This is a genomic window from Brucella sp. TWI559, from assembly GCF_039674265.1.
Lineage (GTDB): Bacteria > Pseudomonadota > Alphaproteobacteria > Rhizobiales > Rhizobiaceae > Brucella > Brucella chromiisoli.
Genome location: NZ_JBDJNE010000001.1, coordinates 691586 through 806928, shown reverse-complemented (window position 1 = coordinate 806928; position 115343 = coordinate 691586). Strand labels below are relative to the sequence as shown.

Genomic DNA, 115343 nt, shown 5'->3' with positions numbered 1-115343 from the left:
AACGACATCTGCCCACTTGGGGTCACCCTGACGAACAGTCAGGCCAAACGGCTCTTTGGAGATGATTTCCGGCAAGATGACATGATCATCCGGATTGGCGAGCGCCAGACGAACCCCGTAAAGACTGGACTGGTCGGTCGTATAGGCGTCGCAACGGCCGGAATCGTAAGCAGCATTCGCTTCTTCGATCTTCTCAAAGACAACCGGGTTATATTCCATCTTGTTGGAACGGAAATAGTCGGCCATGTTCAGCTCGGTTGTCGTGCCGGCCTGAACGCAGATGGAAGCGCCGGAAAGCTGCAATGCGGAATTGATGCCCGACAGCTTCTTCGAATTGATCATGAAGCCCTGGCCGTCAAAATAATTGATGCCAGCAAAATCAAGGCCGAGCGCAGTGTCGCGGCTGATTGTCCAAGTCGTGTTACGGATCAGGACATCCACTTCACCCGACTGCAAAGCCGTGAAACGCTCCTTCGCGTTCAGCGGCGTGAACTTCACCTTGGTTGGATCACCGAAAATCGCAGAAGCCACAGCACGGCAATAGTCCACATCGAAGCCAGACCACTCGCCCTTATCATTGGGCGAGGCAAAGCCAAGCAGGCCCGTGTTCACACCGCATTGCAGAAAACCTTTGTTCTTCACATCGGAAAGCGTATCTGCCGACGCCCCTGAAGCAGCAGCAAACAGCGCCGCTAAACCCACTACCCCTGTCAAAACAGTTTTTTTCATCTGGCCTGCAACCTTTATGTTCCCGGGAGATCGTGAGGCCAAACAGCCCAACGTCTCTGTTGCTTATTTTCCGCAAAATTCAGGAGAGTCCTTTATAGAGACCTCCCCAATCCCTTGCATCATGCAGGCAACCCTTGCCCGGAGTCGTTATCGACTCTCATTTTGTTTGGGCTCAGTGAAGCCTGCCACCTTCACCACTCTATCGAAGGCGAAATTTTGGTTTTGGTCAAGCTATTAACGCGAGAGAAAAAAACCATTCTTCAAAAAAATGACCGCGTGACATAGCAATTTTTACATGCTTTCCCGGTTTTTGTGTATTTACTCCCAACTTATCGGAGTAACTTTACGGTAAAAAAATTAGTCAATACAAACATATGTTTAGATGAAATGCCGCATGAAATTAAACGTCAAAAACGTTGCTATTCCGTCAAAATCAGACTTTTGGCATCATGCTATCATTATCAACTGAAAAAATAATATTTCGCGTGGCCATGAAGCGAGCAACCCACCATGTCGCAATAAAGCCAATTGCAAACCCAGCAACGACATCTGTCGGATAATGCGCCCCAGCCGCGAGCCTGCTGATGACAAACAAGAGGCACACAGGTGCAGTCAGAGAGCGCCAGCGCGGCAGAAAAATCCACAAGGAGACGAGCATTATGCCCGCCATCATGGAGTGGCCTGACGGAAAGCTTTCATAAGAATGCTCGCCGCGAAACGGGGCAAAATAGGCAGAACCAAGCTCATCAAGCAGAAGCGGCCTTGCCCTCCCAATGGCAAGCTTTCCGATCTCGGTGGGAATGCTGCCGACAACGATAGAAGCCAGAACAAGCGTCGCCCATCCATGCAAACGAACGAGCAATTGTTGGCAAACAAGACGAATTCCCGGTGAAAGCAGCAATGCCGTTATCAGCCAGACAAGAATAGCAATACCAAGCCACACAACTGTGCGAATCAAATCAGTTATGGCGCGCAGCAGCTCCATGACAATGAAATCACTATGCATTGCAGCGCGAACGATCTGCGCGTCCCATAGATGCAGGACCAGCAGCACGAAAGGCAAAAGCACGACAATTGCCGTCATTTCCATCGTCCAGCTGGACGGTGCACCGGCATAAGCCGGCCGTACTAATGCTCTTAAGAGTTCCAACGCGGCACGAAATGGATAAAGGATCGTGCTCGTGGCTTTGCTCTCATTCATGTCGGGGATACTCTTTCCTTAGCGCGCTTTTCGCTCTGATCGCGTCAGATCGGCGCTCTAACTCTTCATTTTAACGCATCTTTGTCCGAAAACCGTTTCACACTTTTCGGGATGCGCTCTAAAAGCGGATACAGATACCTTCTCTGCGGCAACCGCAAACAAGAATCGATTGATCAGCATGCAACATGGCCTGGAGGCAATTTCGTGACTAACAAGCAGAACAAGACAGAAAAGCTGGGCATAAACACACGCTTGGCCCACGACGGCTATAATCCGAAGGACTATCACGGCTTCGTCAATCCACCTGTTGTGCGGGCTTCCACGGTGCTGTTTCCAGATGCTCAGACCATGGCAACCAGCAATCAAAAATACACCTATGGCACACGAGGAACGCCAACGAGCGAAGCCTTGTGTAAGGCTATTGATGCACTTGAAGGTTCTGCCGGCACGGTCTGTGTTCCATCAGGTCTGGCAGCAGTTACGGTGCCACTTCTCGCCTTTCTGTCGCCGGGTGACCATGCGTTGCTCGTCGATTCCATCTACAATCCAACCCGCCACTTTGCCGATACGATTCTCAAGCGCATGGGCATAGAGGTTGAATATTATGATCCTGAGATCGGCAGCGAGATCGCAACCCTTATGCGTGCCAACACCAAGGTCGTGTTTACGGAATCCCCTGCATCCAACACATTCGAAGTGCAGGACATTCCGGCGATCGTGGACGCCGCCCACAAAGCGGGTGCCATTGTTATGTTGGACAACACATGGGCGACACCGCTCTATTTCAAGCCGCTTGATTTTGGCGTGGATATCAGCATTCAAGCCTCAACAAAGTATCCTTCCGGTCATGCCGATATTCTGTTCGGCACGATTTCTGCCAACGAAAAATGCTGGCCGCAATTGCTTGAAACCCATGGCACACTTGGGCTGTGTGCAGCACCGGACGACACCTATCAAGTCCTGCGTGGTTTGCGCACCATGGGCGTGAGACTGGAACATCATCGTAAAAGTGCACTTGAAATTGCTCATTGGCTCGAAAGCCATCCGGCTGTTGAACGTGTATTGCATCCCGCACTCGAAAGCCATCCCGGTCATGCGCTGTTCAAGCGGGATTTCAAAGGCTCATCCGGGGTATTTGCCTTTGTTCTTAAACGCGGAGAGCGAAAAGAAGCACATGCGTTTCTCAATGCACTTGAGATTTTCGGCCTCGGTTACTCATGGGGTGGGTATGAAAGCCTTGCAAACGAGGTCGGACTGAAAGACCGCACGCTCGCCACGTCCACATATCCCGGCCCGGTTATTCGTTTGCAAATCGGTCTGGAAGATGTGCCTGACCTGATCGCCGATCTCGAAAAAGGCTTTGCTGCGATCTGATCGCGCTTCAACAATCAGAGTGGTTCTATCAATACGCTGCTGAGCAGAGCCACTTTGACGCCCACATTACTTGCCATTTATATAAAACATTAGGCATATTTAAATATTAGAAATTAAAGAAAATAGATCGCTCGCTTACTTCCAAATTGAGCTGGAATATTTATACTTGAGACGGTGGGAAACAAAAATCGGCTTGAACCTGTGTCATCGTGGAATTTAAGTAAAAAATCGCTCTGCATCGTCTCGCAAAGCCTGCTTGCCCTTCTTTTTATCATTGTTGCAGCCCTACCCTCGAATGCGCAGGATGCGCCATTGCGGCAGGTGAAGGTTGGCGTTTATGTCAGCGAACCATTCGTCAACAAACAGGGCGAGACATTCAATGGAATGGCGATAGACCTCTGGAACGACATCGGCGCGCGTTTGGGGCTTCTTTCACGGTTTATCGAATATCCCAACTATTCCGCGCTCGTGGAGGCCGTATCCAAAAATGAGGTCGACGCGGCTGTCACCAATCTCACCATCACAGAAAAACGCGCGGAAGTGGTTGATTTTACGCATCCATGGTTTGACGCCGGTCTGCGTATCATGGTGCACACGCAAGCTGGCAATGGCTGGGAAGACCTGATCAGCGATCTTGAAGATGCCGGTCACCTGGCAACCTATGCTTGGATTGGGATTGTCATCCTGATTGCCACGATTCTGCTGACGATCTTTGATCGCAAATTCGATCAGAATTTCCCACGCCGTTGGATGGAAGGTCTGGCCGAAAGCTTTTATCATGTGGTTTCGCTTGCCACATCCGGCAAAAGCACGCGCAAAAATCTCTTTGGCTGGGCGGGTCGAATATGGCAGGCTTTCTGGCTGATCTTTGGCATCGCCCTCGTTGCCTATGTAACATCGTCCGTCACAAGCGTCATGACTGTTGCCCATATATCCAATAATATCAATAGTCTGTCTGATTTGCAGAATAAGACTGTCGGCGTACGGACGGGAAGCATTGCACAGCAGCTTTTGCAAGCCCGCTCTATATCGACTGTAACTTTCGATCATCTCCCAGAGGCTGTCGCGGCACTCACCAATGATGAAATTTCAGCAATTGTCGCCGATAGCCCGGTGCTGGAATATTATACCCACAGACATGCAGGCGAACCGGTAGAAATCGTTGGAAACATATTCAGCCCTGATAAATACGGTTTTGCTTTCCCGCGTCACAGTGATCTCGTAAAACCAGCTTCAATCGCGATCATCAGCTTGCAGGAGAATGAAGAACTGACGGCTTTGAAAAACAAATATTTGGGGCCACAGGAATAGTTACGACTTCACCATTTGATGTGTGTTTTCGGCTTTCCAAAAAATGATTATGATTCTTTAGCCGATGCTGTAGAACACCGTCGAGTGCATAAAACTTATCGGCGAGAAACAAACTCTGATAAGTTTTATGCGTTGCGTAAAAAGCCTTAGAGCGCCGACCTGATTCATAGAGATCAAGATGCGCTCGTGAATTCAGGTGCACAATGCACCAAAGGAAAATGCCATGATGAACTGGATATTCGTGTTGCAGGGTGTCATCGCCGTTGGGCTGGCAGGCTTCGCCATTGCCGTCATTCTGCGTCACCGCCGCCGCTAACCAATTTCCTGTTTTGATTGAAACGCAGGAAATGCTGTCTCCATTGGTTTTCACGCATTGTCCTACGCAAAACCGCTGCGCACCTTTGCTGGAAATGCCTTAGCTATTTATTTTACGCATTGTCCTGCGCAAAACCGCTGCGCACTTTTGCTGGAAATGCCTTAGCTATTTATTTTACGCATTGTCCTACGCAAAACCGCTGCGCACTTTTGCTGGAAATGCTCTAAATCACCGGCAATATGACTGCCAACGGGAACCTCTTATACATCTTCATCGTTTATTAACCAATAGAGTTGTTCAGGGAACCCTCCGATGAGACCTTCTTTCAAAGCAGTACTCTTGGTTTTAGGCGTCTTTTCCGCGAGCACTGCGCAGGCAGCAAATGCGATTGTAACAACCAATCTGAATGTTCGCACTGGACCGGGCACGGGATATGCCGCTCTTGGCAGTGTTCCGAGCCGGTCCCCTGTCACTGTTCAGGCGTGCACTTCCGGCTATGGCTGGTGCCAGATCAATTATGGCGGATTATCTGGCTGGGCATCCTCACGTTATCTCGCCATGCGCGAAGGTTCGAGTGGCGGTTACTCAAATAATTTTGGCAATACAGCGGCGCTCATCGGTATTCCGTTGATTGCCGGTGCCGCCCTTGGTGCAGCGCTTAATGATCGCAATGACCGGTGGGACAATCGTCGTTATGAGCGACGAAACTGGAACCGCGGTCGTTGGGACCGCCGCAACAACTGGGATCGGGGACGCAACTGGGATCGACCTTACAGGGGCGACCAACGTTTTCGGTTGAGATCCAGCGATAGAGGCGATGGCCCGCGAGGACAATAGACTTAATTTTGCTGAATACAAAACGCCGCAATGTATGCGGCGTTTTTTTATTGTAGAAGCATCAGATGTGGCGACCGAAACCATTCTTTTTAGAACATAGTCCGACCGGAGCGAAGCGAAGATCGATAAGATTATGCTTGAAAAAGAAAACCTTAGAGCACTGATCCCATTCATTCAGATCACTGCTCTCAATGGAAATCCGAAGCTGCAACCAAGAAGAAGAGTAGGCTCACCTACCGTTCACGAACCGACAGTTGTCATAATCCATGGCACTGCGGCAACTCATAATCGGGATAAAATTATGTCTGATGAAATCGTACGCGACAGCAACGGCACGCAACTCAACGATGGCGATTCTGTTACCCTGATCAAGGATCTGAAGGTAAAAGGTACATCCACCACCCTCAAGCGCGGAACACTCGTGAAGAATATTCGCCTCACGGGCAACGCCGACGAGGTTGATTGCAGCACCAAACAGGTCAAAGGACTTGTTCTGCGCACCGAGTTTTTACGCAAGGCGTAAACGCGCCGCCTGCCTCGTTATAAGTGTTGAAACTGTAGCGCGCTACGATGCATTCTTGCGCGCTACACACGTTAAAACCGGGATAAAAATGACGGCAACCAATAATTTTAATGGAAATTTTGACTTAATCTGATCTATTCTTCCTTCAGGGAGAAGGTCGCCTTTCCGTAATAAAGGCGAAGAAATATTCAGCATACTAATTTGAACTTTATCGCGTTTTTTGCGAAAAATTGAAGATGCCCGTGGGATATTTGCTTCTGCTTCGGGTCGAATTTCGTGCCTCATTATAAAACACAGCGTCCGAGACATGAGGATAAGGTGCGGCGTTTAGAAGCACTCAAAAATAGAGTTTTGATAATTAGCAGTATATAATATCCAATAAGCATAATTATAAAACAGCTTTTCATGCGTCCGATGTCAGGCAACCAGAGCTTTGTAAAGTAAAGCTCTGTGATTACGGACTAGAAAAGGAGGGGGACTAGTCGTGGTAAACGATCTGGTAGTTGATCTTTCACGCATTCAATTTGCGGCAACAGCCTTATATCACTTTCTTTTTGTGCCACTGACATTGGGCCTGACTATTCTGGTCGCCATTATGGAGACGGTTTATGTCACAACAGGGCGTGAAGTTTATCGCCGTATGACACAGTTCTGGGCAAAACTGCTTCTGATCAATTTTGCACTCGGCGTGGCAACGGGTCTTACGATGGAATTCCAGTTCGGCATGAACTGGTCATTCTATTCCAGCTTTGTGGGCGATGCGTTTGGTACTGCATTGGCCATTGAAGGGCTGATGGCATTTTTTATGGAATCGACGTTCCTTGGACTGATGGTGTTTGGTTGGGATCGTCTGACCAAAATGCAGCACCTGGTTGTCACCTATCTGGTAGCGCTTGGCTCAAACCTTTCTGCTTTGTGGATTCTTGTCGCCAACAGCTTCATGCAGAGCCCCAAAGGGGCGGACTTCAATCCTGTCACCATGCGTATGGAGCTCAGCAGCTTCTTCGATATGTTCTTCAACCCGGATGCGCAGGCGAAGTTTGTGCATACCGTCCTTGCCGGATATGTCACCGCTGCAATTTTCGTTTGTGGTATCAGCGCTTTTTACATGTTGCGCAACCGCCATATGGATATTGCCAAGCGTTCGTTCCGCATTGCCGCGTTGTTTGGCGTGCTTGGAACCGGCGGTGTGCTGACGCTTGGCGATGCGCTGGGTTTTGTCGGCGCCCATGCGCAACCCACCAAGCTTGTCGCGATGGAAGCGCTCTGGGAAACCGAAGAAGCGCCGATGGCTTTTAATGCCATCGCAATTCCCTCACAAAGCGAACAACGCAATCTGTTTGCCGTTAAAATCCCGGCAATGCTTTCCATCCTCGTGACGCACTCGCTGGAAGGAACCGTACCGGCTGCAGATGTGCTGGAGGCGCGTGCCAAAAAACGCATTCTGAACGGTATCCCCGCAATCGAGGCCATGCACATTTTAAGCGCAAATCCGACGGATGCGGCAGCGCTTGCCAAGTTCGATCTGCATAAGGATGATCTCGGCTACGGCTTTCTCGTTCAGCGTTATGCACCTGACGGCGACATCACACGCATAACGGATGCCGATATCGACAGAGCAGCAAAAGACACGATACCTGAAGTCTGGATCATCTTCTGGTCGTTCCGCATTATGGTAGGGCTTGGCCTGCTGATGCTCGGTTATTTCGTCCTATCCTTCATTCTCACGCTGACCAATTCCGTCCATCATTATCGCTGGTTCCTGCGCGCTTCGGTGTGGATGATCCCGGTGCCATTTATTGCCTGTGAAATGGGCTGGCTGGTTGCGGAAGTCGGGCGACAACCCTGGACGGTCTATGAGGTGCTGCCGACATGGCTGTCAGCATCAACCCATACGGTCGGCTATATGATCGTGTCACTGTCAGGCTTCATCCTGCTCTACACAATCTTCGCCATCGTCGAATTGTTCCTCATGCTTCATTTCATCCGCAAAGGCCCGGATGGGCCGGAAGAAGCAAGCCCTGCAACCTCATCAGCTCCGGCTGTGGCTTATTAAGAAGAAGGTTCTGCCGTGGATATTTATTTCGCGCTTCAACTGATCTGGTGGGCTCTTCTCGGCGTGCTGCTCATGGGGCTTGCCATCATGGTCGGTATGGACATGGGTGTGGGTACGGTGCTGCGTTATGTCGGACGCAGTGACACCGATCGCCGCGTGGCCCTAAACATCATCGGCCCTCACTGGGATGGAAATCAGGTCTGGTTTATCCTTGGTGGTGGCGCCATCTTTGCCGCTTGGCCACTGGTTTATGCCACAGCCTTCTCCGGCTTTTACATCGTCATGCTGGTTCTGCTCTGGAGCATGATCGTCCGGCCGCTTGGATTTGAGTATCGAAGCAAATTGCCATCGCCACGCTGGAGAAATGCCTGGGACTGGTGCCTTTTCATTTCCGGGTTTGTGCCCATGCTGGTGTTTGGTGCCGCTATCGGCAACGTCATTCAGGGCGTGCCCTTCAATTTCGACTGGCGGATGACGTCCTATTACACCGGCAGCTTCATCGAACTGTTCAATCCGTTCGCAATTCTTTGCGGGCTTCTATCCGTGTCGCTGTCCATTTACATGGGCGGAGCGATGCTCATGAGTGGCGGGCTTGGCGAACTTGCGCAACGCGCACGCAAAGCGGCGTTGCTCGGTGGCGTTCTGGCGATTGTTCTGTTCAGTATCGGCGGTTTGTGGGTTTCGGGCATGGATGGATATCACATCGTTCAAGGCCCAAATCCGGGCGTGCCGCAAACACCGCTTCATCAGGTGGTCGAGCGTATACCGGGTGCGCTTTTGTCCAATTTCCATAGCTACGCCATTTTATGGGGCATCCCTGCCCTTGCCTATTTTGGCATTGTTTTTGGACTTCTGGCGATTGCCGCACGCCGCGCTGTGCTCGGATGGTGGCTTGGCGCAATTGCATGGATTGGCGTCATCGCCACCGCAGGCGTTGCCATGTTCCCGTTCCTGATGCCTTCAAGCACTCAGCCGTCCCACAGTCTGACCGTGTGGAATTCCGGCTCAAGCCAGCTGACACTGATGTGGATGCTTGGCTTCACCGTTATCTTCATGCCGCTGATCGTTATGTATACGAGCTGGGCCTTCTGGGTTATGCGCGGCAAGGTGGATTCCGAGCAGGTCAAGGCCTCTCACCACGCATTTTAAGGAGACCATGATGAGCGTATTCTGGCGTTTTGTGCTGGCAATGATCATCGCGGTCATAGCCATTCTTGTTGGCATTATTCTGGGTGATTACGGGCCTTGGTATTTGTCGTGGCTTCTTGGCACAGGATTTATGATCCTTGTCGCAGCACTCGGCGGCGTTTTGTTCGAAGAACAGGAGGATGGCGCGCGCAAAGAGTCCGACGGATCTGAAAAAAAGAAGTCAACAACGACCCGGAGACAACTCGAATACTAGTGGTCTGTATGCCCACCGGCGGGAACTGTTTTACGAAAGCTCTTCCGGGCAACCCGCTGGCGTCCGGAACCTTGTGCTGAGGAGATTACGCATGGCTTCAGGCATTTCGCGTCGCGATTTTATCAAACTTGGCAGTGTTGCTGGCATAACCATCATGCTTGGACGCGTTCCTGTTGCAAACGCACTGGAAGTCCATTCGGGACCGACATCGACGGATTGGATCGGCAAGGATGGCAAGGCGCGCTTCCGGTGGGATGGCGTGCGCAAGGTGACAGGGCAGAAGAATTTTGCACGGGACTATCGTGCACGCAACATTCCGGGATGGCCGAAACAGCAAAGCCATGCCTTCATGCTCAAGGCGACCAAAGCAGACCGTAGTTTTGAAGGCGTTGACCTTTCCATCCTTGGTGCTGATCTGCAACCAGACAAGCTTCTCCTGCAGGAAGATCTGGCCCGCGACGGGCTGAATATCCCGCAGGATACCAATATGGGAAAAGGCTTTTACGGCTACAATATTCTGGTGCCTAAAGGTGAGACACCACCCATTCTGGGGCATCCCGTTGCTATCCTGATTTATAAGGATTTTGATCGCTTCGATGCTGCAAAGCGGCTTTTGCGCTTTGAAGACCGTGCGGTTGTTTACGGCGCAGAAACCGGCCCCAGACCACCAGCCAATTACGGTGCCGGTCGCTATGTGCGTATTGGCGGCGACACACCTTATGACGCGTCAAAGTTTTCGCCATTTCAGGATGCTGGAATCAAGGGTGGATTTGACGGAAATACGCCTGTCTGGCCGCCTTATGCGCCCGAAAAAGCGGTCGCCGTTCCGCCTGTCATTCGCAAAGACAGAGGCGGCGGTTTCATTGAAGCGCTGCAACGCGCAGATGAAAAGCCGGATACACAGGGTATTGCCATGGACTATGCCCACGCAATTTCCGATGAAATTGATGCCGCGCGCAACAATCCCGACAAGTTTGTGCTGGAGCGGCATGGTTTTTCGCAATCCATCGATCCATGCGCGATGGAACCGGACAATTGCAATGCGTGGTATGATGCATCCACCAAAACCATGCATGTGATGACCGCAACGCAATCGCCGACCGGCATTGTGAATGCCGTTGCGATGCTTGCCAAAAACAACAAGCTTTTTCCGGTCGAAAACATCGTTCTTCTGACCGGATCAACCGTCGGCTACGGATCGAAAGATTATTCCGTATTTCCGTTCTATGCGATGGCAGCGTGTTTTTATGGCGATGGCCGTGCCGTCCGCATGGCCAATGATCGTTATGAACAGTTCCAGATGGGCATGAAGCGCCATGCCGTCGAGATGGATGTCTCCATCCTTGCAGACCGCAAGACGGGCAAGTTTGAGGTGCTCAAAGGCTTTTACAGCTGCAACGGCGGTGGTCGTGAAAATCTGTCTGTTGCGGTTTCACATGTGGCAGCGCGTGGCGCACAATCGATCTACTATTTTCCTAAATCCGATTTGACGGCGCTGGCCATGGCGACACCCGCCGTTGAGGCCGGTTCCATGCGCGGATTTGGTTCGCTGCAATCCATGGCCGTGACGGAACTGATGGTCGATGAAATTGCAAATGAGCTCAAAATCGATCCGATTGAGCTGCGCCGTCGCAATGCAATTCTGGAAGGCTATCCCAATACGCAGGGTGGCATTATCGCCGGCGACCCGCGCAATGTTGAAATGCTTGATCTGGCAGCAAAACACCCGCTCTGGCAAAACCGCGAGAAAGCCAAGGCGGAATTTGAAGCAGCAAACCCCGGCAAACTTTATGGCGTGGGCTTTTCGCAGGTACAGCAGGTTTATGGTTCCAGTGGCGTTCCAACCGCTTTGGTGCTTGAATTTGATGCGGATGGTCAATTGACCATGCGTCATTGCGTGCAGGAAATCGGAACCGGCGGCACCACAGCGCAGCAGGTGATGATCTGGCAGGCATTGGGCAAGGCGCCTGATATTGTCGATTTCGGCGTGACCGAGTTTGAGCAACTGCCCCTACACACCAGTTATGCCGATCAGAAAAAACAGGACGAGCTCGCCAAGAGTGATCCGTACTGGACGCCTGCGCTGATCCCCGACATGAGCTCTTCCAGCGGGGTTTATTATATTGGTTTTGGAACGCGCCAGGCTGGACGTTTCCTGCTCGAAAACAGCCTGTGGCCTGCCGCAAAGGCGCTCTGGAGCGAAGGGGTTGGCGGTGGTCCGCTTCAAAGCCTCAATGTGGAGCTGTCGGACATTCGTGTCGGGCCCGATGGTATCGGTGGCGGCGGTATGAAGCCGATCCCGTTTGAGCGACTGGCAAAAAAAGCCCACGAAATGGGACTGATCACCGGTGTGGCTGTTCATGCCTATAGTAGCTGGCAATGGTCGAGGGCTGAATTCGATATTCCAACGGTTGGCAACAGAACGCTGCCGCTTGATGCTATTGCCGTGCGCTATGGCGATGGTGCGTCTGAGGAACTCAAAAGCCGAATGACCACAGCAGGTTATGAGTTTATCAAACGAAAGATCGCCTATTACCCGCCCACAAAACGTGCGGGTGCGGATCCCACAACTGTGACCCCAGCAGCCTGCCTTGTTGAACTCAATGTCAATGCCTTTACCGGTCAGGTGCAGGTCATGCGCCATCATATGATGATGGCTCCGGGCACGATGATTGTGCCGGAACTGGTATCGGGCCAGATACAAGGCGGCACCGCGATGGGGCTGGGGCATGCATTGATGGAAGAAATGCCGCTTTATGATGATGGTCCCGGCAATGGCACATGGAACTTCAATCGCTACACGCTCCCCCGCGCCAAAGACGTGGCAGTTTGGAACCAGACCACGGATTATCTTCCACCACTGTCAGAGACATCGCCCCCCAAGGGCATGGCTGAACTGGGCATGATCCCGATTTTGCCGGCAACCAGCAATGCGATTACCCATGCCACCGGAAAGCGGTTCTATGAATTCCCGATCACACCGGAAAAGATAAAGAGGGCCTTGTCATGAGCATCGAAAAACGTCCGTTGTCGCTGACTATCAATGGCAAGCCAATCGGCCCGGTTGAGGTTCCGGTTGGCATGCCAATGATTGATTTTCTGCATGAATATCTGGATTTGACCGGAACGCATTTTGGTTGCGGTCAAGGTATTTGCCATGCTTGCACTGTCATGGAATTGCAGCCTGACGGCAGCAAAACAGAAAGCCGTACCTGCATTTACGATGCTCATTTCTTCAACGAGAAATCGATCATCACAATCGAAGGTCAGGCCGAAACGGATGCCGATGGCAAGGTTTTGAAGCTGACACCCATTCAGCAGGCTTTCATTGACCACTTCTCTTTCCAGTGCGGATATTGCACGCCGGGCTTTGTGGCGGGAGCGACTGTTTTCATTGATCAACTCAAGCGCCAGCCTGTCCGGCGCGAAGATCTTGAAGGCGCCATAGAAGAAGCGCTGGACGTCCATATCTGCCGCTGCACAGGCTATGTGCGTTATTATGAAGCCATCCGCGATGTGGCGCTTGCCACACCCGGTTGCGTGATCGGATAGGAGTTCCAACGATGAAAAGCCATAGATTGCGTAATTCGATCTTAGCCATCATCGTGTTGGGCGCAGTGGTTGCGCTTGCCATTCTGTTTGGCCTTTTCCGCATGTCGAGCGTTGCTCCACAGGCAGAGCAAGCGATGTCACCGCAGCAGATGAAAGATCTGATCCCGCGGGGACGCGAACTTGCACTGGCTGGCGATTGCTTTGGCTGCCACTCTTTGCCCGAAGGGCCAATGGCGGCAGGTGGTGTGGCAATCGGCACACCATTTGGCACTGTTTATTCCACGAATATCACCCCGGATAAGCAGTATGGTATCGGCAATTACACACGTGCGGACTTTCATCGCGCGCTGCGCGATGGAATAGCGGTGGGTAAGGGCAATCTGTATCCGGCAATGCCCTTTGTCGATACACATATCACTACGCCTGACGATCTGGATGCGCTCTATGCTTATATGATGAGCATCCCTGCCATGCCGGTGGCCAACAAGGAAAACACCGGCGTATTCGTGCTGCCAGTGCGCCCGTTTATGAACTTCTGGACGTTGCTGAACTTCCCGGATCGCAAAGCACCGCATAATGAACAGCGTTCGGCAGAATGGAACCGTGGCGCTTATCTTGTCGAGGGTCTTGCCCATTGCGGTGCCTGCCATACGCCACGCAATATCATGATGGGCAGCGACTTTTCCCGCGCTCTGCAAGGTGGGGAAGTTGATGGTATGGCTGTCCCTGATATAACCACTGCAGCTCTGGCCAAACATGGCTTTGATATCGAGACACTGAGCCAGTATCTGCAAACCGGCATCGCCCCTCAGGGCACTTCGTTTGCCGGCATGAACACCGTGACGCATTTTTCTACAAGCGTTATGGAAGCCGACGACGTCAGGGCGATTGCAACCTATCTGTTGACCGATGAACAGGGCAATATCGCCAAAGCCTCTGCACCACCTGCGCCCTTACCGGAAGCCGCGTCCCCTGCCCCCGGAAGTGTTATGGATACAGGCAGACTTGCCTACATATCGGCCTGCTCCGGCTGCCATGGTGTGAACGGCGAAGGCATCCCGAATGTGGCGCCCTCTATGAAGGGCAATGCAACGCTTGCGATGGATAATCCGCAGACACTGATCAATGTTGTGGTCAACGGCATTCCAACGCAGACTTTCACCAATGGTCAGCGCATGTATGCCATGCCGCCTTTTGCACATCGTATGGATGACCCCGAGATTGCGGCACTCATAAGCTGGATCAGAGCTGAATGGGGTGGGCAAAGCACACCCGTTACTGCGCAAGCGGTGGCGGCGCAGGAAAGCGCAGTCGATTAAGAAGAGGCGGGTCTGGAAAAACAGATCCGCCGCTATAAGAAATTTCTACAAAAATACATGGCCAAACCCAAAGACTGTAAGCTGTTTTGTAATGCTATCGGATCACGCCGGAGGGCATAATGGATTCACATATTTCACGTCGTAATTTTATCAAGCTGGGAACAATTGCCGGCATTGCTGTGATGATTCGACGCCTGCCCGCAGCACATGCAGAAGAGGTACAATCCGGCCCAAGCGCGTCTGACTGGCTGGGCCAGGATGGAAAGGCACGCTACCGCTGGGATGCCATTCGTAAGGTAACGGGTGACAAGACCTTCTCACGCGATTATCGCGCCCGCGATCTCGAAGGCTGGCCAAAAAATCAGGCGCATGCCTTTTTTATCAAGGCGACTAAAGCCGATCGCGCATTTGAGACGGTGGACCTCTCGGTTCTGGGTCCCGATTTACAACCTGATCGCCTGATCCTGCATGAAGACCTTGAACGCGATGGCATTCTGGCTCCGCAACCCGAAGGGCTGGATGAAGGCTTTTATGGAAAGTATTTTCTTTTGCCCAAGGGCGAGACCGCGCCCTTGCTCGGACAGCCGGTTGCCCTGCTCATTTACCGCGATTTTGATCGCTTTGATGCTGCCAAACGCCGTTTGCGCTTTGAAACGAGCGTGGTGAAATATGGTGCTGAAACAGGACCAAAGCCACCAGCCAATTACGGCGCGGCCCGTTATGTGCGCATCGGCGGGGATACGCCGTCAGCCTCATCTGTTTTTTCGCCGATTCAGGATTCGGTGATCTGGGGCGGCTTTGACGGCAACACGCCAACATGGCCATCAGAAAGCGCAACGGGCGTTTTCGTCCCCACTTCGGTGACCACCAAACATCGCGGCGGTGGTGGCGTGCGTGACCCGCTTGCTGTCGCGCGTGAAAACTATGAACCAATGCAGCGCGGCATGAATGCGGCTGCCGACATCGAAAAAGCCATTGATGCTGCACGCAAGGACGACAGCAAATTTGTGTTGGAGCGGCACGGCTTTTCGCAGTCCATTGATCCGAGTGCCATGGAGCCTGATAACGGCAACGCCTGGTATGACGCCAGCACCCGGTCGCTTCATTTGATTGTCGCCGCACAGTCACCTTTTGAAGTGGCACGGGTAGCGGCATTGATCGTCAAGGACAACAAGCAGTTTCCCGTGGAAACGATTAAGCTTTTGACGGGAACAACAGTCGGGTATGGCTCAAAAGATCATTCGATCTTCCCCTTCTATTCTCTCGTCGCGTGTTTATATGGCGGTGGTTTGCCCGTGCGGTTGGCCAATGATCGTTACGAACAGTTTCAGCTGGGGATGAAACGCCATTCGATCGAAATGGATGTAACAATCGTTGCTGATCGCAAAAGCGGAAAGTTTGAAATCCTGAAAGGATTTTACAATTGCAACGGTGGCGGGCGGGCCAATTTCTCATTCTCAGTCGCACAGGTTGCTGCCACCGCCGCACAATCTATCTATTATTTCCCGCAATCGGACCTCACAGCCATAGCGCTTGCGACACCAGCCGTCGAAGCCGGTTCCATGCGCGGCTATGGCACCATTCAGGTCATGAGCATCACCGAATTGATGGTGGATGAAATTGCGGATGAATTGGGTATCGATCCCATGGAATTGCGCCGCCGCAATGCCATGCATGCCGGTGATGAAAACACCCAGGGCGCACAACCGCTCGGCGATTTGCGCAATGTGGAAATGCTTGATCGTGCTGCAAACCACCCTCTGTGGCTTAACCGGGAAAAAGCCAGAGCCGAGTATAATTCAGCCCATCCCGGCCGACTTTACGGGGTTGGGTTTGCGCAGGTGCAAAAAGATTATGGCTCCGGTGCAGACACAAGTGCCTTAGCCCTCGAATTTGACGCAAATGGTCAATTGACAATGCGCCATTGTGTGCAGGAAATCGGCACTGGTGCCACGACTGCACAGCAGGTTATGGTCAGAAAAATGTTGGGCAAGGTGCCTGATGTCGTCGAATTTGGCGTGACTGAATTCGCTGAGCTGCCCATGGTCAGCAATTTCTCGCCCTACACAACCACCCAGCCCCAACAGGATGAGCTTGAGAAGGACCCATTTTGGGTGCCGTTCACACTTCCGGCGATGAGTGCCTCCAACAGCGCTTATTTCCTTGGTTTTGGCACACAGCAAGCTGCACGATTCCTGTTTGAAAATACGCTCTGGCCTGCTGCCCGCGCGATCTGGAGCGAAGGCGTTTCAGGTGGGCAGATAGCGAGCGGCGTGATGACACTCGGCGATCTTCGTGTTGTGGAGGGCGGCATTGGCGGCAGTGGCATGGAAACACTGTCGTTTGAACGCCTTGCCAAAAAGGCGCATGAAATGGGGCTGATTACCGGTGTAGCGCTTCATTGTTTCAGCCGGTGGGAATGGGCCACTGCCGCATTTGATATACCCGGCACAGGAATACGGGAATTGCCTGTCGACCTTCTCGCCGTGCGTTATGGCGATGGCGCTTCCGACGATCTCAAAAGCCGCATGACGACCGGAGGCTATGATTTCCTCAAACGCCGCAGCGTCAACTATCCGCCTGTTCAGCGCAACAATGCCGGTGTCACAACCTATACGCCTGCGGCCTGTCTTGTGGAATTGAACGTCAATAGCTTTACCGGTGAAGTGGAGATTATGCGGCATCACAGCCTGCTTGATCCCGGAAGCATTATCGTTCCACAGCTGGTTTCAGGCCAGCAGCAAGGCGGTGTCGCGATGGGTATTGGCCATGCTTTGATGGAGGAACTGCCGCTTTATGATGATGGTCCGGGTGACGGGACGTGGAATTTTAATCGCTATACGCTCCCACGCAGTAAGGATGTCGCGGTTTGGACCCAGACAGCGGAATATCTCGATCCACTCTCTGACAGCTCACCGCCAAAAGGCTTGGCAGAAGTGGTCATGATCCCAATTGTCTCTGCCATTGGAAACGCCATCACCGATGCGACAGGCAAGCGCTTTTATCATTTGCCGGTCACACCGGAAAAGATCAAAAAAGCGTTGGGTGAGTGAGTTTTTCGGGAACTTCGGCAAAGAGCGGGGAACGCGCATGAAGCCAACGGGACAAACTGAATTCGCGGATACGAAAGAGGCTGTGCGCGCCGTTTCGATCAACGAAAATGACTTTCCTTTGATGCCAGCCCTATCCGCTGAATGTTGCGCTCTTGCCGTTATCGTGGGTGTGGAAGGCCCATCCTATCGCCGTTGCGGTGCTGCAATGGTGATCGATGCCTCTGGTCGCAGCTGGGGAAATCTTTCCTCCGGCTGCATCGACAAAAGTGTCGCGCTCAATGCGAAAAAGGCCATGGAAACCGGCAAAACCATGCGCGTGCGTTACGGCAGCGGTTCGCCTTATTGGGATGTTCCTCTCCCATGTGGTGGAGCGCTCGATATTCAGATTTTTCCGTTTCCTGACAAACAGCTTTTGAGTGTCGTTGCAGCGCAACTCAAGGCACGAACGCCAGCCATGCTGAGCTTGGGGGAAGACGGAACTCTGTCACTTAATCCGGCCGGCGTGGGCCTGCAATTAACAATCCTGCCGCAGATCAGGGGGTTGATTTTTGGCACAGGCATGGAAACAGTATGTTTTGCCGAACTCGCGCTTGCTGCCGGTTGTCGGGTAGAATTGTTCTCGCCAGACCCGAACGTGCTGACGCGTTTTTCCTGGGCCTCGCCTCTTGTTACAAACAATTGGCCCGAGAATGTCGAAATAGACAACAGAACTGCCGTTGTAACGTTCTTTCACGATCATGATCGCGAGCCGATAATTTTATCTAAGGCACTCAGCAGCCTCGCATTTTTTGTCGGTGCGCAGGGCAGCAGACGCGCCCATGTGAAGCGATGCGAAACGCTCGGCGCTCATGATTGTTCGCCAGAGCATATCGAAAAGCTGCGTTTTCCCCTCGGGCTTATTCCATCGACTCGTGATCCCCATACGCTAGGCGTATCGGTGCTTGCGCATATATTGCAAAATGCGACGGATGGTGCGTTTTCAGGCATGCATGCAGAAGACGCGCAATGAGAGGGGCTGCAAAAATTGCAATACTTGTTTTGGCTGCTGGCAAATCCCGGCGGTTTGGCGCCGGAAATAAACTTCTTTCGCGCTATAACGGAAAACCCTTAGCAGCCCATGTGGCAGCGTCCCTCCGGGGGCTGCCATTTAGTTTTGGTGTCATTGTTGCAAGCGATCCTTCGGTTGCAAGCCTATTCAGGCACACAGGTTTACGCCCTTTATTTCCCAAGAACTCATCAACGCAAAGCCAGAGCCTGAGGGGCGGATTACAATACGTAAAAAGACGCGGAGCGAGCCATGCGCTTCTGTTGCTTGGCGACATGCCATATGTCCCCAGACAACACCTGAGAACAATGATGGCGAAGGCTGGACCTCATCCACTCATGTCTCATAACGGAAAGTCGTCGCTGCCGCCGGCCTTGATACCGCGACACCTGTTTGGGAAACTCCAGCACCTGCATGGAGATACCGGTGCGGGCAGAATCCTCATGCGCCACCCATCCACTGTGCGGCTCCCGTTAGATTCCAGACAAGCAGTTGATGTTGATACCAAAACGAAATGACGATGAAATCGCTGACTTCGAATGCATTTCAATCTTGTTGAAGCATCATTTTATCGATCCAGCTTCGCTCCAATAGGCACGCAACAGCAGGATGAAAAGCAACTATTCTGTAAACCGCCCCAAAAAACGGCAAACTGCTCCCGCACGAACATCGAATAAACGATTGAAAAGTAATGGCGATCCCGACTGGATTCGAACCAGTGACCTACGGCTTAGAAGGCCGGTGCTCTATCCAGCTGAGCTACGGGACCTCACCATCAGAACCCGGCCATAGCATGAAGCATGAGGCCGGGAAAAGCTGTTAATGCGTCCAAGGCTGGGCGCGATAGAAGCTGAAGTTATCCGAATAGGAAACCTTGCGGCGCTTCACTTCGTGCGGCTCGATCACGCGATAAGCAATGCCGTTACGGGTCGCGTATTCGATTGCGTCTTCACGGCTGTCAAATGACAGGCGAATCTGGCTCTTCATATCGCCGGATGATGTATAGCCCATCAGAGGCTCAACCTTGCGGGCGCTCTCCGGCTCATATTCCAGAAGCCAGTTTTCTGTTTTGGCTTTACCAGACTGCATTGCGGTCTTAGCTGGACGGTAAATACGTGCAACCATTTGAAGAACCTTGATCCAAATCTTTTGCTGACGCGCATATCAATGGCGACAATTTCATCAAGGCAATAGTTTACACATCACATCATGTCAACGCGATAAAGGCGCACGCCACAGCATCTAACTGCGACATACTTCATCTTTGCAAACTGTCTTGAAGAAAATGGTCGGAGCGAGAGGATTCGAACCTCCGACCCCCTGATCCCAAATCAGGTGCGCTACCAGGCTGCGCTACGCTCCGTGCTTTGTAAGCGGCCCTTCCCTAGTTAATCGACAGAAATAAAGCAAGCGATAAAAAGTGCCTTTGCGAATTTTATTCACATTCATACGCTTATTGGCGTTTTTGGTTTGAACAAAAAGTCGGAACAAATCACCAGGCTGGGGCGTTTCAGTTGCATCTTCACATTTTCAGGAGTTTCAGAGTGAATCGCAACGGTCTTTATCTTGTTATAGGTGCTCTTATCGTCATCGTGGCCGGATTCGCGGTCTATACCTATCAGGAAGAAACGAAGCCTTCCGGTATAGAGATGAAAATCGGAGAAAATGGTGTCTCCATTCAGGAGAACTAATCCCTTAGTCTGAAATGCGCGTCTAATATCCACATTTGTCGGATACTTAATCGAGTTAAAAACATATAAATCGATTAAGATTTCAATCGCTTACCGTTTGTGATGCAACTATTTTTCGCGGTCCGTGTTATTTGGCTTGTCAAGTCAACGGAGGCTCGAAAATCGGGAGTATCGAAATGGATATGCAGAATTCAGATGCGCTTTACCGTCGTCACGAAAATGAATGGGCAGCATTTCGGGATGCCGTTCAGCAAAAAGAATTGCGCCAGAAACGCGACGAGCCCGCATCTGCTGACTCTTTTTCGGGAAGCACGTCGTCTCAACCGGAATAGTTGATCAGACTGTCTTTTAACAAACGCCGCGCAAGCGGCGTTTTTTATTGTCCACCAGCATCATGAAACCTTAAATTCAAGAAAATTGACTTGGGATTTCAAGCTGCTGCGCTACGTTCCTTTCATCTTCACCCCATAAGGATAGCGAAATGTCGGTACCAAAAGTAGCAATAGTCACCGCAGCCGGCAGCGGCATGGGTGCTGCATCTGCAAAGCGTCTTGCGCAAGATGGCTTTGCGGTCGCGATTTTATCATCTTCAGGCAAAGGTGAAGCCCTTGCCAAAGAACTGGGCGGCATTGGCGTAACCGGCTCCAACCAGTCGGTGGATGATCTAAAGAAACTCGTCGATCTCGCAATCGAAAAATGGGGCCGTGTCGATACATTGGTCAACAGTGCCGGTCATGGCCCACGTGCGCCTATTCTCGATATTACCGATGAAGACTGGCACAAGGGTCTTGATACTTATTTCCTCAACGTCGTGCGCCCAAGCCGCCTTGTGGTGCCTTACATGCAAAAGCAGAAATCCGGCACGATCATCAATATATCCTCTGCATGGGCTTTCGAGCCAAGCTCGATGTTCCCGACTTCGGCGGTTTTTCGGGCAGGCCTTGCTTCTTTTACGAAGGTTTTTGCAGACACCTATGCAGCAGACAATATCCGCATGAACAATGTTCTGCCGGGCTGGATCGACAGCCTGCCTGCCACCGAAGAACGCCGCGACAGCGTGCCATTGCAGCGCTACGGAACCAGCGAAGAAATTGCTGCAACCGTTGCATTTCTTGCCTCTGAAGGTGCCGCTTATATCACGGGACAAAATCTGCGCGTTGATGGTGGCCTCACCCGCTCCGTTTAGTTTCGGCTTGTCCGCAGTAACCAAATGCGAAGGAAGACGAGCTAGTGTCTTCCTGTCGCGATTCGGACACCGTTACGAGCAGGACAGGGGACATAGAAATGGCACCGCGCAAACGGAGTTCCCGCCCGACAAAACGCTCAAGTGGGCGTTCAGGCGGGCGCAAAACCAGTTCAGGCTCATCCGCACCAATATTGGCGCTCGGCGCAATATTGGGTCTGGGTGCTTTTAGTCTGTGGGCAACGGCACAACATAAAAGCCCACAAGCCGCCATTTCTGCGCTTTTCAAACAGAGTGCGCCAAAGACCGTCTCTTCTGCCCCTGCAAAGACAGAGACCCGACTGCCTGCCGAAAGGGCAGTGATCGAGAAGAAAACGCAATCCAGAGATTATGCGGGCGCGGTTGGTCCTGTCCCTCGCCCTACGGCACCCGTTGCGCCTGCACAGCCCAAACCCGTGCAGCAAGCCGCCATTCAAGCGCCTAAGCCGCCGATGCCAACGCAGAAGCTCGTCCCACCGCCCCCGGCCTCTGCACGTGCTTTGCCAATGCCGCCGCGCGGCACAAATGCAGCCGCACACTCGCCATCCGTGGTCTATGCAAAGACGAAGCTTATCATTCACAAAAATGCCTGGGATAAGTCGCCTTCAATCGGCACTGTGGATAAAGGGCGCGAAATGCGCTCCTATGGCAAAACAGGTAGATGGCACCGTGTTGTTGTGCCCTCGACCAATATGATTGGCTGGGTGCATGAAGAGCAGCTGCTCGGTGGCCGTAGCAAACCTGACAGCGCAGGGATGATCACCGGATCGGTTGCCAAAAAACCACAAGCGCCCGCCCCAGCGGTGCCCGTGGTGCAGAAGACACGCATTCAGCCGCCGATGGCCGTTGGACAGAAGAACTAAACTTTCTGCGCAGCTTTCGCCATGGCTGCGATTTGGGGATCACCCGGCAGATAGTTAAAACCAATTGCAAGCAATGATGCGGTATCGGCGACCATATCGCCGAACAGCTGCTCATAAAGCATCTTCCTGCCGACGAGCGTCAGCAAAATATTCATAAAAATGGCTGGCACCGGCAGCAATCGCGACGGACGCCCCATCGCGGCACGTGCTTTTGATACAAGCGCGCGTGTTGAACGCGGTTCCGGCTCGGCAAGATGGAAGATCTGGCCCGAAACTGCATTTGAGGGTGCGCTGGCCAAAAACACCAAGGCGCGCGCCACATTTTCCAGTGAGACAAAACTTCTGCGATTGTTGGCAGCGCCCAATGGCAAAGGCAGGCCGCTGTCGCAAAGCCGCATCAAAGCGCGCAGATTGGCCTTCGCATCCGGTCCATAGACAAGCACAGGACGCGCAATCACCACTTCGATACCACGCATGGCAAGCAGAGCAATTTCGGCCTTGGCTTTGGCACGTCCATAATCGTCACGCGGGGCAAGCGGCATATCCGGCGTAAGCGGCGATGGGTTTTGTGCAATCGTGTAGATCGTCGAGACAAAAATGAAGCGACGCACACCGGCCTGTCGGGCTTTTTCGGCAAGTTCAACTGTCAGGCGATGATTAACGGCATCAAAGGCCTCTGCCTGTGGCCGGCCCGCCCCTGTGCGATGCGCAAGGGCAGCACAATGAATAACCGTATCCACGTCATAGAAGTCGGGGTTTGAAAGGTCATTGCGAGACAGAGCAAGGCTTGCATGGCCTTCTAGCGCCAAATGTCCAAGAACAGCGCTTCCGATAAATCCATTGGCTCCGGTGACGGCGATCTTCATTCATCACCGTGACCGCTATCCGACAAAACCTGTGCGGCCAACGTGCGGGTTATGCGGGTTTTTTGTTCAAGGGCCACGCGATCAAGGCGATCAACAATCTGGATTGCCGACAAAAGTGAGCGCTCGATCCGGCTGACCAGATAGCTCACCACATGCGGCTCGACGCTGATTTGGCGGTCGGCGAACAGTTTATGGATGACGCCACCAAGCAGCATATCGTCCGGCTCTGAAATCTCCACGACTGTTGCAGCCTTCAGACGCGATGCAAGATCGGGGAGCTTGACGTTCCAGTTGGCAGGTAGAAGACGCGACGTCATCAAAAGCGACGGCCCCGGTCCGAGGGCGGCGTTCTGCCGGACGCTGTTTATGAGATGAAACAGACCTGTTTCGTCAAAAGCCGCTCCACCGATATTGTCGATCAAAACCGGATATTCTGCCGCCCCCGTCACCACATCATCGCTGATGGCTTTCGGATCGGCCAATAATGCATCTGTTGCCGCACGCCAGACTTCTGCCAGATGCGTTTTGCCCGCACCTGTCGGCCCTGCAAGGATCACCACCGGCGCAACCCAGTTCGGCCAGCGATCAATCAGATCCACCGCAGCACGGTTCGACCCCGTGACGATAATATCTTCGCGGTGATAGCCGGGTTGATGCACGAGATCGAGCGGAATTTGACGCGGGGCGTCACTCATCGCTTTCTCCTGTGCTTTCAACCGGGTTACAGTTCGATTTCATTTTTCCTTGCCTGCATTCTCGCCAGCTTCGATCAACAACCCTTTATCGGAATGCGAACGCTTAAACGCCGGGTCGTACATCGGAGAATGGAGATAGCGATTCAGCGCAAATCGCACAAGCACCCCGACTGCCGCCGCAGCAGGCACGGCAACCAGCATTCCGGTGAAGCCAAACAGGGAACCGAAGGCGAACAGAGCAAACATCAGCCAGACCGGATGAAGCCCGACCGATGAGCCAACAAGCTTGGGCTGGAGGATATTTCCTTCCACGAATTGGCCCAGGAAAAACACCCCTGCAACAACCACAATCGCAATCCAGTCCGGCCAGAACTGCACCAGCGCAACACCGATGGCGAGCGCCAGTCCGATAAAGGATCCGATATAGGGGATAAAGCTTATAACGCCGGCGAAAAAGCCGATCAGCAGGCCAAAATTAAGACCTGCGAGTGTCAGGCCGATAGCATAATAAGTGCCGAGGATGAGGCACAAAGTACCCTGCCCACGCACAAAGCCTGCAACCGCCTTATCCATGTCACGCGCGATACTGCGAACCGTATAAAGCTGTCTGCGCGGCACCCATGAATCGATACGATCAACCATGCGATCCCAGTCGAGCAGCATGTAGAACGCAACCACGGGCGTGACGATGAAAAGGCCTGCAATATCGATCAGAGATTTCCCCGAATTCCACAGGGATTGCAGCAAAGTGGAAAGAAAACCAGCCCCTTGCTGGAGCAGCGAGCTGAGATTCTCCTGAATGACTGAGCTGTCGATGCCAATATAACGCTTGAGCCACTGGGAATTTTCATTCGCCATCAATGCCTGAAGCTGCGAAATGTAATCGGGTAGTTTGCCGATCAAATCCACGAGCTGCGTAGCCAAAATCGGAATGATGATCATCAGCCCGACCACAAGTATGATCAGAAAAACGAGCAGGATGAAAATGGTTGCGGCCAGCCGCGACAATCCCAGCTTCTCCAGCCGGTCCGCAACCGGATCAAGGAAGTAAGCCAAAGCCATTCCGGCCACAAATGGCAGCAGAACCGGGCTGAACACGACCAAAAACAGGATGAACACCAATATGGCACATGTCCAGAACATGGCCTGACGACGCACGACCGAACCGGTGAAGCCACCGACTTCGACATTGACGTGAATGTCGCCATCACGCGCCACAGCATCCGATTGCTGTATGGTTTTGCTCGTGGCATCGGTCACGGGCGCTGGTTTCTTGGCCATATTCATCCATTCTCTGAAAAGGCAGGTTGTGAGCTTGTCCGATAAATAATCATATTACTATTGTTATAAGCACTGGGCGAGGATGATAGTTAGTCCAACGCAGAAAGATTGCAATGGATGTGCGCGGTGCAAGTTTGAACGTGGCTGGCAACCCACAGGGTCGTGATTTTCCGCAGATTCCTGCGTTGTTTTGTGCTTTTCCGGCTCTGCGGCCTTGCAGGACAGGCAATCTCATGTCATTGCGCGCTTAATTATTCCCGCCCAATCTCCAGGAGCAGGTCATGACCGTTGAAAATAACCCCGCCCAAAAAAATGGACTGACCTATGCGGAGGCTGGCGTCGATATTGATGCGGGCAATCTGATGGTCGACAAGATCAAGCCACTTGTGCGCTCGACACGCCGTCCCGGCGCTGATGGGGAAATTGGCGGCTTCGGCGGCCTGTTCGATCTCAGGGCCGCTGGCTTTACCGATCCGGTGCTGGTCGCAGCCAATGATGGTGTTGGCACCAAGCTCAAAATCGCAATCGATGCAGATAAGCATGACACCGTTGGCATTGACCTTGTTGCCATGTGCGTGAACGATCTTGTCGTACAGGGCGCAGAGCCGCTGTTCTTTCTCGATTATTTCGCGACCGGCAAGCTGTCGCCTGATCAGGGTGTCGCCATTGTCTCCGGCATTGCAGAAGGCTGCCTTCAGGCTGGCTGTGCGCTGATCGGTGGCGAGACCGCTGAAATGCCGGGAATGTATCGCGATGGCGATTATGATCTTGCTGGCTTTGCGGTTGGTGCCGCAGAACGCAATCGCCTGCTGCCGCGCGGCGATGTCTCCGAAGGCGATATTATTCTCGGCCTTTCGTCATCAGGCGTTCACTCCAACGGTTTCTCGCTGGTGCGCCGCATCGTTGAAATATCCGGTCTTGGCTGGAAATCGGATGCGCCGTTCAAGGAAGGCGCAACGCTTGGTGAAGCCCTGCTGGAGCCAACCCGCATTTATGTAAAGCCTCTGCTTGCAGCAATCAAAGCGTCGGATGGCATCAAGGCATTGGCGCATATCACAGGCGGTGGTTTTCCGGACAATATTCCGCGCGTTCTGCCAGATGGTCTTGCGGCTGAAATCAATCTTGATGCAATCGATGTTCCGGCCGTTTTCTCCTGGCTTGCCAAGACCGGCGGCGTCGAACCGCTCGAAATGCTGCGCACGTTTAACTGCGGCATCGGCATGATTGCTGTGGTCTCGCCCGACAAGGTGGAAGACGTGGTTGCCGCGCTCGCCAAGGAAGGCGAAAACGTTGTTACGCTCGGCCGCATGGTCAAGCGCGAAGGCGAAGGCGTTGTTTATCAGGGCACTTTGGCGCTATGACCCGCAAGCGGGTCGTCATTTTCATCTCGGGCGGCGGCTCCAATATGGAGGCGCTGATCCGCGCTGCTCAGGCGCCCGATTTTCCGGCTGAAATTATCTCGGTCTTTTCCGACAAGCCTAATGCCGGCGGCCTTGCGAAAGCGCAAGCCGCAGGTATTGCAACACAGGTGTTTACCCGCAAGGATTATGCTTCCAAGGAAGCGCATGAAGGCGCAATCCTTGAAGCGCTTGCAGCATTAAACCCGGACATTCTCTGCCTTGCAGGTTATATGCGGCTTCTCTCTGCAAAATTTATTGCGCCTTATGAGGGCCGTATCCTCAACATCCATCCTTCACTGCTGCCGCTTTTTGCGGGCCTGCACACGCATCAGCGTGCCCTTGACGCAGGGATGAAGCTTGCTGGCTGTACCGTGCATCTGGTGACGGAAGGCATGGATGAAGGTCCGATTCTGGCGCAGGCCGCAGTGCCGATTATTGATGGAGACACGGAAAGCACGCTTGCTGCCCGTGTGCTGAAGGCAGAGCACAAGGTCTACGCTTTGGCGCTCAAAAAGTTTGCCGGTGGTGACGTGGAAACGAGCCTGTCACAAGATGCAATGGTAATCAGCGCCTGACCGGCAATGCACAATGAAGCGCGACAAATTAATCACACCCCAATTTTTTCGTTAACAAAACTTTAATTCTCGCGAAAATGCCCTAATTCGGGTGCGTAAGGGAAGCTGCTTCGGCAACCCTATGAGAGTCGCATAAGCGTCTCTTTCAGTATGTGTTTATTAGAGGACAAAATCATGTCTCTCCGTTTTTCGACTTCATTCCTGTCAGCTATGGCCGTTGCTTCAGGCATCGCAATGACGGCTCCGGCACTTGCCGCTGACTTCGTGGCCGCTCCCGGCTCAGGCCGTACACAGCCGCGTTCGGAAGTTGGCACTTTGACTTGCGATATTTCCCCGGCAATTGGTGTGATCATTGGAAGCCAGCAGGACGTAAATTGCGTATTCAAGCCCGTTCGCGGCCGTGGTCCCATTGAGCATTACACAGGCAATATCACCAAAATTGGCGTTGATATTGGCTTCATCAATGGCGGCACGATGGCTTGGGCGGTGTGGGCTCCAACTGTTCGCCCTGAGGGCGCGCTCAAGGGCCGTTATGTTGGCGCATCGGCAAATGCCGCAATTGGCATCGGCGCAGGCACCAATATCCTGACCGGCGGCTCATGGAAAACCATCTCGTTGCAGCCTATCTCGCTTCAAGGGCAGAAGGGTCTCAATGCAGCTGTTGGTCTCTCGAAGCTTAAGCTGAACTACGCAGGCTAATCCGGTCTGATACAATCAAAAGCCGCGCTTAACTTACATTAAGCGCGGTTTTTTATTTTATGAAAGCTTTCTGATCCAGATTTTGGTGTCATGAACCGCAAGCCCGCCATATGGCGCAGCAGGCTCAGCACCGATCAGCGTATTGATCCCCTCACCGCGCTCGAAGGTCGAATTCGGGAAAATGCCCTCCGACACCACAACGCCGCGCTTTTGACCGGCGCGCAGCACGGCATGAAGCACGACCTCGCCGCGATGATTGCCAATTTCAATCCGCTCACCATCCGCAATATCCAGTTGAGCCGCATCATCCGGGTGGATGAGAAGTTCCGGCCGGATTTCTTTGGCAAGAGAGGTGGGTGTTTCGGCAAACGTTGAATTGAGAAAATTATGCGCCGGCGATGTGGCCAGTCGGAACGGATGTTCATCATCGACTGCCTCGATCACATTCCAATAGTCCGGAAACTCTGGAATTGAATGATGCGGCCCTTGCAGCCCCATGACTTCCGGCGGTTTGTTTGGTGAAGGGCTACCGGTCCAGTCCGGGCGGAAGCGGAACTTGCCATCCGGCCATTTGAAGCCTTTGATATAATGCGCTTCCTCAAAGGGTGGTTGCATATCGACAAAGCGCTTTTCCTTCAATTCATCGAAATGCGGAAGATCGCTGTTGGTGTTCATATTGTCGATTAATGTGCGTTCGTCGACGTTAAAGCCGGGCAGATGCGCAACGCCAAGTCGCTCCGCCAACCCATTGATAACAAAGACATTGGGGCGAGCCTCTGCAAGAGGTTCGATCAGTTTTGGTCCTAAGACCACGTGCTGCTGACCGCCGCCACGGTAAATATCGTCGTGTTCGAGAAAGGTCGTGGCAGGCAGAACAACATCGGCCATTTTGGCCGTATCCGTCATGAACTGCTCGTGCACTGCAACAAACAGGTCTTCACGCGCAAAGCCCTGACGCACCAGGCGCTGTTCAGGCGTCACATTCATCGGATTGGTGTTCTGGATCAGCATTGCCATCACAGGCGGACCGCCGTAGAGCGCTTCGCTGTCACCTGTGAGAATGCGCCCGATCTTCGACTGATCAAGGAAACGCAGGCTTTTATCCTGCATAGTGCTGCCTTCGATCTCACGCTTGTCCATCTTGAAGATGCCCGCATTGGAATGAAATGCGCCGCCGCCTTCATATTGGAAAGCACCAGTGACACAGGCAATCGATGCCGCCGCATGCATGTTAACCGCACCATTGCGCTGACGCGTAAAGCCGTAGCCAAGACGGAAATAGGTCCGTCTGGTCTTGCCCACCAGATGCGCGAAAGCCTCGATTTCCTCCACGCTTAAGCCGGTGATTTCAGCGGCCCATTCCGGTGTGCGGGTTGAAAGATGGGCCTCCAGCCCTTTTGGATCGTCGGTGTAGCGGTTGAGATAATCCCAGTCGCCAAGACCATCACGAAACAGCACATGCATAACCGCACAGGCAAAAGCGCCATCGGTGCCAGGTTTCAGCACGATGCCCATATCGGCCTGACGCACAGTCGCATTGGCGTAGATGTCGATGACCACGATCTTGGCACCGCGATCCTTGCGTGCCCGCACCGCATGGGTCATCACATTAACCTGTGTGGCGGCGGCATTGGTGCCCCAGATGACAACCACATCCGCCTTTGCCATCTCGCGCGGGTCTGGCCCCGTCAGGCTGCCGGTGCCAGCAAAGTAGCCGGTCCAAGCCATATTGGTGCAGAAACTGTCAAACTGGTTTGAATAGCGCTTGGCATAACGCAGACGATTGATGGAATCGCGCTGCACAAGCCCCATCGTACCCGCGTAATAATAAGGCCAGACGCTTTCACTGCCATATGTCTCTTCGGCTTTGAGAAAGCGCTCGGCGATCAGATCAAGGGCTGCTTCCCAAGATGCCTGTTTCCATTCGCCATCCCCCTTGCGACCAGCGCGAATAAGCGGATGCTTCAAGCGATCCGGGTGATGCACACGTTCAGCATAGCGCGCGACCTTGGCGCAGATCACGCCTGCGGTATAGCTATTGTCTTTTGCGCCGCGCACGCGGCCAATCGTTCGCTCATCCAGCAACTCAATATCGAGTGCGCATGTGGAGGGACAATCATGCGGACAAGCGGAATGTCCAATTTTGATATTCGTTTTGGGGGACGTCTGGCTCATAATGCTTTTTAAGCCAATCGCAGCGTAATTGCACCCAATACGATCAGCCCTGCGGCCAGAAAACGCGGCAAGCCAATTTTCTCTTTGAGAATGGATGCAGAAATAAGAATACCAAACAAGATAGCTGTTTCTCTCAGAGCAGCAACAACAGCGATTGGGGCCATCGTCATAGCCCATAGCGCAAGACCATACGATAGCAAAGTGCCTAGACCGCCGATCAGCGATGGCCGCCAGTGGTTTCGAATATAATGCAAGAAGCGATCCGGCTCACGATACAGAGCCCAGCCCGCCAGTGGAAATGCGTTCACCAGAAACAGCCAGAGCGTATAGGACAAAGTATGCCCCGATGCCCGCACGCCCACACCATCAATGATGGTGTAAGCTGCGATAAACCCCGCATTTGTAAGCGCAAGCAAAGCCGTCCTGCTTGATGTGCCACCATTGCGCCTTCGCGCGTCCAGCGCCATGGCCAGAACGCCAGCGCAAATCAGCATAACGCCAATCCAGCCACCCAAACCGATAGTTTCGCCAATCAACGGTGCACTGACCAGCGCCACCAGCAAAGGCGGCGTTCCGCGCATGATCGGATAGGCTTCGCTCATATCGCCTGATTTATAGGCGGCGGCGACCAGCGACATGTAGAATATCTGCGTGATGGTCGAAAGCGCAATATAGATCCAGCTTGAGGGATGCGGTAAAGGCAGAAAGGGCAGAAAGAAAACTGCAATCAGTCCGGCTGCGCCGACCACACAGGCAGCGGCAAAAAACTTGTCGCCCCCTCCTTTAACAATAGCGTTCCAACTTGCGTGGAAAAACGCGCCGCAAAGGACAATCAGCAGAACAGTACCGGACATGAAAGACACGACTCGAATAAGAGCAGATGATGAGCGTTGTATCTCACATTTCGCAGCACTGGGATATTGCCGAAAGCGACGAGGCATGAAACAAACGCGAATATGAATTACCGTCACGCCTATCACGCCGGGAACTTTGCCGATGTCGTCAAACACGTCATCCTTTCCCGCATCATCGAATATCTCAAGCGCAAGGAACAAGCCTTCCGCGTGGTCGATACCCATGCAGGCATAGGGCTCTATGATCTGCGTGGCACGGAGGCCGGCAAGACTGGCGAATGGATCGGCGGTATTCGCCGTATCATGGATGCCGTTGAAAAGGCTGAAATCCCGCCACAAGCAATCGAACTGCTTGAGCCTTATCTGGATGCCGTTCGGTCGGTCAATAAGGGCAATGAGCTGAAACACTATCCCGGCTCTCCGCTTCTTACGCGCCACCTTCTGCGCAAACAGGATCGTCTGTCGGCGCTGGAGCTGCATCCGCAGGATGCCAAGAAACTGGCGAAACTGTTTGATGGTGATTATCAGGCGCGGGTCATTGCGCTTGATGGCTGGCTGTCGCTTGGAGCGCATATGCCGCCCAAAGAAAAGCGTGGGCTTGTTCTGGTCGATCCGCCATTCGAGATAGAAGGCGAGTTTGATCGTCTCGTCGATGGGCTTGTGAAGGCTTACAAACGCTTTCCCGGCGGGACTTATGCGCTGTGGTATCCGGTCAAAGACCGGAAAGAGACTGACCGATTCACAAAGCGCCTGCGGGAAACCGAGATCCCGAAAATCATGAAGATCGAGCTTGCGATTCGCGCACCATCGTCCGAACCGCGCCTTGATGGGACCGGGATGATTGTCGTCAATCCGCCTTACACACTCGAAAGTGAGATGCAAATCCTGCTTCCCTGCCTTACCAAATTACTTGCGGAAGAAAAGGGGAGCAATTTCAGCATTCAATGGATACGCAGCGAGACGGATCGCACTTGACCGCTGGCCATTGCTGAAAGAAACTGCACCTGAGTTTGAAAAGCGAGCGTCATGCTCGAATTGTAAGACAGGATAGAGATATGCAACGCAAGTTGGATCGCATCGGACAGTTTTCTAGGGCAGCATTTCTCTCTGCTTCGGTCACTCCCCTGACGTTTGCCTCGCTGCCCGCAAGTGCTGCCGACTATTTGGCGCCGGCACCAGCCGTTGTTGGCGATGCAGGTTTGTGCAATCAGCAAAGCGTACTGCGCCGCGTGGTTTCTGATTTCGGCTATCAGGTTCGCCATGTGCCACATCTGCCGCAGGTTCGCATAACCGCGATGAGCGATGTTCGCCTCACACGCTATGAGCCAAAAAACAATCCGGCCCAGATTGAGCGCACCTATTGTAAGGCAACAGCCGTTTTGAGCGATGGCCAGTATCGCCCGGTCTGGTACCTGGTTGAAGAAGGCCAGGGCTTTGCAGGCGTGGGCAGCAATGTTGAATTCTGCGTCGACGGCTTTGACCGCTGGTATGTCTTCGACGCCAGCTGCCGCGTCCTGCGCTGATCGTGTCAGCGATGCTGCGCAAACTGGCGGCGATAACCGCCGCCCTTCTTGCCACTTCCCTTTCAGCGCTATCAGCAATGGCGCAGGACCGGGGCAATAGCCGCCCCGGTGATTTCGATTTCTATGTTCTCTCCCTTTCATGGTCGCCAAGCTATTGCACTCTTGAAGGGCCAAGAGCCAACAAACAGCAATGCGGGACGTCGCGCCCCTTCGGCTTCGTCGTGCATGGTCTTTGGCCACAGAACGAATGGGGCTATCCGGCCAATTGCCAGTTGGACAATAGCCGCAGTCGCGGCAGTTTCGTTCCCCGGCAAATTGTTTCCAGCGTATCCGACATTATGCCATCGACAGGTCTGATTGCGCATCAGTGGCGCAAGCATGGAAGCTGTTCAGGTCTTGCGCAGGATGAATATTTTTCAACGATCCGTCAGGCTTATGAGCAAGTGAACATTCCGCCCAGCCTCCGCAATCTTGCGATCTCGCGCCGCGTTGATCCTATGCTGGTGGAAAAGGCCTTCATTGCGGCTAATCCGGGTATGAAGCAGGATGGTATATCCATTTCCTGCAATCGAAATTATTTGCAGGAAGTCCGAATCTGCATGACGAAAGACCTTAAATTTCGGCCCTGCGAACAAATTAACAATAATGCATGTCGCAGCCGTTCCGTTCTGATGCCAGCGACGCGATAATCTTAACCTCAGGAATAATAATGACTCAGATCCTTTATTCTCCCGCCTCGCCCTATAGCGCGAAGGTAAGAATGGCCGCCGCTTATGCACAAGTTCCATTTGAAAGCGTGGTTGTGACAACCTCTGCTGAGCCAGAAAATCTTATCAACGCCAATCCACTTGGGAAAATTCCAACACTCATCACAGATGACGGAAAGAGTGTTTTCGATAGCCGTGCGATTATGCAGTACCTTAATCGCGTATCAGGCAACAAAATTTTCCCGCGCAATGCAGAAAAGCGTACCGATGCCGAACGCTTTGAAGCCATCGCGGATGGACTGTCTGACGTCCTTCTTGCCCATGTCTATGAGCGCCGCTCACGTCCTGAAGACAAAATTCATCAGCCCTGGCTCGACCTGCAATGGCGCAAGGCTGAACGTGCGCTTGATCTTTTAAACGAAGCCCCGCCGCGTCTTGCGGCTAAGTTGCATGGTGGCCATCTGGCCCTGGCGGCCACGCTCGGTTATCTGGCGCTGCGCTTTGAAGGCAAATGGGAGCGTGGACGGCCAAAGCTCAAGCGCTGGATGAAGCGGTTCGGAGAGCTGCACCCCGAACTCTCAAAGCTTCTGCCCCACGCTTAAAAAATGAAATAAAAAAAACCGGGCAGTTTCCTGCCCGGTTTTTTCGTTCAATTACGAAGTCATTAGAACTTGTAGCCGATACCGACGCGAACGTCCTGTGTGTCGAGCTTGTTACGAACCGATTCGTTGCCGAGGTCGTAGGTCTTGTTACCGAACTGGGTGTAGCGGTATTCAACGCGGCCCAGAATATTGTCGGTAAGCTTAGCTTCCATACCAACGCCTGCTGTCCAACCAACGCGGAACTTGCTTTCGTCGTCAACAGCATTGCTGAGCTTGATCTGCGAACCAGCAACACCAGCAGTTACGTAAGGCATAACTGGGTTCAGGTCGTAACCGAGACGGCCACGGAGCGAGCCTTCAAAGCCCTGCTTAACTTCCAGACCATCGCGGGACTTCTTAGCCCAAGAGTAACCTGCGTCACCTTCAACACCGTATACGAACTGATCCTGCTGGAAGTTCCAGCCAGCATAAGCACCGGTTTTCCAGTCATTAGGCTTAATTGTAGGATCGCTGAAAACGGACGATTCGTTCTTCGCCTTGTTCCAGCCGTAGCCGAGGTACAAACCAGTGTAACCGCCGGCCCAGGTGTACTGAGGAGCCATTTCAACTGGAGCAGGAACAGGAGGCTGTTCCATGATCGCGTCTGCTGCGAAAGCAGTTGCAGAGAACGGCAGCAGCGCAGCCGAGGCGATTACGAGAGACTTAAGAGTGCGCATTGCATTCTCCTTCAATAAATTACCTTTAGCGCGGTCCCTTATCGGGCGAACAGCAATTGGGAGTGATCCATCCATGCCGCGCTGACAGGACAGACATATCGTTGGTAATTGCGGCATGATCTTTCCGCTTCTGTGGAAAGAACCTGTCGAGAACATGGCAAAACTGTGATGTTGCATTCTGGCAACGCCTCGATATTGCCCCTATATTACGGCTTGCAACATCGAAAGCGTTGCTTGAAGACAAGGTGATGAAATTGAAACCACTGAATTTGTTAGTTTTTTGTCAGTGGAGGTCATCAGAGTTTCAGTTTTACGCTGTATTTTTCCCGGTAAGATGGCAAGAATCGAAGCGATGAATCACGATAAGAAAGTGTTTACCCTGTTGGAAAATCCGCAAACCAATCCGCTTGCAACTTGCCCAGTTCTGGTGACCGGCGGGGCACGGCGCATAGGCAAGGCCATGGTGGAAGACCTGGCTGCTCTGGGTTTTCCTGTCGCGATTCACTATAATCGTTCCGCCGAAGAAGCTCGTGCTCTTGCGGATCAGATCATGGCAAAAGGCGGAAAGGCCTGCATTGTCAAAGCTGATCTTGCCGATGAGAATGATGTTAGAGGTTTAATCGCACGGGCTTCCAACAAGATTGGGCCGATTCGTCTGCTCGTTAACAATGCCTCATTGTTTGAAGATGATCGGGTTGGCAGTCTCGATATGCAGCTTTGGGATCGCCACTTTGCAATTCATCTGAAAACCCCGGTGATTCTCGCTGAAGAAATGGCAAAAGCCCTCCCCGATGGCAGCGATGGCCTTATTATCAATGTGATTGACCAGCGCGTCTGGAAGCTCAATCCACAATTCTTTTCCTATACGCTTTCTAAAACTGCGTTGTGGAACGCCACAAAAACGCTGGCACAGGCGCTGGCCCCGCGCATTCGGGTCAATGCCATAGCTCCTGGCCCCACACTTCCCAGCGAGAGGCAGAGCGTGGATGATTTTGAGTTGCAGGTCAGCCGTCTGCCGTTGGCACGCGCGCCCGATCTGTCAGAATTTGGACGTACTATTCGCTACTTCTGGGAAAGCCGATCGGTGACAGGACAGATGATCGCGCTTGATAGTGGGCAGCATCTGGCGTGGGAAACGCCGGATATAGCAGGAATTACGGAATGAATGACCCGCGCAAGCCCCATGACGATGCTCCAAACCTGCCATCGAATGATGAAGAGGATGCGGCTGGCATTGTCATCGATGATGCAGACATGGATGAAGACGATGACGGCGATCTGGAAGGGATCGTGCCTGTCGCACCGATTGTCGATTCTATTGAGTGGGATTCATCGGAAGGGCTGCCGGATACAAAAGGCCTGAGCGGCGCCGACATCATCAATGCATTCGTGAGGCATCTGCCAAACAATCCTGGCGTTTATCGGATGTTTAACAGCGCCGGCGATGTCCTCTATGTTGGCAAGGCGCGCAGTCTGAAAAAACGCGTTTCCAATTATGCGCGCGGCATTGGTCATTCCAACCGCATCACACGCATGATCAGCGAAACGACAACAATGGAATTTGTTGTCACCCGCACGGAGACGGAAGCGCTGCTGCTTGAAGCGAATCTTATCAAGCGTTTGCGGCCACGATTTAATGTGCTGCTGCGTGACGATAAGTCATTTCCCTATATTCTGTTGAGCGGAAACCACCGCGCACCCGGCATTTTCAAGCACCGCGGCGCCCGCACGCGCAAGGGAGAATATTTCGGACCATTTGCGTCCGGTGGTGCTGTTACCCGCACAATCAATGCATTGCAGCGCGCCTTTTTGCTGCGCACCTGCACAGATTCAGTATTCGAAACACGCACCCGCCCCTGCCTGCTTTACCAGATCAAGCGCTGTTCGGGCCCATGCACGCATGAGATCAGCGACGAGGGTTATGCAGAGCTTGTGAGCGAAGCCAAAGCCTTCCTGTCGGGTAAAAGCCAGAACGTCAAAGACCATCTTGCAAAAGCCATGCAGGCGGCATCTGCTGATCTCGATTTCGAACATGCAGCCGTTTATCGTGATCGCCTTTCAGCGCTTTCACATGTGCAATCGCATCAGGGCATCAATCCGCAGACTGTCGAAGAAGCCGATGTGTTTGCCATCCATCAGGAAGGCGGCATGACCTGTATTCAGGTCTTCTTCTTCCGCACCGGCCAAAACTGGGGCAACCGCGCCTATTTCCCGAAAGCCGACAGCTCGCTCGGACCTGCGGAGGTTCTCGGTGCCTTCCTTTCGCAATTTTATGATGACAAGCCCTGCCCGAAGCTGGTTCTGCTTTCGCAAAGCATTGAGGATCAGACGCTTCTCGCAGAAGCCTTATCCACCCGTGCCAATCATCGCGTTCACGTCACTGTGCCGCAACGTGGCGAAAAGAAAGAGCTGACTGATCACGCTTTGACCAATGCCCGCGAAGCACTGGGACGTCGATTGGCCGAGACGTCTTCGCAAACACGGTTGCTCAAGGGGCTGGCCGAAACCTTTGGCCTGCCGCATGTACCACGCCGCATCGAGGTCTATGATAACTCGCATATCATGGGAACGAATGCTGTCGGCGGTATGATCGTTGCCGGACCGGAAGGCTTCGTGAAGAATCAGTATCGCAAGTTCAATATTAAATCGACGGACATCACGCCGGGCGATGATTTTGGCATGATGCGCGAAGTGATCGAACGGCGGTTTTCACGGCTGGTCAAGGAACATGGCGAGCCTGAGCCTGTAAGCGATGCGGAAACCAACGACGCCTTCCCTTCATGGCCGGATGTCGTGCTTATCGATGGTGGTCAGGGGCAAGTGGGCGCGGTGCGCCAGATTCTTGGCGAACTGGGTATCAGCCATCTTGTGACGGCCATCGGCATTGCCAAGGGCGTTGATCGCGAAGCGGGACGGGAACGCTTTTTCGTGGAAGGCAAGCCGGCCTTTACGCTGCCACCGCGCGATCCTGTGCTCTATTTCATTCAGCGTATGCGCGATGAAGCCCATCGCTTTGCCATCGGCACGCATCGCGCGCGCCGCAAAAAAGAAATGGTCGCCAATCCGCTTGATGAAATTTCGGGAATCGGTCCAACGCGCAAGCGTGCCCTTCTCCACCATTTCGGCACGGCCAAAGCCGTTTCCAGAGCGGCGATTGAAGACCTGATGCAGATTGATGGCATATCGGAAGCCATGGCGCGCACGATTCACGATCATTTTCACGACCGATGACGTAATTTTGTCCGGGTTTCGGCAACTATTCCTCCAAGGGCGTCATTACGTCCCGGAAGAACACATGAGCAGGTGTTGATTTTCTCGGTCATCCCTGTTGTTGTGCACGAATAACGAATGCGACGGTGCTATGCGGAAAAATCACACTCTCTCCTTGCCAAACATACTGACTTACGCACGGATTATCGCCGTGCCACTTGTCGTTTTGTGCTTTTTTGTGGAGGGCAGTCTTCAATCAAGTGACACGTCGCGCTGGACCGCACTGGCAATTTTTGCCATCGCCAGCATCACTGATTTCTTTGATGGTTATCTTGCCCGCATCTGGCAGCAAACATCGACCATCGGCCGTATGCTTGACCCAATCGCTGACAAGCTTCTGGTTTCGGCATGTCTTTTGCTGCTGGCAGCCGATGGCACCATCGCCGGATGGACGCTGTGGGCAGCCATCATCATTCTCTGCCGTGAAATTCTTGTCTCGGGATTGCGTGAATATCTTGCCGAGCTGAAAGTCAGCGTACCGGTTTCGAAACTGGCAAAATGGAAGACAACCGCACAGATGGTTGCTCTGGCCTTTCTGCTGGCGGGGCCCGCTGGCGAAAAAATCCTGCCCTATACGACTGAGATCGGCATTGTTCTGCTTTGGATTTCTGCAATCCTGACACTCTACACGGGCTGGGATTATTTCCGCGCAGGCCTCAAGCACGTCATGGATTGATAATTATGCGCATTAAGCTCGTCTATTTCGCCTGGGTGCGTGAAAAGATCGGCAAGGGAGAGGAAGCCATCGAACTTGCCTGCGAGACAATCACCGTCGGAGATCTGATCGCACACCTCAAAAGCCTTGGCGAAGAATATGACGCTGCGCTTGAGCATGAAAAGGTTATTCGCGCCGCGATTAATCAGGAGCACGCTGACCATGATGAACTGGTCAGAGACGGCAATGAAGTGGCGCTTTTTCCACCTATGACCGGTGGTTGAAATGGTGCAGCCTGACATCTGCCCTCTCTTCATTGATATCCGTGATGCCGACTTAGACATGGCCGCGGAAGTCCGAAAGCTTAGCGATGGTCGGACGGATATAGGTGCGATTGTCAGCTTCACGGGCCTTTGTCGCGATGAAGGCGGTACGCTTGCCGCGCTTGAACTTGAACATTATCCCGGCATGGCACAGGTGGAGATTCGCCGCATCGCGGAGCAAGCGATAGCGCGTTGGCCGCTCTGTGGCGTTTCGATCATTCATCGCTACGGCCTTATCAAGCCCGGCGAAAACATCGTTCTCGTTGTCACAGCATCGTTGCATCGTCAGGTGGCCTTTGAGGCCGCATCCTATCTCATGGATTTCATGAAAACCGGAGCCCCCTTCTGGAAGCGCGAGCATCTGATGGATGGAAAAATCGGCGGCTGGGTCGAATCAAAAGCCGAAGACGAGCAAAGCCGCCAGCGCTGGCAGAAAGACTGAAAAGCGAACCCAAGAAGTCGCCCGCAACATTCTTTTTCCAATTTATCAGATATCGTAAGACGCATTTAATGGCGAATTAACTAATTAACCCCCTAAAATATGGGAACTATTGACGGCATAAAATCACACCGCCACAATTTTCACATGAAGCAACGGTTAATGTTTGCCTCATTCGTCATGGTGTCGCGCGAATTCGGTTGCCTTGAACATCCGGTAACATGTCTGCAGCCGCATGACTAAAAATTGGGGGAACGAAAGTTTTAAATTTGGCAATGGCAAAAGGTCTGACAAAAACCCTTTCTATCGTGGCAGCGCTCACTGCCGGCATTGGCATGCTTGGTGGTGCCGCAATGTTTGTCACAACATCAATGCCAACCGCGAGTATTGCTGCCGAAAAGACAATCAGCGGCAAGGCCTCCTATCGTGAGCGCATTGCGCTTCCCCCCGAAGCGCACCTTATCGTGCAGCTCATTGATGTTTCTCGCGCGGACGCTCCTTCCAAGACAATTGGGGAGACACGGATAGAAGCACCACAAGGCTCACCGATCCCCTTTGCGATCAGCTTCGATACAGACCAACTCGAACCACAGCACAGCTATGCCTTGCAGGCACGCATTGCTGCCGGTGATACCTTATGGTTTGTCACTGACGAGCGTTACACGGTTGATCCCAAAAATGTCACAGCCCCCATCGAACTCAAGCTCGTTATGGTCCGTAAAGGCACAGACGATACCGTTGCAATCGGGATCGAAGGCAAAGACTGGCTCGCGGAGGATATTCAGGGCGGCGGCGTCATCGATACTGCCCAGACCACTCTTATGGTTGATTCCGATGGCACAGTGAGCGGCTCCGGCGGTTGCAACCGTTTCATGAGCAAGGCAACGATATCAGGCAGCAATATTTCTTTCGGTGAAATTGGTTCGACCTACATGCAGTGCCCACCTGCACTGATGAATCAAGAACGCAAGTTCCTCGATGTGCTCGGCAAAACACGTTCATACAAAATGGATTCTGGAAAACTTGTCCTGATTGATGAGAGCGGCGACGAGTTGGCAAGGCTTGCACAGAGCCTTTGATCGTCTCAAATGCCGCAATAAAATAAGCCCGGTCTTGCGACCGGGCTTTTTCAATCCATCTGACTTCTTTATTGCATTATCCTACGCAAAACCGCGCTGCACTTTTGCTGGAAATGCTGAATTAGCCGACGATTTCTGTACCGGAGAACCAGTAAGCGATTTCTTCAGCAGCCGTTTCAGGAGCGTCCGAACCATGAACCGAGTTTTCGCCGATCGACAGTGCGAATTCCTTGCGGATCGTGCCAGCGTCTGCGTTTTCCGGGTTGGTTGCGCCCATGACTTCACGGTTCTTGGCAATTGCGTTTTCGCCTTCGAGAACCTGAACAATTGTCGGGCCCGAAGACATCGAGTCGACCAGTTCACCAAAGAAAGGACGCTCTTTATGAACTGCGTAAAAGCCTTCAGCTTCGCGGCGGCTCATCCAGACGCGCTTGGAAGCAACAACGCGCAGACCAGCTTCTTCAAGCTTGGCAGTAATCGCACCGGTCAGGTTGCGGCGGGTTGCATCAGGCTTGATCATGGAGAAAGTACGTTCGATTGCCATATGACACCTTGTATGATGGAAAATTCGGAAAGTGGGGTTCTATAACCGTGATAGGCCCGATTGCCAAGGGGGAGCGCCTCACCCAACGCGCTTATCAGCTTGAGAGAGCAGAAAATTGGCTGCATAGAAGGGTAATTCGATTCACCAGAGCGTCATATGTCTTTCGGGATGCAAAATAGCTGCTCTGTCGTTATGTCTTTGGCGTTATCTCATACAAAGACGCTGTGCGCTTTTGCTGGAAATGCCTTCGGGGGGAAAATCATGGAACAGCACTTTTTAATGTTCGCTCATTACAATCACTGGGCCAATGACTTGCTCTATTCAGCAGCGGCTGATCTGAGCGACATCGACTATCGAGTAGATCTGGGCCTGTATTTTGGATCGATACACCGCACGTTTAATCACTTGCTGGTCACAGACCGCATCTGGATGAAGCGCTTTACCGGCGAAGGCGACCATCCCAACCAGCTTGATGCAATTATCACTGATGATTTTATAAAGCTCCGCACCATGCGAAAGGCTGAAGATGAGCGCATCTGTCAATATGTTGAAAGCATGAATGCTGAACAACTTGCTGGACGCTTCACCTACATGACAGCAACCAATGTGCGAACGATCAGCCAGCGGGTCGCCCCGGCACTCGCCCATCTCTTCAACCATCAAACGCACCATCGCGGGCAAATCCATGCAGGACTCACACGGTTGCGTGCGGATGCGCCATCGCTTGATCTTATTCAGTTTCAGCGCAGCGAAGCGGGCCGCCGTTTCGCCTGATAGCGAATAGTTGATACTTGCGGAAATATCTCAAGCCGTGCAAAAGCCTTTTCACCATGCTTATTCTTGACGACATCTCCGTACGAATCGCCGGACGCCTCCTGATCGACCACGCCAGCATCACGCTGCCAGCGGGTTCGAAGACAGGTTTTGTCGGCCGCAACGGCACCGGAAAATCGACCCTGTTTCGTGTCATCACCGGCGATCTCGCCTCTGAGACCGGCAGTATTTCCCTGCCGAAAAATACACGCATTGGTCAAGTAGCGCAGGAAGCGCCCGGCACAGAAGATGCGCTCATTGAAATCGTCATGAAAGCGGACAAGGAACGTGCAGCGCTTCTTGAAGAGGCGGAGACGGCAACCGACCCTCACCGGATTGCTGAAATTCATACACGCCTTGCTGACATCAATGCCCATTCAGCGGAAGCGCGCGCAGGCGCGATCCTGTCAGGTCTTGGTTTCAACGCCGAAGCACAGCGCCGCCCCGCTTCCGCCTTCTCAGGCGGCTGGCGTATGCGCGTGGCGCTTGCAGCCGTGCTTTTTGCCGAACCCGATCTGTTGCTACTCGACGAGCCGACCAACTATCTCGATCTTGAAGGCGTGTTGTGGCTGGTTGATTATGTGAAGCGTTATCCGCACACCGTCATCATCATCAGCCATGATCGCGATCTGCTCAATTCGGCTACATCGTCAATTATGCATCTCGACCAGAAGAAAATCAGCTTCTGGCGCGGCAATTATGATCAGTTCGAACGGCAGCGCCACGAAATGCTGGAGCTTCAGCAAAAGGCCCATGCCAAGCAGGAAGCGCACCGCAAGCATATGGAATCCTTTGTAGAGCGGTTCCGCGCCAAGGCGACCAAGGCACGTCAGGCACAATCGCGCATGAAGGCTCTGGAAAAGCTCAAGCCCATTGAGCTTTATGTTGAAAGCAATGTGCAGCCATTTCGTTTTCCCGATGCAGAGAAGAAAGCCGCTTCGCCGATTATCGCATTGGATAATGCCGATGTCGGTTATGTGCCGGGCAAGCCGGTTTTGCGCAATGTGACGCTGCGTATCGACAATGATGACCGCATTGCACTGCTCGGTTCAAACGGCAACGGTAAGTCGACGCTTGCCAAGCTGATTGCCGGTCGGTTGCAGCCGGAAAAAGGAACGCTGACGCTTTCGCCCAATCTGAAAGTGGCGTTCTTTGCGCAACATCAGATGGATGATCTCATTCCGGAAGACAATGCAATTGAGCATGTGCGCAAGCTCATGCCGGGCGAGCCGGAAGCAAAGGTGCGTGCGCGTGTTGCCCAGATGGGGCTTTCGACAGAAAAGATGCTGACACCTGCCAGAGATCTCTCTGGTGGTGAAAAAGCACGTCTTCTGATGGGGCTTGCAACCTTCCATGGTCCGAACCTGCTGATCCTTGACGAACCGACCAACCATCTCGACATCGACAGCCGTGAAGAACTGGTTCATGCGCTCAATGCCTTCAATGGCGCCGTTATCCTGATTGCGCATGACCGTCACCTGATCGAAGCAACCATGGAACGTCTGTGGCTGGTGCGTGAAGGGGCTGTGAAGGCATTCGATGGCGATCTGGACGAATATCGCCAGATCGTGCTGGCCGATGCCAAGGGCGAACAGGTTTCAGAGCGCGACGAAGGGCCGAAGATCAACAAGGCAGAGCAGCGCAAGCTTGCCGCCCAGAAGCGTGAGACATTCGCGCCCTTGCTCAAAAAGATCAAGGAAACCGAGAACTTGATGCAGAAACTGCAGAAACAGATTCAAGGGTTCACCACGCAATTGGAAGACCCCGCCCTTTATGAGAAAGAGCCACAGAAGGCGATACGCCTCAACAAGGAAATGAGCGAAGCAAAATCAGCGCTTGCCGATGCGGAAGACAAATGGCTGGAAATGTCTTCCGAATATGAAGAAGCAATGGCCGAATAAGTTTCTATTCAACCCGCCGTCGAATGCGCGTGCGCATCAGCGCATAGACACCGAGCACACCAAGGATGAGTCCGATCGTTGTATAAGTCTCATCCGCTTCCTCAGCACCGCGTCTCAGCACGAGTTCGGCCTTTGAGAGTTGCAAACTATCCGTATTGCCCTGAACAGCGTGAAATGCATAAGTGCCAGACAAGACAGGATCGATATCGCCTGCACTCTGACGCAAAACACTTCCATCCTGCGGACGATCCGTGTTGATGGAACTGCTGCCCGAAGCAAAATCCAACCCCTGAGAAAGAACTGGGAAACCATCACGGCTGACAGCCAGAGTTATCGCCGAACGGCGTTCAGCTGGTACATAGCCCGGCAATGGCGTGGCATCCACGAAAATACGAACCGGTGCATCGCTCGCTTCAAGCTTAACTTCCTGTGTAATGAAGCCAGCCTGACGGCTTTCAAGAATCGGCCACCGCCCAATCTCATCGCCTGTGAAATGGCGCATATACCATGGGTAGCCGAGGGCTAAACCGAAGCCCGCCACAATCATTGCGATAAAGACGGCACGCATCAGGCTTTGCGCTCCCAACGACGATCCGGTGTCTGTTGCCAATAGGTCAAATCGTGGTTCCCCATCTTGAAAGTTTTCCACTGGGCGCGCGCATTTTCAAGCTGCTCCTGATTGTGACCATCAAACATGACAACCAGCCGATCATAAGGGCTTGCATCTTCAAGCGCCGCCCCCTCCACAAGAAAGCGGACAGTGGCGCCATTCAAATTGGCTTGCGATGTGGTCAGCAAGACCGGCTGATGCTCAGCAAGCGGCTCATGATCGGTGCCATGGGCCACAAAAGACGTATCCGAGAAAGTCCACAAAAGACTGTCTAAAGCGTCACGCCGTTCCTCGGTCACAGCCTGAATGACGACGCGCCATCCACGTGTTATCGAACGTTCGACAAGGCCCGGAAGCGCTTCATCCAGCGTCGATTCTGTGAGGTGATAAAAGAGAATTTCAGCCATGCGCTCTTTGTATAGGATTTGGCGGGGCTGAGAAAGCGATTCACCTTCTCAGCCCATACCGTTGTTTCTGAATCGAAATCAGCTTTCGAAGTTATCCCGCACAAGACGGTCCAGCAGACGAACGCCATAGCCCGACGCCCAGGTCTGGCTGTATTCGTTGGTTGGGGATGCCATCGCCGTTCCGGCTACATCAAGATGCGCCCAAGGTGTATCACCGACAAAGCGCTTGAGGAACTGTGCTGCCGTAATTGAGCCGGCGTAGCGACCCGAACTGTTTTTCATGTCGGCAAACTTGGAATCGATCATCTTGTCGTATTCCTTGCCCATCGGCATACGCCACAGCTTTTCACCTGTTGCCTGACCAGCGTCATAAAGCTGGTCTGCGAGCTCATCATCATTGGAGAACAGACCCGCATGGTGTGTGCCAAGCGCCACGAGAATCGCACCCGTCAGCGTCGCCAGATTGATAATGAACTGCGGCTTGAAGCGATCATTGGTGTAATAAAGTGCATCTGCCAGCACGAGACGGCCTTCGGCATCCGTGTTGATGACTTCGATCGTCTGGCCGGACATTGACGTTACAATGTCGCCGGGGCGCTGCGCATTGCCATCCGGCATATTTTCGACAAGGCCAATAACACCGATTGCATTGACCTTCGCCTTGCGTCCTGCGAGCGCCCGCATCAATCCGGTGACAGCAGCAGCGCCGCCCATGTCACCTTTCATTTCTTCCATGCCAGCGGCAGGCTTGATCGAGATGCCGCCCGTATCAAACACCACGCCTTTACCGACAAACGCGACCGGCTTTTCCTTGGCTTTGGCACCCTGCCATTCCATGACAACGAGACGTGGTGGGCGAACAGAGCCCTGCGCGACCCCCAGCAAAGAGCCCATGCCCAGCTTCTTCATTTCCTTTTCGCCGAGAACCTCGACCTTCACGCCAAGCTTTTCAAGCTTCTGCGCTTCCTCAGCAAACTCGACAGGGCCGAGAATGTTGGCTGGCTCATTGACCAGATCGCGTGCTTTGAGCACGCCATCGGCAACGGCGTCAGCAACTTCAAGGGCTCTTTTGGCGCTATGAACATCAGCAACGTGAATGTGAACCTTTGCAGAATGCTTTGGCTCGTTGTTTTCTTCATTTTTGCGGGTTTTATAACGATTGAAGTCATAAGAACGCAGAATCATGCCCAGAGCCACATCGCCTGCTTCGTCGCCAGCGATTGTGGTTTCCGGCAGTGCAAGCGTGAGTGTCGCGCGTTCTGCCTTGCCGATTCGCGAAAATGCGGCTCCGCCAATTTTGACCCAGTCGTCATTACCAAGTTCGCCGGGGTCGCCCGCACCAACCAAAACGATCTTATCGATACCGCCTTCCGTCGTTTCAATGGCTTCGGCAGTTTTGCCCAAAGCACCCGAAAAGCCAGAGATTTCAATGATGCGCGCAATTTTTTCTGACCCGCCAACGGCCTGCGCGGCTTCTTCTGAAAAGCCGCCGCCCTTGGCAACCAGAACGATGCTTACGCCTTTATGGGGGGCTGAAAATTCACTGAAAGAAATGGAAGGACGTTTCGACATAACAACTCCAAACAAACTCAGACCATGAGATGACACGATTGTGTCGCGACTTTTCCTTACTCATGTGAGACGAATATGGCGAAACGGCAAGAGTGACGTTCAATGAAAATCAGTTTTGCGTTAACTCGAATAAAAACTTGCGAGCCTTGGATATGAACCTATCTTGTCTTACAGCGAAAATAGATGAAAACGGGTTGCGTCGATTATTCCAATGGCTTTAGAGACACGGTCGCTGGTATCAACCAAAAAACTTTAGTAATCTGTTAACCTAATTTCTTTGGCTAATTTTAGCCAAGTCCAATTAGTGTAGCTGTTAATTTTCGAGCCACGATTCTGTTTAAGGGTCAGGCTTTTTCAACGGAACCAGGATGTAAACTCCACCCATGAGATTGATCGAGTTGTACATCCTGCGCCGCGTGGCGGTCATGTTCTTAGCGGTACTCGGTGCTGCTGTGGGCATTACGTGGACAGTGCAAGTGCTTCAACGTGTGGATTTTCTCACCACCAGCGGCCAGTCCATTCAGACAATCATCCAGTTCAGTTCGTTGCTTATTCCGTCTGCAATCCCTCTGGTTATGCCATTTGCGCTGATCATTGCCATTACGCAGACACTTTCGACGATGAACCAGGATTCCGAACTTGTCGTCATCAACGCCTCGGGCGCGCCACGCAGTGCCGTCATGCGTCCGATTTTGATACTCGCCGCGATTATTTCGCTCGTATCGTTTCTGGTTGCGAACTACGTCGATCCCTATGCGCGCATGAATATGCGAGCCATGATCGCCAATGCGAGCGCGGATATGCTCAATGTCGTTGTACAGGAAGGCAATTTCCGCAAACTCGCCGATAATCTTTATATCCAGATCGCAGAGCGCCGCCCCGATGGCAGCATTGGCGGTCTGTTCATCGCCGATTCCCGCGACCCGACGCTTGATCTGATTTACTATGCAGCAGACGGCAACATTGCCACCACGCCCGCAGGCGACATGTTGCTGATGAAGGATGGGGAAGTCCAGCGCAGGGATGTTTCTGACGGTACGGTTTCGATCATCAAGTTCAATTCTTATGCATTTGATCTCAGCCAGTTCACATCGGCTGGCGACGATTTTGTTATTTATGCCAAGGATCGTCCGCTGTCCTATCTGCTTAACCCGGATCCGAACGATCCGATCCTGCAGACGCGTCCTCTTCGTTACAAAGCGGAATTGCATCGTCGCCTGACAGAATGGCTTTACCCAATTGTGTTTGCGATGATTGCCCTTGCCTATGCCGGTGACTCGCGCTCGCACCGCGAAGCCCGTGTCTCTGCGTCCTTCTCGGCGATCAGCACTGCATTGCTTGTCTATTGGGCTGGCTATTTCTCGGCTGACCGTGCGGACAAGGACGAAACCTATATTTTCATCATGTATCTGATACCGCTCGGTGTGATTCTGTTGACTGGTTTTGCCCTTTTCACGGGACGTCGTATCGGGCTTCCTGACAAGTGGAACGATCGCATTCTTGATGGCTTTGATCGCTTCAGGGGGTATGCCTCCGGCACTTATAATCGTGCGCTTGGCCGACTGCGTAAAAACTCAGGAGGGCACGCATGATTGGCTGGACCCTTGGGCGTTACTTCTTTGTCCGCTATGTGCAGATTACATTCTATTTTTTGCTCGGCATTTTCGCGCTGGCTCTGCTGCTCGACTTCACGGAAAACGCCAGCAAACTTGCAAATCTTCCGGGCTATTCCGTTTGGATCGCGCTTGGGATCTCTGCAATGCGCGTTCCCTTCATCATGCAGCAGATGATCCCCTTTGTGGCCTTGTTTTCCGCCATGGCGACGCTGATTTCGCTCAATCGTAAGTATGAACTTGTCGTTGCGCGTTCGGTCGGGGTTTCGGCATGGCAGTTCCTGCTGCCAGCTTGTTTTGGCGCTTTGCTGTTTGGTCTGGCGACGATCTTTATTCTCAATCCGTTTGCCGCTTACGGTTTCTCGAAAGCCGATGAAATCGCTTCCAACTGGAAGACTGGCAAAGTGACGGACGTATCAGCGTTGCGTGATCCATGGCTTCGACAGAAGACCGATGAAGGCGAAACGATTATTGGCGCCAAAAGCATTCTGGATCGCGGAGCAACGCTTGCCGATGCGACCTTTATTCAGTTCGATGACAAGAAGAAAATCAGCAATCGCTATGATGCGCGCACCGCGAAGCTTATGGACGGTCACTGGGAACTGACCGACGTCACACAATTCTCGCGCGGTGAAGAGCCGCGCAAAATGGAAAGCTTCAGTATTCCGACGCAGCTGCGCCCGGAATATGTGGAAGAAAAGCTCGCCTCCCCCGATACGATTCCGTTTACGCAATTGCGTCACAAGATCGAGGTTGCGCGTTCTTTCGGTTATTCGGCAAACGCATTTGACATGCAATACCAGTCACTTCTGGCCTTACCTGCGCTCTTGATGGCAATGACGCTCATTGCTGCAACAGTGTCATTGAAATTTGTGCGCTTTGGTCAGTCCGGTGCGATGATTCTGGGTGGCGTTGTTGCTGGCTTCATGCTTTATGTCGTTTCAGTCTTGGTGAAGGCATTCGGGAATGCGGGATTCGTTCCGCCATTCGTTGCTGCCTGGGTTCCAGTTGTTATTGCGACATTTTTTGGTGTCTCCTTTTTGTTGCATAAGGAGGATGGTTAGTGGGTTTGAGTAACACCCGCATGGTATTGCCCCATTCATTCTCGCGTCTCGCACGCGGGACGGCTTTGGTGTGCGCCCTTGCTATACCTTTCATTTCAGTCGCAATTCTCCCTTCGCAGGTTCATGCGCAGGACGCTCTCGGTGCAAATTACCAGAGCGATCCCAATGCGCGCATGATTTTGCAGGCGGATGAGCTCGTCTATGATCGTGACGTCAATGTTGTTACCGCTCAAGGTAAAGTGCGCATCGAATATGATGGCAATCGCCTCGTTGCGGATCAGGTAACGTACAATCAGCAGACCCGTCGCATGACCGCGACAGGCAATGTCGAGATCGTCGAACGCGACGGTAACAAGATTTATTCCGATCATCTGGATGTGACGGATAGTTTCCGCGATGGCTTCGTCAATGGTCTGCGCGTTGAGACGACAGACAACACGCGCTTTGCAGCCGAAAGTGCGGAACGCAGCAATGGCGAGATCACCACATTCAATAATGGTGTCTACACAGCCTGTCAGGCTTGCGAAAAGAATCCTGACAAGCCGGTTCTCTGGCAGATCAAGGCACGCAAAATCATTTGGAACAGCGCGACCAAAACCGTGCGTTTCGAGCGCGGCAAGTTTGAACTTTTCGGAATGCCGCTCGCTTATTTCCCCGCTTTCGAGATGGCTGATCCAACAGTCAAGCGGAAGAGCGGCTTCCTGTTTCCGGGCTTTGCATATAAAGACAAGCTCGGTTTCGGCATCAAGAACGCTTATTTCTGGGCGCTTGCACCCAATTATGACCTGACACTTTCAACCACCGCTTACACAAAGCAAGGTTTTCTGACACAGGCTGAATGGCGTCATCGTCTCGAGAACGGCACCTATAATCTCCAGATCGCGGGCATTCACCAGATGAAGCCCGGCGAGTTCGATGCAAACACAATTGATCGCGAAGAAAAAAATCGCGGCATGATCGCATCGAAAGGTGATTTCGACATCAATGCGCGCTGGAAGGCTGGCTGGGATATTATGGCCCAGACTGATCGGAATTTCAGCCGCACATATAGCTTGGAAGGTTATTCAAGCCAGACACAGGTTTCCAATATTTACCTGCGCGGCATCAATAATCGCAATTACTTTGACCTCAACTTCTATCGCTTCAACGTGCAGGAATCCTATCCTGTCACATCTGATTATAGCGATGTGGAGATGCACTCAAAGCAACCTTGGGTTTTCCCAAGCCTCGACTATTCTTATACAGCACCTGAATCCGTTTATGGCGGCGAGCTGAACTTCACCAGCAATTTGCAGGTTCTTTACCGCAAGAACGCGAATTACGCTTATACTTATGGTAAGTTGCCTGATGGGTCTTGGGGGAAAGTAACTCCTGACTACCCACGCATTCCGGGTTTCAGCGGTACAAATACCCGCCTGACGGGCGAAGTTGAGTGGAAGCGCACGATCATCACCGATTCCGGTCTCGTGATTACGCCTTTGTTGGCGCTTCGCGCCGATGCGATCAACGTGAGTACGAATTTTGATCCCGCTGTCGCGGGTTTCACGGATGCGGTGGTCAAGTCTGAGGCACTGCGTGCGATGGCGACTGCGGGTCTTGAACTGCGCTGGCCGATCCTGTTCTCAAGCACAAGTTCGACGCATATTCTGGAGCCAATTGCCCAGATCTATATGCGCAACAATGAACGCTATGCAGGCCAGCTTCCAAATGAAGATGCGCAGAGCTTCGTGTTTGATGCGACGAATCTTTTCTCGCGTGACAAGTTCTCCGGCTATGATCGCGTTGAAGGGGGCACTCGCGCCAATTTCGGGCTGCGTTATTCGGGCAGCTTCGACTACAGCGATTGGAGTCTTTACGCCCTTGGCGGTCAGTCGATTCAACTCGGCGGTTTAAACTCGTTCGGTACGAGCGATTTTGTCAATGTCGGCGAAGATTCGGGCCTGCAGGATGCGCGTTCCGACTATGTTGGCATGATTGGAACGTCGAATTCAACCGGCCTCGCATTTGCAGCCCGTGGACGCTTTGATAAAGACAGCCTCGCACTCAAACGCGGTGAACTTGAAGCCCAACAGAACTGGTCTCGCCTGAGCGTTTCCGCGCGTTATGCTTATATCGCGCCGCAGCCTGCATACGGCTATTCGGAATTGCGCCAGGAAGTCAGCGGCTCCACAAACGTCAAGGTCAATGACAACTGGCGTGTGTTTGGTTCGGGTACCTACGATCTGGTTTCCGATACATTGGTTCGCGCCTCGTCCGGTCTTGCCTATGACGATGAGTGCTTTACCTATTCGATGGCTTACGTACAGACGCGTAATCCGGGTGAAAGCAAGGTAACGCATAGTGTGGGCTTCAATATATCGTTCCGAACACTCGGCGATATTGGGAGCGGTTCACAGTCCTTCTAAAAGAAGAAAAACCGGACGCAGCCAAACTGCTTCCGGTTTTTTGGTCTGAATACTACGCGCTTTTATCAATTTTATTGAGCCAAGCCTCTTCAAAGACGTCGTAAAATGCTCGCGGGTCATTGTTTCGCCGCACTGGGTCCTCTATACAGTCATCTTAATATGATTGGCTTGTATTGGGGTCGCTTTGTCGTGCGAACCTCTGATACGTTACAAGATCAGGCGAAGCTTTGCGTTGCCGACCTGAAGGAACCGGGAAAGAAAGATGATGTTTGCTAAACCTCTTTTCGCCTCCATGATAGGCGCCGCCGTATGCTTCACGGCGCTTGGATCGGCTGCGATGCTGAGCCCGGCCCATGCCGCGTCAAATTCAGCAGAGGCCAAGATCATTGTCTCGGGTAATGTCATTACCAATGGTGACATTCAACGCCGCGTCAACTTTTTGAAGTTGCAGCGCAAAGGTGGCAACCTTAACCAGACCGCTCGTCAGGAACTGACGGAAGAAATGCTCAAGCGCATCGAAATGAAGACGCGCGGCATGAACATTTCCGACAAGGAAGTCGACGAAGCTTATGCTGGGTTTGCATCGCGAAACAAGATGAGTGTCGCCCAGCTCAATCAGGTTATGAATCAGGCTGGAATTACGCCTGACCATTTTAAAAAATACATCATGGTCCAGATGGGCTGGGGCCGTCTTGTCAGCGCCCGTTTCCGCGCAACGGGTATGGTCAGCGAGCAGGATGCGGTACAGCGCATGCTCAAGGATGGTGGCAAAAAGCCGGTCGCAACCGAGTATCAGTTGCAGCAAGTTATCTTTGTTGTTCCCAGCGCAAAGCGTTCGCCAGCGGAAATGGGCAAGCGCCGTCAGGAAGCAAATGCATTGCGTTCGCGTTTTCAAAGCTGCGACAGCACGCGTCAGCTTACCAAAGGCATGATCGACGTCACTGTGCGCGATCTGGGACGCATTATTGAGCAGCAGCTTCCGGGCGAATGGGCCAAGGACATAAAAGCCACCAGCGTCAATCGTGCGACACCTCCGCATGACACGGAAAAAGGCGTAGAAATTCTCGCAGTGTGCTCGACACGTCAGGTTTCCGATGACCGCGTTGCACAGCTTGTTTTCTCAATGGAAGGTGCCGATTCTGCATCCGGGCAAGAGAAGAAAGCCGAAGCGTTGAGCAAGAAATATGTCGATGAACTGCGTGAAAAGGCAACCATCGTTAATCGTTAAAGCCTTGGCAGTCGCCAAATGACAGTATAATTTGAGGGGGCTTCTGCCCCCTTATTCTATAATTCGAGAAAAACATATGCGCATTCAATCGGTTCCTCCGCTCGCCATAAGCATTGGCGACCCTTCAGGCGTTGGAGCTGACGTCGCTCTGAATACATGGCTAAAGCGCGCAGAGCTTTCTTTGCCGCCATTTCTGATAATTGCCGATCCACAACAGCTCTTGGCTCGTGCCGAACTTCTTGGTTTGAATGTGCCTGTTGCAGCCATAACGGTACCCTCACAGGCCGTAGAGATTTTCGATACGCAGCTGCCGGTGTTGCCGCTTGTCAACCGGCACAAGGAAAGCCCCGGAAAGCCTTTGCCAGAAAATGCTGCGGGTATCCTTGAAGCCATTGAGCGCGCCGTAAGCCTCACAATAGCAGGCGAAACGTCTGCGGTTGTGACGTGTCCGATTGCAAAAAAGCCGCTTTATGATGCAGGTTTTCAACACCCCGGCCATACGGAATTTCTCGCAGAGCTCGCGAGCAAACATCTGGGGCGCACAGTCATTCCCGTGATGATGCTTGCCGGCCCCGAACTGCGCGCAGTGCCCGTGACGATCCACATACCGCTTGCGGACGTGCCACGTTTACTGACCAAGGATGATATTCTGGAAGTGGCCTATATCACAGCGCAGGAACTGACCGACCGCTTCGGCATTGCCTCCCCTCGCCTTGCCATTTCCGGTCTTAACCCGCATGCGGGTGAAGGCGGAGCACTCGGCAAGGAAGATGACGCGATCATCCGTCCAGCCGTGGAAGAATTGCAGACTTCAGGCATCAATGCCTGGGGGCCGCTGCCAGCTGATACGATGTTTCACGCTCCCGCACGCGCAACCTATGACGTGGCGATTTGTATGTATCACGATCAGGCGCTGATCCCTGCCAAGGCGCTGGCCTTTGATGAAACGGTCAATGTCACGCTGGGCCTGCCCTTTATCCGCACGTCGCCCGATCACGGCACAGCCTTTGACATTGCGGGCAAAGGCATTGCCCGACCTGACAGCCTGATTGCCGCCATTCGTCTTGCGCAGGAACTTGCAGAAAATCAGGCAGGACGCAAATCATGAGCATAGATACTCTTCCGCCGCTGCGTGAGGTCATCGAGCGCCATGATCTTATGCCCAAAAAGTCGCTCGGACAGAATTTTCTGTTCGATCTGAACCTGACATCGAAGATTGCACGACAATCCGGCCCACTTGGAGACCAGCCGGTCATTGAAGTTGGCCCCGGCCCCGGCGGCCTCACCCGCGCGCTTCTGGCACAAGGGGCTTATGTTACGGCGATTGAACGCGATGAGCGTTGTCTGGATGCGCTCTCAGAGATCGAAGCGCATTATCCGGGCCGATTGCGGATCATTTCAGGTGATGCGCTGGAGCAGGATTTCAAGGCACTGTTTCCCGACGGTCCAAAGCCACGGATTGTTGCAAACCTGCCGTATAATGTCGGTACACAATTGCTGCTTAACTGGCTTTTGACTGAGCCATGGCCACCGTTTTATTCGTCCATGACGTTGATGTTTCAACGCGAAGTGGCTGAGCGAATCGTGGCTGCGCCTGATACGGATCATTATGGACGCCTTGGTGTTCTGGCAGGCTGGCGCACGCAGTCGAAAATCGCGTTTGATGTTTCGCCACAGGCGTTCACGCCGCCACCAAAAGTCATGTCTTCGGTGGTGCATATTATCCCGCGTGAAAATCCGCTGCCATGCCGCGCAGATGCGCTTGGTCAGATTACGCAGGCAGCCTTTGGCCAGCGCCGTAAAATGCTGCGTCAGAGCCTGAAGCCCGTCGGCGGTGCAACCTTGCTGGAAAAGACTGGCATTGATGGAACACGCCGCGCCGAAACATTAAGCGTCGAGGAATTCGTAGCCCTTGCAAACGCCTATCGTCCAGTGTGATTGCTGTCGCCATCCATGGTTGGCGTCAGGCTCATTTGCTTGAAAACCTTATCAACGTGATTGATTTCCGAACGGAAGCTCGACATGGACGAACCCGTCAGCTTTTCACCGGCCTTGAGATTCGCTTTAAGTGGATCAACATAATGATCTCCGACCTTGAGTTCATAATAGAGGTGCGGACCGGTCGAATAGCCGGTTGATCCCACATAGGCGATCACCTCTCCCTGCTTTACATGCTGGCCGACTTTCAAACCTTTGACCTCACCCGAAAGATGGGCATAGGTTGTGCTGTAGCCTCCCTGATGGCGGATACGGACATATTTGCCATAGCCCTTTTGCGATGAAATCAGTTCAACAACACCGTCTCCCGCTGCAACGATTGGAGAGCCAATTGGCGCATCATAATCCACACCATTATGATGCTTGCGCACATGCAGGACCGGATGAATACGCCAGCCAAACCCGTCATTCAAACGGCCATTTGGCAAAGGCTTATGCATAAGATATTTGGTCATTGAAGAGCCGTCTTCGTTGAAATAATCGGCGTTTCCTTCAACCTCGTGCCTGTAAAGACGCTTTTTCTCGCCTTTTGTGTCAAACTCAACAAAAACGAGTTCCGGATGGGTATCGACGCTTTCCCGGAAAAGCAGTTCAATCTTCTGCGCCGCATTCGCCCCCTTATCAAACGCTATATTATTTTCGCGAGCGAGCTTTCTGACATCGTCCGCGACTACACGGGGAACACCAGATGCAATTAATCGGGATTGAACAGAGCTGTTGTGACCGAGCTTCACGGGCGGATGGGCCGCAGTTAGCATTGCATCATGAGAAAGACGTGCGAAAAGCCGCTGATTGCCATTGGAGCGGAAAAGCCCGTCATCGGTGCGACCATAAACAGAATCAGGTGCGCTTCCATGCTTGAATCTTGCGACCAGAATACGTGCAGCCGCTTTGGGCGACTGATCGAGAAGCAATACCAGATTGTCCCCCGGCACCAGTTCTTTACGCGTAAGGGCTTGCTGAAGGTTCTCTGCATCCTGTGTGGCTATGCCAGCGGCTTGCATGAGAACACTCAATTTTTCCTGCGATTGCGGTGCAAGAACGATTTCATGGACGTTCTGCCGAGCCATATCGACCGGTCTTGCGAAGCTTACATTGAGCGGTACACCTTTTTGATTGGCGAGCGCCAATATTTGCGGATCGGCTTCGGCCTGTGATTTTATGTGATTGCGCGTCAAAGGCGCTTTTGCCGCATCATTTTGCAGATCAAGGATGACATGCTGGTAGGTAAAGAGTGTGGCTGCACCATCATGGCTGCCTTCTGCAATATCAATGCGCTTTGCAATGCGCCGATCATCCTCGATGGCATTGTGAGGAAGCAGCCTGGCTTCCTTCATGGCTGCATGGCTATGAACAAGTGTCGCCGGATCAACCATCACAGGTTGGGACGCATGGCCATGGCGCACAAGGCCACTCGTGAGCAGCGTCAACGCCCCCCCCGCAATAAGGGTTGCAGACGCCAGTGCCACACAGGCACGATAATGCGTTTTGAAAGAGAACCGAACCCGCTGCAACGGCTTTAGCATAAAGGGCGAAAGCGGTGCCATTTTCGCATGCGCCCTATCTGACCGGATCATCAGATCCGGCAACGCCACCACATGAATCTGCTTATCTCTGTGGACGGCACGAAATACCATGCAGCGCGATTCTCCAAAATTCATTTGAATTAACAAATAAACCAGAAGGCCAGAGCGCGGCTAAATTAAGGCCCTGAAGGTCACAATCAACCGAAACAAAGCTTTAATCCCTCAAGATAAATTTATCATGCTTTGACACGATTGCGGCGATGATTGGCGAAAGAAGACCACGTATAAATTATTAATCCGATCCAAATCAGGACGAAAGCCACAAGCTGTGCCGTTGAGAACGGTTCATTAAAAATAAAAATTGCGAAGATGAATAGCAATGTTGGTGTGAGGTACTGCATCAATCCAAGTGTCGTATAACGCAGAAGCTTCGCCCCGCCAGCATAAAGAATGAGCGGGATCGCCGTGAAGGGGCCAGCGAGCAAAAGCAGCGAAACATCGTAAACAGAGCCAGAGAAAAAATGGTCCTGACCGTGGGCCAGAAGCCAGAAAATGTAAGCTGTGGCCGGGATGGAGAGAATAACCACTTCAAGCGTAAAGCCCTGCAAAGGCTGCACAGGCAAAGACTTACGGAAAAAGCCGTAAAGACCAAATGTTACCGGCAGAACCAGCGAAACCCACGGCAAGCCACCGGCATCTAAAGTGAGCACCAGCACAGCTGCAAAAGCAAAGCCAACCGCAACATATTGAACTTTTGTCAGGCGCTCGCCCAAAAACAATCCACCCAGAACCACGTTAAATAACGGATTGATGTAATATCCCAGAGCGGCTCCTATGAGCTGATCATGCGCAACAGCCCAGACATACACCGACCAGTTAATGGTGATCAGCGATGCAGTGAGTGCCGCCATTGCAAGCATTCGCGGATTGCGCAAGGCATCCAGAATGGCTCTGAACTGTCCGATGCACACAAGCAGAACGGCTGCAACCGGAACCGACCAAATGACGCGATGTGCAACGATTTCAAGAGCCGGCAAATGCGACAAAGCCTTGAGATAGAACGGCAGAACTGCCCAAAGACCATAAGCCCCTATAGCCATCAGGAAGCCACGGCTTCCGTCCGAAAGCTGCCCCCCGGATAAGGTCTGTTCGGTCATTTCTATCTCCGATAAAATAATTACTCCCTAAAAAAGACTGTCTATTCAGGGCCATATCATTTGCTATGCGCGCATCAATCCATAAAATCCATTCAATTAAACTGATCAAAGCATCAATCTTCGTGAAGACTGACGCCTATTCAGCCGCCAAAAGACCTGCAAGCGCGCGGTTTTTCATCAGTTTGTAATTGACTGAATCCATCAGGGCCTGAAACGATGCATCAATGATATTGTCGGAAACACCGACCGTGCGCCAACGCGCGCCCGTAGCATCACCAGATTCGATCAAAACGCGGGTGATCGCTGCAGTACCGCCATTGAGGATACGCACCTTGAAATCCACCAGTTCGAGATCTTCAATCTCTTTCTGATAGCGGCCAAGATCCTTGCGCAGCGCAATATCAAGCGCATTGACCGGTCCATGACCTTCGGCGACCGACATGTGCATTTCCCCATCGACCTCGACTTTTACAACGGCCTCTGAGACGGTTTTCAAAGAGCCATTGGCATCGAAGCGGCGCTCGACAAGGCAACGAAAAGAATCGACCTTGAAAAATTCCGGCTGAGGAGAAAGCATGTTGCGCGCCAGAAGCTCAAAGCTCGCATCAGCGCCTTCATAGGCATAGCCTTCCGCTTCACGCTCTTTAACGAGCGAAATAAGCGTATCCAGTCGCGCATCATTCTTGGCAACCCGAATACCGCGGCGCTCCAGTTCAGCAATGAAATTTGACTTGCCGCCCTGATCCGAAACCATGACGCGACGGCGGTTTCCGACACTTTCCGGCGGAACATGCTCATAAGTCTGCGGGTCTTTCAGCAATGCGGACGCATGAATGCCAGCCTTGGTCGCAAAAGCGGATGTGCCCGTGTAAGGGGCCTGCTCGGTCGGTGCACGATTGAGAATATCGTCGAAAGCGCGCGAAATACGGGTGATCGCTTTGAGCGCATCCGGCTGCACACCAAGCTCAAAGCGCTCCGCCCAGTAAGGCTTCAGCGCCAATGTCGGGATCAGGGAAACGAGGTTTGCATTGCCGCAGCGTTCGCCGATGCCGTTCAGTGTTCCCTGCACATGACGCACACCTGCATCAATGGCAGCAAGCGTAACAGCGACTGCCTGTTCGGTATCGTTGTGGGCATGAATGCCAAGGCTTTCGCCGGGAACATATGCTTTCACAACATTGATGATTTCAGCCACTTCCGATGGCTGTGTGCCGCCATTGGTGTCGCAAAGCACGACCCAGCGCGCACCGGCCTCGTAGGCAGCCTTGGCGCAAGCCAGCGCATAGTCTGGATTGGCTTTATACCCATCGAAGAAGTGTTCGCAATCAACCAGCGCCTCACGGCCAGCCATACGCACAGCCGTTACCGAGGATGTGATCGATTCCAGATTTTCTTCATTGGTGCAGCCAAGTGCGACACGCACATGGTAATCCCAACTTTTGGCAACAAAACAAACTGCATCGCTAGAAGCCTGCAAAAGCGCGGTCAGTCCCGGATCGTTCGAGGCCGAAACGCCTGCGCGCTTGGTCATGCCGAAAGCTGCAAATTTGGCCTTCGTCGTCTGACGGTTCTTGAAGAAGGCCGTATCCGTTGGATTGGCACCCGGATAGCCGCCTTCCACATAATCAACGCCCAGTTCTTCAAGCAGAATAACAATCGCTTTTTTGTCTTCGACAGAGAAATCAACGCCGGGTGTCTGCTGTCCGTCCCGCAAGGTCGTGTCGTAGATATAGATGCGTTCGCGTGCCATTTTGCCTGCCTATCGGTGGGTAATCTATGAATGGTCAGTATCGTGGTCGGGATGCTGGTAAGACACAAGAGTTCTTACGAACTCAATACTTTCAGGATCACGTTCGGTCTCAAAACCCGGCAATTTTGCGAGGTTATCGACATAGGGAAGCTTGACCTCGACACCCCATTGTACTGTCGGCTCAATCTCTTCGGGTGCATCGAAAGCGCCTATGGAGAGCGCAACACCATCCGGTGCTTCATAGGTGAGCGGGGTTCCGCATTCAGAGCAGAAGCCGCGCTTGACATGATTGGAAGACTGAAACCGCTTCGGCTCGTCACGGGTCCAGGTGAGTTTTGCCTCCCCCACAGAAACCAGCGGCGCATAAAAACTTCCAAAGGCCTTCTGGCACATGCGGCAATGACAGATTGAAGCAGAGCCGAGTGCGCCCTCAACATGAAAGCGCACCGCACCGCACTGGCATCCCCCGCTATAAAGCGGCTTATTATCAAGCGTCATCGTGTCCTCTCCTCCCCATAGAAGAGCTTAACTTACCACATCCCAGGTCGTGATGCGTTCGCCGGTGTCAGGATGCTTGCCGTCTTTCAACTGAATGCCCTGCGCCAAAAGTTCATCACGGATACGATCAGCTTCGGCCCAGTTCTTGCCAGCGATGAAATTCAGGCGTTCGGCAATCTTGCTATTGATTTCGCCCTTATCGATCTGCAACCCAGATCTTGCAGTTGTCCCTTGTTCAAATATCAAGACGTCATCATGTTCGAGTAGCAGAGGGTCAAGCAGACCTAATAGTTGCATTCCCTCTCCCAAAGATCTGGAATCTGCTTGCTTATATAGCTTGCGTAGCTGCGTGATTGCTTTCCACACATTCAAGTCATCCGCCAAAGCTTCAACTACTTCCGCAGTGTTATCTCGCGAAGAAACATGGAGCGGGTCAAAATTATGATTGCGCAAAAGTTCATACCAACGAAGAAGTTCATCGCTGGAGTCTTTCAGTCTCTGGGCAGTCCAGTTGATCGGCTCGCGATAATGCGTTTGCAGCATCGAAAAGCGCGCAGACAGCCCATTCCAAAGTGTCTGCCAATCAATCTCCGAGGATTGCCTTCCATTTTCGTCTAGACCTATCAACATTGACACCGGCGTATTTAGCACATCACGAATGGTGATGAAGTTGCCGAGAGATTTTGACATCTTCTGGCCTTCGACTTGAAGAAAGCCGTTGTGCATCCAGATGCTTGCCATCCGCTCGGTGCCAAAGGCGCAGCATGATTGCGCAATCTCGTTCTCGTGATGCGGGAAGACGAGATCGATACCACCACCATGGATATCAAACTGATTTTTAAGCGGATCATCGCATTTCAGACCGCCGCCAAACGGGGCCAGCAGCTTGGCCATCGACATAGCCGAGCACTCGATATGCCATCCCGGACGACCAAGTGTTTCAATCCCTGCCGGCGATGGCCAGCCCGGTTCACCATTGCGCGATGGTTTCCAGAGCACGAAATCCATTTCATCGCGCTTGTAAGAAGCAACATCAACACGCGCGCCTGCCAGCATTTCATCGAACGGACGGTGCGAGAGCGCACCATAATGTGCGCCGCCCAATGCATTCATTGCAGATGGCGAAAACAGCACATGATCATCGGCAACATAAGCAACACCACGCTCAACCAGCTTTTCAATGATATTGCGCATATCATCAAGATGCTCCGTCGCACGCGGCTGGCTCGACGGCTCAAGATTGGCCAGCGCCTTGATATCCGCCTGAAACTGGCTGTTTGTGCCCTCCGTTACCCGGCGAATGGCTTCATTGAGCGGCAGATCAGGATATTCGCTGGCTGCGCGCGCGTTGATCTTGTCGTCAACATCGGTGATGTTGCGCGCATAAGTGACTTTTTCCGCGCCATAGACATGGCGCAGCAGACGAAACAGCACATCAAAAACAATAACCGGACGTGCATTGCCGATATGGGCAAAGTCATAAACAGTCGGTCCGCAGACATACATGCGCACATTATTCGCGTCGATAGGAGTGAAATCCTCCTTCATGCGGGTGGCGGTGTTGTATAGACGTAGTTGCGGCGCATCAGCCATTGTAATTCCCCAAAAGGACCTGAAATACGGGTACGAAAGACCGCAGCCGACTGGCCGGGGCGTTATCATCCTGTTTTATGATGCGGAGACGAAAACGGCCGGGCCAGCAAGCTGCTAGCCAATAATAATCGAACCAGTACAAATGATCGTGGTCGGCGTTTTCATGGCGTTACTTATCCTCATCGAAGCCTTGGCCGTCAAGAGCTTTCCATTAAAAACGCTGTGACATTTCAGCAACTTCAGGAATGATCAGTGCATGTTGGCCGGGAATCCATAAAACCGGCTCCAAACAGCCTTCATTCTGTCCCAATCAATCACACAATAGTGAGGATGAATTGGAAGAGGATGGACCAATGTCTAAAAATGAACTGCAGCCACGACAAGATAAGCTCATTGACCAATATCGTGAAATCGGGCCTGCGGTGCTGGTTGCAGCATTGATGAGCAAGACAAATCGAAAAAACGAAGAACGTGGTGACAATACGCGCCATTCAATTCTGGCGGTCAAAAAGAGCGGCTGATTTGCTTTGCCTTTTGGCAGACGAAAAAATTGTCAGAACATGGAAAGCTGATCGTCAGGCTTTTTCTTGCTCTTGGATTGAGCTGACGATGACGCCACAAGTTTTTCGTCTACCCTCTCCTGTATATCAGGTGATGTGTTGGCGACCTTGTTGACCTTGTCCGACACCGGAATGGCTTCGAAAAAATCATCCTGAACGGGCCGCATGATGTCAGCCACTTCGCGTGGAAGTAGCGTCTTGCAATTCAGCCAACGGGCATAATCCTCCGGCTTCACCACCACCGGCATGCGCTCGTGGATGGGACGCAAATATGTGTTCGCGCCTGTCGTCAGAATACCCGCAGTGTCAATTTGCGAGCCATCTGCACTGCTCCATGTTTCGACCAGCGCACCAAAGGCCACAATGCCGCCGTTGCGCGGTCTGATCCAATAGGCCTGCGCCTTGTTTTTACCCTCACGCCGCCATTCATAGAAGCCAGAGGCCGGAATCAGTGCGCGCCGATGATGAAGAGCTGCCCGGAATGAGTTCTTCTCTGCCGCCGTTTCAGAGCGAATATTGAAAACCAGATTCCAGTCATTGGGATCTTTGACCCAGGACGGCACAAAGCCCCAACGCACCAACATGCCGATACGGTCAGGGCGATTGCTTCCCGGCGGCGGCGTCTCACCGGCAAGAATAGAGAGTATCGGCTGGGTTGGCGCGATATTGTAACGCGGAGGAAAATCCTCCTCAATCATTGCACCAAGCAATGCTTCAACCTCTTCGCGGCTGGCAGTCAGAGAAAAACGTCCACACATGGTGTCCATGTTCAAGCTTTTGCGGAAATGGTCAAGTGGGGTTTGCTGTTGCCAAAAGCGGCTGGCCGGATCATAGCTTGTGTATGGTTACAATTCCCGTCATCCCCGCCCCCGTTCAAATCCATGGTGTTTCTCTCATCTGCCGCCGCGATGGCCGCTTTCTGCTGGTTGAACGCGGCAAGGAGCCATGGAAGGGTTGGCTGGCTTTTCCGGGTGGCAGCATTGAGGCCGGAGAAACGCCGGAAGAAGCGGCCATTCGGGAACTCAAAGAAGAAACAGCTTTGGACGTTCGCTCTTTGAGCCATGTCATCACCGTTGATCTGGCGCTTGAGGGCAAAGCTTACGCGAAGAGCTATTTTCTTTCTGTCTATCGCGCTTTGGATGTTTCGGGCATTGAGCAGGCCGGTGACGATGCTGCAGCGATATACTGGTTAAGCATTGATGAAATGGCGCATGCCAATGTGACAGATAGCACGTTAGACGTTGCGCGATCGGTTGCTGAGGCTGAAGATGGTTCAGGGCTAAACGCATGATCGCCTTGAAGTGGCCCTGATTCTTCATCAAAACTGCGTTTCATTCAGGGGGATCATAGTGCAGGGAAAGCGGCTTTCCATATGGGCGATTGCATTCTGGCTGGGCATTCTGTCCCCGGCCTTTTCTGCTCAGGACGCGCCTTATGAGGGCAAAATGCTCAGAATTGCGGAAGTGCTTGGCTCGCTTCACTATCTGCGTAATCTTTGCGGAGAAACCAGCAATGAATGGCGCGAACGGATGGACGCCCTCCTTGCCGCCGAAAAGCCCGATGAAGCCGAGCGCGTGCGCCTTGTTTCAAGCTTCAACCATGGATACCGCGTTTTCAGCGACAATTATGTCCGCTGCACACCTTCTGCTCTTGCGGCGATTGATCGCTACATGAAAGAGGGAGAAAACTTGTCGAACGAGCTGATCTCGCGCTATGGGAATTAACCAATTATTCAGTCTTTTGCGGATGGGCATAAATTGCCTCATTCAAGTCCGTTTTAATCTGTTAACACTATCTTAAATGATAGGCAGGCTACGCAAGTGTTCGCGCTCCCTATTGCGGTGAGAGATCATTTGAGAAGCCAGAAGGGCGCAAGCCGGGATGAAACCAATGGAATATATGCCAGCCGATCTGGACGAGATGATCGCCCGCGAAAAGAAGCTTGTGGCGATTGAGTACCAGAACGAAGCCTGGGCGGATGGCATTTCCGAAGGTATTGAGCCGGAAATTCTGGCGGAAGCTGCTTTCACCACAGCCTTGACTGAGCTGATGCGTTCGTCTGGCGAAGACAGCGCGCTCGACCTTATTGAGAAAATGCGCGAACAGATCATTGCAGGGACCTTCCTGCAAAATCGCGTTCTTCAATAAACGCAACTGTCTGCCGCAAAAGATCGCATATGGCTGGGCGGGAAGTCATAGACCCGCTCCCAGACTCTGCGGAACTGTCGCGTTGAAGCAAAGCCGGATTTTTCGGCAACGCTTTCCATATCCAAAGCCGAGTTCAACAGCATTTCACGCGCAAGGCTTATTTTCAGCCGATTGGCATACTCCGTGACACTCATGCCCGCATGTTCATTGAACAGGCGTGACAGATTGCGTGGGCTCGCCCCGCTCGCTCCAGCGAGTTTTTCAACAGACCAGTTTTCGGCTGGATTTGCAGCCACAGCATCCTGTGCGCGATGCACAACAGGGTGCATATGATTGCGGCCTTCAAGCCATGGTGAAAGCTGCGGATCGCCACCGCTGCGACGCAGATAAACCACAAGATAACGCGCCACGGATAAAGCCAGTGCATGTCCTGCCATCTCGGCCAGAATATGCAACATCAGATCAATACCAGCAGTGATGCCCGCACTGGTCAGCCTGTCGCGATCCTCGACAAACAAACGGTTTTGCAGAACATGCGCGGTCGGTGCGAGTCGATGCAGCTCATCAATCGCCATATGATGCGTGGTGCAGTCATAGCCCTCAAGCAGTCCGGCACGTGCCGCAAGAAGTGCACCAGAGCAGATTGAAACCAATTTGATACCGGGGCGAATTGTGTGCTGCAACCAGCGCACAATTTGCGCTTCAAGCACGCTGTCCTGGTCGCGATTGACGCCTGATGATCCAAGTGGCGCATCTGCCGAGCCGGATATGACCACCAGCGCGTTATCCGGGAGATTTTCCGGCATCGGATCGATATTGGCAAGCGTGAGGCCAATGGAGCTTAACGCCGTCTCGGATGGGCCAATAAAGCTCACCTCAAACTGCACCTTGTTTTGCTCCAGATTGGCCTTGCGCAAAACCTCTATCGGCCCCGCCACGTCAAGCAAAAGCGTGCGCGGCGGGACGACAACGAAGACCCGCACAGTTTTATGGCTGTCGGCGGCTTGGTTCATGCAGCTTTCCGTTCTGCGCTGCCCGCAAGAGCCTGTTCCACGGTTGCTATCCTTGCAAAGCGATCCGCAAGTACCAGCTCGGTGCGCGCACGAATTTCAGCCGCGCTCCATTCGCGACCAGCCCCATCCGTCATGGGAAATGTCAGTGTCGCTTCACCGACGAAATCAATCTTATAACCAAGATCAGAAGCGTGACGTGTCGTCGTCTCGCAGCATTGTTCGGTTCGAATGCCAGAAATGATAATATGATGAATGCCATTATCGACAAGCCAGACATCAAGTCCGGTTCCGACCAGCGCACTGTGGCGGCTCTTTCGGAAAACCACATCCGGCTCAATCGAAAGAGGCGAAAGCGCCTTCACAAAACCTGAGGCTTCCGAAAACGCTCCTTCATTTTCGACATGGAAAATTTGAACAACGGGAATACCCTTGCGCTTCGCACCATCAATGAGCGCCTGCTGCCGCTCTATGTAAGCGGCAACCTCTTCATCACGGTAATAGGGGCGATGTCGAAAAGATTCCTGAACATCGATAACCAGCAGTGCGGTGTCATTCGCGGACATTTTTTGCTCCTTGCAAATTTATACAAGGAGATATTAACGCCCACAACCCAAGCCGAAAGATTGAGTTCGGACAAAGACCGGACAGATCGCGCCAATCGATAAGCGTTTAGCGGTGAGGCAAAGCTTCCAAAAACTCGACCGGCTCGCCCTTGTTCGGATTAACCACTTCCGCTTCCCACATAACCTTGATACCGCGCACGAAAGTACCAACCGGCCAGCCGGTGACAGTCTTGCCGTGATAAGGCGTCCAGCCAGCCTTCGAGCCTGCCTGCTCATGGGTAATCGTTTCGCGGCGTTTCATATCGACGATAGTGAGATCGGCATCATAGCCAACAGCAATGCGGCCTTTGCGCGCCATGCCAAAAATGCAGTTCGGGCCGTGGCTCGACAGATCGACAAAGCGTTCCAACGAAAGCTTACCAGCATTGACGTGATCGAGCATGATCGGCACCAGCGTCTGAACGCCGGTCATGCCAGACGGTGATGCCGGGTAAGGCTTCTGCTTTTCTTCCAGCGTATGTGGCGCATGGTCGGAGCCGAGCACATCGACAATACCCTGATCAATTCCCTTCCAGATGCCGTCACGATGGCGCTTGTCGCGCACAGGCGGGTTCATCTGAATAAGATTACCGAGGGTCGCATATTCATCTGCCGACAATGTGAGGTGATGGGGTGTGGCTTCACAGGTTGCCACATCTTTATGGCCCTGCAAGAAGTCGATTTCTTCCGCAGTCGAGATATGCAGCACATGAATGCGCGCGCCGGTTTCGCGTGCGATGCGCACGAGACGTTGCGTGCATTGCAGGGCAGCAATTTCATCGCGCCACACAGGGTGGCTCGATGGATCGCCTTCAACCCGCAGATTTTCACGATCCTTCAAACGGAATTCATCTTCCGAATGGAAGGCCGCACGGCGACGCGTGTTCTTGAGGATGGACCGGACACCTTCATCATCTTCAACCAAGAGGTTACCAGTCGAAGACCCCATGAAGACCTTGATACCGGCAGCGCCCGGAAGGCGCTCAAGCTCGGCAACGTCTTTTGCATTGTCGCGTGTTCCGCCGACCCAAAATGCGAAATCGCAATGCATACGGTGACGACCGCGACGAATCTTGTCTTCCAGCGCTTCGGCAGAAGTCGTCAGCGGCTTGGTGTTCGGCATTTCAAAAACCGAAGTCACACCACCCAGAACAGCGGCAAGTGAACCGGTCTCCAGATCTTCCTTGTGTTCCAGCCCCGGCTCACGAAAATGAACCTGACTATCGACCACGCCCGGCAGAATATGCAGGCCCGTGCAGTCAATCACTTCGCCAGCCGAATGTGTGGAGAGTGAACCAATCGCCTCTATGCGCCCGTTACGAATACCAATATCACGGCTTCCTATACCGTCATGATTGACGATGGTTGCACCTTTCAGGATCGTATCAAACGTTTGGGCCATTGTTGTCTCCTGCTGGCTGAATGGGACTTGCGAGCCTTTTCAATGCGGCTTACGTAACGATGGTGATAAAGGCAAGGAAGAAGCGATGGCGACGGTAGCGGAATTGATCAATCTTTCCAACAGAGCACTGGTTCACATCACGGGCGAAGACGCGGAAAAATTCGTACAAGCCGTGATTACGACCAATCTCGACATGCTTGGCGCCGATGAATTGAAACCGGGCGCATTGCTGGCACCGCAAGGCAAGATCATGTTCGACTTTGTCGTGTCACGCATAGAAAACGGTTTTCGTTTCGATATGCCGGCAGGCATTGCAGGCGATTTTGCCAAGCGGATGACGCTCTATCGCCTGCGCGCCAAAGCGGAAATTATCCAATTGCCAGAATCCTTTGTCAGCGTTTGCTGGCACAATGATTCCGCTTCCTCAGAAAGTGATTCAATGAAGCGCGATACGCGCTTTCCTGAAGAGCTGAAAGTGACCCGCATTTATGGACAGGCCGGTGAAATCAGCGATGAAAGCGCATGGGTGGCGCTTCGGGCCGAATATGGCATTGCCGAAGGCGAAGCCGATTTTGCTTATAATGACGTGTTTCCTCACGACATTAACTTCGATCAGACGGGCGGCGTGAGTTTCCCAAAAGGCTGTTTCATCGGACAAGAAGTCGTCTCGCGTATGCATCATCGCGGCACGCCACGCCGCCGGGTGCTTGTCGCCAAATCGGATATGCCCCTGCCCGCCATGGGCACTCCAATCACGGTGGGCGGACGCGATGTTGGAACACTCGGCAGCTCGTCGGGTCGGATTGGCCTTGCACTCGTGCGTATTGATCGGGTGAAGGATGCGCTTGATTCCGGCACCCCGATTTTGGCCGGTGAAAGCGAAATTACACTCGCGCTGCCACCGCATGTGCGTTTCACATTTCCCACCACCGAGACGGACAAAGACTAATGGCGTCCGCAGATCATTCATCTGGCAAAGACCGCGCATGGCAACGCATGTTGTCTGGCCGCAGGCTCGACCTGCTTGATCCGTCACCGCTTGATGTCGAGATTGAAGACATTGCGCATGGTCTTGCGCGTGTGGCGCGCTGGAATGGGCAGACCGTCGGCGAGCATGCCTATTCTGTCGCCCAGCACTCCCTGCTGGTGGAACAGATTTTCAATCGGCTTGTGCCTGATGCAAGCGTCGAGCAGCAGATGCTAACCCTTCTGCATGATGCGCCTGAATATGTGATTGGAGACATGATCTCGCCATTCAAGGCAGTGATGGGCGGGAACTATAAGCTGATCGAAGCGCGGCTTGAAAGCGCCATTCATTTGCGTTTTTCGCTGCCCGCATCCATATCAGCTTCGCTCAAAAAGCTGATCAAGCGCGCTGATCAGGTCGCAGCTTTCTTTGAGGCCACCCGCCTTGCCGGCTTTAGCGAAACGGAAGCGATCAAGTATTTTGGGCGTCCGCGCGGATTTGATCCAGCAGGGCTGGATCTGACACCGCGCCCGACACAAAACGTGCAGAATGATTTTCTGGCGCGCTTTGCAACATTGGAACAGGCACAAAGAAACAAGCCATGACGCATATCGTGGTCAGCCCGCTTTCAAAGCTTGAGGCGCAAATTGCGCTGCATCAGCCAAGTCATATCGTAACACTGAGCAGTGGCGATGTGCCTTCCCTGCCCGGCGAAATGAAGCGGCTCAGCCTCATTTTCAACGATATTGTTGAGCCGCGTGATGGTTTGGTGATGCCACAACACAACCATGTGGAAGAGTTGCTTGAATTTGTGACAACATGGGAGCGGGAAAGGCCGCTGCTAATCCATTGTTACGCAGGTATTTCGCGCTCCACTGCCAGCGCCTATATCATTGCCATGGCGCTTAATCAGGCGCTCGATGAAGTGGCTCTTGCAGCAAGGCTGCGCCAGCTTTCCCCCTCTGCAACGCCCAATATCCGATTAGTCGAACTGGCTGATCAGTTGCTTGGTCGCGGCGGCCGCATGGTCACGGCCATTCGCGCCATAGGCCGCGGAAAAGATGCGTTTGAAGGCAATGTTTTCAGCCTGCCTGTTGCAGGTTGAGACTTCGTGACACTGCATTGAGAAAGCCGCCCCGCGCGTCAGGCGGAGTTTGCGCGCGTGGTTCCCACACATGGCGCAGGAAGAAGAAACCCGTCATCCTGAATGCATCATTAAGATCGTCGTAGCAGGATGGACGCACTGATGTGCTGTTGACGAATGCAGGCAGCGGCAACATCTTGTCAGCCCATGGCGCACCCGCATCGCCACAAACCGCTCGTCCTGATTTGGGCGAAACATAGATCAGGTTTTCACTAACGCCCGTCGCCGCGCACTCTTTTAGATCAAGACCGAAGCCCAGTTCTTCCAGCATCATCACTTCAAAACGCAACAGCAACTCACCTGATGAAAGTGGGTCATCAAAATGCTCGATGATGAGGCGCAGTGTTTCATAAAGCGCACGTTGTGGGTCACGCTCGGGTAAAAGCCGCAAATGCGCGGCAACAAGCTGGATGCCATAAAGCGCAACAGGCGTTTCAATGAGGCGGGCAGCAGCAAAGCCAAGCGGCTCAATTGTGAACGAACCCATATGTTCATCCAGCCGCGCCCACCATGTCAGATCAACGTGATTGCCGGGCTGGAGCAGCGGCTGCATGCGGCGGGATCGCCCACCGCGCACCATACCCATATGACGGCCATGTTCGCGCGTCATCACTTCAACAATGGCGCTTGTTTCGCCGTGTCGCCGCGTGCCGAGAATTATGCCTTCATCGCGCCATTCCATGGGCTTTTTTGATACACCTTACGTTGGGAAGTCCAGACCCATTTCGCGATAACGCTCTGGATCATTGCCCCAATTTTCGCGCACTTTCACAAACAGGAAGAGATGCACATTCTGCTCAAGGATTTCGCTGATCTCTTTGCGTGCAGATTGGCCGATTGCCTTGATCGTCTCGCCCTTATGGCCAAGAACAATCTTTTTCTGGCTTTCGCGCTCGACATAAATCACCTGCTCAATCCGCACCGAGCCATCTTTGCGCTCTTCCCAACGCTCTGTCTCGACCGTCGAGGAATAAGGCAGTTCTTCATGCAGGCGCAGATAAAGCTTTTCACGGGTGATTTCTGCCGCAAGCTGGCGCATCGGCATATCGGAGATCTGATCTTCCGGATAATACCAAGGACCGTTTGGAACGCTCTCAGCCAGGAATTTTGCCAGATCCTTGCAGCCCGAACCGTTGAGCGCCGAGATCATGAATGTACGGTCGAAAGCGACCTTCTCATTTGCCTTTTGCGCCAGTTCAAGCAACTTTGGCGGATCAACGCGGTCCACTTTATTGAGTACAAGAACTTTCTTCTGACGAACATTGGCCATGCTTTCGAGAAGAGCTTCCGCATTCTCGTTGAGGCTGCCCTGCGCATCAAGGATCACCAGAATGATGTCGGCATCCTTCGCGCCACCCCATGCGGTCGTGACCATGGCACGATCGAGCCTGCGCTTTGGACGAAAAATGCCGGGTGTATCGACAAGGACGATCTGCGCATTATTCTCAATGAAGATACCGCGAACCAGCGCGCGCGTGGTCTGCACTTTATGTGTGACGATTGAAACCTTGGTTCCCACGAGCTGATTGACCAGCGTGGACTTTCCGGCATTTGGCGCGCCGATAAGTGCAACAAAGCCGGAGCGGGTCTGCAAGGTTTCAGTTGCGCCATCTGACGGCACGGTTGGGTTGTTCATTAGTCATCCTTTGAGACGAAATTAATCGCAAAAAGGTGTCCCCCGACACCGCCTTGCTCAGGCAGCAGCCTATTGCTGCTGTTGTTTGATTGATTATAGCCGAGTTTTACAGAAAAAAGCAGAGGGCCGCATTAAGAAGAACCATCACGCTTCCAGACAGATTCCCTATAAAGCATGGCTTCGGCCGCGCTTTGCTCGGCAATCCGCTTGGATCGCCCCTCACCCGTTTCAGGCGCGAACCCCTTCACGGTCACTTCTACCGTAAATGAAGGATCGTGATCAGGGCCGCTGCGATCCAGAACAACATAGGATGGGTGCACATTGCCCTGCTGATGCGCCCATTCCTGCAACTCAGTTTTAGCATCGCGACGCGCAGCACCTGTCTCAAGTGAGCGGCCCTGCCAATAACGCTTTATAAAGCGGCGGGCTGCATCAAGTCCGCCATCCATATAAATCGTTGCGATCAAAGCTTCCACGACATCTGCGCGCACATTCAGCAGGCGTTTGTCATTTAAAGATTTTATGTCTGAACCTGTTTGGATAAGGTCTGCAAGTCTGATCTCATCAGCAATTTCAGCACAGGTTTCGGCATTCACCAGCGCGTTGAGGCGAACAGACAGCTCACCTTCGGGCGCGTCGGGAAATGACTCGAAAAGCATTTCCGCAACAACCAAACCCAATACACGGTCACCGAGAAATTCCAGCCGTTCATAATTCGGGCGCGATGGCCCCTGCACACTCGAATGGGTGAGCGCCCGTTCAAGCCGTTTCAGATTAAGAAAACGGTGTCCAGTGCGCTCTTCCAGGATCGATGCTGCCTTATTTGCAGAAATCATCTCAGTTTCCGGTTACGGCAGTGTGCGGCTTTCCGCTCACCCATGAGAAAAGACGGCTGAAACGAACATCAGTCGGCCATTTCCAGATTTCGAGCGGGCTTGCCTTATCAGCAATTGAGAAGAAAATAATGTTCGCGCGACCGACCAGATTTTCAAACGGCACATAGCCAACACCAAAACGGCTATCGAGCGAATTATCGCGATTGTCACCCATCATGAAATAATGACCGGCAGGCACTTCGAACACGCGGGTGTCATCGCCAATGGAATTTGGCGCAAGATCAAGCGTATCGTAGCTCACGCCATTGGGCAGCGTTTCGCGATAGACCTCCACCGGACGGTTGACCTCGGTCACATCGGGATTGTCGATTGTCCCAACGCGCTCGCGCTTAACGGCTACATCATTGATATAAAGAACGCCGCCGCGCATCTGAATGCGATCACCCGGAAGGCCAATCACGCGTTTGATGTAATCAATATTGGTGTCGCTTGGCAGCTTGAAGACAACAACGTCACCACGTTTTGGTTCTGCACCCCAGATGCGACCGTTGAACAGATCGAAACCAAAGGGCAGCGAGTAACGTGAATAGCCATAGGCGTATTTCGATACGAAAAGATAATCGCCTTCCAGCAAAGTCGGGCGCATTGAGCCAGACGGAATGCTAAACGGTTGGAAAAGCAGGCTGCGAATGATCAGTGCCAGCAGCAGTGCCTGCACGATAACACTGACGGTTTCGCGAATGCCGCCTGATTTTTTAGTTTCACTTTTGCTGTACACGCTCATTGTATCTCCGCTTGCCGATGTGCGATCTAATAACGGCTAAGATTGCCTGAGGCAATCCAATCACCCGCTTCTCGCACGATTATGAGCAGGAGTTTACCTGTCACAATCGCAATTGTTTTGGTGTATGCCGTTATTCGGCAATATGGATTAGTCGGTTTCCGGTAGAGCTTCGATAATAACGAAGGCCTGCGCGAGAGGAAAATCATCTGTAATTGTCAGATGTATGGCAGCGCGCATCCCTTCTGGCAGTATGTTTTTCAACTGTTCGGCAGCACCACCCGTAAGCTTCATGGTTGGCTTGCCCGAAGATGTGTTGACCACACCCATATCCCGCCAGAAAACACCGTTTGAAAGGCCAGTGCCAAGAGCTTTGGAGCAGGCTTCCTTCGCCGCAAACCGCTTTGCATAAGATGCTGCGCGTTGTTTGCGCCCATCCGATTTTGCCTGTTCAATCTCGGTAAATACACGCTGGATAAAGCGATCACCATGCTTTTCGAGGGTCTTTTCTACGCGGCGGATATCGATCAGATCGCTGCCAATGCCGACAATCATATTTTCTGCGGCTCCTGCTTAACAGCCAAATTTTGCTTTGCAGCAAGCCGCTCAAGCCTGCGGCGGCGAAATGCCTTCACGGCAAAGCGTGTGGCAAAATATGCAATCACTGCGAAAACTGCACCGAGAATGGTCGATCCGAAAAGCATGGGCTTTAACAGTGGCGTCCACACTTCACCGAATTTCATTGTCTGAAGCGCGTGGCCCAGATGCAGAGGTGGTGCGCTTTCAATATCGCCACTGATCACAAAACGGCCCAGCTCATAGGTGCTTCCCCAAATGAAAGGCAGCGTCAGCGGGTTGGCCAACGTCGTGCCGAGCGCTGCGGCAGCAATATTTCCAGCCAGAAAATATGCCAGAACAATTGCTATAATCAGATGGAAACCGAAAAACGGCGTGAAAGCTGAAAAGACGCCAACGGCCAGCCCCGCAGCAACTGCGTGGGGTGACGCAGTGATGCGCAGCACGCGCTTGCCGCCATATTTAAACGAGCGGGCAAAAGAACGGCGCGGCCAAACCAGCGTTCGGAAACGCTCAGTGCGGGTCGGCGGATTTCGGCGTTGAAATAACATGGCTTCTCATACTGCTCTCTTCGCCCCGAAACAATTGTTATTATCATAACGATGCGGACGGGTGCCGACCATTCCCTTCGACCGATGCCGCATGCATACGTGGCGAATAGAACTTCGGCGATACGCCCAGCATACGGCGAAACATTGTCGTAAATGCAGATACGCTGTCATAGCCAAGATCAAGCGCCACACTTGTCACCGGCTCGCCTTCCGTCAGGCGCGGAAGAGCGGCGAAAAGACAGGCTTGCTGCCGCCATATCGACAGGCTTACACCCGTTTCACGCTGAAAATGACGGGTGAATGAGCGCCTGCTCATGGCCATACGGTTCGCCCAGTCATCAATTGTCGCGCGCGCTGAAGGTGTTTTTACGAATTCACGGCAAAGCTTCTGCAGACGAATATCCGTCGGGAAAGGCAGACCAAGTGGCCTTTGCGGCAAAGTGCGCAGATCTCTCAAGATCAGTTCGATCACCAGAGCATCTCGGCTTCCCGGCTCGGGGATGCTATCGACAAGGGTCGCATCAATGATAAGGCAGCGCATCAGATCGGTCATGCCAACCACATGAAGATAATCAGGCACGCCAGAAATCACGTCAACTGCAATGTAGATTGAGCGCATCAATACATCGCCAACGATTTCGACAGAATGTTCGACGCCGGCGGGAATCCAAATGGCATGGTCACTGGGAATCATCCAACGACCGGCCTGCGTGGTGACAAGAACGACACCTTGTGAAGCACACAGCAGCTGCGCGCGACTATGGCTGTGTTGAGGCACGAAATAACCGTCGGGGTATTCTGTCGGCAGCGCAATGACGGGTCCGTGCAAATTCTCCAGCATGGCTATGCGCTGTTCATGAAACCGTTGCAGTTCCTCACTTTGAGGCAATATTCGCCCCCCTGGCAATTTTTGCTTCATCCGCTTTGGCCCACTCTCGAAGGTAATGGACCAAATCACGAAAGCAGGCGTGAAACAATATAATTATGAATTGATCAGTTTAGAAATATTTGTGAACGACGAATAGGGGTCCCACCCCTAACATGCCAATTGACGGGCGAATCCCGTTCCCAATTACCTTCGGAGTAGGACTTATGAGCACGAGTGCTGCCGAGCAGCCAACAAGCACCGGCGCGAACAATACGGTTCTCGCCATTATTCTGGCCACGAGTATGGGCCACTTTCTCAACGACATGATGCAGTCGCTCCTTCCGGCGATCTATCCGATGCTCAAGGACAACTACAGCCTGTCTTTCTGGCAGATCGGCCTGCTCACCTTCACCTTTCAGGTAACGGCCTCCATCCTACAGCCAATCGTTGGTATTTATACGGATCGACGTCCAATGCCTTATTCATTGCCATTCGGCATGGGGTGCACGCTGATTGGCCTGATCCTGCTCGCAACAGCATACCATTTCTCATTCCTGTTATTGGGTGCAGCCTTTATCGGCTTTGGCTCTTCTGTGTTTCATCCGGAAGCTGCGCGCGTCGCGCGTCTTGCATCGGGTGGTCGCCACGGCTTTGCACAATCAATGTTTCAGGTGGGCGGCAACTTCGGCTCATCCATTGGACCATTGCTTGCGGCCTTCGTTGTTCTGCCTTTCGGACAGGCCAGCGTGTCGTGGTTTTCCATTGCAGCACTGATCGGCATGGCCCTGCTCTGGTATGTTGGAAACTGGTACAATCAGCACAATCTGGCCAATAAGCACAAGCCAAAGGCCGATAAGACACTGCCGCTGCCGCGCAACAAGGTGATTGCTTCGATTGGCATCCTCGCCCTGCTGATTTTCACCAAATATGTCTATATGGCGAGCCTGACGAGCTATTATACCTTCTATACCATCAGCCATTTCGGCGTGACCGTACAGGCGTCGCAGCTTTTGCTGTTTCTGTTTCTTGGTGCAGTTGCGGCAGGCACGATCATTGGCGGTCCTATCGGCGACAGGATCGGCACCCGGACCGTGATCTGGGTTTCGATCCTCGGTATTCTGCCTTTCACGCTGGCACTGCCTTATGCAAACCTGGAAGTCACAGCAATTCTGACCATCATCATCGGCTTCGTTTTGGCTTCAGCTTTCCCGGCAATCATCGTCTTTGCACAGGAATTGCTTCCGGGACGTGTTGGCATGGTATCCGGGCTGTTCTTCGGCCTTGCCTTCGGTATCGCCGGTATTGCCGCCGCACTGCTCGGAATTGTGGCCGATAGAACAAGCATCGAGTTTGTCTATCAGATTTGTTCGTATCTGCCGCTTCTCGGCCTTCTGACCATCTTCCTGCCAAAGATGCAAAGAGCTCAATAAACTTAGCCCTTATGAAAAAATGGAGCACCGCTCATCCCCCAACGAACGGTGCTCCTGATGCCACTGACCTTCTGACGGCCCGGTACAGCGGCAGCTCTGAAATATTTTACACAGCGGAGCTGAAGCCGTTTACGCTCTCTCTGCGGAACTCATCAAAGGTTGCCGCAACCAGACGAATCAGCGGCTTTCCATCCTCTGTTGCCGTGATGACACCATCGCGCACTTCTACCAGCCCGTCAGCAACGAGCGGGCGCAGCAAAGCCATTTCGTCCGAGAACTCAACGCCCGGTGCAGCAAGGTTCAAATCAACCCGGAAGTTGCACATGAGTGCCGTAATGATGCTTGCACGCAGTCTGTCATTGTCGTGCATCGGATAACCACGCACAGTTGCAAGCCCCCCGGTCACAACACGTTTGCTATATTGCCCCACATCGGAGATGTTCTGCGTATAACCAGCCGGATATTGGGATATCGACGATGGTCCGAAGCCAATCAGCGTCTGACACCGGTCTGTCGTGTATCCTTGGAAATTACGATGCAACGTGCCATTTTCTGCGGCAATGGCCAGCGCATCATCCGGCAATGCAAAATGGTCAATGCCGACTGGCTTATAACCGAAACCAATAAAGCTCTCGGCCACTGCGCTTGCCTGCGCAAAGCGCTCATCCGCATCCGGCAGGCTACTTTCGTCAATCAATCTCTGGTTCGCGCGACGTTGCGGCAGATGTGCATACCCAAAGCAAGCGATGCGATCCGGCTTCATCTCGGCCACACGTTCGCAGGTTTCGCGAAGGCTCTCCACAGTTTGAAGTGGCAGACCATAAATCAGATCAAAATTCAGGCGATCAATGCCAGCTTCGCGCAAAAGTGTTACTGCTCTTGCAACGGTTTCTATCGGCTGGATGCGACCGATCGCCTTTTGTACCTCTGCATTGACATCCTGCACGCCAAGACTCGCACGATTGACACCAATCTGGGCCAGAGCCTCGACCAGAACAGGATTGACCGTGCGCGGATCAAGTTCAATGGCATGTTCCATATCCGGGTGGAAATCAAACGACAGACGAAGTGCAGCGACAATGCGCTTGAACTGGTCTGCATGCAGAATTGAAGGGGTGCCCCCGCCCCAATGTAGATGCACCACCTGCGGACGCGCCGTCAGGCTTGCACCTACCGTTTCGATCTCACTCAAAAGAGCGATCACGAAATTTTCAATAACATCCTCGCGGACGGCCATTTTGGAATGGCATCCGCAGTAATGACAAATCTCTTTGCAATAGGGCACATGGATATAAAGCGAGACACCCTCTTGCGGACCGATCTGACGCAACCAGCTTTTGGTGCTGTCAGCAGTAATCGGGGTGAAATCCACGGCCGTCGGGAACGACGTGTAGCGAGGAACGGCAAGCGCCGCATATCTTCTTATCGCGTCTTCATGCATGGTGATTGCACTCCCCGCTCCTGACGATCCGGTGAGATTCTCCCACCCTTACGCGCATTTGAAGAAGACGGGCATTCTGCCGGGCAAGTCGGCATGAGTCTGCAAGGAATCCCGCACACATGACAGCCGATATTGGTATTGCCAGCCACAATGACACCTGCTCACCTCGTTATCATCGGGCAGCGCCTTAATAAGCTGCCTCAATTTGTACGATCAGATGTAATGGACACACGGGCAATCTTCATTGATTTGGATCAACGAAACTGCAACAAAGAAGTTGGGGGTCAGATATTTTCAGGGTCCATGCCTGCAACAGATGCAAGCGACCGGTGCGAAAGTATTTCCACGGTATTCGCATCAAGCAACTGAATGAGGCCTTGCGTTTTCAGCTTCGTAAAACTGCGACTGACTGTTTCAATCGTCAGGCCCAGATAATCCGCGATATCGGTGCGGTTCATCGACAAATGAACCACATTGGCCTTGCCGCCATGCTTTTCGATCCGTGCGGCCAGAACGAGAAGAAAACTTGCAAGCTTTTCCACCGGCGCAAGACGCCCCAGCACAAGCTGATTGTCACGCGCGGTACGCAATGCCTCACGTGTCATCTGGTAAAGACGCTCTTTCAGCTTCGGGAAGCTCTCCATCAGCCCATCCATTTCCTTTGCCGAGAAAGCGCAAAGAACAGAAGGAACAACAGCTTCGGCAGACTGTGAATAGACGTCATCGTCAGCCAGCCCCAGATAATCGCCTGGCACCAGAAAACCCGCAATCTGGCGACGGCCATCGGGCAGAGATGTATAAATACGCAGCATGCCTGACGTCAGACTAAAGACCCTGCGCTTGAGTTCGCCCTCTTCCACCAGCATTTCATTGGCGCCGAGCTTTTTCGACGTCATGATGGCTTCAAGCGCACCAAGATCGCGATCATCGAGTGCAGAGCAAACTGCCATGCGGCGGACGTCACAGTCCACACAGACGCCACAGGCTGTTCGATGAGAGGGCTTTTTGTCGAATATAAGAGGCACAACAGCCACGACGAATTCCTAGTCAGGGGGGATATGAGCATTGGATTGCCCTTTCCCTAAAATAGGGGGGTGGGGCCAATAACGCAAAGCGCAATTTCGCCGCACGACAAAATTGCGCTCAACACAATCAAGATTATATTCAAAAACGATCAAATATTCCGGCTACCCGGCTTAATTGCTGGAATTGCAGCCAGTTCCGGCGGCAAATCATCAGGCGCATAAGCAGGGACTTCATATTCGGCAAGCGCGATCAGCTTGGTGCCGACATCAGCCTTACCTGCCGATCGATCCACGATACAGGCAGCGGCAACAACCTCAACGCCAATCGCCGTCATGCATTCTATAGTTTCGCGAATCGACAGGCCCGTTGTGACAATGTCTTCGACAATCACAACCCGCGCGCCCTTTGGCACATCAAAGCGGCGCAGGCGGAAAGTGCCATTTTCGCGCTCGACCCAGACCGACGGCACACCGAGATGACGCGATGTTTCATAAGAAGGGATAAGCCCCCCAATTGCAGGGCCGACCACATAATCAATCTGGCCAAGGTCAGCCGCCCTGATCTTTTCCGCGAGGGCTTTGCAGAGCTTCTCTGTTTTATCGGCATGCATGAAAACGCGCGCCTTTTGCAAGAAGGTCGGGCTGCGCAGACCAGATGTCAGAATAAAATGGCCTTCAAGGATCGCTCCCGCTTCGCGGAAGACAGCAAGGACGTCTTCGGTTTTCATAGTGCCTTATCCGTTCACGCGCGTTGCGCCACTGACGCTTGCGCTTTCTTTCAACTGCGAAATGATACGATTGAGGTGTTTAAGATCCCAGACCTCAACATCAATGATCATTTCAGTAAAATCGGGTGCAGTGCGCACCATTGAGAGGTTATGAATATTGGCGTCATTGGCAGCCACGATCTGCGCAATTTCAGCCAGAGATCCCGGTGAGTTGATCGCAGACACGCTAATGCGGGCCGGGAAGCGCTCATGCATCCCCTCATCAATATCCCAGCGCACATCAATCCAGCGCTCAGGCTGATCGTCATAAGCTGTCAGCGCCGGCGACTGGATCGGATAGATGGTGATGCCCGCGCCCGGCTGCATGATGCCGACGATACGATCACCGGGGACAGCGCCTTCCGGGGCAAAACGCACCGGCAAATCAGAATTGGTGCCGCGGATTGGCACAGCCTTGCGCTTTTGCTTGTCACCGGTCTCTCCCGGTTCATGCGCGCCTTCAGAACCTTCCGGCACCTTGAAAATCATGCCTGCCGCGTTCTGAATATTGAACCAGCCCTTTTCACCGGTCTTTGCCGGGCTGTTCTGTGTCGTTACGCGGGTGTCCTGATAGTCAGGATAGACTGCCTTCACAACATCGGTGGATGGCAATTCACCACGACCAACCGCCGCCAGAACATCTTCGACTTCCTTACGCGCCAGACGCGGCAGATGCGGTTTAAGAATATCTTTGCTGTAAGTCTTTCCAGCCCGCTCAAATGCGCGCTCAAGAATGCGCATGCCAAGACCCGAATATTGCTTGCGGACTGCTGAGCGCGTTGCCCGGCGAATGGCAGCGCGTGCCTTGCCCGTTGCAACCAGCGATTCCCATGCAGCAGGCGGTACCTGCGCTTTGGAGCGGATGATATCCACTTCATCGCCGTTTTTAAGCTCGGTCATCAGCGGCATGATGCGGCCATTGACCTTCGCGCCCACGCAGCTATCGCCAATATCCGTATGGACTGCGTAAGCAAAATCAATCGGCGTCGCGCCACGCGGCAGCGCAATCAAACGCCCCTTTGGCGTGAAACAGAAAACCTGATCCTGAAAGAGTTCGAGCTTGGTATGCTCGAGGAATTCTTCCGGGTTGTCACCTTCGGAAAGCTGCTCAATGGTCTGGCGCAGCCAGGCATAGGCGTTGGTTTCAGTGGAAATCTTGTGCGGATTGTTGGCGCTGCCGCGATCCTTGTAAATCGAATGGGCCGCAACACCGAATTCCGCGATTTCATCCATCATGCGCGTGCGGATCTGCAACTCAATACGCTGCCGGGACGGACCGATGATTGTGGTATGCAGCGAACGATAATCGTTCTGCTTTGGTGTCGAAATATAGTCTTTGAAGCGTCCGGGAACCATCGACCATGTGGTGTGGATCAAACCCAGTGCGCGGTAGCAATCCTGTGTTGATTCCACCATAACGCGGAAACCGAAAATATCGGAAAGCTGTTCAAATGACAGGCCCTTGGTTTCCATCTTGCGGAAAACCGACCATGGCTTCTTCTGGCGGCTTTTGACAGTCGCCTTGATGCCGTTCTTCTGAAAAATATCAGAAAGGTCTTCTTCAATCTTTTGCAGAAGGCCGCGATTCTTCTCAAGAAGTTCCGCAAGACGGTCTGTCACCGCGCGCCACGCATCGGGATTGATATAGCGAAAGGCAAGTTCTTCAAGCTCTTCGCGCGTATCCTGCATACCCATGCGGCCAGCAAGCGGCGCATAAATATCCATGGTTTCTTCAGCAATCCGCAAGCGCTTGTCTTCGCGCATGACGCCAAGTGTGCGCATATTGTGCAGACGATCTGCAAGCTTCACCAGAAGTACGCGTACATCTTCAGAGATTGCGAGCAGCAACTTGCGCAGGTTTTCAGCCTGCACGGCCTTCTTGGAAACCAGATCCAGTTTCTTGAGCTTCGTCAGTCCTTCGACAAGCTTGCCGATTTCAGGCCCAAAAAGCTGGTCGATTTCCTGACGGGTGGCAGTCGTATCTTCGATGGTGTCATGCAGGAGAGCGATGGCGATTGTGGCTTCATCCAGATGCATGTCTGTGAGAATGGCTGCGACTTCGAGCGGATGCGAAAAATACGGATCTCCGGACGCGCGCTTCTGACTGCCGTGCTTCTGCATGGCATAAACATATGCCTTATTAAGAAGCGCCTCATTCACGTCTGGCTTGTATCGCTGGACACGCTCCACAAGCTCATATTGGCGCATCATCTACGCAAACTCCCTACCCGTCACATATTCAGCGGCCAGTTTGAACGGAAATCGCTAAAAAATATAATAATTTGCGATCTTGCCGACCCATTTTTTGCAAACAACCTTAATTTCCTGACGAATTAGCCCTTAAATTCGTCTGAAACGCATTTTGTACATTGCCTGCATGCATATAAAAACATGCGCCATAGCCTTGCCGGGCTACAGCGCATGCAAAATACGGTAGTCTGGAAGGCAATCAGAAGTCGTCGTTCTTTTCTGGAGCAACGAGGCCTTCGATACCAGCAAGCAGTTCTTCTTCCGACATACGGTCGAAGGAAACAATGTCTTCTTCTCCAGCCTCGGCAATGCCCTCAGCCAGTTCACCGGAAGCATCGGCGAGAAGAGCAGGTGCTGCTGCTTCCGGCTCGTCAACCTCAACATGCTTCTGCAGCGAATGAATAAGATCTTCTTTCAGGTCATCTGGCGAAAGAGTTTCGTCAGCGATTTCACGCAGGGCAACAACCGGGTTTTTATCATTGTCGCGGTCGATCGTGATCTGAGCGCCCTGAGAAATCTGGCGGGCACGGTGACCGGCCAGCAGAACCAGTTCAAAACGGTTCTCGACCTTATCTACGCAGTCCTCAACGGTGACGCGAGCCATGGGCGGTCCCTTTCATTTCCTAAACTTTAACGGAATTTTTCTTGCACATAACGCTTATGCGCCGAAATTACAAGCAAAAGCGGATAATCTGTCCGACGCCGTTTATTACGCCCAGCGGATTTAACACAGTTTATAAATCTGTCTGACAAATACAGGCGCAGGACGCGATTGAGACAATAGATTTTAGTCAATTATCGATTGCTTAAGGCAAATATCTCGCATAAGCAATTAAGCACCAGCAAATAACAACCATGAGTTGCTTGTTTTTCTATAATATCCCCGTAGAACCCAATAAACGTCATTGGTACAAAAAAAGAATACCCCCGTCGTTTAAGAAACAAATCTGAATACGCGGTCGCAGGTCCACTCCCTGTAGGTCGCAGAGTGGATATATTGCACGATGTTCGATTCTCGTGAAAAAATTGCGCTATTTATTGACGGTGCAAATTTATATGCAGCTTCCAAGACACTCGGTTTCGATATTGATTACCGGAAACTTTTGAAGGCTTTCCAGAAACGCGGTTATTTGCTGCGTGCGTATTATTACACCGCTCTGGTTGAGGATCAGGAATATTCGTCGATCCGTCCCCTCATCGACTGGCTTGACTATAACGGCTATAAGGTCGTTACCAAAGCCGCCAAAGAATTTACGGATTCAACGGGTCGCCGCAAGGTCAAGGGCAATATGGACATCGAACTCACCGTCGATGCTATGCAGCTTACCGACACTGTCGATCACTTTGTGATTTTCTCGGGCGACGGTGATTTCCGCTCGCTTGCAGAAGCGTTGCAGCGCAAGGGCCGCAAAGTTTCCGTTGTTTCCACGCTAACAACCCAGCCAGCAATGATTTCCGATGAATTGCGCCGCCAGGCCGATCATTTCATCGACCTTGTTTCGCTGAAGTCTGAAATTGGTCGCGATCCATCTGAACGCCCGCAGCAGCAGCGTCGTCAGGATGATGATCAGGATTACGATTATTGATTGAAAGTGCATCTTGTCCGAAAGCCATTTCACAGTTTTCGGAATGCACTGCGATCAGAACTATTGACGCGGACAATTGTCCGGTTCATGCAAGGTTATGATTTCAGAACCTTCACCGAACTGTGCGATTTGTCCGCGATTGCATGCTTTTCTTCAGGAATGGCGGCACAAAGAGCCTGAATGGCACAACGCACCGGTTGCGCCATTTCTGCCTGCCCATGACGATGACGTGCAGCTTCTGATCGTTGGCCTTGCTCCCGGCTTGCGCGGGGCCAATCGAACTGGGCGCCCTTTTACCGGCGATTATGCAGGCGAACTTCTCTACAGCACCCTATGCGAATTTGGCTTTGCGAGCGGCAAGTTTGAAGCACGGCCCGATGACAGTCTGCGGCTTGTTGACGCCGGTATTGTCAATGCGGTGCGCTGTGTGCCACCTGAAAACAAACCGGTTGGCAGTGAAATCAACAATTGCCGTCAGTTTTTCAGCCCCCTGCTCACGCATTTTAAAAATCTGCGCGCCGTTGTAACGCTGGGTACCATTGCCCATCAGTCGACGGTTCGTGCGATGGGCGCACCGGTGTCCCGCCATCCGTTCGGGCATGGCAAAGAGACAAATATCAATGGCTTGCGGATATTTTCGAGCTATCACTGCTCGCGCTATAATACCAATACCGGCAAGCTGACTGATCCAATGTTTCGGGATATTTTTAGAAATGTGCGTGCTTTTCTGAATGAAAAAAGCGCCTGAAGGCGCTTTTTATTTTTGAAAGCTTCACCTGTGAACGTCAGCCACGATCACGCAGGAGGCGCGACTTTTCACGGTTCCAATCGCGCTGCTTTTCAGTCTCACGCTTGTCGTGATTCTTCTTACCGCGCGCCACACCAATTTCGAGTTTCGCCCGACCGCGATCGTTGAAGTAGAGTTTCAACGGCACCACTGTCATGCCTTCGCGCGAAACGGACTGGAAAATCCGCGACATTTCGCGACGGCTTATCAGCAGTTTACGCAACCGGCGCGGCTCATGATTGAAGCGATTGCCTTGTGTATATTCCGGGATATAGGAATTGATCAGCCAGAATTCACCATTCTCAAAGCTTGCGTAGCTTTCAGCAATATTGGCCTGATTGGCGCGCAACGACTTCACTTCAGTTCCGGTCAAAACCAGACCGGCCTCAAGCGTATCGATGATTTCGAAATTGTAGCGCGCTTTACGGTTTTCAGCGACCATTTTGCGAGCGGGAGAGTTTTTCGGCTTATTCATAATGCAACCATATAATGCTCATTGCCGGAAATGAAAACGCTCTCGCGCGGGCGAGAGCGTAAAAATCAGTCAACCAGGCAAATTGAACAGCCTTAATTGACAAGCCCTGCATGTTTCATGGCCTGATCGATCTTTTCAGCCGTCGCGGCTTCAATTGTGACCATGGGCGAGCGCAGAACATTTTCGACGCGACCAAGGCGCGACAGAGCATATTTCGGACCGGATGGGTTAGGCTCAATAAACAATGCCTTGTGCAGCGGCATCAGGCGATCCTGCAATTCAAGGGCCTTTGGATAATCCCCCGCCTCACAGGCATCCTGAAAGTCTGCACAAAGACGCGGCGCAATATTGGACGTAACCGAAATGCAGCCGACACCGCCATGCGCATTGAAACCAAGCGCTGTCGCATCCTCGCCCGAAAGCTGGATGAAATCCTTGCCACAGGTGGCGCGCTGCTCGGAAACACGCTCAATCTTGCCGGTGGCATCCTTAACGCCCACGATGTTTTTATGATCGCGCGCCAGTGCGCCCATGGTTTCAGGCGTCATATCGATGATCGAACGACCCGGAATGTTGTAAATGATCAGCGGAATGGAGATCGAACGAGCAACACGCGAAAAATGCTCGTAAAGACCGCGCTGGTTCGGCTTGTTGTAATAAGGGGTGACAACCAGAGCCGCATCTGCACCAGCCTTTTCAGCGTGCTGTGCAAGCTCAATCGCTTCAACCGTATTGTTGGAACCGGCACCCGCAATCACCGGCACACGGCCAGCGGCGACTTCAATACAAACCTCAATAACGCGCTTATGCTCGTCATGTGACAAGGTCGGTGTTTCGCCCGTTGTGCCGACAGGAACGAGCCCTTTGGTGCCCTCTTCAATCTGCCAGTTCACAAAGGCACGAAAGGCTTTCTCGTCGAACGCTCCTTCACTATCGAATGGCGTGACAAGTGCAGTGATCGAGCCTTTCAGCATCTGTGAACTCCTGAGAAATAAGTCATAACCCGACAATACCATCCCGACGATCATGTAAGCCAGAATGCCTGCGAGGTGATGCACCATAATCTCGCAGCGCAATTCCGGCAAGCGGGGGAAAAGCGTAAATCAGCGCGTAAGTGACAGTTTTACGAAAATCCCGCCGCTTTTTTCTGCGCCTGTTTGGTCACGAATAACCGGCCAACCAATACTAGGTCGTAAAGAAAAATATAACCTTTTATTAACCAATGCTTCATCCATCACCATCATAGTCTTATGCAGAATCTCCTCTCGGTAGATCAGGCTTACAAAAGCCAGATTTGCACAATATTTTGCCCGCTATCAGGCACTCTATTCTCATTCGGTCATGCGTAGAAAAACTTTAAATAAGCCATTAAAGCAAAGGGCGCTCGTTTCGGGCGGAATGATGATTGTTGCCTCGCTTTTAGCAGGGCAGATCAGTGCCGCTTACGCGCAATCCGCTTTCCCAACGGATATTCCCACCCCGCTGGCGCGTCCTTTTGCACCAACATCGTCGCATGAATCACCGATCAATCTGGTAACGCCCAAGGCCCGCCCCGCACCGCCAGACCCTGTCATTACCTCTTCATTCCGCCGTGGCGAAAATCCCGCCGCAATCAGTGGCACGCTGAAAGCCGGGCTTGATGCGCTTTACGCGCACAATATTGTCGAAGCGATTGCCTATCGCAATGGCATGACAAAAGGCTCTCTCGATCGCCAGATTCTGACGTGGTCGATTGCAACATCCGGCATCACGGGCATTCCGAGCAGTGAAATCTCGGCAGCGGCGTCTGAACTAGCAGGCTGGCCGGGCATGTCGGCGCTGCGCCGCAATTCGGAGCGCGCTTTGTTTCGGGAAAATGCGCCCGCTGCGACAGTGATTGCCACGTTTAACAACACGCGACCGCAGACAACGGAAGGCATGATCGCGCTTGCCCGCGCCTATGTCAGTATTGGAAGCAACGCCAAGGCGCATCAGCTTCTCGCACCCTGGTGGAGAAGTGAACGCCTTTCCGCAGACGATGAAACACGGGTGCTGAAAGAATTTTCCAACATTCTTACGCGTGATGATCACCAGCACCGCCTGCTGCGCGCGCTCTATAATGATCGCATGCAATCGGCAAAGCTTCTGGCTGGCCCTGCACAGGCGCAGTCGCTTTATAATGCCTATGCAGCACTGGCACAGAAATCACCCAACACCGCGCAAGCGATTGCTGCTGTGGATCGCTCCTGGCACGCCAATCCTGCCTATATGTTTCTGCAAATCCGCTTTTTGCGCCGTGCCGATCGTTTTGATGAAGCAACCAACTTGATGCTGAAAGCACCAAAGAATGCATCGTCGCTGCTTGATCCTGATGCGTGGTGGGTAGAGCGCCGTATCCTGTCGCGCGAGCTTCTCGACATTAACAAGCCGCAGCTTGCCTACAAGCTTGCCGCAGCCCATGCCGCAGAATCACCCACGATGGCCGCAGAGGCAGAATTCCATGCGGGTTGGTATGCTTTGCGCGCGCTCAACCAACCCAAACTTGCTGCCCCGCATTTTGCCAGGATCGCCGAAATTTCATCCCGTCCGATTTCCGCCTCCCGCGCCTATTACTGGCTGGGACGTGCGGCAGAAGCAGGTGCCGGCGGCGATGCAGTGCATTATTATCGGCGTTCTGCACATTTTGGTACAACCTTTTATGGACAGCTTTCAGCAGCCAAGCTTCGCGAAAAAGCGCCCGAACTGGCCTATCCTCGGCCAAGCGATGCAGATCGCGTGCGTTTCTCTGGCCGCCCTGCCGTGCAGGCGATCAAGCGCCTTGAGCAGATCGGCTATGGCAATCGCGCCAACGCTCTTTACATGCAGCTTTCACAAGAACTCAACAGCGTTGGAGAGCTGGCGCTGCTCGCGGTAATGGCGGAGCACAACAAGAACCATTATCTCGCGCTGCGGGTGGGCAAGACTGCGGCTTTCCGTGGGCTGGATGTCGGTGCATTGTCACATCCGATTGGTGCCATTCCGGCAAATGCTAATATCAGCGGCTCCGGCAAAGCGCTGGCCTACGCGATTGCACGCCAGGAAAGCGAGTTTAATGTCGGGGCTGTTTCCAAGGCCGGTGCACGTGGGCTGCTGCAATTGATGCCAGCCACCGCAAAAAGCATCGCGACCCGCAATGGAATGGCCTATTCCGACCAGAGACTGACCAATGACGCGGCCTATAATGCAACGCTGGGCGCGCATTTCCTCGGCGAACAGCTCGACCGTTTTAACGGTTCTTATGTGCTGACTTTTGCCGGATATAATGCCGGTCCAAGACGGGCAATCGAATGGATGGACCGATATGGCGATCCACGCGGCAAGCCCATCGAAGACGTTGTCGACTGGATTGAGCGCATCCCATTTTCCGAAACACGCAACTATGTACAGCGGGTGATGGAAAACTACGAGGTTTATAAAGCCCGCCTTACAGGTAGCGCGGATATTCGCACTGACCTTATCTATGGCCGACGCTAGAGTATTTCCTGTTTTGATTGAATTATTGGAAATGCTCTATCTCTTTGTTTTCACGCGCATCCTGTGCCGAAAACCGGTTCCCACTTTTCGGGATGTGCTCTAGGCTTGCGTTTTCTTGGCGCGGGCGGGAGCTTTGGATTTGACGCCGGATTTCTTAGGCTTTGCCCGTTTTTTGGCGGCACTGCGCTGATTCGATTGCAAGAGTTTGGCTGCCTGCCCAATCCAGTTCTCGCGCGTCACACGACCGGCAAAACCGATGTGACGCTCAATCCATGCGGCTTGATCCAAGTTCCATTGAGCGATTTGCGCGTAATGGAAAACGCCAAGCTTCTGCAGCATCGTTTCCACTGATTTTCCGATGCCATGGATCGCCGTCAAATCATCAGGAACTGCTTTCAACGGCGCATCCAGCAATTCCGGGCGATGAGGATCTGCGACTTCTACAATTTCATCTTCTATCGTGATCTCTTCTGCCTGCGCGGCCTCCGCTTCCGGGCCTTTTGAACCCACCGTTTGAACGGTCTCGTCTACGGGTTCAGCCGCAGCTTCAACCTGATCTTTCACAGGCTCTTCCACTGTGACTGCCTTGGGCGTTGCAACAGGCTCAGGTTTTTCACTCAACGCTGGCTTTGAAAGAGCCGCCGCAATGATCGTGTCTTCCTGGCTTGTATCCACGGTCTTTCGGCCTTTGGCAAAGCGTCCGAGAATGCAGCCAATTATAAAAGCAACGGCAATCAAAATCGCCAGTTGGATGATTAACATCGGCATGTAGGTTCCCTCATACTCAACGCTTTTGCGCACAACCAAAATGGCCACAGCAGCAAATCAAAAAACCCCGCACAGATATTCAGTTCCAGAATTACGCAGACCTATATCAATTGCCAGCAGTAAGCCAACCGACAGCGACACCGATTGCACATGAAATCAGGAGCACTGGCCAAAACATCTCAGCAAGATAAAGCATATGGAGTCCGCCTAACATTCATTTCGAAACGCCCGCCACTTTATACAGAAAGGCACTCGGAGGTCCGGTGTCAATCATGTACGGCGAAGAAACAGGGGATCATAGCGAATAAAGTTTTCTGGAATCAGGGTCTTGCAATATTTGAACCGGCAAGCTCCAATCCAAGGGCCAGCGGCGCATTCAACAAAGCAATCAAAGCATCATAATCCTGATTGCTCAGAGCTATCCCCTTGAGCGATAGTTTCGTATCGGAAATTTCGATTTCCGCATTTGAGAGTTTTCTGGCGAGATCAACAGCGAAGAGAACACGGTCTTCGAATTCCGGCTGAGCGCCCCGCGCCAGCGCCATCTCGTCATCGACCAATCCGTTCTGCACAGCCGACTCGGCAGCAACCATGATCGCATCACGCATGGAATTGTCGGGAATATAGCCGGATAGAACGATTCCCTCCCCGCTTTTGGTCAGTTTGAAAATGTATGGGCTGGCTGCCTCAAGCACGGTTGTCAAATCTGAAATGTCACCAACGCCCGGCACACTGCGCAAGGCGAGGATAGCCGCCCTTTGGGTTTCGGGATCCGGTGCCACACCTTTAAGCACAAGGTTACGGCCATCGACATCAAAACCGCTCCAGCTATAGGAGGACAATGCTTGCGCCGAACGTGCCGAAATATCGGCTTCAATGCGATCCGTACCGAACCATAGCGCCAATGCGGTCAGGGCCGCGGTCCACGTCACGCCTGGCCAGAACCATTTTAACATGAGCCAGTATCTCCGCTGAAACTGTGTCTTGTCTTTAATAACAGAGAAACCCCCAGGCCTGAAAAAGCAAGAGCTACCGGGATTTAAGAGACAGACATAACAAAAAACCCGGCAGCTGAGCTGCCGGGTTTCCTGTAACCAATCCGTTAGGATTAGAACGAACGCTGGAAGCGAACCATACCCTGCCAAGCGTCCTGGCCCTTAAGGACAGAAAGCTTGTCGTCCCACTTGGTGTAGGAAACTTCAGGAGTGATGGTGAAGCCTGGAACCAGTTCGTAAGCAACGTTTGCAGTTGCTGCGAAGGTCTTCGCATCTTCGTAAGCGAGCTGAAGGTTGAAGGTAGCCTTGTCGGTTGCCTTGAACTTCGCGCCACCCCAAACAGCCCAATCGCCACCCCAGGTGCCGTAGAAGCTGTCGATTGCACGGATACCACGGAACTGACCGTTAGCATCTGTGAAACCGTAGTAGGTGTCGTTATTGGACTTATAGCCACCCATTACCCATACGGAGAACTGGTCAGTTACGTTTACGTCGAGGCGAACTTTACCAGCCCATTCTTCGTTACGTGCGTCGTAAGCTGCAACACCAGTGATCGAACCCCAGCCCTGAGCATACTTCAGGCCACCAACAACATGTGGTGTGTAGTCATCAATGATACCATTGTAGTCTACGTCGCCGTTGCTGCCCTGTTCAAGAGCGATGATAGCCGAGAAGCCATTGCCGCCAGTGAAGGTGTAGCTGATTGCGTTGGTGCGATAGCCACCAGCAAGGATCACGTCGTCGTTGATGACGTCGCCGAGGTAACCAGGGAAGGTTACGAATGCGGATTCATCAAGACCAACGCGCAGACCGCCGAGCTGGATATAGCCATAACGCAGAGTACCGGTCGAACCTGAATCTGCACCGTTCTGGTACTGGAAGCGAACTTCCGAATAGGTCTTCAGAGTACCGAGTTCGGTTTCCGAAGCGGTCGACAGACGCAGCGAGAAGCGTGTCAAGAAGTCGTAAGTGTCACGATCTTTTTTACCCGATTGAGCGAAAACAGTGCTGCCGTCCGGGTTACGGGTAAGACCACCGCCACGGTAGTAAACGTCGTCGCCGCCCTTAACGTCAGCGCGGACATAACCGTGGATGCGCAGGCAGGTTTCGGTGCCTGGGATGTAGAAGTAGCCAGCGCCGTATGCATCGCAAACGCGGACATATTCAACTGCTTCTGGCTCTGGAGCGACGATAGCGTCTGCTGCCTGAGCGCCGGAAGCTGCAACGAGAGCTGCAGCGGAGCCGAGGAGAAGGCTCTTAATGTTCATTTCTGACCTCCAGTCAAAGTTAAAAATGGGTCTGGGCATTCTGATTTGGCTGAAGGACAACCTGTCCCCATCCCCTGATGAAAAAGTCGCCCCGAAGCGCTCCTTCTTCTGGATGTGAAGATACTCGTCATCGTTTTCTATTCAACATCGAATATTGCCAACCAGTCCTCAGAGGCACTCTATGACAGCTCGTTGTTGCAGAAATGACACGAAATTGCCCGACTTTAATTCGGAAATTAAGGTTTTATTAGTGTTTATGAACAGCGGTTAATCTGTCTTAACGTTTGAAAACATGGATTTTTTAGCAATTCCGCAAAATCGAAACAGCGAATCCCAGCATAAATATCGAAATCTGTCGCAAATCAGCTCTCAGCATCGAATCCGCCACAATCTGAATTCCACCCGCGCGAATCCCTCATGCTGAATCCACGCAATACGGGCATTGAAATGATGGATGAATGTCCGGAAATTCGTACTTATGAACACGTCTGCATATATTAAAGTGTAAATTTTACTGTGAAATTTGCCATTCACCTATCAAATCGCTTGAAATGATGAAGCGTACCGGCTATCTCGCCCTTACCGGAGAGGTGGCCGAGTGGTCGAAGGCGCTCCCCTGCTAAGGGAGTAGACCCGGAAGGGTCTCGTGGGTTCGAATCCCATCCTCTCCGCCATCAACACAGAGGTTGTGTTCCCATTCAGAACAAATAATTCAGCTTTCAAGCTGAGAGCGGTTGCTTTTTACCAGCCTCTATAACTTTCTGTCTTTTCATATCTTCGCAGTAGAAAATTTGTAAGTTATTGATTTAATGACATTTATTGAGTTCCTGTCGATTCTTGACTGGAGGTCAGAAATGAACATTAAGAGCCTTCTCCTCGGCTCCGCTGCAGCTCTCGTTGCAGCTTCCGGCGCTCAGGCAGCAGACGCTATCGTCGCTCCAGAGCCAGAAGCAGTTGAATATGTCCGCGTTTGCGATGCATACGGCGCTGGCTACTTCTACATCCCAGGCACCGAAACCTGCCTGCGCATCCACGGTTATGTCCGCTATGATGCAGCCGCTGGCCGTGACGCGTATGATGGGTACGACTCAAAGACCTGGAACAAGAACACGCGCTTCACGCTGCGCACCTCAACCGCTTCTGAAACCGAACTCGGTACCCTGAAGACCTACACAGAAAACCGTTTCAACTTCACGAACGGCTATCAGGGTGACCACACACTGAACTTCGCTTACATTCAGCTCGGTGGCCTTCGTCTTGGTCTTGATGAATCGGCATTCCACACCTTCACGGGTTATCTCGGCGACATCATCAACGATGACGTTGTTGCAGCAGGCGTATATCGCACAAATCTGATCAGCTACACCTTCTCCGGTGGCAATGGTTTCTCAGCAATCCTGTCGCTTGAACAAGGCGGCAGCAGCTATATTGACAATGACGATTTCGATAATGACGGCGACTTTCTGGAATCCAATGTTATCGACGACTACATGCCGCATGTTGTGAGTGGTCTGAAGTATGCTCAGGGCTGGGGTTCGATCGCCGGTGTTGCTGCTTACGATTCGCTGCTAGAAGAATGGGCTGGCAAGGTTCGTGTCGATGTGAACATCACAGACCAGTTCTCGATCTGGGCGCAGGGCGGTTATTCCTCTTACGAGGATGCAATCGGCATGTACGGAAACTGGGGTGGTAATTGGGCTGTCTGGGGCGGTGCGAAGTTCAACGCAACCGAAAAAGCAACTTTCAACATACAGGCCGCTTACGAAGACTGGGGCAAAACCGCAATCGCTGCGAACGTTGCATATGAGCTCGTTCCAGGCTTCACCATCACTCCAGAAGTCAATTACACCCGTTGGGATAGCGATCACCCTGCCCTCGTGGACGGACGCGCCTATAATAAGGATGCTTTCGGCGGCATTATCCGCTTCCAGCGTTCTTTCTAAAAGTCACCTGATATGAAGAACTGACGCCAACCACTCGAAGTTGGCGTCAGCTACCAAGCAAGCGCTCTTAGGTGCTTGAACCTATGTTCTTTCGAAATGGGGATTTCGATAGAACAAAATGAAGAGTTACGGGAACGAATAAAAAGGGGGCAATGGGGTCTTTAGAGGATCGTAATATGTCTCCAACTAATGTTAGCTTGCTTATCTTGTGCTTTACTTGTTATTTCTCTAAGTGTGTTCTCCATAATAATATGGGGGACCTACTATGATCATCGTTGGGGGCACGACGATTGATAGTGGCGATACATATTCGCCAGTTGTCGATTATAATCTGGAATATACATCTGTCAGAAATCAGAAACACAGAATTGTCGAGCAATTCTCACTGGCTGAACTGACAGGAAAATATATTAACATTCTCTGGGATGACGGATCGCACAAGTATAATGTTAAATCGTTTCTCGGTGAGATAGACGAGATTTTGAAAGGCACCCGCTTTTCGGGTTTCGATCAGGAAATGCTCGACTTTGTCATTGGTTCGCTTCGTGAGCGCGGTAACAGCAATGCAACCATCAATAGAAAGATGGCTGCTTTGAGCAAGCTGCTGCGAAAGGCGAACAAGATGGGGGATATTTACAGTCTGCCGGAATTTGTCCGACAAAAAGAGCGCGTGGGACGGATTCGATTTCTCGAATATGAGGAAGAAAAGCGACTATTCGCTGCCATCAAATATCGATGTGAAGAAAGTTACAGATTAGCCGTTTTTCTTGTCGATACTGGCTGTCGCCTCGGAGAAGCCATAGGGCTGACCTGGAATGACCTGCAGGATCAGCGTGTTACCTTCTGGCTGACAAAATCCAACAGAAGCCGCACAGTTCCTTTGACCCGCCGTGCACGCAAAGCGACTACGATTGAACGACAGCGCCTTAAAGGGCCTTTCTCGATGCTCAATCAGGTTCGTTTCCGCCAGGTATGGAACGATGCCAAAATTGAAGTTGGCCTTGGGGCGGATGATCAGGTCGTTCCGCATATTTTGCGCCATACCTGCGCATCGCGTCTCGTGCGCGGAGGGATCGATATTCGACGTGTTCAAATGTGGCTGGGGCATCAAACTTTGCAGATGACAATGCGTTACGCCCATCTCGCAACCCATGATCTCGATTCGTGTGTGAAGGTTCTGGAGATTCAGTAGAGCGTTTCCAGCAAAAGCGCGAAGCGGTTCTGCGTGGGATAATGCGTAAAAACAAACAGGGAGAGCATTTCCAACCCTTCAGTCAAAACAGGAAATGCTCTCACTCAGGGCTGTCGGGATACAAGCACTGGCGCCGATTTTGTCAGATATTTCTACCATCTAAGCGCGGTTTGATCTGATTAAATCAGATCTGTGCTCTGCCCAATTTCATTTTAGAGCGCATCCCGAAAAGTGTGAAACGGCTTTCGGGAAAGATGCGCGTTAAAACAAATGCTTAGAGCGGTGATTTGATTGGATCAGATCGGCGCTCCAAGCATAATCTTATCGATCCTCATCTCACTGCGGTGTGGTTCACGCACGAAACGGGGTAAGTACAACGCGTATCCTATCCGAAAACCGCCGCCCCCTTGTTGATATCCACTCATTGGCCTTAGAAACGGCGTCAGACTCTATCTGGTTATCATCACAGCTTGATCGATAGGCTCACGCCTATTCATTGAATGAAAATGACACCTATAACGACCAGCTATGCAAGGAAAGACACGAAGAACGGGACCTTTCCCCATCTCAACGGCTTGACGCAGCAGATCGCCTGTTCATTTTGGTGCCCGAAGGAGGTGGCCCAGCCGCCAGGCTACTGTGTCAAAAAGGCTCGACCCCGTTGCGTTGCGATATTCTTTAAGCGCTTTGATCGCAGTGTCAGCGATATGACGCGCTTTTTTTCGAAGAGCAAAACAGCGATCATATGCGGTGCATATTCGTTGCTCTGGCAGAGCCGATAAGCCGAAGACAAAATATTGCAATAATTCGGCTGTGCTTCCGTCTGCAACTGGCAGAAACTGATCCAAGTTGATATGGCTAGGGAAAAGTCGTTATTCGTGAGTTTGTGAACACAGGTTTCCATCTTCTGTCGTTCTTAGCCTTACAAAGAAATCAATCGGAAGCAAAATGGCATCGCCTCGACTTACGCCGCTTGTTGAAAGCCTCCCCTCCACCGTTCCTTTCACCGGGCCTGAAACGCTGGAATTACAGCGCGGAAAGCCTTTCACAGCGCGCATCGGTGCAAATGAAAGCAGCTTTGGCCCCGCTCCATCCGTCATTCAGGCCATGCAGGAAGAAGCCTCAGAGGTCTGGAAGTATGGCGATCCGGAAAACTATGCGCTTCGTCAGGCAATTGCCGCTCATCACCGGGTAAAGCCTGAAAACATCATGCCGGGTGCAGGTGTCGATGCGCTGCTGGGGCTTGTTGTCAGGCTATATGTTCAACAAGGTGATAAAGTCATCAATTCACTCGGTGGTTATCCTACCTTTAATTATCATGTAGCGGGCTTTGGCGGAAATCTGCTGACTGTCCCTTACAATGCTGACAAACCTGACCTCGACGCTCTTATTGATAAAGCGCATCAGGAAAAGCCGGCGCTGCTTTATATTTCCAATCCGGACAATCCGATGGGGACATGGCATGACGGGGCGGATATTCAGGCATTTATCGAGCGCATCCCAGAAACAACAATGCTAATTCTCGATGAAGCTTACTGCGAAACCGGACCAGCCTCAGCATTCCCGGCCTTTGAGACCGACCGCACAAACATCCTGCGCATGCGCACTTTTTCCAAGGCTTACGGACTTGCAGGGATTCGCGTCGGCTATGCTGTAGGCTGTGCAGATGCGATCAAGTCATTTGACAAAATCCGCGACCATTTTGCGGTCAGCCGGATTGCACAGGCGGCTGCAATTGCTGCATTGAAAGATCAGGATTATCTGCACGCGGTCGTAGGGAAGATTCATGCGGGCCGGGATCGAGTAGCGAAAATCGCAGAACAGCAGGGGCTAAAACCTATTCCTTCAGCCACGAATTTCGTCACCATTGATTGCGGACATGACGGAGCTTTTGCGACCGCTGTTCTCAATGGTCTGATTGAACGGGACATTTTTGTCCGCAAACCCGGCGCGCCTGTCCTTGATCGCTGCATTCGCGTGACTGTTGGGGTGAATGAACAACTGGATATGTTTGAAGCAGCATTGCCCGCAGCACTTGCAAGTGCCCGAAACGCTTTAAACAAAGCCTGAGAGCGGAGTAACGATATGTCGATCCAAAACAGCAGCCAACCCCGCAATATTCTGTTTGGCACACTTGCAGGCCTTTGTGGTGCTCTGGCCATAGCGGCCTATGCCGGTGCAGCACATGGCGGGGAGAATCATCTAAGTGCCATCGCTCCGATATTGCTCGGCCACGCCCCTGCCCTGCTGGTTTTGTCACTGATTATTCCAAACAGCCGTGTCGCAAATATTGGCGCGGCATTGCTGGTGGCGGGGCTGGTGCTGTTCTGTGGCGATCTGTTTATGCGGGATATTATCGGGAACAGGCTATTTCCGATGGCGGCCCCTACCGGCGGGAGCCTCATGATTCTGGGCTGGCTCGTGGTGGGAGTGAGCGGCTGGTTTAAAAGAGGCTGAGCAACAGCCACCCGAATAAAAAAGGGCCTTGCCGATCAGCAAGGCCCCTTCCATCTAAAACGGTGCAAGTTCAAACCGACTTAAAGCCGTTTAAGATAAAGTATCCCCAGCAAAAGTGCGAAAAACCTTTGCGTTGAATAATGCGTAGAGCAAAAACAGGGCTGTCCCCGCCGTTTGTAACGTGCGGGAACAGCTCTGAACTTACGAATTGCCCTTCAGGCGTGCATTGCAAAGGCTGTAGTAGCCGCCGCCCTTCTGGACCCACTTAAGTCCGCCAAGCGCATTTGCATCCTTGGCCGCATGATACTGCTCAAGGCAAGTATGCATGCGCGCCTTGCCCGGAGATTCATTTGAGAACTTGGCAGAAACAGCTGTCGGGAATTTCACACCACGCGGTGCAGCAACAGTTGGCGCAGGAGGCTCTGAATTGCCATCGGTGGTCAGCGCAACCGGATCCGCACCCGGTCCACATTCCGACTTACGGAAATCGTTCCACTTGACACCGCCATCGGTACCGGCATCTTTTGCTGCCTGATATTTTGTGCTGCACTGCTTCATGCTAAGGCCTTTGCCAGCATCATCTGCAGCAGGAGCGGCTGCATTTTTGGCAGGGGCTGCGGCCTTATTCGCCGGAACAACCGGAGCAGCGGGCGCTGCGGCTGCATCGTCACCACACTGCGATTTACGGAAATCATTCCATTTTACACCGCCAAGCGTTCCAGCATCTTTGGCAGCCTGATACTTCGCGCTACACTCTTTCATGGTCAGTGCGCTTGCCGGGGATGAGAAAACGAAGGCAGATGCGCCCAAAATCATTGCGGTGCCGGCCATGGCTGTGAAGGTACGAATAGACATCGCGTCGCTCCCTGTCGGATACGGACTATTGAATTCGTTGTATACGGATCGCTTCTCACGATATTTCAAAACAGCGAATGTGTTTGATCGACCGCAATAGCTTTTATATTTCTTACTCTACTAAGCTTGATATGATACAAGGTATATGTCAATCAATTGCTTAATATTAACATTATCTACAACACAAAATTTCTGACTGTCATTTTTTATGTGTTACTTAGCTTAGATACGCAAAGTAAATATATCGAAATTACATGCCCTTGTCTCGTTTTTATTGAAACAGAGTTAAAATCCGAATATTGCCGTCAGTGAGAGGTCATCCACTCACGCGCGCCACGAAGGGCTGCGGCCAATTCGCTTTTGCTCATGGTTGCGGCAACCTGATTGCGCATACGTTCAGCTTTCTGGTTGCCGCGAATGGCTGCGATGTTGAGCCATTTATGCGCTTCAACCACATCGATTTCACAGTCGCGACCAATAGCATATTTCAAACCCATCTCCAGCAGGATGCGATCCTGTGAAGTTGTCGTGTGGTGCTGTGTAACGCTCTGAAACTGTGTCATTTTCTTTGTCCCTGTTAAATCCCGAGAACCGTCCGCTCTTTGTTTCCGTGGCTGACTTTAGCCGCCGCAGATTGTCGGATCTGTCGTTCCGTTCATGGTCTTCAAGATAAGCCACAGGATTAAAATGCGCGTTAAAACAGATGCTTAACAACGCGACAACGAAATACAAACAAGGGGTAAACTTCGGAATTTGTTAAACATCCAAAGGCCGACAATTGCTGTGCTTTTCTAAAATAACGCAATTTTGCGGCAGCGGACCTTTAAACCAGATGATAACCATGACGCAGATTGATCATGTCAGAAACATTGCTGCCGTGCGCAAATTATCCCTCTTCCACTTCGACGAAAACTCCATTACGTTTACGTTTGCGTAAGTTTTCCGCAAGGCTGATTGCCTTGCCGCATTTTGGGAGGAATGCATGATCCGTAAACTGTTTTTGGGAATAACGGCAACTGTTGCATTGAGCGCGACGCTTGCAGCACCTGCCTTTGCCAATGAGGCAATTGTCGGCACATGGAAACGTCCGAATGGCACGATCATCAGCTATGCCGCCTGCGGTGGCGGCAAATATTGCGGCACCGTACAGACCGGCGAATATAAGGGCAAGTCGATCGGCACCATGTCGGGCAAGGACGGCAGCTATAAGGGTGAAGTCAACAAGCTCGACGAAGGCAAGACCTATACGGGCAAGGCAAGCGTCAAGGGCAACACGCTATCGCTTTCGGGCTGCGTTATGGGCGGCTTGATCTGCAAAAGTGAAAGCCTCACAAGGCAATAGACCTATATATAAAAGGCGGCTTCACAGCCGCCTTTTATAATTATCGCGCTTTCTGACCAAAGAGCACTTTCTGCTCTTCTTCCTTGTTTGCCGAGGCCAATGCGCGTTCGCGCTCTTCCTTACCAACCACAAGACCACGCTGTACGGCAGGTCGCGCATTCATGGTTTCATGCCAGCGCTTGAGGTTGGGAAAATCCTCGAGCTTCTGGTCAAAATTTTTGTAAGCATTGATCCAACCGATACTCGCCATATCAGCGATGGAATATTCGCCTGCGATATAATCTTTGCCTTCAAGCTGGCGATCGAGCACGCCATAAAGACGGTTGACTTCATTGGTATAGCGGTCGATGCCGTACTGCACCTTTTCCGGCGCATAAACGCGGAAGTGCCCTGCCTGCCCCGACATAGGACCAAGTCCGCCCATCTGCCACATCAGCCATTCATCAACGGCAACGCGCTTGCGTTCGTCTGCTGGATAGAACTTGCCGAACTTCCTGCCGAGATATTGCAGGATCGCACCGGATTCAAACACCGAGATCGGCTCGCCGCCCGGACCTTCCGGATCGATAATCGCAGGCATACGGTTGTTCGGTGCGATTTTGAGGAAGTCCGGCTGGAACTGATCCCCCTTGCCGATATTCACATATTTGACTTCATAGGGAACGCCTAATTCCTCCAGCATGATGCTGATCTTAAAGCCATTTGGGGTGGGCCAATAGTAAAGCTCAATGGGTTTTATCTGCTCAGCCATAGGTATTTGTCTCCCGCTTTCTTGGCTTTGTGCGTATTTCCGATGCGAGTTAACATAAGATTCGTGCAGCTTGGCACAAGTGCGAAGCGATCAAGTTAATGAAACATCAATATTTTTGAACGCCGGATGAATGCAGCTCTCAGGAGCAGTTCAGATGGCAGCTTTAAACTCAACCGCATAGATCAAACGATTTTGAAGCCGGGGGAAATATGCTGTTATGGCGTGTCACAATAGTCTGTTTGATGATTGCAGGTTTTGCAATCATTGCAGGTCTCTTTGTTGATCGAAAATATGATGTCTATCGTGACAACCCGGTTGTCAGCCCGATGACCGTGATGCATCTCAAACCTGCGCGCGAAGAGACAAGGCTATGATTTCACGTTGCCGTCTCTCCGCACTGATTGCATTGCGCGTTTTACTGTTCACAGCGGCTTTTACCGGACCTGCTGCTACATTTGCCTATACGCAAATCGGCCAGAAAGCACAGATGAGTGCCGCCGGACTCGTTCTTTACGTGAGTCTGCAACAAAGCTCATAAAGTGAGACATGCGCGTGTCAAAGACTTTGTTATACTAGGCTATGACACAGCGAATCGATCATCCATTTCTCAACGAAATTAAAACGCCGCCCTTTATGGAGCCGCAAGTTTTTACCGATGCTGGCGCGGCTGTTGCCGCGCTGCGCAAACTTTATGATCGCAACACCGCATTTCTCCGCAAGGCTTTTGAGCAATTGGCAAAGGGAGAGGTCCGCCCGCAGCGATATAGGGCTTTTTATCCCGAAATTTGCCTGTCTACGTCGAGCTTCGCCCACGTCGATACACGGCTTGCTTATGGCCACGTGACCATGCCCGGCGATTATGCAGCAACAATTACACGACCTGATCTGTTTGATCATTACCTCAACGAACAAATCCGCCTGCTGATGCGCAATCACGGTGTTGCCGTCACCGTTCGGGAATCGGCAACCCCCATTCCGATCCATTTTGCCTTCATGGAAGGCACCTATGTCGAGGCATCGGTTGCCAATGCCTTCACGCACCCAATGCGCGATCTGTTTGACGTGCCGGATTTGGCTGCCACTGACGACAAAATCGTCAATGCGGACTTTGATCCAATACCCGGCGAGCCAATGCCGCTCGCTCCTTTCACCGCACAGCGCGTTGACTATTCGCTGCACCGGCTTGCCCATTACACCGCAACCAGCCCGAAACATTTCCAAAATTTCGTGCTGTTCACCAACTACCAGTTCTATATGGACGAGTTTTGCGACTATGCACGCAAGCTTATGGCAGAAGGTGGCGGCGGTTACGACAGTTTCGTCGAGCCGGGTAACGCGATAACGCGCGCCGGAGAATCTGCGCCGAGTATCGGCAACGCATTACAGCGTATGCCGCAGATGCCAGCCTACCATCTGCAACGGGCTGATCATTCCGGTATCACCATGGTCAATATCGGTGTTGGCCCATCCAACGCAAAGACGATTACAGACCATATTGCGGTGTTGCGCCCGCACGCCTGGCTGATGTTGGGACATTGCGCTGGGCTGCGCAACAGTCAAGAGCTTGGCGATTATGTGCTTGCGCATGCCTATATGCGTGAAGACCACGTTCTTGATGACGATCTTCCTGTGTGGGTCCCTCTGCCAGCTCTTGCAGAAATTCAGGTTGCCCTGGAAGAAGCCGTTGAGGAAGTCACCGGCCTTGAAGGCTATGATTTAAAGCGCATCATGCGCACCGGCACTGTTGCCACAATCGATAATCGAAACTGGGAATTGCGCGACCAGCGCGGCCCGGTTCAGCGTCTTTCGCAGGCACGGGCCGTTGCACTTGATATGGAGTCAGCCACAATTGCAGCCAATGGTTTCCGCTTCCGCGTTCCCTATGGCACGCTTTTGTGCGTTTCCGACAAGCCGCTGCATGGCGAATTGAAGCTGCCGGGCATGGCAACGGACTTTTACAAACGACAGGTCGCGCAGCATTTGCAGATTGGTATTCGCGCCATGGAAAAGATTGCCGCCATGCCAGACGAAAGGCTGCATTCACGCAAACTCAGGAGCTTCTACGAGACGGCGTTTCAATAATGATAAGGGTGCTGCGGGTTTACTTGCGGCACCATCATCACGCCGCAATCAAACGCTAAGCGCCTGTCATGTCAAAACGCCGTGAAAGCCTTTCATTTTTCCTGCTGATCACCGCCGTTCTGGTGTCAGTTCCGCTTGTGCTCGGATTTCTCGGCGCAGCGCATCCGATGTTTGATTCACTTGCGCATTTCCGGCCACATCTTGCAATTCTGATGGGGCTCTTTGCGCTGCCGCTTCTGTTCACAACGATGCGGCGAGAGGGAGCAATGATCCTGCTGTTTGCAATCCTTGCTTTCAGCACAACAGTGAGCGCGGCACGCAATCTGCTTGAAGGATCATCCGCAGCCCAGGCCACGACACCAGCATCTGCTGCGCGTTATAGTCTGGTGCAGATCAATCTACGCTATAATAATCCTGAACCAAAACGCGTCTTGCAAATGATTGCGCAGGAAAAACCTGATGTGATCACCTATCAGGAAGCCGGTTCCGATTGGGCGATGTGGATCGATATTCTCAAAGGCACATATCCTTATCATTTTGAATGCCACATCGATGGCGGCAAGATGGGCGTGGGTATTTTGTCCCGCCGCCCATTCAGTGAAGGCAGCAAACAACTCTGCCTTGGCGATAACCGCCTTGCTATGACAGCGATCGATTTCAGTGGCACAAGCGTCAACGTTGCGGCTTATCACGCCGCCCTTCCATGGCCATTTAATCAGGCCACGACCATTGATGCATTGGCGCCGGAATTGCAAAAATTCAACGGCCCGTCGATTATTGCGGGTGACTTCAACGCAACGCCGTGGAGCAATGCAGTCCATCGTATTGAAAAGGCTTCGGCCACGAGGGCGTTGACGGGAATCGGCGGCACATGGATGCCGCAAAGTCTTTCCGTGGTACTTGCACCTTATATCGGTTTGCCCATTGATCAGGTTCTCGTAAGCGACGAAATCCAAGAACCTGTTGCCATTTCACGCGACAACGTAGGGTCGGATCATCTGCCCGTCAGGCTTGATTTTTCAGTTCCTTTGCCTGTCCGGCCCGATACTGATGAGCCGGAAACGCAATCCGTTATGCTTCAATAAAAAAGGCGGTTTGAAACCGCCTTTTCCATTTACATGTTTTCCTAAACTGGTCCTTCGCCGACATTTTTCAACGGCGGTCGAGACGGACACAGTTCCCGTAAACATTACATGTTTACATAAACCGGTCCTTCGCCGACATTTTTCAACGGCGGACGAAACGGACACAGTTCCCGTAAACATTACATGTTTACATAAACCGGTCCTTCGCCGACATTTTTCAACGGCGGTCGAGACGGACACAGTTCCTGTAAACATTACATGTTTACATAAACTGGTCCTTCGCCGCCTTGTGGCGGAACCCAGTTGATGTTCTGGTTCGGGTCCTTGATGTCGCACGTTTTGCAATGCACGCAGTTCTGCGCATTGATTACAAAGCGAACGTCTTTGGCCTGTGGGTCAGTTGCAGAATTGCCGTCAGCATCCACCCATTCATAAACGCCCGCCGGGCAATAGCGTGTCGATGGACCAGCAAAAACATCATGTTCTGACGTCTGCTGCAATTTCATATCAGCGACTTGTAAGTGCACTGGCTCGTTTTCGTCGTGATTGGTGTTCGACAGAAACACTGACGACAGACGATCAAAAGTCAGAACGCCATCCGGCTTCGGATAGTCAATCTTCTTATGCTTTGCTGCAGGTTCCAATGCCTGCGCATCGGTCTTGCCATGCTTCAGTGTGCCGAAGAACGAAAAGCCAAACAGCTGATTGGTCCACATATCAAGACCACCAAGAGTAACACCCACAACTGTTCCAAGCTTCGACCACAGCGGCTTCACGTTACGAACGCGCTTCAAATCCTTGCCGATGGCACTGTTGCGCCAGCTGTTTTCGATTTCAATCGGCTCATCATTGGCACGGCCAGCCGCCAAGGCTTCTGCAATTTTATTGGCGGCAAGAATGCCAGACAGAACCGCGTTGTGGCTGCCTTTAATGCGTGGAACATTGACAAACCCTGCCGAACAACCGATCAGCGCGCCGCCAGGGAAAGACAGTTTTGGCACCGATTGGTATCCGCCTTCGGTGATCGCGCGCGCGCCATAAGACAGGCGCTTGCCACCTTCAAAAGTAGCGCGGATTGCCGGATGCGTCTTGAAGCGCTGAAATTCTTCAAACGGCGACAAATATGGGTTTTTATAGTTGAGATGCAGCACAAAACCAACCGCAACCATATTGTCTTCAAGGTGATACAGAAACGCGCCACCGCCGGTTTTCATGTCCAGCGGCCAGCCGAATGAATGCTGCACCAAGCCAGGCTTATGCTGGGATGGATCGACTTGCCAAAGCTCTTTGAGGCCAATACCAAATTTGGCTGGCTCGCGCCCCTCATCAAGCTTGAACTTGGCGATCAGTTCCTTGGCCAGCGAACCGCGCGCACCTTCGCCAATCAGCACATATTTGCCAAGCAATGCCATGCCGCGCGTGTAATTCGGGCCATGTGTGCCATCGCGCTCAATGCCCATGTCGCCCGTTGCCACACCGATCACAGCGCCTTCATCATTATAAAGCACTTCCGTCGCAGCAAAGCCCGGATAGATTTCAACGCCAAGCTCTTCAGCCTTCGTACCAAGCCAGCGGCAGACATTGCCAAGCGATACAATGTAATTGCCATGATTGTTCATCAGCGGCGGCATGATGAAATTTGGCAAGCGCGCAGAGCCAGCAGGACCCAGCAACACAAAATGGTCAGCCGTCACTGGCGTCTTGAAGGGATGCCCCTCTTCCTCTCGCCAGCCCGGAAGAAGCTGATCAATACCGCTTGGATCAACGACTGCGCCTGAGAGAATATGCGCGCCGACTTCCCCGCCCTTTTCAAGAACAACGACTGAAAGCTCAGGATTGATCTGCTTGAACCGGATCGCCGCAGCAAGGCCAGCAGGGCCTGCGCCGACAATCACAACATCAAATTCCATGCTTTCGCGTTCGGGAAGCTCATGGCTCGCGATTGCTGGGCCTTCAGACATTCGTGCCTCCGTCTGGTTTACATTCCCCCTCACTATTTCAGCGCAGGTGATGCATCCAATTGTTTTTTGCTCATGAACCTATCGCGAATGGCGATAAACCATATCTTACTGGTCTTGTTCCCATTGACGTCTTACCCTCTCGCAGAGTTAAAGACTGGCGCATATGCGTCCAATTGTCCAAAATCACTGCAATAACAGCAATGATAATATTTACCTTAACGTAAACGTCAATTGAAAAAAGCGATGAACGGGCTGTGGGCTATTGTGACGCAACACATATTTCTGCGCGCCCAGTCACTCTATGAACCGGAATTATACGCCTTGCTCTTGCATTCACGATCAAAATTCGCCACCTCAATCTGTGAGGTAGAAACATGATCAATGATCGGGAAACGCTGGATATGGAAGGTCTGCTGCGCTTTTATGCGGAAGCGGGCGTTGACATGCCGCTTTCCGATACACCCATTGATCGCTTTGCTGAGCCACAGCGTCAATCAGCGCATTCACCAGCAGCGCCGGAAGGCAGACCATCGTCGCAAGTGGAGCGCCAGCGCGCGCAACAACAGCCCCCACGCCCAGCAGCAACGCCTTCCCCGACCAGCCGCCCCGTGCAGGCTGCCGCCGACGTTCCCGACAATAGCCAGATCGCTCTGGCCCATGAAGTGGCTTCACAAGCCGCAACGCTTGATGAATTGCGTGAAAAGCTTGCAGCATTTGATGGCTGCAATCTCAAATTTACCGCCAAGAATCTATGTTTTGCAGATGGTGATCCGTCTTCAGACATTATGTTTGTTGGTGAGGCTCCAGGACGTGACGAGGATATGGAAGGCTTGCCATTCGTCGGCAAGTCGGGCCAGCTTCTTGATCATATGATCGAGGCCATCGGTTTTAAGCGCGAGAACGTCTATATCGCCAATACGATACCATGGCGCCCGCCGGGAAATCGCACACCGACGCCGCTGGAAGCAGAATTGTGCCGCCCGTTCATCGAACGGCAGATTGAGCTTGCAGCTCCCAAAGTGATTGTTGCGCTTGGTGGCCCCGCAGGCAAAGCTTTGACTGGGGCGACGGAAGGCATTCTGCGTTTGCGTGGCCACTGGAAAATACACCGCACGGCTTCAGGCATTGAAATTCCTGTTATGCCAACCCTGCATCCGTCTTATTTGTTGCGCACGCCTGCACAAAAGCGCTTTGCATGGCGCGATTTTCTTGCCGTAAAAATGAAGCTCGCCGAATTTGGCGATTGATCTTCACTGATTTGAATGGCATCGGCAGAGCCACATGTCACCAACATGCCGTAAACTTCTATTAATCGGCCATATCGACGTGACTGATATTCTTTTTACATAGCTCTTGGTGGAGTTTTTCATGGCTGGCCAGCTTCTGCCCATAGCCGCTTTGCTTACAAGCACATTTCTCATGCTGCTTGCCGGTGGCCTTGCGGGCATTCTTCTGCCGATCCGCGGCGGGCTTGAAGGCTGGTCCACGACAACAATCGGCTGGATGGGCACGACCTATGCGCTTGCTTTCACGATTGGCTGCATCGTTATCCCCCATCTGGTGCGCCGTGTCGGCCATGTCCGCGTCTTCTCCGCGCTGCTGACGCTTTTATCCATCGCGCTGCTGCTCCACTCGCTTATCGTCAATCCCTATGCTTGGATGGTTTTTCGCGGCATTGCGGGGTTTTCGCTGGCCGGTTCCTACATGATCATCGAAAGCTGGTTGAACGAACGCGTGACCAATGAATCACGTGGCCGCGTCTTCTCGATCTATATGATCATCACCATGCTCGGGCTCATGTGCGGGCAGTATATTTTGCCCTTTGGCGATGCCACGACGCAGACCCTCTTCATTATCTGTGCGATCATCTACGCCAGCGCGCTTCTGCCGACCGCTCTTTCCAGCGCACAATCACCAAACCCACTGACACAGGTCACACTCGATCTCAAAGGTCTTTACCGCCGATCTCCTGCGGCAGCAGTTGGTTCACTGATTGCCGGAATCGTTGCTGGCACATGGAGCTTTCTTGCTGCGATTTACGGCGAGATGAACGGGCTTTCGACCTTTAGTATAGCCACAATGCTAGCATGCGCCATGATAGGCGGTGTTATTTTCCAATATCCGCTTGGTCGCGCTTCTGATGTTGTCGATCGCCGTTATGTGATGGTTATCGCCGGTGTTATCGGCTTTGTAATCTCATTGATCATGCTGATCGTGCACCCCACATCACCCTATGCACTTTATACGATGATGTTTCTCTTCGGCTCGGTCATCTATCCAGTCTATAGCCTCAATGTCGCTCATGCGAATGACTATGCTGATGCCAGCGAATTCGTGAAAGTTTCGAGCGGGTTGCTTATCATTTACGGAGCGGGCAGCGTTATTGGTCCTGCGCTATCAGGCCAGCTCATGGATGTTATGGGGGCCTCCGGCTTCTTTGTCACAATGGCCGTTTCCTATGCCGCCTATGGGCTGCATGCCTTCTGGCGTATCCGCCGCTTTGAGCGCCCAGCCGTCAGCGATCAGAAAACTGAGTTCAAGATTTATACACCCGACGGGCAGCCCACGCCTGAAACCATGCAGCTTGATCCAAGATCAGAATAAATCGTCCAGACATGGGTCTCACTGTGCTTGTTGCGGCGTGTTGGTCTTATGCGGCGCAATTGCAAGCTTATGCTCACGATAGATAATATAGCCGCCGGCGCTCATGACAATCGCGCTGCCTAACAGCATTTCCAATGTCGGAATATCGCCGAAAAAGAAGAAGCCAATCGCCAAACCGAGCAGCATCGATGTATATTCAAACGGTGCGATCGTGCTCATGGGGGCATGACGATAGCATTCGGTGAGCAGAATTTGAGCAATGCCACCAGCGATGCCCGCGCCAATCAACATTGCCAGCTGCGGGCCACTTGGCATAACCCAGCCAAAAGGAATGCTCGCCAGCGAAATGACGGTTGCTGAGATTGAAAAATAAATAACAACTGTCGATGTGCGCTCGGTCTGAACCAGACGTCGCACCAGCATCATGGCAAACGCAGCCATGACTGCACCGCCAAGTGCCGCAAGAGCGCCCAACGCCTCATTCCGACCCACATGCCCCTCAGCAAACAACGTCATGCGCGGCCATATGATGATCAGAACACCCAAAAGCCCGACAATGACAGCGCTCCAACGATACATTCTGACGACTTCACGCAGAATGACAGCGCCAAGAATCACAGCAATAAGCGGTGATGCATAATTGATCGCAATTGCTTCGGGCAAAGGCAGTTTGGTCAATGCATAAAAGCTTAAGGTCATCGCAGCGACGCCGACCATTCCACGCCAGAAATGGCTGAAACCGTGCTGCGTATGGAGAATACCGGATATTTGCCCACGCGCTGCGAAATAAACCAGGATTGCCAATACGGCGAAAAAAGACCGAAAGAAAATCAGTTGTCCGAGAGGGATACCATCTGCGGCCTTGAGCAAGGTCGACATGCCGACAAACACTGCAACAGAAGCAACTTTGAGGCTAATCCCCAGCATTGGATTATTTTGAAGCAGATCAGGCTCGACAGTTTGGCTGATCTGAGCATTTGCGGAGGCCGCGTCCGGAAGGGACTTCACAACGCAATTCCTTAAAACAGGGAGGGCAAAGGAGTAAGGTGGGAAATTGTAGTGACTGTGATATCCATAGGCTTGTTCGCAATAAAGCACTAGGCCATGTGGACAATTATATTTTTGGTTCGTGGTATGAACGAGAATATAATTGACCACATGGCCTCGTCAGGCTTTCACGATTGCGTAAAAAATATCCCGTCATTTTGCCTTTCTTGTCGTTTACTCAAAAGCCGGATACGACTCCTGTATCGAAGTGATTACAGAGAAGAGTTTCGCAATGCGCACTGAAACCGGCCAGACATTCCGTCTTGAGGATTACCGCCCGACCCCTTACGCCATTCCGGAAACGAAACTCGATTTCACACTTGAACCGGAAAAGACGATCGTTCGTGCCGAACTCATCATCGAGCGCCGTGCGGGAACAGTCGCGGGCACGCCGCTTGTGCTGGATGGCGATGAACTGAAATTCATCAGCATTCGTCTTGATGGCAAAGTGCTCAGCAATAACAGCTACGCCGTGACACCGGACAAGCTGGAGATCACGGATCTTCCAGACGCCGAACGTTTTTCGCTGGAAATCGTCACCGAAGTGAACCCGACGACAAATCGCCAGCTTTCAGGGCTTTACCGCTCAAGCGACGTCTATTGCACACAGTGCGAGGCAGAAGGGTTCCGGCGCATCACTTACTATTATGATCGTCCAGACGTGCTTTCCGTCTATACAGTCCGCATTGATGCGGAGAAGGAAGCCGCGCCCATATTGCTGGCGAACGGAAACCCTGTCGAACACGGCGCCGTGTCTGGCACAACCGACAGACATTTTGCCATCTGGCACGACCCCCATCCGAAACCGTCCTATTTATTCGCGCTCGTTGCCGGCTCACTTGATGTTGTGAAAGATCATTTCACCACACAATCTGGCCGTCCGGTCGATCTCGCTATTTATGTCGAGCATGGCAAACAGGATCGCGCGCTTTATGCAATGGATGCGCTCAAACGCTCCATGCGCTGGGACGAGGAAAAATTCGGCCGCGAATATGATCTTGATGTGTTCAATGTTGTCGCCGTTTCGGATTTCAATATGGGGGCCATGGAGAACAAGGGCCTTAACGTCTTCAACGATAAATATGTGCTGGCTGATCCCGAAACGGCAACGGATGTGGATTATGCAGGCATCGAAGCGGTCATTGCGCATGAATATTTCCATAACTGGACGGGAAACAGAATCACCTGCCGCGACTGGTTTCAGCTGTGTCTCAAAGAAGGTCTGACCGTTTATCGCGATCACCAGTTTTCAGCCGATGAACGCTCGCGCCCTGTGAAACGCATTGCCGAGGTGAAAATCCTCAAAGCGCAGCAGTTTCCAGAAGATAGCGGCCCCCTTTCGCACCCCGTGCGTCCACGCGAATACAGCGAAATCAACAATTTCTACACCGCGACTGTTTATGAAAAGGGCTCGGAAGTGGTGCGGATGATCCACACTATCATCGGCGCTGAACTATTCCGCAAAGGTATGGACCTCTATTTCGAGCGCCATGATGGTGATGCGGCGACCATTGAAGACTTTATCAAAGTCTTTGCCGATGTATCCGGTCGGGATTTCTCGCAGTTCGCGCTTTGGTACGATCAGTCAGGCACACCGAAGGTTGAGGCAAGCTTCGACTTTGATGCTGTAAACGAGACCTATACCATCCATCTCATTCAATCTCTCGCGCCCACTCCCGGCCAGCCGGTGAAAAGGCCCATGCATATTCCTATCGCCTTTGGCCTTTTGGGCTCGGATGGAAAGGACATTCACCCCTCATCTGTCGAAGGTGGCGATGTACAGGACGGTGTTATCCATCTGCATCGCGCATCAGAAACAATCACGTTCCATGGCATTAAGGAGCGTCCTGTGCCCTCGCTCTTGCGCGGCTTCTCAGCGCCAATCAATCTGGTTTTACCACTGGATGCAAAAGACCGGGCTTTTCTCGCGCTCAATGACAGTGACCCGGTCGCTCGCTGGCAGGCACTCACCAATATCTTCACGCAGGCGTTGCTTGAAGGCACCAAACGCGTGCGTGGCGGCTATAAGCCAGAAACCGACCCAAATATCCTTGAACTTGCCGGACGCATTGCTTTCGATGAAACGCTTGATCCCGCCTTCCGTGCGTTGTGCCTGACCTTGCCAACGGAAAGCGACATCGCCCGCGAAATTGGCGAGAACGTTGACCCGGATGCTATCTTTGCAAGCCGTGATCATCTGATCGCGGCCATTGGGTCGGCTTATGCCAAAGAATTTGCGGCTCTTTACACCAGCCTGCAACAAGAAGGTGCCTTCTCACCCGATGCGGTATCGGCAGGCAAACGCGCCTTGCGGAATGTGCTTCTCGATTATCTGAGCCGCCATGAAAACAATCCTGCACGGGCAGCGCAACAATTTGCCGATGGCGACAACATGACCGAACGCGCAGCCGCATTGAGCATTCTGGTGCATCGCTTTGGTGATAGTCACGAAGCACAAGGCGCTCTCGCCTCCTTTGAAAAGCGCTTTGGCGATGATGGTTTGGTCATGGATAAGTGGTTTATCGTGCAGGCAACGCGTCCGGGCGAAAAAGCGCTTGAGGCGGTTCGTGCTTTGACGAAACACAAGCTTCTTTCCTTTGAGAATCCGAACCGTGTGCGTGCATTGATTGGTGCATTCTCGGCCAGCAATCCGACAGGCTTCAATCGCAGAGATGGTGCAGCTTACAGCTTCTTTGCTGATATCATTCTGGCAATTGACCCAGAAAACCCGCAGCTTGCAGCGCGTCTGCTAACAGCTCTGCGTTCGTGGCGCGCACTCGAAGACACGCGCCGTGAACATGCGCGCGCGGCTCTGGCACGCATATCAGCGACACCAAAGCTCTCGACCGACCTGCGGGACATCGTGGACAGGACGCTTGCTTGATTGGTCACTGATTCGCGAATCACTGAGATGATTGCGTGATTCGTAAAACCCGACTCGAAATGGGTCGGGTTTTATCATTCTGGCTATATTCAAGAAGTATCGCATAAATCCTGCGAAGGCTTACGGCTTTCATGAGTCTTTTCATGACGTTAGATGGGCCACTTCTCAAACTGATTCTACTTAACAGATTGAGATTCAACGGAAAATGTCATCAAGGAATGTCATTTTTTACATCTCGTTAACGAATTCGCTGGACAGCACGAATCACTTTTGATTCATTGAAGCTGTTCGGAGGCGGCGTATTCCGAACGATTTTGAGTAAAGATTTCAATTCACGCAGTTTCGAGTGGGCGGCGCTTTTTGGCGCATATTGGAAACTGTCACGACGGATCAAGAGGGGCCGACACATGGCGAGCACCGACGCGTATGACGCGGCGGCGGGGAAGCGTGGCTACTCCGAAGCAAAGCGCAAGAAGAGCAGGCTTTCGGGCCATGCCAAGCTTCTTGCAGGTCCTGCCTATGGCAAGTTCGCGGCATTCGAACCTGCATTGCGCCGTCTTGTGCCAGCCCTCATCATTATTTTTCTTGTCATCCTTGGCGCAGCGCGCGTGTTCTCAATGCTTTCATGGCGTGAAGACATTGAATTGCAGCATAAGGCTGCGCTCTCAGCCGCGACCGCCAATCTCGCGCAGATGATCGAGCGTGCCTCCAATGGCACACAGTCCGGCGCGCAAATGACGCCGAAAGATCTGGACAATACAATTGCCGAATTTCGCGCGCGTGGTCTTTCATCCAGCGGGATGACCATTGCTATGGTCAATGATGAATCTGTCATCGTGACCGCCTCGGGGCCTGCGGCGGACATAGTGGGAAAACAGGCGGACGAGGTATTCAGCGACATCCAGCCGCTGTTCATGTTTGCGGAGCGCGCTGGCGTTCTGACGATCGTCATGAAGGGGGAAGCCGCTTATGGCACGGTGTCAAAACCAGTCAGCGTGCCTTATTCGATTATCGCAGCTGAACCGGAAAGCACGATCTTTGCCGAATGGCGGCGTGCAGTCTCGCTGAATGTGACGCTGTTTGCGGGTACGACCGGCGTGATGTTTGCAATTCTTTATGCTTATTTCAGCCAGGCGGCACGGGCTCGGGAGGCCGACGATCTTTCTGGCCAGATCCAGCGCCGTATTGATATGGCGCTGGCGCGCGGTCGCGGAGGCCTGTGGGACTGGGATATGGCGCGGGGGCGCATTTACTGGTCGCGCTCCATGTATGAAATGCTGGGCTATGAAGCGCAGGATGCCGTGCTGGCTTTTGGTGACGTATCGGCGATCATCAACCCGGAAGATGGCGATCTGTATTCCATCGCCGAGCAGGCTGCGGCTGGCGACATCTCGCATGTTGATCGCGTGTTTCGCATGCGCCACGCGGACGGCTCGTGGGTATGGATGCGGGTTCGCGCTGAGATTGCAGCAGAAAATGAACTGCATCTCGTCGGCATTGCCTTTGACGTCAGCGAACAGCATCGCTTTGCGCAACAGACGGCAGAGGCCGATATGCGCATCCGCGAAGCCATCGAAAACATTTCCGAAGCCTTCGTTCTTTGGGATTCCAACAATCGTCTGGTAATGGCCAATTCCAAATTCAGCGAATATGCAGGCCTGCCTGTCTGGACATTGAAGCCCGGCGTACCACGCAACGAGGTTGATGCGCATACCCGCCCGTTCAGCTTCGAACGCCGCATGGCCAACGAGCACAATCGTGCTGGCGGACAGACGTTTGAACGCCAGTTGAGTGATGGTCGCTGGCTCCAGGTCAACGAACGCCGCACGCAGGACGGTGGTCTTGTTTCGATTGGCACCGATATTACGCAGATCAAACAGCATCAGGAGCGTCTGGTGGATAGCGAACGCCGCTTGATGGCGACCATTCACGACCTCTCCATTGCCCGCAAAGGCGAGCGCGACCGGGTGCGTGAGCTCTCGGAATTGGCGCGTAAATACGGGCAGGAAAAGGAACGCGCGGAAGCTGCAAACCGTGCCAAATCTGAATTCCTTGCCAATATGTCCCATGAACTGCGCACGCCGCTCAATGCGATTATCGGCTTCTCTGAGATGATTCAGGCTGGCACATTCGGGCCGCTTGGTTCAGACCGTTACGAGGAATATATCAACGACATTCACACCAGCGGTAACTTCCTGCTCAATGTGATCAATGACATTCTCGATATGTCGAAGATCGAAGCGGGTCACTTCTCGCTTGATCGCGAAGAGATCGATCTTTGTCCGCTCATCAATGAAACCGTGCGTATGATCTCGTTGCAAGCAGATGAGAAAAACATCACGGTTGAAACGCGCATTGAAGAAGCGATGCAACTCAATGCCGACCGCCGTGCGGTCAAGCAGGTCCTCATCAATCTTCTGTCCAATGCGGTGAAGTTCACTTCGCATAACGGCCATATCACGGTGCGCGCACGCAAGACCGGCTCAGCGCTGTTCATGACCATTCAGGATACAGGCGTGGGCATTCCGAAATCCGCGCTCAAGAAAATCGGCCAGCCATTCGAGCAGGTGGAAAACCAGTTCACCAAAACGCATAGTGGTTCAGGTCTTGGCCTCGCGATCACCCGTTCGCTTGCAGAACTGCATGGCGGCTGGCTGCGCATCCGCTCAACCGAAGGTGTTGGAACGGTGGTTTCCGTCTGCATTCCCGATCGCAGACAGAAAAGCGTCAATAACCCGGAGGCGGAAATCCACGCGGCATGATTATTTGATCAGCGTATCAAAGCTGGTTCGAACCGTTGCTGCAAGTTCGCTCAAATGATGTTCGACGTGATCAATATCTGGCAGTTCGGCCGCACGGCAAAGAAGATCAACCATTCCGGGAATGAATTCTTCGCGTTTTGCATCGCCCCCCAGACAGAGCCTGATTGTCTGGCTGAGATTTGTGTAGAAGCGATGTGCCTCAACCAGAGTGTCAATGACAGCGGGATCGGCAAAAGATGGGTCTAATCCCGCCAGCACATCTTCGGTTCCCAAGGGTCGGGGATGTCTGATTTCCTTGCCGGTCAGCACGGCAAACTGCGCGATGAATTCTAGATCAACAATGCCACCGGGTTTCAGCTTGAAATCCCAATCGTCACGCGGCGGCTTTTCCTCATAAATGAGGTCGCGCATTTCGTGCACATCTTTGGCGATCTTGTGTGTGTCGCGTTTGGCCGCCAGCACTTCGTCAATTTCGCCCCTGATAAAGTCGCTGAATGCCACGTCGCCATGGATCGGGCGCGCACGGGTGAGCGCCATATGTTCCCACGTCCATGCCTCGCTGCGCTGATATTTGCCAAATGATTCAATATGCGTGGCAACGGGGCCTTTATTGCCGGAGGGGCGCAAACGCATATCGACTTCATAAAGCACGCCTTCGGCGGTTGGCGCAGACAAGGCCGCAATCAAACGCTGTGTCAGTCGAATATAATATTGCGACGGCGCAAGCGGCTTTGAGCCATCCGATTCCTCAGCATCCTTGTCATGATCATAAAGCAGGATCAGATCGACATCGGAGCCTGCAGTCAGTTCGCGACTGCCAAGCTTGCCCATGGCAAGCAATGCAACCTTCGCGCCCTTCACCTTGCCATGGCGGCGCTCAAGTTCGGCTTCCACTGCCTCGAAAGCCTTACCAATCATCAGTTCGGCCAGATCGGAGAATGCGCGCCCTGCCCGAACACCATCAATCGCACTGGTGAGCAGACGAATGCCGATCAAAAAGCGATGTTCAGCCGCAAAAATGCGTAAGCGGTCGAGCACTTCTTCATAATCGGTGGCAGCACCCAGAAAAACGCGCAACCGCTCCTCAAGATAATGACGCGTTGGCATTTCCGAGAAAATTGCCGGATCGAGAAGTCCATCAAAGACATGCGGATTGCGCGTGATCACCTCTGCAAGCCGGGGGGCGGCGCTCATGATCATCACAAGCAAGTTGAGAAGGCGCGGATTGGATTGAAGCAGGCTGAAAAGCTGGATGCCCGCAGGCAGTCCCTGCAGAAAACCATCAAAGCGCAAAAGCGATTCATCTGCGCGCTTTGTTGCGGCAAAAGCCTGCAACAAGGCTGGTGTCAGTTCTGTGAGACGCTCGCGTGCTTCGGCTGATTGTGTGGCGCGATAACGGCCAAAATGCCATGTGCGGATGACACGGCAAATGTCGCTTGGGCGCTCATACCCCATCGAGGCAAGCGTTTCCAATGTTCCAGGATCATCGACATCGCCAGTGAAAACGAGATTACCACTGGATGAACCAAGTTCAGGCGCCTGTTCGAACAATGCAGCGTAGTGCTTTTCAACGATCTTGAGCGCCGATAAAAACACATCGGAAAACGCGGCTGTATCAGAATAGCCCATCATATGGGCAATGCGGGCAAAGCCTTCATCATCTTCCGGGAGAATGTGGGTTTGCTCATCGGCAACCATCTGAATGCGATGTTCAACATCGCGCAGGAAGTAATATTCCTTGCCAAGCGCATCACGTGCCTTCTCGGTGATCCAGCCGCGCTCGGCAAGTCTGGCCAGCATCGGGACCGTCTGATTGCCACGCAATTCGGGGAAACGTCCACCGGCAATCAATTGCTGTGTCTGCACGAAAAACTCGATTTCGCGGATACCGCCGCGCCCAAGTTTCACATTATGCCCGCGCACGGCGATATCGCCATGGCCCTTATGCGCATGAATCTGCCGCTTGATCGAATGCACA

Annotated in this window: 106 protein-coding genes and 3 tRNA genes (2 of these 109 running past the window's edge); 62 read left to right on the top strand and 47 right to left on the bottom strand. The window is 52.6% G+C overall.

All coding sequences use genetic code 11. The annotated features are described in order from the left end of the window. Together ABE530_RS03815 and lpxE are read right to left on the bottom strand one after the other, a co-directional pair. A protein-coding gene (locus ABE530_RS03815) for an amino acid ABC transporter substrate-binding protein (protein ID WP_265983361.1) crosses the window boundary here: on the bottom strand, nucleotides 1-729 show its 5' portion. 303 nt of this gene lie to the left of the window's left edge; only the first 729 of its 1032 coding nucleotides appear in the window; its start codon is at nucleotides 727-729; its stop codon lies beyond the left edge, outside the window. Nucleotides 730-1162: 433 nt separating this feature from the next. Continuing rightward, complete coding sequence (gene lpxE, locus ABE530_RS03810) at nucleotides 1163-1930, bottom strand: lipid A 1-phosphatase LpxE (protein ID WP_265983359.1); 768 nt, start codon at nucleotides 1928-1930, stop codon at nucleotides 1163-1165. Between the two features lie 204 nt (nucleotides 1931-2134). Here lpxE and ABE530_RS03805 point away from each other — a divergent pair, with 204 nt between their 5' ends. From ABE530_RS03805 to ABE530_RS03745, 13 genes are all read left to right on the top strand, one after another. Continuing rightward, entirely contained in the window at nucleotides 2135-3304 is a 1170-nt protein-coding gene (locus ABE530_RS03805) for a cystathionine beta-lyase (RefSeq protein ID WP_499693616.1), read from the top strand. 201 nt (nucleotides 3305-3505) lie between these two features. Further along, nucleotides 3506-4615, top strand: coding sequence for a transporter substrate-binding domain-containing protein (locus ABE530_RS03800; RefSeq protein ID WP_499693615.1), 1110 nt, complete (start codon nucleotides 3506-3508; stop codon nucleotides 4613-4615). Nucleotides 4616-5243: 628 nt separating this feature from the next. Next, a complete protein-coding gene (locus ABE530_RS03795) occupies nucleotides 5244-5768 on the top strand; it encodes an SH3 domain-containing protein (protein WP_499693614.1) in 525 nt (174 codons plus the stop codon). 301 nt (nucleotides 5769-6069) lie between these two features. Then, nucleotides 6070-6291 carry an alkylphosphonate utilization protein gene (locus ABE530_RS03790; RefSeq protein WP_499693613.1) on the top strand — a complete coding sequence of 74 codons (222 nt, stop codon included), beginning with the start codon at nucleotides 6070-6072 and terminating at the stop codon, nucleotides 6289-6291. A gap of 484 nt (nucleotides 6292-6775) precedes the next feature. Further along, a complete protein-coding gene (locus tag ABE530_RS03785; RefSeq protein ID WP_499693612.1) occupies nucleotides 6776-8347 on the top strand; it encodes a cytochrome ubiquinol oxidase subunit I in 1572 nt (523 codons plus the stop codon). 15 nt (nucleotides 8348-8362) lie between these two features. Beyond that, complete coding sequence (gene cydB / locus ABE530_RS03780; RefSeq protein ID WP_265983350.1) at nucleotides 8363-9496, top strand: cytochrome d ubiquinol oxidase subunit II; 1134 nt, start codon at nucleotides 8363-8365, stop codon at nucleotides 9494-9496. Nucleotides 9497-9506: 10 nt separating this feature from the next. Continuing rightward, nucleotides 9507-9749, top strand: coding sequence for a hypothetical protein (locus ABE530_RS03775; protein ID WP_499693611.1), 243 nt, complete (start codon nucleotides 9507-9509; stop codon nucleotides 9747-9749). A gap of 91 nt (nucleotides 9750-9840) precedes the next feature. Beyond that, complete coding sequence (locus ABE530_RS03770; protein ID WP_499693610.1) at nucleotides 9841-12759, top strand: xanthine dehydrogenase family protein molybdopterin-binding subunit; 2919 nt, start codon at nucleotides 9841-9843, stop codon at nucleotides 12757-12759. Next, nucleotides 12756-13301, top strand: a complete 546-nt coding sequence (locus ABE530_RS03765) for a (2Fe-2S)-binding protein (RefSeq protein ID WP_396996910.1) — start codon at nucleotides 12756-12758, stop codon at nucleotides 13299-13301. Before ABE530_RS03770 ends, ABE530_RS03765 begins: the two co-directional genes overlap by 4 nt. An 11-nt stretch (nucleotides 13302-13312) precedes the next feature. Continuing rightward, complete coding sequence (locus tag ABE530_RS03760) at nucleotides 13313-14620, top strand: c-type cytochrome (RefSeq protein ID WP_499693609.1); 1308 nt, start codon at nucleotides 13313-13315, stop codon at nucleotides 14618-14620. A 119-nt stretch (nucleotides 14621-14739) separates the two neighbouring features. Next, nucleotides 14740-17673 carry a xanthine dehydrogenase family protein molybdopterin-binding subunit gene (locus tag ABE530_RS03755; RefSeq protein ID WP_499693608.1) on the top strand — a complete coding sequence of 978 codons (2934 nt, stop codon included), beginning with the start codon at nucleotides 14740-14742 and terminating at the stop codon, nucleotides 17671-17673. A 37-nt stretch (nucleotides 17674-17710) separates the two neighbouring features. Beyond that, entirely contained in the window at nucleotides 17711-18682 is a 972-nt protein-coding gene (locus ABE530_RS03750) for an XdhC family protein (protein WP_499693607.1), read from the top strand. Next, nucleotides 18679-19236: a nucleotidyltransferase family protein gene (locus tag ABE530_RS03745; protein WP_499693606.1), complete on the top strand. Its 558-nt coding sequence runs from the start codon at nucleotides 18679-18681 to the stop codon at nucleotides 19234-19236. Before ABE530_RS03750 ends, ABE530_RS03745 begins: the two co-directional genes overlap by 4 nt. Nucleotides 19237-19410: 174 nt before the next feature. On the opposite strand, the gene ABE530_RS03740 is transcribed toward ABE530_RS03745, so the two are convergent. The 3 genes from ABE530_RS03740 to ABE530_RS03730 all read right to left on the bottom strand — a co-directional run bounded on the left by ABE530_RS03740 (nucleotide 19411) and on the right by ABE530_RS03730 (nucleotide 20081). After that, nucleotides 19411-19487 (bottom strand) — tRNA-Arg (locus ABE530_RS03740). A gap of 50 nt (nucleotides 19488-19537) precedes the next feature. Then, a complete protein-coding gene (locus tag ABE530_RS03735; RefSeq protein ID WP_265983338.1) occupies nucleotides 19538-19843 on the bottom strand; it encodes an ETC complex I subunit in 306 nt (101 codons plus the stop codon). Between the two features lie 161 nt (nucleotides 19844-20004). Beyond that, nucleotides 20005-20081, bottom strand: a tRNA-Pro gene (locus ABE530_RS03730). Nucleotides 20082-20262: 181 nt separating this feature from the next. Between ABE530_RS03730 and ABE530_RS03725 the strand changes: the two genes are divergently transcribed. From ABE530_RS03725 to ABE530_RS03710, 4 genes are all read left to right on the top strand, one after another. Beyond that, nucleotides 20263-20409, top strand: a complete 147-nt coding sequence (locus ABE530_RS03725) for a hypothetical protein (protein WP_265983337.1) — start codon at nucleotides 20263-20265, stop codon at nucleotides 20407-20409. Nucleotides 20410-20585: 176 nt separating this feature from the next. Beyond that, nucleotides 20586-20741: a hypothetical protein gene (locus ABE530_RS03720; RefSeq protein WP_396996901.1), complete on the top strand. Its 156-nt coding sequence runs from the start codon at nucleotides 20586-20588 to the stop codon at nucleotides 20739-20741. Between the two features lie 149 nt (nucleotides 20742-20890). Next, complete coding sequence (locus tag ABE530_RS03715) at nucleotides 20891-21595, top strand: SDR family oxidoreductase (protein ID WP_499693605.1); 705 nt, start codon at nucleotides 20891-20893, stop codon at nucleotides 21593-21595. Nucleotides 21596-21693: 98 nt separating this feature from the next. After that, a complete protein-coding gene (locus ABE530_RS03710; protein WP_499693604.1) occupies nucleotides 21694-22494 on the top strand; it encodes a hypothetical protein in 801 nt (266 codons plus the stop codon). Here the strand turns inward: ABE530_RS03710 and ABE530_RS03705 are convergent. From ABE530_RS03705 to ABE530_RS03695, 3 genes are read right to left on the bottom strand one after another with little or no spacing between them, the layout of a single operon-like run. Beyond that, nucleotides 22491-23360, bottom strand: coding sequence for an NAD-dependent epimerase/dehydratase family protein (locus ABE530_RS03705; protein WP_499693603.1), 870 nt, complete (start codon nucleotides 23358-23360; stop codon nucleotides 22491-22493). The genes ABE530_RS03710 and ABE530_RS03705 overlap by 4 nt on opposite strands. Further along, nucleotides 23357-24055: a DnaA regulatory inactivator HdaA gene (gene hdaA / locus ABE530_RS03700; protein WP_265983329.1), complete on the bottom strand. Its 699-nt coding sequence runs from the start codon at nucleotides 24053-24055 to the stop codon at nucleotides 23357-23359. The genes ABE530_RS03705 and hdaA overlap by 4 nt, the downstream gene beginning before the upstream one ends. A gap of 39 nt (nucleotides 24056-24094) precedes the next feature. After that, the gene (locus ABE530_RS03695) at nucleotides 24095-25336 is read right to left on the bottom strand and encodes an AI-2E family transporter (RefSeq protein ID WP_265983327.1); all 1242 of its coding nucleotides are present in this window, start codon (nucleotides 25334-25336) and stop codon (nucleotides 24095-24097) included. A 281-nt stretch (nucleotides 25337-25617) separates the two neighbouring features. Here ABE530_RS03695 and purM point away from each other — a divergent pair, with 281 nt between their 5' ends. The 3 genes from purM to ABE530_RS03680 all read left to right on the top strand — a co-directional run bounded on the left by purM (nucleotide 25618) and on the right by ABE530_RS03680 (nucleotide 28010). After that, a complete protein-coding gene (gene purM, locus ABE530_RS03690) occupies nucleotides 25618-26697 on the top strand; it encodes a phosphoribosylformylglycinamidine cyclo-ligase (RefSeq protein ID WP_499693602.1) in 1080 nt (359 codons plus the stop codon). Then, on the top strand, nucleotides 26694-27311 hold the full coding sequence (purN, locus tag ABE530_RS03685) for a phosphoribosylglycinamide formyltransferase (protein WP_499693601.1): 618 nt from the start codon (nucleotides 26694-26696) through the stop codon (nucleotides 27309-27311). Before purM ends, purN begins: the two co-directional genes overlap by 4 nt. Nucleotides 27312-27485: 174 nt before the next feature. Then, nucleotides 27486-28010 carry a DUF992 domain-containing protein gene (locus ABE530_RS03680; protein ID WP_265983322.1) on the top strand — a complete coding sequence of 175 codons (525 nt, stop codon included), beginning with the start codon at nucleotides 27486-27488 and terminating at the stop codon, nucleotides 28008-28010. Between the two features lie 57 nt (nucleotides 28011-28067). Here the strand turns inward: ABE530_RS03680 and ABE530_RS03675 are convergent, their stop codons facing one another. Both ABE530_RS03675 and ABE530_RS03670 read right to left on the bottom strand, forming a co-directional pair. Then, complete coding sequence (locus tag ABE530_RS03675; protein WP_499693600.1) at nucleotides 28068-30185, bottom strand: molybdopterin oxidoreductase family protein; 2118 nt, start codon at nucleotides 30183-30185, stop codon at nucleotides 28068-28070. An 8-nt stretch (nucleotides 30186-30193) separates the two neighbouring features. After that, nucleotides 30194-31039 (bottom strand): EamA family transporter, encoded by an 846-nt coding sequence (locus ABE530_RS03670; RefSeq protein ID WP_265983319.1) that lies wholly within the window; start codon nucleotides 31037-31039, stop codon nucleotides 30194-30196. A 102-nt stretch (nucleotides 31040-31141) separates the two neighbouring features. Between ABE530_RS03670 and ABE530_RS03665 the strand changes: the two genes are divergently transcribed. The 4 genes from ABE530_RS03665 to ABE530_RS03650 all read left to right on the top strand — a co-directional run bounded on the left by ABE530_RS03665 (nucleotide 31142) and on the right by ABE530_RS03650 (nucleotide 33871). Next, nucleotides 31142-32014 (top strand): 23S rRNA (adenine(2030)-N(6))-methyltransferase RlmJ, encoded by an 873-nt coding sequence (locus ABE530_RS03665; protein ID WP_265983318.1) that lies wholly within the window; start codon nucleotides 31142-31144, stop codon nucleotides 32012-32014. Nucleotides 32015-32094: 80 nt separating this feature from the next. After that, nucleotides 32095-32562, top strand: a complete 468-nt coding sequence (locus ABE530_RS03660) for a phage portal protein (RefSeq protein WP_499693599.1) — start codon at nucleotides 32095-32097, stop codon at nucleotides 32560-32562. Between the two features lie 11 nt (nucleotides 32563-32573). Further along, nucleotides 32574-33251, top strand: coding sequence for a ribonuclease T2 family protein (locus ABE530_RS03655; protein WP_396996959.1), 678 nt, complete (start codon nucleotides 32574-32576; stop codon nucleotides 33249-33251). Between the two features lie 20 nt (nucleotides 33252-33271). Beyond that, nucleotides 33272-33871, top strand: a complete 600-nt coding sequence (locus ABE530_RS03650) for a glutathione S-transferase (RefSeq protein WP_499693598.1) — start codon at nucleotides 33272-33274, stop codon at nucleotides 33869-33871. A 62-nt stretch (nucleotides 33872-33933) separates the two neighbouring features. Here the strand turns inward: ABE530_RS03650 and omp25 are convergent, their stop codons facing one another. Further along, nucleotides 33934-34587 carry an outer membrane protein Omp25 gene (gene omp25, locus ABE530_RS03645; RefSeq protein WP_265983314.1) on the bottom strand — a complete coding sequence of 218 codons (654 nt, stop codon included), beginning with the start codon at nucleotides 34585-34587 and terminating at the stop codon, nucleotides 33934-33936. A 352-nt stretch (nucleotides 34588-34939) separates the two neighbouring features. Here omp25 and ABE530_RS03640 point away from each other — a divergent pair, with 352 nt between their 5' ends. From ABE530_RS03640 to ABE530_RS03615, 6 genes are all read left to right on the top strand, one after another. Next, entirely contained in the window at nucleotides 34940-35752 is an 813-nt protein-coding gene (locus ABE530_RS03640; protein WP_499693597.1) for an SDR family oxidoreductase, read from the top strand. Next, nucleotides 35749-37818 (top strand): excinuclease ABC subunit UvrC, encoded by a 2070-nt coding sequence (gene uvrC, locus ABE530_RS03635; RefSeq protein ID WP_499693596.1) that lies wholly within the window; start codon nucleotides 35749-35751, stop codon nucleotides 37816-37818. Before ABE530_RS03640 ends, uvrC begins: the two co-directional genes overlap by 4 nt. Before the next feature lie 130 nt (nucleotides 37819-37948). Then, complete coding sequence (gene pgsA / locus ABE530_RS03630; protein ID WP_265983311.1) at nucleotides 37949-38533, top strand: CDP-diacylglycerol--glycerol-3-phosphate 3-phosphatidyltransferase; 585 nt, start codon at nucleotides 37949-37951, stop codon at nucleotides 38531-38533. Between the two features lie 5 nt (nucleotides 38534-38538). Next, a complete protein-coding gene (moaD, locus tag ABE530_RS03625) occupies nucleotides 38539-38796 on the top strand; it encodes a molybdopterin converting factor subunit 1 (RefSeq protein WP_499693595.1) in 258 nt (85 codons plus the stop codon). A 1-nt stretch (nucleotide 38797) separates the two neighbouring features. Further along, entirely contained in the window at nucleotides 38798-39277 is a 480-nt protein-coding gene (locus tag ABE530_RS03620) for a molybdenum cofactor biosynthesis protein MoaE (RefSeq protein WP_499693594.1), read from the top strand. A gap of 272 nt (nucleotides 39278-39549) precedes the next feature. After that, nucleotides 39550-40353 (top strand): META domain-containing protein, encoded by an 804-nt coding sequence (locus ABE530_RS03615; RefSeq protein WP_499693593.1) that lies wholly within the window; start codon nucleotides 39550-39552, stop codon nucleotides 40351-40353. 121 nt (nucleotides 40354-40474) lie between these two features. Here the strand turns inward: ABE530_RS03615 and ndk are convergent, their stop codons facing one another. Next, the gene (gene ndk, locus ABE530_RS03610; RefSeq protein ID WP_265983304.1) at nucleotides 40475-40897 is read right to left on the bottom strand and encodes a nucleoside-diphosphate kinase; all 423 of its coding nucleotides are present in this window, start codon (nucleotides 40895-40897) and stop codon (nucleotides 40475-40477) included. A 261-nt stretch (nucleotides 40898-41158) separates the two neighbouring features. Between ndk and ABE530_RS03605 the strand changes: the two genes are divergently transcribed. Continuing rightward, nucleotides 41159-41671 (top strand): DinB family protein, encoded by a 513-nt coding sequence (locus ABE530_RS03605; protein WP_499693592.1) that lies wholly within the window; start codon nucleotides 41159-41161, stop codon nucleotides 41669-41671. Between the two features lie 56 nt (nucleotides 41672-41727). Continuing rightward, the gene (locus tag ABE530_RS03600; RefSeq protein WP_265983301.1) at nucleotides 41728-43611 is read left to right on the top strand and encodes an ABC-F family ATP-binding cassette domain-containing protein; all 1884 of its coding nucleotides are present in this window, start codon (nucleotides 41728-41730) and stop codon (nucleotides 43609-43611) included. A 4-nt stretch (nucleotides 43612-43615) separates the two neighbouring features. Here the strand turns inward: ABE530_RS03600 and bspB are convergent, their stop codons facing one another. The 3 genes from bspB to ABE530_RS03585 form a co-directional block, all read right to left on the bottom strand. Then, on the bottom strand, nucleotides 43616-44179 hold the full coding sequence (bspB, locus tag ABE530_RS03595; protein ID WP_499693591.1) for a type IV secretion system effector BspB: 564 nt from the start codon (nucleotides 44177-44179) through the stop codon (nucleotides 43616-43618). Continuing rightward, nucleotides 44179-44628, bottom strand: a complete 450-nt coding sequence (locus tag ABE530_RS03590; RefSeq protein ID WP_396996887.1) for a DNA polymerase III subunit chi — start codon at nucleotides 44626-44628, stop codon at nucleotides 44179-44181. The genes bspB and ABE530_RS03590 overlap by 1 nt, the downstream gene beginning before the upstream one ends. A 78-nt stretch (nucleotides 44629-44706) precedes the next feature. After that, nucleotides 44707-46200: a leucyl aminopeptidase gene (locus tag ABE530_RS03585; protein ID WP_265983297.1), complete on the bottom strand. Its 1494-nt coding sequence runs from the start codon at nucleotides 46198-46200 to the stop codon at nucleotides 44707-44709. 383 nt (nucleotides 46201-46583) lie between these two features. On the opposite strand from ABE530_RS03585, the gene lptF reads away from it, so the two are divergent. The 6 genes from lptF (at nucleotide 46584) to rsmA (ending at nucleotide 54448) form a co-directional block, all read left to right on the top strand. Beyond that, nucleotides 46584-47792 (top strand): LPS export ABC transporter permease LptF, encoded by a 1209-nt coding sequence (lptF, locus tag ABE530_RS03580; protein WP_499693590.1) that lies wholly within the window; start codon nucleotides 46584-46586, stop codon nucleotides 47790-47792. Further along, entirely contained in the window at nucleotides 47789-48877 is a 1089-nt protein-coding gene (lptG, locus tag ABE530_RS03575) for an LPS export ABC transporter permease LptG (protein ID WP_499693589.1), read from the top strand. The genes lptF and lptG overlap by 4 nt, the downstream gene beginning before the upstream one ends. A 20-nt stretch (nucleotides 48878-48897) precedes the next feature. After that, on the top strand, nucleotides 48898-51282 hold the full coding sequence (locus ABE530_RS03570; RefSeq protein WP_499693666.1) for an LPS-assembly protein LptD: 2385 nt from the start codon (nucleotides 48898-48900) through the stop codon (nucleotides 51280-51282). Between the two features lie 262 nt (nucleotides 51283-51544). Then, nucleotides 51545-52510 carry a SurA N-terminal domain-containing protein gene (locus ABE530_RS03565; RefSeq protein WP_265983292.1) on the top strand — a complete coding sequence of 322 codons (966 nt, stop codon included), beginning with the start codon at nucleotides 51545-51547 and terminating at the stop codon, nucleotides 52508-52510. 76 nt (nucleotides 52511-52586) lie between these two features. Continuing rightward, on the top strand, nucleotides 52587-53618 hold the full coding sequence (pdxA, locus tag ABE530_RS03560; RefSeq protein ID WP_499693588.1) for a 4-hydroxythreonine-4-phosphate dehydrogenase PdxA: 1032 nt from the start codon (nucleotides 52587-52589) through the stop codon (nucleotides 53616-53618). Continuing rightward, nucleotides 53615-54448, top strand: coding sequence for a 16S rRNA (adenine(1518)-N(6)/adenine(1519)-N(6))-dimethyltransferase RsmA (gene rsmA, locus ABE530_RS03555; RefSeq protein ID WP_499693587.1), 834 nt, complete (start codon nucleotides 53615-53617; stop codon nucleotides 54446-54448). The genes pdxA and rsmA overlap by 4 nt, the downstream gene beginning before the upstream one ends. Here the strand turns inward: rsmA and ABE530_RS03550 are convergent. The 5 genes from ABE530_RS03550 to cysS all read right to left on the bottom strand — a co-directional run bounded on the left by ABE530_RS03550 (nucleotide 54433) and on the right by cysS (nucleotide 61032). After that, nucleotides 54433-56145 carry a M23 family metallopeptidase gene (locus ABE530_RS03550; protein WP_499693586.1) on the bottom strand — a complete coding sequence of 571 codons (1713 nt, stop codon included), beginning with the start codon at nucleotides 56143-56145 and terminating at the stop codon, nucleotides 54433-54435. The two genes, rsmA and ABE530_RS03550, sit on opposite strands and share 16 nt — an antisense overlap. Nucleotides 56146-56270: 125 nt before the next feature. After that, on the bottom strand, nucleotides 56271-57191 hold the full coding sequence (gene rarD / locus ABE530_RS03545; RefSeq protein ID WP_265983286.1) for an EamA family transporter RarD: 921 nt from the start codon (nucleotides 57189-57191) through the stop codon (nucleotides 56271-56273). Between the two features lie 136 nt (nucleotides 57192-57327). Further along, a complete protein-coding gene (gene cimA / locus ABE530_RS03540; RefSeq protein ID WP_499693585.1) occupies nucleotides 57328-58941 on the bottom strand; it encodes a citramalate synthase in 1614 nt (537 codons plus the stop codon). Between the two features lie 24 nt (nucleotides 58942-58965). Next, the gene (locus tag ABE530_RS03535; protein ID WP_265983284.1) at nucleotides 58966-59439 is read right to left on the bottom strand and encodes a GFA family protein; all 474 of its coding nucleotides are present in this window, start codon (nucleotides 59437-59439) and stop codon (nucleotides 58966-58968) included. Nucleotides 59440-59466: 27 nt separating this feature from the next. Then, nucleotides 59467-61032, bottom strand: a complete 1566-nt coding sequence (gene cysS / locus ABE530_RS03530) for a cysteine--tRNA ligase (RefSeq protein ID WP_499693584.1) — start codon at nucleotides 61030-61032, stop codon at nucleotides 59467-59469. Nucleotides 61033-61385: 353 nt separating this feature from the next. Here cysS and ABE530_RS03525 point away from each other — a divergent pair, with 353 nt between their 5' ends. Beyond that, the gene (locus tag ABE530_RS03525) at nucleotides 61386-61553 is read left to right on the top strand and encodes a hydrolase (RefSeq protein ID WP_499693583.1); all 168 of its coding nucleotides are present in this window, start codon (nucleotides 61386-61388) and stop codon (nucleotides 61551-61553) included. A 32-nt stretch (nucleotides 61554-61585) separates the two neighbouring features. On the opposite strand, the gene ABE530_RS03520 is transcribed toward ABE530_RS03525, so the two are convergent. Beyond that, a complete protein-coding gene (locus tag ABE530_RS03520) occupies nucleotides 61586-62350 on the bottom strand; it encodes an SOS response-associated peptidase (protein ID WP_265983867.1) in 765 nt (254 codons plus the stop codon). An 83-nt stretch (nucleotides 62351-62433) separates the two neighbouring features. Between ABE530_RS03520 and ABE530_RS03515 the strand changes: the two genes are divergently transcribed. The 3 genes from ABE530_RS03515 (at nucleotide 62434) to ABE530_RS03505 (ending at nucleotide 63740) form a co-directional block, all read left to right on the top strand. Further along, entirely contained in the window at nucleotides 62434-62883 is a 450-nt protein-coding gene (locus ABE530_RS03515) for an NUDIX hydrolase (RefSeq protein ID WP_265983866.1), read from the top strand. 79 nt (nucleotides 62884-62962) lie between these two features. Continuing rightward, entirely contained in the window at nucleotides 62963-63316 is a 354-nt protein-coding gene (locus ABE530_RS03510; protein WP_323054537.1) for a TIGR02301 family protein, read from the top strand. A gap of 166 nt (nucleotides 63317-63482) precedes the next feature. Beyond that, on the top strand, nucleotides 63483-63740 hold the full coding sequence (locus ABE530_RS03505; RefSeq protein ID WP_265983280.1) for a hypothetical protein: 258 nt from the start codon (nucleotides 63483-63485) through the stop codon (nucleotides 63738-63740). Here the strand turns inward: ABE530_RS03505 and ABE530_RS03500 are convergent. The 3 genes from ABE530_RS03500 to ABE530_RS03490 form a co-directional block, all read right to left on the bottom strand. Beyond that, a complete protein-coding gene (locus tag ABE530_RS03500; protein WP_499693582.1) occupies nucleotides 63734-64753 on the bottom strand; it encodes a GlxA family transcriptional regulator in 1020 nt (339 codons plus the stop codon). The two genes, ABE530_RS03505 and ABE530_RS03500, sit on opposite strands and share 7 nt — an antisense overlap. Continuing rightward, the gene (locus ABE530_RS03495) at nucleotides 64750-65316 is read right to left on the bottom strand and encodes an isochorismatase family protein (RefSeq protein WP_265983277.1); all 567 of its coding nucleotides are present in this window, start codon (nucleotides 65314-65316) and stop codon (nucleotides 64750-64752) included. The genes ABE530_RS03500 and ABE530_RS03495 overlap by 4 nt, the downstream gene beginning before the upstream one ends. Before the next feature lie 106 nt (nucleotides 65317-65422). Beyond that, nucleotides 65423-66757, bottom strand: coding sequence for a dihydroorotase (locus tag ABE530_RS03490; protein ID WP_499693581.1), 1335 nt, complete (start codon nucleotides 66755-66757; stop codon nucleotides 65423-65425). Between the two features lie 85 nt (nucleotides 66758-66842). On the opposite strand from ABE530_RS03490, the gene ygfZ reads away from it, so the two are divergent. The 3 genes from ygfZ to ABE530_RS03475 are packed head-to-tail and all read left to right on the top strand — an operon-like array spanning nucleotide 66843 to nucleotide 68829. Continuing rightward, on the top strand, nucleotides 66843-67706 hold the full coding sequence (ygfZ, locus tag ABE530_RS03485; protein ID WP_499693580.1) for a CAF17-like 4Fe-4S cluster assembly/insertion protein YgfZ: 864 nt from the start codon (nucleotides 66843-66845) through the stop codon (nucleotides 67704-67706). Next, entirely contained in the window at nucleotides 67706-68329 is a 624-nt protein-coding gene (locus ABE530_RS03480) for a YfbR-like 5'-deoxynucleotidase (RefSeq protein WP_499693579.1), read from the top strand. Before ygfZ ends, ABE530_RS03480 begins: the two co-directional genes overlap by 1 nt. Then, nucleotides 68326-68829 carry a tyrosine phosphatase family protein gene (locus ABE530_RS03475; RefSeq protein WP_499693578.1) on the top strand — a complete coding sequence of 168 codons (504 nt, stop codon included), beginning with the start codon at nucleotides 68326-68328 and terminating at the stop codon, nucleotides 68827-68829. Before ABE530_RS03480 ends, ABE530_RS03475 begins: the two co-directional genes overlap by 4 nt. Here the strand turns inward: ABE530_RS03475 and recO are convergent. The 7 genes from recO to ABE530_RS03440 form a co-directional block, all read right to left on the bottom strand. Then, the gene (gene recO, locus ABE530_RS03470; RefSeq protein WP_265983269.1) at nucleotides 68807-69550 is read right to left on the bottom strand and encodes a DNA repair protein RecO; all 744 of its coding nucleotides are present in this window, start codon (nucleotides 69548-69550) and stop codon (nucleotides 68807-68809) included. The two genes, ABE530_RS03475 and recO, sit on opposite strands and share 23 nt — an antisense overlap. 18 nt (nucleotides 69551-69568) lie before the next feature. Beyond that, nucleotides 69569-70504 (bottom strand): GTPase Era, encoded by a 936-nt coding sequence (era, locus tag ABE530_RS03465; RefSeq protein WP_265983267.1) that lies wholly within the window; start codon nucleotides 70502-70504, stop codon nucleotides 69569-69571. Nucleotides 70505-70635: 131 nt separating this feature from the next. Then, nucleotides 70636-71340 (bottom strand): ribonuclease III, encoded by a 705-nt coding sequence (gene rnc / locus ABE530_RS03460; RefSeq protein ID WP_499693577.1) that lies wholly within the window; start codon nucleotides 71338-71340, stop codon nucleotides 70636-70638. A gap of 1 nt (nucleotide 71341) precedes the next feature. After that, the gene (lepB, locus tag ABE530_RS03455; RefSeq protein WP_499693576.1) at nucleotides 71342-72124 is read right to left on the bottom strand and encodes a signal peptidase I; all 783 of its coding nucleotides are present in this window, start codon (nucleotides 72122-72124) and stop codon (nucleotides 71342-71344) included. A 147-nt stretch (nucleotides 72125-72271) separates the two neighbouring features. Further along, a complete protein-coding gene (acpS, locus tag ABE530_RS03450; protein ID WP_265983264.1) occupies nucleotides 72272-72676 on the bottom strand; it encodes a holo-ACP synthase in 405 nt (134 codons plus the stop codon). After that, nucleotides 72673-73248, bottom strand: coding sequence for a type IV secretion system effector BspA (gene bspA, locus ABE530_RS03445; RefSeq protein ID WP_265983263.1), 576 nt, complete (start codon nucleotides 73246-73248; stop codon nucleotides 72673-72675). Before bspA ends, acpS begins: the two co-directional genes overlap by 4 nt. 43 nt (nucleotides 73249-73291) lie before the next feature. Next, the gene (locus tag ABE530_RS03440; protein WP_499693575.1) at nucleotides 73292-74137 is read right to left on the bottom strand and encodes an AraC family transcriptional regulator; all 846 of its coding nucleotides are present in this window, start codon (nucleotides 74135-74137) and stop codon (nucleotides 73292-73294) included. A gap of 203 nt (nucleotides 74138-74340) precedes the next feature. Here ABE530_RS03440 and ABE530_RS03435 point away from each other — a divergent pair, with 203 nt between their 5' ends. Then, the gene (locus tag ABE530_RS03435; protein WP_265983261.1) at nucleotides 74341-75546 is read left to right on the top strand and encodes an MFS transporter; all 1206 of its coding nucleotides are present in this window, start codon (nucleotides 74341-74343) and stop codon (nucleotides 75544-75546) included. A gap of 106 nt (nucleotides 75547-75652) precedes the next feature. On the opposite strand, the gene hemN is transcribed toward ABE530_RS03435, so the two are convergent. The 5 genes from hemN to rpoZ form a co-directional block, all read right to left on the bottom strand. Next, entirely contained in the window at nucleotides 75653-76987 is a 1335-nt protein-coding gene (hemN, locus tag ABE530_RS03430; RefSeq protein ID WP_499693574.1) for an oxygen-independent coproporphyrinogen III oxidase, read from the bottom strand. A gap of 284 nt (nucleotides 76988-77271) precedes the next feature. Continuing rightward, nucleotides 77272-78021, bottom strand: a complete 750-nt coding sequence (locus ABE530_RS03425; RefSeq protein WP_499693573.1) for a helix-turn-helix domain-containing protein — start codon at nucleotides 78019-78021, stop codon at nucleotides 77272-77274. 140 nt (nucleotides 78022-78161) lie between these two features. Further along, nucleotides 78162-78740 (bottom strand): orotate phosphoribosyltransferase, encoded by a 579-nt coding sequence (gene pyrE / locus ABE530_RS03420; protein ID WP_499693572.1) that lies wholly within the window; start codon nucleotides 78738-78740, stop codon nucleotides 78162-78164. Between the two features lie 6 nt (nucleotides 78741-78746). Beyond that, nucleotides 78747-80990, bottom strand: a complete 2244-nt coding sequence (locus ABE530_RS03415; RefSeq protein WP_265983258.1) for a RelA/SpoT family protein — start codon at nucleotides 80988-80990, stop codon at nucleotides 78747-78749. 238 nt (nucleotides 80991-81228) lie between these two features. Then, the gene (rpoZ, locus tag ABE530_RS03410; protein ID WP_265983257.1) at nucleotides 81229-81633 is read right to left on the bottom strand and encodes a DNA-directed RNA polymerase subunit omega; all 405 of its coding nucleotides are present in this window, start codon (nucleotides 81631-81633) and stop codon (nucleotides 81229-81231) included. Nucleotides 81634-82033: 400 nt separating this feature from the next. Between rpoZ and ABE530_RS03405 the strand changes: the two genes are divergently transcribed. Next, nucleotides 82034-82615, top strand: a complete 582-nt coding sequence (locus tag ABE530_RS03405) for a LabA-like NYN domain-containing protein (RefSeq protein ID WP_265983255.1) — start codon at nucleotides 82034-82036, stop codon at nucleotides 82613-82615. Between the two features lie 97 nt (nucleotides 82616-82712). Continuing rightward, a complete protein-coding gene (locus tag ABE530_RS03400; RefSeq protein ID WP_265983253.1) occupies nucleotides 82713-83363 on the top strand; it encodes a uracil-DNA glycosylase in 651 nt (216 codons plus the stop codon). A gap of 37 nt (nucleotides 83364-83400) precedes the next feature. Here ABE530_RS03400 and smpB read toward each other — a convergent pair whose 3' ends face one another. After that, the gene (gene smpB / locus ABE530_RS03395) at nucleotides 83401-83877 is read right to left on the bottom strand and encodes an SsrA-binding protein SmpB (protein WP_499693571.1); all 477 of its coding nucleotides are present in this window, start codon (nucleotides 83875-83877) and stop codon (nucleotides 83401-83403) included. 92 nt (nucleotides 83878-83969) lie between these two features. After that, on the bottom strand, nucleotides 83970-84851 hold the full coding sequence (gene dapA / locus ABE530_RS03390; RefSeq protein ID WP_265983249.1) for a 4-hydroxy-tetrahydrodipicolinate synthase: 882 nt from the start codon (nucleotides 84849-84851) through the stop codon (nucleotides 83970-83972). A gap of 424 nt (nucleotides 84852-85275) precedes the next feature. Between dapA and ABE530_RS03385 the strand changes: the two genes are divergently transcribed. Beyond that, nucleotides 85276-87369, top strand: coding sequence for a lytic transglycosylase domain-containing protein (locus ABE530_RS03385; protein WP_265983248.1), 2094 nt, complete (start codon nucleotides 85276-85278; stop codon nucleotides 87367-87369). 99 nt (nucleotides 87370-87468) lie between these two features. On the opposite strand, the gene ABE530_RS03380 is transcribed toward ABE530_RS03385, so the two are convergent. The 3 genes from ABE530_RS03380 to ABE530_RS03370 all read right to left on the bottom strand — a co-directional run bounded on the left by ABE530_RS03380 (nucleotide 87469) and on the right by ABE530_RS03370 (nucleotide 90400). After that, a complete protein-coding gene (locus tag ABE530_RS03380) occupies nucleotides 87469-88137 on the bottom strand; it encodes a helix-hairpin-helix domain-containing protein (protein ID WP_499693570.1) in 669 nt (222 codons plus the stop codon). A gap of 320 nt (nucleotides 88138-88457) precedes the next feature. Beyond that, nucleotides 88458-89093 carry a BON domain-containing protein gene (locus ABE530_RS03375; protein WP_265983246.1) on the bottom strand — a complete coding sequence of 212 codons (636 nt, stop codon included), beginning with the start codon at nucleotides 89091-89093 and terminating at the stop codon, nucleotides 88458-88460. A 152-nt stretch (nucleotides 89094-89245) separates the two neighbouring features. Further along, entirely contained in the window at nucleotides 89246-90400 is a 1155-nt protein-coding gene (locus ABE530_RS03370) for a porin (protein WP_265983245.1), read from the bottom strand. Nucleotides 90401-90984: 584 nt separating this feature from the next. On the opposite strand from ABE530_RS03370, the gene ABE530_RS03365 reads away from it, so the two are divergent. The 5 genes from ABE530_RS03365 to ABE530_RS03345 all read left to right on the top strand — a co-directional run bounded on the left by ABE530_RS03365 (nucleotide 90985) and on the right by ABE530_RS03345 (nucleotide 95992). Beyond that, a tRNA-Ser gene (locus tag ABE530_RS03365) sits at nucleotides 90985-91074 on the top strand. A 180-nt stretch (nucleotides 91075-91254) separates the two neighbouring features. Next, nucleotides 91255-92343, top strand: a complete 1089-nt coding sequence (locus ABE530_RS03360) for a porin (RefSeq protein WP_499693569.1) — start codon at nucleotides 91255-91257, stop codon at nucleotides 92341-92343. Between the two features lie 265 nt (nucleotides 92344-92608). Beyond that, nucleotides 92609-93535, top strand: coding sequence for a tyrosine-type recombinase/integrase (locus ABE530_RS03355; protein ID WP_265983242.1), 927 nt, complete (start codon nucleotides 92609-92611; stop codon nucleotides 93533-93535). Nucleotides 93536-94483: 948 nt separating this feature from the next. After that, on the top strand, nucleotides 94484-95605 hold the full coding sequence (locus ABE530_RS03350) for a pyridoxal phosphate-dependent aminotransferase (RefSeq protein WP_499693568.1): 1122 nt from the start codon (nucleotides 94484-94486) through the stop codon (nucleotides 95603-95605). Nucleotides 95606-95620: 15 nt separating this feature from the next. Next, nucleotides 95621-95992 carry a DUF423 domain-containing protein gene (locus ABE530_RS03345; protein ID WP_499693567.1) on the top strand — a complete coding sequence of 124 codons (372 nt, stop codon included), beginning with the start codon at nucleotides 95621-95623 and terminating at the stop codon, nucleotides 95990-95992. A gap of 201 nt (nucleotides 95993-96193) precedes the next feature. Here ABE530_RS03345 and ABE530_RS03340 read toward each other — a convergent pair whose 3' ends face one another. Beyond that, nucleotides 96194-96847 carry an antifreeze protein gene (locus tag ABE530_RS03340; RefSeq protein WP_265983237.1) on the bottom strand — a complete coding sequence of 218 codons (654 nt, stop codon included), beginning with the start codon at nucleotides 96845-96847 and terminating at the stop codon, nucleotides 96194-96196. 305 nt (nucleotides 96848-97152) lie between these two features. Continuing rightward, nucleotides 97153-97410: a sel1 repeat family protein gene (locus ABE530_RS03335; RefSeq protein ID WP_499693566.1), complete on the bottom strand. Its 258-nt coding sequence runs from the start codon at nucleotides 97408-97410 to the stop codon at nucleotides 97153-97155. A 419-nt stretch (nucleotides 97411-97829) separates the two neighbouring features. On the opposite strand from ABE530_RS03335, the gene ABE530_RS03330 reads away from it, so the two are divergent. Beyond that, complete coding sequence (locus tag ABE530_RS03330) at nucleotides 97830-98189, top strand: DUF2147 domain-containing protein (RefSeq protein WP_499693565.1); 360 nt, start codon at nucleotides 97830-97832, stop codon at nucleotides 98187-98189. Nucleotides 98190-98229: 40 nt separating this feature from the next. Here ABE530_RS03330 and ABE530_RS03325 read toward each other — a convergent pair whose 3' ends face one another. Then, nucleotides 98230-98940, bottom strand: a complete 711-nt coding sequence (locus ABE530_RS03325) for a glutathione binding-like protein (RefSeq protein ID WP_265983234.1) — start codon at nucleotides 98938-98940, stop codon at nucleotides 98230-98232. Between the two features lie 209 nt (nucleotides 98941-99149). Between ABE530_RS03325 and ABE530_RS03320 the strand changes: the two genes are divergently transcribed. The 3 genes from ABE530_RS03320 (at nucleotide 99150) to ABE530_RS03310 (ending at nucleotide 102107) form a co-directional block, all read left to right on the top strand. After that, entirely contained in the window at nucleotides 99150-99314 is a 165-nt protein-coding gene (locus ABE530_RS03320; protein ID WP_499693564.1) for a hypothetical protein, read from the top strand. Nucleotides 99315-99519: 205 nt separating this feature from the next. Next, nucleotides 99520-101022, top strand: a complete 1503-nt coding sequence (locus ABE530_RS03315) for an AMP nucleosidase (RefSeq protein WP_499693563.1) — start codon at nucleotides 99520-99522, stop codon at nucleotides 101020-101022. Nucleotides 101023-101090: 68 nt separating this feature from the next. After that, nucleotides 101091-102107 carry an endonuclease/exonuclease/phosphatase family protein gene (locus ABE530_RS03310; protein ID WP_499693562.1) on the top strand — a complete coding sequence of 339 codons (1017 nt, stop codon included), beginning with the start codon at nucleotides 101091-101093 and terminating at the stop codon, nucleotides 102105-102107. A 254-nt stretch (nucleotides 102108-102361) separates the two neighbouring features. Here the strand turns inward: ABE530_RS03310 and ABE530_RS03305 are convergent, their stop codons facing one another. Beyond that, a complete protein-coding gene (locus tag ABE530_RS03305) occupies nucleotides 102362-104068 on the bottom strand; it encodes an electron transfer flavoprotein-ubiquinone oxidoreductase (RefSeq protein WP_499693561.1) in 1707 nt (568 codons plus the stop codon). A gap of 374 nt (nucleotides 104069-104442) precedes the next feature. Here ABE530_RS03305 and ABE530_RS03300 point away from each other — a divergent pair, with 374 nt between their 5' ends. Together ABE530_RS03300 and ABE530_RS03295 are read left to right on the top strand one after the other, a co-directional pair. Next, entirely contained in the window at nucleotides 104443-105315 is an 873-nt protein-coding gene (locus ABE530_RS03300; protein ID WP_499693560.1) for a uracil-DNA glycosylase, read from the top strand. A gap of 121 nt (nucleotides 105316-105436) precedes the next feature. Then, the gene (locus tag ABE530_RS03295) at nucleotides 105437-106672 is read left to right on the top strand and encodes an MFS transporter (RefSeq protein ID WP_499693559.1); all 1236 of its coding nucleotides are present in this window, start codon (nucleotides 105437-105439) and stop codon (nucleotides 106670-106672) included. Between the two features lie 18 nt (nucleotides 106673-106690). On the opposite strand, the gene ABE530_RS03290 is transcribed toward ABE530_RS03295, so the two are convergent. After that, complete coding sequence (locus tag ABE530_RS03290; protein WP_499693665.1) at nucleotides 106691-107599, bottom strand: DMT family transporter; 909 nt, start codon at nucleotides 107597-107599, stop codon at nucleotides 106691-106693. Between the two features lie 352 nt (nucleotides 107600-107951). Here ABE530_RS03290 and pepN point away from each other — a divergent pair, with 352 nt between their 5' ends. Together pepN and ABE530_RS03280 are read left to right on the top strand one after the other, a co-directional pair. Further along, on the top strand, nucleotides 107952-110603 hold the full coding sequence (pepN, locus tag ABE530_RS03285) for an aminopeptidase N (RefSeq protein WP_499693558.1): 2652 nt from the start codon (nucleotides 107952-107954) through the stop codon (nucleotides 110601-110603). Nucleotides 110604-111010: 407 nt separating this feature from the next. Next, the gene (locus tag ABE530_RS03280) at nucleotides 111011-113365 is read left to right on the top strand and encodes a PAS domain-containing sensor histidine kinase (protein WP_499693557.1); all 2355 of its coding nucleotides are present in this window, start codon (nucleotides 111011-111013) and stop codon (nucleotides 113363-113365) included. Here the strand turns inward: ABE530_RS03280 and ABE530_RS03275 are convergent, their stop codons facing one another. Further along, a protein-coding gene (locus ABE530_RS03275; protein ID WP_499693556.1) for a bifunctional [glutamine synthetase] adenylyltransferase/[glutamine synthetase]-adenylyl-L-tyrosine phosphorylase crosses the window boundary here: on the bottom strand, nucleotides 113366-115343 show its 3' portion. The gene runs 962 nt beyond the window's last position; only the last 1978 of its 2940 coding nucleotides appear in the window; the start codon falls outside the window, past its right edge; it ends in the stop codon at nucleotides 113366-113368.

Excerpts from the sequence above, each read along its gene's own strand:
- lpxE (WP_265983359.1), bottom strand. The coding sequence starts at position 1,930 with ATGAATGAGAGCAAAGCCACGAGCACGATCCTTTATCCATTTCGTGCC.
- ABE530_RS03795 (WP_499693614.1), top strand. The coding sequence starts at position 5,244 with ATGAGACCTTCTTTCAAAGCAGTACTCTTGGTTTTAGGCGTCTTTTCC.
- ABE530_RS03790 (WP_499693613.1), top strand. The coding sequence starts at position 6,070 with ATGTCTGATGAAATCGTACGCGACAGCAACGGCACGCAACTCAACGAT.
- ABE530_RS03775 (WP_499693611.1), top strand. The coding sequence starts at position 9,507 with ATGAGCGTATTCTGGCGTTTTGTGCTGGCAATGATCATCGCGGTCATA.
- ABE530_RS03770 (WP_499693610.1), top strand. The coding sequence starts at position 9,841 with ATGGCTTCAGGCATTTCGCGTCGCGATTTTATCAAACTTGGCAGTGTT.
- ABE530_RS03765 (WP_396996910.1), top strand. The coding sequence starts at position 12,756 with ATGAGCATCGAAAAACGTCCGTTGTCGCTGACTATCAATGGCAAGCCA.
- ABE530_RS03760 (WP_499693609.1), top strand. The coding sequence starts at position 13,313 with ATGAAAAGCCATAGATTGCGTAATTCGATCTTAGCCATCATCGTGTTG.
- ABE530_RS03755 (WP_499693608.1), top strand. The coding sequence starts at position 14,740 with ATGGATTCACATATTTCACGTCGTAATTTTATCAAGCTGGGAACAATT.
- ABE530_RS03750 (WP_499693607.1), top strand. The coding sequence starts at position 17,711 with ATGAAGCCAACGGGACAAACTGAATTCGCGGATACGAAAGAGGCTGTG.
- ABE530_RS03745 (WP_499693606.1), top strand. The coding sequence starts at position 18,679 with ATGAGAGGGGCTGCAAAAATTGCAATACTTGTTTTGGCTGCTGGCAAA.
- ABE530_RS03735 (WP_265983338.1), bottom strand. The coding sequence starts at position 19,843 with ATGGTTGCACGTATTTACCGTCCAGCTAAGACCGCAATGCAGTCTGGT.
- ABE530_RS03720 (WP_396996901.1), top strand. The coding sequence starts at position 20,586 with ATGGATATGCAGAATTCAGATGCGCTTTACCGTCGTCACGAAAATGAA.
- ABE530_RS03715 (WP_499693605.1), top strand. The coding sequence starts at position 20,891 with ATGTCGGTACCAAAAGTAGCAATAGTCACCGCAGCCGGCAGCGGCATG.
- ABE530_RS03710 (WP_499693604.1), top strand. The coding sequence starts at position 21,694 with ATGGCACCGCGCAAACGGAGTTCCCGCCCGACAAAACGCTCAAGTGGG.
- ABE530_RS03705 (WP_499693603.1), bottom strand. The coding sequence starts at position 23,360 with ATGAAGATCGCCGTCACCGGAGCCAATGGATTTATCGGAAGCGCTGTT.
- hdaA (WP_265983329.1), bottom strand. The coding sequence starts at position 24,055 with ATGAGTGACGCCCCGCGTCAAATTCCGCTCGATCTCGTGCATCAACCC.
- ABE530_RS03695 (WP_265983327.1), bottom strand. The coding sequence starts at position 25,336 with ATGGCCAAGAAACCAGCGCCCGTGACCGATGCCACGAGCAAAACCATA.
- purM (WP_499693602.1), top strand. The coding sequence starts at position 25,618 with ATGACCGTTGAAAATAACCCCGCCCAAAAAAATGGACTGACCTATGCG.
- purN (WP_499693601.1), top strand. The coding sequence starts at position 26,694 with ATGACCCGCAAGCGGGTCGTCATTTTCATCTCGGGCGGCGGCTCCAAT.
- ABE530_RS03680 (WP_265983322.1), top strand. The coding sequence starts at position 27,486 with ATGTCTCTCCGTTTTTCGACTTCATTCCTGTCAGCTATGGCCGTTGCT.
- ABE530_RS03675 (WP_499693600.1), bottom strand. The coding sequence starts at position 30,185 with ATGAGCCAGACGTCCCCCAAAACGAATATCAAAATTGGACATTCCGCT.
- ABE530_RS03670 (WP_265983319.1), bottom strand. The coding sequence starts at position 31,039 with ATGTCCGGTACTGTTCTGCTGATTGTCCTTTGCGGCGCGTTTTTCCAC.
- ABE530_RS03665 (WP_265983318.1), top strand. The coding sequence starts at position 31,142 with ATGAATTACCGTCACGCCTATCACGCCGGGAACTTTGCCGATGTCGTC.
- ABE530_RS03660 (WP_499693599.1), top strand. The coding sequence starts at position 32,095 with ATGCAACGCAAGTTGGATCGCATCGGACAGTTTTCTAGGGCAGCATTT.
- ABE530_RS03655 (WP_396996959.1), top strand. The coding sequence starts at position 32,574 with ATGCTGCGCAAACTGGCGGCGATAACCGCCGCCCTTCTTGCCACTTCC.
- ABE530_RS03650 (WP_499693598.1), top strand. The coding sequence starts at position 33,272 with ATGACTCAGATCCTTTATTCTCCCGCCTCGCCCTATAGCGCGAAGGTA.
- omp25 (WP_265983314.1), bottom strand. The coding sequence starts at position 34,587 with ATGCGCACTCTTAAGTCTCTCGTAATCGCCTCGGCTGCGCTGCTGCCG.
- ABE530_RS03640 (WP_499693597.1), top strand. The coding sequence starts at position 34,940 with ATGAATCACGATAAGAAAGTGTTTACCCTGTTGGAAAATCCGCAAACC.
- uvrC (WP_499693596.1), top strand. The coding sequence starts at position 35,749 with ATGAATGACCCGCGCAAGCCCCATGACGATGCTCCAAACCTGCCATCG.
- pgsA (WP_265983311.1), top strand. The coding sequence starts at position 37,949 with ATGCGGAAAAATCACACTCTCTCCTTGCCAAACATACTGACTTACGCA.
- moaD (WP_499693595.1), top strand. The coding sequence starts at position 38,539 with ATGCGCATTAAGCTCGTCTATTTCGCCTGGGTGCGTGAAAAGATCGGC.
- ABE530_RS03620 (WP_499693594.1), top strand. The coding sequence starts at position 38,798 with ATGGTGCAGCCTGACATCTGCCCTCTCTTCATTGATATCCGTGATGCC.
- ABE530_RS03615 (WP_499693593.1), top strand. The coding sequence starts at position 39,550 with ATGGCAAAAGGTCTGACAAAAACCCTTTCTATCGTGGCAGCGCTCACT.
- ndk (WP_265983304.1), bottom strand. The coding sequence starts at position 40,897 with ATGGCAATCGAACGTACTTTCTCCATGATCAAGCCTGATGCAACCCGC.
- ABE530_RS03605 (WP_499693592.1), top strand. The coding sequence starts at position 41,159 with ATGGAACAGCACTTTTTAATGTTCGCTCATTACAATCACTGGGCCAAT.
- ABE530_RS03600 (WP_265983301.1), top strand. The coding sequence starts at position 41,728 with ATGCTTATTCTTGACGACATCTCCGTACGAATCGCCGGACGCCTCCTG.
- bspB (WP_499693591.1), bottom strand. The coding sequence starts at position 44,179 with ATGCGTGCCGTCTTTATCGCAATGATTGTGGCGGGCTTCGGTTTAGCC.
- ABE530_RS03590 (WP_396996887.1), bottom strand. The coding sequence starts at position 44,628 with ATGGCTGAAATTCTCTTTTATCACCTCACAGAATCGACGCTGGATGAA.
- ABE530_RS03585 (WP_265983297.1), bottom strand. The coding sequence starts at position 46,200 with ATGTCGAAACGTCCTTCCATTTCTTTCAGTGAATTTTCAGCCCCCCAT.
- lptF (WP_499693590.1), top strand. The coding sequence starts at position 46,584 with ATGAGATTGATCGAGTTGTACATCCTGCGCCGCGTGGCGGTCATGTTC.
- lptG (WP_499693589.1), top strand. The coding sequence starts at position 47,789 with ATGATTGGCTGGACCCTTGGGCGTTACTTCTTTGTCCGCTATGTGCAG.
- ABE530_RS03570 (WP_499693666.1), top strand. The coding sequence starts at position 48,898 with ATGGTATTGCCCCATTCATTCTCGCGTCTCGCACGCGGGACGGCTTTG.
- ABE530_RS03565 (WP_265983292.1), top strand. The coding sequence starts at position 51,545 with ATGATGTTTGCTAAACCTCTTTTCGCCTCCATGATAGGCGCCGCCGTA.
- pdxA (WP_499693588.1), top strand. The coding sequence starts at position 52,587 with ATGCGCATTCAATCGGTTCCTCCGCTCGCCATAAGCATTGGCGACCCT.
- rsmA (WP_499693587.1), top strand. The coding sequence starts at position 53,615 with ATGAGCATAGATACTCTTCCGCCGCTGCGTGAGGTCATCGAGCGCCAT.
- ABE530_RS03550 (WP_499693586.1), bottom strand. The coding sequence starts at position 56,145 with ATGGTATTTCGTGCCGTCCACAGAGATAAGCAGATTCATGTGGTGGCG.
- rarD (WP_265983286.1), bottom strand. The coding sequence starts at position 57,191 with ATGACCGAACAGACCTTATCCGGGGGGCAGCTTTCGGACGGAAGCCGT.
- cimA (WP_499693585.1), bottom strand. The coding sequence starts at position 58,941 with ATGGCACGCGAACGCATCTATATCTACGACACGACCTTGCGGGACGGA.
- ABE530_RS03535 (WP_265983284.1), bottom strand. The coding sequence starts at position 59,439 with ATGACGCTTGATAATAAGCCGCTTTATAGCGGGGGATGCCAGTGCGGT.
- cysS (WP_499693584.1), bottom strand. The coding sequence starts at position 61,032 with ATGGCTGATGCGCCGCAACTACGTCTATACAACACCGCCACCCGCATG.
- ABE530_RS03525 (WP_499693583.1), top strand. The coding sequence starts at position 61,386 with ATGTCTAAAAATGAACTGCAGCCACGACAAGATAAGCTCATTGACCAA.
- ABE530_RS03520 (WP_265983867.1), bottom strand. The coding sequence starts at position 62,350 with ATGTGTGGACGTTTTTCTCTGACTGCCAGCCGCGAAGAGGTTGAAGCA.
- ABE530_RS03515 (WP_265983866.1), top strand. The coding sequence starts at position 62,434 with ATGGTTACAATTCCCGTCATCCCCGCCCCCGTTCAAATCCATGGTGTT.
- ABE530_RS03505 (WP_265983280.1), top strand. The coding sequence starts at position 63,483 with ATGGAATATATGCCAGCCGATCTGGACGAGATGATCGCCCGCGAAAAG.
- ABE530_RS03500 (WP_499693582.1), bottom strand. The coding sequence starts at position 64,753 with ATGAACCAAGCCGCCGACAGCCATAAAACTGTGCGGGTCTTCGTTGTC.
- ABE530_RS03495 (WP_265983277.1), bottom strand. The coding sequence starts at position 65,316 with ATGTCCGCGAATGACACCGCACTGCTGGTTATCGATGTTCAGGAATCT.
- ABE530_RS03490 (WP_499693581.1), bottom strand. The coding sequence starts at position 66,757 with ATGGCCCAAACGTTTGATACGATCCTGAAAGGTGCAACCATCGTCAAT.
- ygfZ (WP_499693580.1), top strand. The coding sequence starts at position 66,843 with ATGGCGACGGTAGCGGAATTGATCAATCTTTCCAACAGAGCACTGGTT.
- ABE530_RS03480 (WP_499693579.1), top strand. The coding sequence starts at position 67,706 with ATGGCGTCCGCAGATCATTCATCTGGCAAAGACCGCGCATGGCAACGC.
- ABE530_RS03475 (WP_499693578.1), top strand. The coding sequence starts at position 68,326 with ATGACGCATATCGTGGTCAGCCCGCTTTCAAAGCTTGAGGCGCAAATT.
- recO (WP_265983269.1), bottom strand. The coding sequence starts at position 69,550 with ATGGAATGGCGCGATGAAGGCATAATTCTCGGCACGCGGCGACACGGC.
- era (WP_265983267.1), bottom strand. The coding sequence starts at position 70,504 with ATGAACAACCCAACCGTGCCGTCAGATGGCGCAACTGAAACCTTGCAG.
- rnc (WP_499693577.1), bottom strand. The coding sequence starts at position 71,340 with ATGATTTCTGCAAATAAGGCAGCATCGATCCTGGAAGAGCGCACTGGA.
- lepB (WP_499693576.1), bottom strand. The coding sequence starts at position 72,124 with ATGAGCGTGTACAGCAAAAGTGAAACTAAAAAATCAGGCGGCATTCGC.
- acpS (WP_265983264.1), bottom strand. The coding sequence starts at position 72,676 with ATGATTGTCGGCATTGGCAGCGATCTGATCGATATCCGCCGCGTAGAA.
- bspA (WP_265983263.1), bottom strand. The coding sequence starts at position 73,248 with ATGTTATTTCAACGCCGAAATCCGCCGACCCGCACTGAGCGTTTCCGA.
- ABE530_RS03435 (WP_265983261.1), top strand. The coding sequence starts at position 74,341 with ATGAGCACGAGTGCTGCCGAGCAGCCAACAAGCACCGGCGCGAACAAT.
- hemN (WP_499693574.1), bottom strand. The coding sequence starts at position 76,987 with ATGCATGAAGACGCGATAAGAAGATATGCGGCGCTTGCCGTTCCTCGC.
- pyrE (WP_499693572.1), bottom strand. The coding sequence starts at position 78,740 with ATGAAAACCGAAGACGTCCTTGCTGTCTTCCGCGAAGCGGGAGCGATC.
- ABE530_RS03415 (WP_265983258.1), bottom strand. The coding sequence starts at position 80,990 with ATGATGCGCCAATATGAGCTTGTGGAGCGTGTCCAGCGATACAAGCCA.
- rpoZ (WP_265983257.1), bottom strand. The coding sequence starts at position 81,633 with ATGGCTCGCGTCACCGTTGAGGACTGCGTAGATAAGGTCGAGAACCGT.
- ABE530_RS03405 (WP_265983255.1), top strand. The coding sequence starts at position 82,034 with ATGTTCGATTCTCGTGAAAAAATTGCGCTATTTATTGACGGTGCAAAT.
- ABE530_RS03400 (WP_265983253.1), top strand. The coding sequence starts at position 82,713 with ATGATTTCAGAACCTTCACCGAACTGTGCGATTTGTCCGCGATTGCAT.
- smpB (WP_499693571.1), bottom strand. The coding sequence starts at position 83,877 with ATGAATAAGCCGAAAAACTCTCCCGCTCGCAAAATGGTCGCTGAAAAC.
- dapA (WP_265983249.1), bottom strand. The coding sequence starts at position 84,851 with ATGCTGAAAGGCTCGATCACTGCACTTGTCACGCCATTCGATAGTGAA.
- ABE530_RS03385 (WP_265983248.1), top strand. The coding sequence starts at position 85,276 with ATGATGATTGTTGCCTCGCTTTTAGCAGGGCAGATCAGTGCCGCTTAC.
- ABE530_RS03380 (WP_499693570.1), bottom strand. The coding sequence starts at position 88,137 with ATGCCGATGTTAATCATCCAACTGGCGATTTTGATTGCCGTTGCTTTT.
- ABE530_RS03375 (WP_265983246.1), bottom strand. The coding sequence starts at position 89,093 with ATGTTAAAATGGTTCTGGCCAGGCGTGACGTGGACCGCGGCCCTGACC.
- ABE530_RS03370 (WP_265983245.1), bottom strand. The coding sequence starts at position 90,400 with ATGAACATTAAGAGCCTTCTCCTCGGCTCCGCTGCAGCTCTCGTTGCA.
- ABE530_RS03360 (WP_499693569.1), top strand. The coding sequence starts at position 91,255 with ATGAACATTAAGAGCCTTCTCCTCGGCTCCGCTGCAGCTCTCGTTGCA.
- ABE530_RS03355 (WP_265983242.1), top strand. The coding sequence starts at position 92,609 with ATGATCATCGTTGGGGGCACGACGATTGATAGTGGCGATACATATTCG.
- ABE530_RS03350 (WP_499693568.1), top strand. The coding sequence starts at position 94,484 with ATGGCATCGCCTCGACTTACGCCGCTTGTTGAAAGCCTCCCCTCCACC.
- ABE530_RS03345 (WP_499693567.1), top strand. The coding sequence starts at position 95,621 with ATGTCGATCCAAAACAGCAGCCAACCCCGCAATATTCTGTTTGGCACA.
- ABE530_RS03340 (WP_265983237.1), bottom strand. The coding sequence starts at position 96,847 with ATGTCTATTCGTACCTTCACAGCCATGGCCGGCACCGCAATGATTTTG.
- ABE530_RS03335 (WP_499693566.1), bottom strand. The coding sequence starts at position 97,410 with ATGACACAGTTTCAGAGCGTTACACAGCACCACACGACAACTTCACAG.
- ABE530_RS03330 (WP_499693565.1), top strand. The coding sequence starts at position 97,830 with ATGATCCGTAAACTGTTTTTGGGAATAACGGCAACTGTTGCATTGAGC.
- ABE530_RS03325 (WP_265983234.1), bottom strand. The coding sequence starts at position 98,940 with ATGGCTGAGCAGATAAAACCCATTGAGCTTTACTATTGGCCCACCCCA.
- ABE530_RS03320 (WP_499693564.1), top strand. The coding sequence starts at position 99,150 with ATGCTGTTATGGCGTGTCACAATAGTCTGTTTGATGATTGCAGGTTTT.
- ABE530_RS03315 (WP_499693563.1), top strand. The coding sequence starts at position 99,520 with ATGACACAGCGAATCGATCATCCATTTCTCAACGAAATTAAAACGCCG.
- ABE530_RS03310 (WP_499693562.1), top strand. The coding sequence starts at position 101,091 with ATGTCAAAACGCCGTGAAAGCCTTTCATTTTTCCTGCTGATCACCGCC.
- ABE530_RS03305 (WP_499693561.1), bottom strand. The coding sequence starts at position 104,068 with ATGTCTGAAGGCCCAGCAATCGCGAGCCATGAGCTTCCCGAACGCGAA.
- ABE530_RS03300 (WP_499693560.1), top strand. The coding sequence starts at position 104,443 with ATGATCAATGATCGGGAAACGCTGGATATGGAAGGTCTGCTGCGCTTT.
- ABE530_RS03295 (WP_499693559.1), top strand. The coding sequence starts at position 105,437 with ATGGCTGGCCAGCTTCTGCCCATAGCCGCTTTGCTTACAAGCACATTT.
- ABE530_RS03290 (WP_499693665.1), bottom strand. The coding sequence starts at position 107,599 with ATGCTGGGGATTAGCCTCAAAGTTGCTTCTGTTGCAGTGTTTGTCGGC.
- pepN (WP_499693558.1), top strand. The coding sequence starts at position 107,952 with ATGCGCACTGAAACCGGCCAGACATTCCGTCTTGAGGATTACCGCCCG.
- ABE530_RS03280 (WP_499693557.1), top strand. The coding sequence starts at position 111,011 with ATGGCGAGCACCGACGCGTATGACGCGGCGGCGGGGAAGCGTGGCTAC.